We start from the raw sequence: 115,343 nt of genomic DNA on the forward strand, positions 1-115,343 counted from the left end.
CAGCTCCGGCCCCGGGTCGAGCCCCAGCTCGTCGGCCAGCCGCCGCCGCAGATCCTCGTACGCCGCCAGCGCCTCGCCCTGCCGCCCCGCCAGGTAGAGGGCCCGCACGTGGACGGCCCGCAGCCGCTCCCGCAGCGGATGCCGGGCGACCAGATCGGCGAGGTCGGCGGCGACGAGCGCGTGCTCGCCGAGCTCCACCCGCGCCTCGGCCAGCGACTCCACCGCCACCATCCGCTGCTCGTCCAGCCGCGCCACGGCGGCCTGCGCGAACGGCTCGTCCGCGAACTCGACGTAGGCGCCCCCGCGCCACAGCTCCAGCGCCTCCTGCAGCAGCGAGGCGCGTACTGAGGGGTCGCCGGTCCGCCGCGCGCGCCCGAGCAGCGCCTCGAACCGGCCCCCGTCCACCGACTCGGGCTCCACGCGCAGCACGTAACCCGGCGCCTGGTAGGCCACCAGCTCCCGATCCCCGAGCACGCGGCGCAACTGCGACACCTTCACCCGCAGCGCCGCCAGCGCGTCGGCAGGCGGGCGATCAGCCCAGAGGTCTTCCACCAGCCGGTCGGCGGAGACGGGCCGGCCGGCGTGGATCAGCAGATCGGCGAGGAGCGCCCGGACCTTGACCTCCAGCACCCGGACCGGCTCCCCGCCCGCCGTCCACACCGCGAGCGGCCCCAGCACCCCGAACCGCATCTGCCCCCCATAAGGATCTCCGAATCAGACCATAACCGCGCCCTCCGACACTTTTCACATGTCAGAAAACATCACCGTTCTCGGCCTCGGCCTCATGGGCACCGCACTCGCCGACGCCCTCCTGTCCGCCGGCCACGACGTCACCGTTTGGAACCGCACTCCGTCCAAGGCCGACCCGCTGGTCGCCAAGGGGGCGACGCGTGCCGCGACCCCGGCGGAGGCGGTCGGGGCCAGCCCGCTCGTGATCGCCTGCCTGCTCGACTACCCGTCCGTCTACGAGGTCCTCCAGGACACCCAGCTGGCCGGGAAGACGGTCGCCAACCTCACCACCGGCCGCCCCGCCGAGGCCCGCGAGGCCGCCTCCTGGGCGGCCGAGCGCGGGGCCGACTACGTGGACGGCGGCATCATGGCCGTGCCCCCCTTGATCGCCCAGCCCGGCGCCCTGATCCTCTACAGCGGTTCCAGGGCCGCCTTCGACCGCCACGAGCAGGCGTTCGCCGTCATGGCCGAGGCCCGGTACGTGGGGGAGGACCCGGGCATGGCGCCGCTGCTCGACCTGGCCATGCTGACCGGCATGTACGGCCAGATGGCCGGTTTGCTGGAGGCCGCGGCCCTGGTCACGTCGGCGAAGTACCCGTTGAAGGAGTTCACTGAGACCTTGCTGATTCCGTGGCTCAACGCCATGGCCGCGCTGGGGCCGGCCTGGGCCGAGAAGATCGAGGCGGGCGACCACAGCACGGAGGTGTCCAACCTGGAGATCAACCGGGCGGGCCTGGAGAACCTCGTCCGGGCCTTCCGCGAGCAGGGCGTCAAGCCGGACCTGCTGCTGCCGCTGAAGACCGTCGTCGACCAGCGCACGGCCAGGGGGCTCGCGCACGAGGGCCTGTCGGGACTGGTCGAAGAGCTCTACAACTGAGCTCGCGGGCGGAAGGCGGCCAGCGGGATGGAGACCCACGTGGGCCGGTTCCTGGCCTCGTACACCACCTCGTACACCGCCTTCGACAGCTCGAACGCCCGCAGCAGCGCCGCGTCCGCCCGGTTGATCACACCGCCGCCCTCCATGTACCCGTCGAGGAAGGCGGCCCGGTTGCGGTCCGCCCACTCCTGGGCCCTGGGCTCCAGCTCGTCGGCCTCCGGGCGGCCGGCGAGCAGGTGCCGGGCCGCGTAGTCGAACGAGCGCAGCATCCCCGCCACGTCGCGCAGCGGCGACGACAGCGCCCTGCGCTCGGCCAGCGGCTGCCCCGGCTCGCCCTCGAAGTCCAGCACCACCCAGTCGGTCGGGGTGCGCATGACCTGCCCCAGGTGGTAGTCGCCGTGAACCCGCTGCACAGGCACCACGGTGGTGAGAACTTCCATCTCGTGGTAGACCTGCTCAACCGCGCTCACGTGCGGGCGCAGCTCCGGCACCTCGGCCACGGCCCGCCCCAGTCGCCGCCTGAAGGTCTCCGCCATGCGTTTGACCTCGTGCGTCTCGATGACCTCGGTGGGGAAGGCGGCGGCCAGCTCCCGGTGCACCTGGGCGGTGGCGATGCCGAGCCGCTCCGACTCGCCCGCGAAGTCGCCGCCCGCCTCGGCGGCCTTGATCTCGGGCGGGCTGGCGTACAGGTCGCGCACGCTGGTCAGGGCCAGGTCCCAGCCGTCGTTGGCGGTGGTGAGGAACTCCTGCATGATCGCCAGCGTGGTCTCGATCCCGTCGAGGTCGGTCTCGATCCATCCGTACGGCTGGGCGATGTGCGGGGCGTTCCTGGCCGCCAGGGCGGTGATGATCTCCAGTTCCGGGTTGACCCCGGGGATGAGGCGGCGGAAGAGCTTGCAGATGTAGGCGTCGCCGTACACGAGCGAGGTGTTGGACTGCTCGGCCCCCAGCACCAGGCTGCGCTGCGTGGTGTCGATCTCGGCGCCGCGGACGTGGCGCATGCGCAGGCCGCTGCGGGTCTCGTCGTGGGCCATGCCGTCGAGGAGCCAGGCGGTGCGCTCGGGGTCGTGGGCGGCGTCGTACAGGTAGGTGTCGTCGACCGTGGCGATCAGGGCGTGGGTCAGGCGGTCGGGGAGCTGATGACTGCGCTCGCCCAGCAGGAGCTGGTACCGGTCGCGTGAGCCCTCTTGCCAGACCGCCACGATCAGGTGTCTCAGCCCGGCCGTCAGCTCGACGTCCGAGTCGATCGACAGCTCGTCGATCGGGCGCCCCTTGCCGCCGAACCAACGCTGTCGGCCGATCCATGCGGCAAGGAGCTCAGCAAGCACGTCTTACTCCTCCTGGGGAATGACCGGCGGGAGTGTGAACCAATAGAACCCATGCCCAGGAAGCGTCAAAAGATACGGAAGTTCGCCAATTGCCGGGAATGGTACGCCTCCCATGGTTTCCACGGGGGAGACGCCGACGAACCTGCGCAGGTCGAGCTCGACCGGTTGGGGGAAGCGTGACAGGTTGTTCACGCAGAGCATCCGGTCGTCGCCCAGCTCCCTGACGAAGGCGAGCACGCTCGGGTTGGAGGAGTTGAGCTCGGCGTACTCGCCGAGGCCGAAGACCGGATGCCGCTTGCGGATCTCGATCATGCGCCGGGTCCAGTGCAGGAGCGAGCCGGCGTTCTTCTGCTGGGCCTCGACGTTGATGGCCTGGTAGCCGTAGATCGGGTCCATGATCACCGGCAGGTAGAGCCGCCCGGGGTCGCAGTCGGAGAACCCGGCGTTGCGGTCGGGGTCCCACTGCATGGGCGTGCGCACGCCGTCGCGGTCGCCGAGCCAGATGTTGTCGCCCATGCCGATCTCGTCGCCGTAGTAGAGCACCGGGGAGCCGGGCAGCGACAGGAGCAGCGCGGTGAACAGCTCGATCTGGTTGCGGTCGTTCTCCAGCAGGGGCGCCAGGCGGCGGCGGATGCCGACGTTGGCGCGCATACGGGGGTCCTTGGCGTACTCGGTGTACATGTAGTCGCGTTCCTCGTCCGTGACCATCTCGAGCGTCAGCTCGTCGTGGTTACGGAGGAAGATCCCCCACTGGCAGTTCTCCGGAATCTTCGGCGTCTGGGTCAAGATTTCGGAAATGGGGTAACGAGACTCCCGGCGTACGGCCATGAAGATGCGGGGCATCAGCGGGAAGTGGAAGGCCATGTGGCACTCGTCCCCGCCGCCCACCGGGTCGCCGAAGTACTCCACCACGTCCGACGGCCACTGGTTGGCCTCGGCGAGCAGCACCCGGTCCGGGAAGAGCCGGTCGATCTCGGCGCGGATGCGCTTGAGGTATTCGTGGGTCTTGGGCAGGTTCTCGCAGTTGGTGCCCTCCTCCTCGAAGAGGTAGGGGACCGCGTCCAGCCGGAATCCGTCGATGCCGAGGTCGAGCCAGAACCGCAGCACCTCCAGCATCGCGTCCTGCACGTCCGGGTTCTCGTAGTTGAGGTCCGGCTGGTGGTGGAAGAAGCGATGCCAGTAGTACTGGCCGCGCACCGGGTCGTAGGTCCAGTTGGACGTCTCGGTGTCGATGAAGATGATCCGGGCGTCCTGGTACTTCTCGTCGGTGTCGGACCAGACGTAGAAGTCGCCGAAGGGGCCCTCCGGGTCGTGCCGGGAGGCCTGGAACCACGGGTGCGCGTCGCTGGTGTGGTTCATGACCAGGTCGGCGATGACGCGCATGCCGCGTTTGTGTGCCTCGTCGACGAGCCGCACGAAATCGCCCAGATCCCCGAACTCCGGCAGGATCTTCATGTAGTCGGCGATGTCGTAGCCGCCGTCCCGCAGCGGGGACTCGTACAACGGCAGCAGCCAGAGGCAGTCGACGCCGAGCCACTGCAGGTAGTCGAGTTTGCTGATAAGGCCACGGATGTCCCCGGTGCCGTCGCCGTTGGAATCGGCGAAGCCCCTGATCAGGACCTCGTAGAAGACGGCATGCTTGTACCAGTACGGATCGCGAGGCTTTTCCTCGTCGAAGGTGTTGGGAATGGGTGTGGAGCTCATGAGCGCCCTCGCCGGGGGCTCATGAGGGAGGCGCTTACACACACGTTGAAGACTCCCCGCTGAATTCAGTTCTACCGTGGCGCGGCTCGTACGGTGAGAATGTGGGCTGGCTGGATGTGGGGGTCGAGACGGACGTAGTTGTTCTGCCTCCACCGGTACGACTCTCCTGAGAGCTCGTCGTCCACGACGAACTCGGCGTTCCAGTCGAGACCGAGCGCGGGCAGGTCGAGATCAACAGTCGCCTCGTGGGTGTGATGCGGATCCAGGTTGATGACCGCCAGAACGACGTCGCCGAGCCCGTGCCTTCGTGTGGCCGGGTCATAGGCGCCTGGGAGCCGCTTGGAGAAGCAGACGATGTCCGGTTGGTCGACCCTGTGGAATCGTAGATTACGCAATTCCTGCAGCGCCGGATGCGCTCTTCGGAACAAATTCAGGTGAGTGATGAAGGGGGCGAGGCTTCGCCCTTCGCGTTCGGCGGAAATCCAATCGCGGGGCCTGTACTGATATTTCTCGCTATCGAGATATTCCTCGCTGCCTGGGCGTACTGGTACGTTTTCTCCGAGTTCATATCCGGAATAGACGCCCCACGTCGGCGACGCGAGCGCGGCCAGCACCGCCCTGATCTTGAAGGCCGGGATGCCGCCGTGCTGCAGGTACTCGTGCAGGATGTCCGGCGTGTTCACGAACAGGTTCGGCCGCAGGTAGGCGGAGGTCTCGTGAGCGAGCTCCGAGAGGTACGTCTCCACGTCCCCCTTGGAGTTCTTCCAGGTGTAGTACGTGTACGACTGGTGGAAGCCGGTCTTGGCCAGGGTGCGCAGCATCGCCGGCCGGGTGAACGCCTCCGACAGGAAGATCACGTCGGGGTCGGTCGTGTGGATGTCGGCCAGCAGCCGCTCCCAGAAGGACACCGGCTTGGTGTGCGGGTTGTCCACCCGGAAGATCCGCACCCCGTGGTCCATCCAGTGCCGCACCACCCGCCTGATCTCGGCGTAGATCCCCTCGGGATCCTTGTCGAAGTTGAGCGGGTAGATGTCCTGGTATTTCTTCGGCGGGTTCTCGGCGTACGCGATGGAGCCGTCGGCCCTGATCGTGAACCACTCGGGGTGCTCCTTGACCCACGGGTGGTCGGGTGAGCACTGCAGCGCGAGGTCCAGCGCCACCTCCATGCCCAGCTCACGCGTGCGCGCCACGAACTCGTCGAAGTCGGCGAGCGTGCCAAGATCGGGGTGCACGGCGTCGTGGCCGCCGTCCTCCGACCCGATGGCCCACGGCGAGCCGGGGTCGTCCGGCTCCGGGCTCAGCGTGTTGTTGCGCCCCTTGCGGAACGTCGTGCCGATGGGGTGGATGGGCGGCAGGTAGACGACGTCGAAGCCCATCTTGGCGATGGCGGGGAGCCGTTTCGCCGCCGTCTGGAAGGTGCCCGACTTGGAGACGCCGGCCTCGTTGACGACCGCCCCCTCCGAGCGGGGGAAGAATTCGTACCACGAGCCGTAGAGCGCCCTGCGCCGGTCCACCCTGATCTTGTGGGACTTCGACCTGGTCACCAGCTCACGGAACGGGTGCGCCTCCAGCAGCGCGGCGGTCTCCGGCAACTGCGCGATCGACAGCCGGGCTCTCGGGTCCAGGCTCTCGTCGCGCAGCGTGGCGGAGATCGACAGCAGCGCCGCCCGGTGGCCGCAGGCGTTGTCTCCGTTGCCGCCCTGGCTCCGCTGCCCGTTCTTACCATTTGCGTGGTTTTTACCGTTGGTGCCGTTGGGGCAGTCCGCCGGGCGGACGGCCTTGGCGGCACGCTCGAAGAGCCGGGCGCCCTCTTCGCACATCAGATCGACGTCCATGCCGCGCGGGATCTTGATCTCGGCGTCGTGCAGCCACGTGTGGATCGGATCACTCCATGCCTCCACGCGGAACAGCCAGTCGCCCTCGGCCGGCAGGGAGACGTCCACGCCCCACCGGTCGGTGCCGGGCGCGAGCTCGCGCATCGGTCTCAGGCGACCACGCTGCCCGTCGGGCGAGGTCAGCACCACGCCCGCGGCCACGGCGTCGTGGCCTTCTCTGAAGACGGTCGCGGAGACCTGGAAGGTCTCGCCGGCGACCGCCTTGGCGGGCCACTGCCCGCAGTCAACGACGGGGGAGATGTCCGTGATGGGAATTCGTCCGATCATCGCATTTCAAGGGTTTGCGGCGGCGCACCCGGAGCCGCCGGAGGCTTTCCTTGCAGGATCGATCCTTGCACGTGAATTGTGGACAGCAACGGATAGACCTCCCGAGAGTGTCTGCGGGAGAGCCCAACATTAGGGAAAGTTGCCCCAATGGTCCCTCTTCATGCTTGTTCCCGGAAGGGGTTTGAAGGCCGTTCGTGGGGGTGAAGGACTGAGAGGTCCCTCCTAGCCCTTAGGGTGCACAACGTGAGAGCTATCCGCCGGTTTACCGTCCGCACCGTCCTGCCCGCGGAGCTGGCCGCCCTCGGCGAGCTCGTGCACAATCTCCGCTGGTCATGGCACCCGGAGACGATGGACCTCTTCGCCGAGGTCGACGAGGACCTGTGGGAGCAGGTCGGGCACGATCCCGTGGCCCTGCTCGGCGCCGTCACACCGGCCCGGCTGACCGAGCTGGCCGGCGACCGCCGCTTCCTGCGCCGCCTCGCCGACGCCGCCGACGACCTGCGCGAATACATGACCTCGCCGCGCTGGTACCAGACGCTGCCGGACGGCCCGCGCGCCATCGCGTACTTCTCGCCCGAGTTCGGCATCGCCGCCCCGCTGCCGCAATACTCCGGCGGGCTCGGCATCCTGGCCGGCGACCACCTGAAGGCCGCCAGCGACCTGGGCGTGCCGATCCTCGCGGTCGGCCTGCTCTACCGGCACGGCTACTTCACGCAGTCGCTGTCGCCCGAGGGCTGGCAGCTGGAGCACTACCCGTCGCTCGACGCCGGCGGCCTGCCGCTGACCCTGCTCAAGGAGGCCGGCGGCGACGCCGTCAAGATCCGCCTGACCCTGCCGGACGAGCGCGTGCTGCACGCGCAGGTGTGGGTGGCACAGGTCGGCCGGGTGCCGCTGCTGCTGCTCGACTCCGACGTGGCCGACAACGACAACGCCGCCCGCGACATCACCGACCGCCTCTACGGCGGCGGCACCGACCACCGGCTCATGCAGGAGCTCCTGCTGGGCGTGGGCGGCGTACGCGCGATCAGGGCGTTCTGCCGCATCGCCGGCCACGCCGAGCCCGAGGTCTTCCACACCAACGAGGGCCACGCCGGATTCCTCGGCCTGGAGCGCATCCGCGAGCTGACCGAGGCCCGGCTCTCCTTCGACGAGGCGCTGGAGGCCGTGCGCGCCGGCACGGTGTTCACCACGCACACGCCTGTGCCCGCGGGCATCGACAGGTTCCCCCGCGACATGATCGAGCGCCATTTCGGCGGCTCGGCCGCCTGGCCGACCGTGCCGGTCGAGCGCATCCTGGCGCTGGGCGCGGAGGCCGACCCGAGCCGGTTCAACATGGCCGTGATGGGCATGCGCCTGGCCCAGCGCGTCAACGGCGTGTCCCAGCTGCACGGCGCGGTCAGCCGGGACATGTTCAAGAATCTCTGGCCCGGATTCGACGTGGACGAGGTGCCGATCGGCTCGATCACCAACGGCGTCCACGCCCCGACCTGGGTCGGCAGGGAGCTCATGGAGCTGGCCGGGCGCGAGCTGCCCTCGCTGATCGAGCGGGCGCGCGGCTGGGAGGGCATCCAGAAGATCTCCGACGCCGACATCTGGAAGATCAGGGGCACGCTGCGGCGCCGCCTGGTCGAGGGTGCCCGGGTCCGCCTGCGCCGGTCCTGGCGCGAGCGCGGCGCCTCTGACGCCGAGCTGGGGTGGATCGACGACGCGCTCGACCCCGAGGTGCTGACGATCGGCTTCGCCCGGCGCGTGCCGTCGTACAAACGGCTCACGCTCATGCTGCGCGATCCCGACCGGCTGACCGAGCTGCTGCTCGATCCGGAGAAGCCGGTGCAGATCGTGATCGCCGGCAAGGCCCATCCGGCCGACGAGGGCGGCAAGAAGCTGATCCAGCAGATCGTCAAGTTCGCCGACCAGCCGCACGTGCGCCACCGGATCGTCTTCCTGCCCGACTACGACATGGCGCTGGGCCAGCTCATGGTCCAGGGCTGCGACGTCTGGCTCAACAACCCGCTGCGCCCGCTGGAGGCGTCCGGCACGTCCGGCATGAAGTCCGCGCTCAACGGCGGGCTCAACCTGTCGATCCGCGACGGCTGGTGGGACGAGTGGTACGACGGCACCAACGGCTGGGCCATCCCCACCGCCGACGGGGTGACCGACCCCGACCGGCGCGACGAGCTGGAGGCCGCCGCGCTCTACGATCTGATCGAGCACGAGGTGTCCGACCGGTTCTACGACCGGCCCGCCGACGGGCTGCCGCGGCGGTGGATGGAAATGGTCAAGCACACCCTGACCTCGCTCGGCCCGAAGGTGCTCGCCGGCCGGATGCTCCGCGACTACGTCGTGGACCTCTACACCCCGGCCGCGAAGGCCGCCCGCGCGCTTTCGGCGGACTCGTACGCGCCCGCCAAGGGGTTCGCCGCCTGGCGGGTCCGGGTCGCCAGGGCGTGGCCCGGGGTCCGGGTCGAGCACATCGAGGCCTCCGGCGTGGGCGACACACCCGAGGTGGGTGCCTCCATCGAGCTGCACGCCACGATCGCGCTCGGCGACCTGGAGCCGGACGACGTGCTGGTGGAGGCGGCCTACGGCAAGGTGGGGCCGCACGACGAGCTGGTGCATCCGTCGTACGCGAAGCTGACGGCCGGATCGGTGGACGACGACGGCCGCGCCCACTACACGGGCACCGTCCCGCTCGACCGGACGGGCGCCTTCGGCTACACCGTGCGAGTCGTCCCTTACCACCCGCTCGTCGCGACTCCCGCCGAATTGGGGCTCATCGCCGTGCCCGAGGAACCTGCAGGCATGACGAACGGCACGCTGAGGTAAAGCGGCATAATCGTCACGTGGACGACAGCGGGAACGGCCTGAGGGCCGACACTCTGGTGGCCACGGTCCGCGGTGTGCTGCCGTCCCTGACGCCGGCCGCCCAGACCGTGGCCCGGCTCATTCTGGAAGACCCGGCGACGGTGGCCAGGAGCACCATCACGGAGCTCTCCGCCGCCTCGGGCACCAGCGAGGCCACCATCGTGCGCACCGCGCGGCTGCTCGGCTTCGCCGGCTACCCGCAGCTGCGCCTGGCCCTGGCGGCGGCCGCCGCGCAGCCGGACCGGCTCGTGCCCGGTGACCTGGCCCCCGACGACCCGCTGTCGGAGGTGATCCAGAAGGTGGCGCGGGCCGAGTCCGAGGCGATCAACGACACGGTGGCCCAGCTGACCTCCGAGCGGCTCGGCCTGGTCGTGGACGCCATCGTCGCGGCCCGGCGGATCGACGCCTACGGGGTCAGCGCCTCCGGGCTCGTGGCCGAGGACGTCGCGCAGAAGCTGATGCGCATCGGCCTGTCCAGCCACGCCTTCCAGGACGCGCATCTGGCCCTGACCAGCGCGGTCCTGCTCAAGCCCGGCGACGTCGCGATCGGCATCAGCACCTCGGGGGAGACCCCCGACGTGATCGAGCCGCTGACGCGGGCCAAAGAGGCGGGCGCGACCACGGTCGCGATCACCAACAACCCGCGCTCGTCGCTGGCGGAGCTGGCCGAGCACGTGCTGATCTCGGCCGGGCGCGAGACGGAGTTCCGCCCCGGCGCCCTGGCCAGCCGGATCAGCCAGCTCCTCGTCGTCGACTGCGTGTTCGTCGGCGTCGCCCAGCGCACCTACGACTCCTCTCAGGAAGCGCTCGCGAGCACCAGGCGAGCCGTCAAGGAGTTCACCCGGAGAACGTCACCTGCACGTCGTCAGCCTTGACGAACATCACGCGGTGGCCGAACTGGATCTCCAGATACTTGGTCTTGCCCCGCACGACCTTGTGGTCCTCCAGGTTGAAGGTGACCGCGCGGTAGTACTCCGCGGCCGCGGGTCCGGCGAGGGTGTACTTCTCGCCTGCCGAGAACGTGTACTGCAGCGGGGTCACGGCCTGGTAGGGGATGCCCTCCGGATAGGCCTCCTGCTCCGGGTACGCCCGGCCGTACACCGGCACGGTGGCCTTGCCCGGCTTCGGGGTCACGACCAATCCCATGGACGGGACGGCGGTCGGGGCGTCGGCCGGGTTGTGGAACCAGGCCTTCTGGCCGAGGTACCAGATGGCCGTCCAGTCGCCCTGGCGGCCGGCCACCGCGAAGCGCTGGCCCGTGCTGGCGCGGGCGCTGTGGTCGTACACGCTGTAGAGCGATTCGCCCGTGGGGTGCTTGCCGATGTCCTTGACCAGCGGCGCGTCCGGGCGCGGCTCGGTACGCAGCCAGACGGTCCCGGCGGGCAGCGGCGGGCAGGCGGCTGAGGGGTTCTTGCGGTCGCAGCCGTAGAAGTACGGCTTGTTCGTCGCGAAGTCGGGCTTGATCATGACCGCGCCGGCTCGCGGCCCGCCGAACTGGTGCAGCGGCGCGCCCATCAGCTGGAAGTAGTGGGCCCAGTCCCAGAAGGGTCCCGGGTCCTCGTGCATGCCCCTGACGGTGCTCGGGAGGGTGCCTGGGACGTTGTCGTGGCCCAGGATGTGGGCGCGGTCCAGCGGCACGCCGTGCTTGAGCGCCAGGTAGCGGACCAGGCGGGCGGACGAGCGGTACATCGCCTCGGTGTACCAGGTGCCGCCCTCGGCCAGGAAACCCTCGTGCTCGATGCCGATGGACTTGGCGTTGATGTACCAGTTGCCGGCCTGCCAGGCGACGTCCTTGCTCTTGATGTGCTGGGCGATGTGGCCGTCGGTGGAGCGGATGGAGTACTGCCAGCTCGCGCGGTAGTTCGGGTCCTGGTTGAGGCGGATGGAGGGGAGGAAATATCCCTCCATGTCGTGAATGATGATGTAGTCGATCTTCTGGCTGAACGGCCGGTTCGCCAGATCGTAGTGGCCGTAGTTGCCGTTGGGCAGTTGCTGGTACGCCGACGCGATCCACTCGCAGGAGACCGAGGCGGGGCACTCGACGCCGTCGGGGCGCGTCGGGCGCAGACCGAGCTTGTCCAGCCATTTCACGATCTTCTGGAGGTCCGGCACGGCGGGCAGCCGCACCCGCTCCCCGTCGTCGGTGGTTCGCTCGGCGCCCTTCTCGATCACCGAGAAGACCTCGTCGGCGAAGAACCTGGCGGCCCCGGCCTCCTCGGCGCCGGAGTACTTGGCGACGGCGCCGTACCACTCACCGGGGTCGTCGCTCAGGGGCGCGCCGAGCGACTTCTGATAGTCGGCCAGCAGGGCGGCGCCGCCGCGGATGTTGGCGGCGTCGTCCGTTCGCAGCCGCTCGTGACTCTCGCCGGTGAGCTCGGCGGCCCGCTCCATGGTGCGGAGCGAGGCCGGGATCTCGGCGGGCGCGGGCTCGTGCTCAGCCGGAGGGAGGGGCCGCGAGTCGTCGCCGCGCGCGTCCTCCTCGCCCTCGTGGTGATGGTTGGACCCGGTGTACGCGGCCGCGTCGGTAAGGTGCATGGGGCCGAATCCGGCGTCGCTGGAGGGCTGGCCGGCGTGGGCGTCCCATCGGGATTCGAGATAGGAGACGCCGAGCAGTACGCTCTCGGGGACCTGGAACTCCTCGGCGGCGGCGGCGAAGGCCTGCTGCCGGTCGGCGGGGTCCTGGGCCTGGGCGGCGGTGACGTTCGTTAAGGGCAGCAGGGCGACGACGCTGATCGCCAGCAGTCTGCGCATGAACCACTCCTCGGGCTGGGGGCATGGTGCAGTTCAGCGTCTCAACATTTTCCTTCGCAGGCGAGAACTTTGCGAAGGTATTTTTCACGCCTTAACCTCATGGCCGCTCGCCGGGCCGGTCGACGACGCCGGACTCCAGCATGCTCCCCCAGCCGAACAGCTCGCCCTTCTTGACGGAGACGTACACCCGGGGCTCCTCGCGGTCGCGGACCGCGATCGAGCGATACCCCATGTACGCGTACGTCTCCGGGTCGATGAAGATCTCGTCGCGCAGGTAGCCCCCGTGGACCCGGTAGAGGGTGACCCCCGGCCGCTCGGCCAGGTCCTCCGCGCGTGCCTCGTACCGGACGCCGGGGATCTCGGCCAGGGCACCGTACATGGCCGCGCGGAGCGTGCGAGGCAGCACGGCGTCCCGCATGCCCTGCACGATGTGCTGGAACGCGTACGTGTGCTTCTGCTCCTCGGTCAGCGGCGGCTCCAGTCGGTCGAGTTCCTCCTTCGCCGACTCGGCTCTCCTGCCGCGCCGCTCGGCCAGCTTCGTCAGGTGTTCCAGGGTGGCGGCCCGCCCTCTGGCGTACTCGGCCTCGATCTGCTCGTAGACGCGGGCGAGCAGGGCGCCGGGCTCGGTCGGCAGGGACAGCAGGTACGGATAGGTCACCTCGAACTCGGAGCCGTCGAGCACCTTGAGCTTCCCGCCCTCGATGAAGGCGAACTGCTTCTCGTCCGCCCGGCGCCACATCTCGTGGATCTTCGTCCCCCTCTTCCGCACGCCCCCGTCCTGCCGGCCGATGATCTCCTCGGTCTTGATGTACGCCCACTGGTGAGGTTCCGGGACGGGGTCCGGATTGGCGGCGGCCAGCGCGGCCGCGTTGCCGGCCAGGTCCTCGGCGCTGGCCACCGCACGCAGCCGCAGAGACGTGTCCTGCGAGCTGGAGGGACGCGCCTGCGGACGCTCGGAGCCCCCGGGAACGATCACGATCGCCGCCACCAGCGCGGCCGCGGCCGCTCCGGCCAGGCCGAGCGCCCAGGCGAAGGGAAGGCGGCGCCGGGCGGGGCGAAGGCGGCGCCCAGGGCTCTCGCGCACGTGGGCGAGCAGGCGGGAACGTGCCTCGGCGACGGCCCGCTCGTCCGGATCCGGCATCGCGTCGTGGCGGTCCTTCAGCAGCCGCAGCTCATCCATGGTCGTCTACCTCCAGTGCGGGGAAGCCAAGTGTCGTGCGGAGCCTGCGCCTGGCGCGGGTGACGCGGGAGCCCACGGTGCCGATCGGGATGGACAGGGCCCGCGCCACCTCCGCGTAGCTGAGCTCGGCGCAGGCGAAGAGCAGCAGCGCGTCGCGGTCGCCCTCGGACAGCGCGGCCAGGCCCTTGGCCAGCGCGGGGTTCAGCTGTTCCGCGCTCACCCGGTCGGCCACCCGGTCGGCGTGGTTCTCCACGTCGTCGGGGTTCGCGGCCCGGCCGATGGCGCGGTAGAGCCGGATCTCGGCGCGGCGGTGGCGGCCGATCAGGTTGGTCGCGATCCCGTAGAGCCAGGCCCGCGCGCTCGGGCAGGTCAGGTCGTAGCGGTCCCGCTGGTCGAACGCGGCGAGGAAGGTCTCGGACGCGACGTCGTCGGCGGTGGCGGGGCCTAACCGCGCGGCCGCGTACCGGTGTATCGCGGTGAAGTACCGGTCGAAGATCACCGAGAACCACTCGGGCTCGTGGCGGGACCTCTCGATGATCGACGCGTCGGTCGTCTCCTCAAGCATTCGCACAGGAGGGACGTGGGTCAGGGGCATGCACCGTGAGCCTTTCTGGAGAGGTCATCGGCAGCTGATTGCCCGAACCCGGGATTCTTCTTCGCACTATTTTCCGGAGCCGCCGACACGGCCCGCCTAGAGGACGAGCTTGAGCGAGGGCCGTCGGTCGGGGAGGCCGATGAGCTCGCGTACCCGGCCGATGGGCCAGGCGAGCTCCTGGGCCAGGGTGGCGGCGGTCAGATCCGTCTCCCGGGTGGCCAGGTCGAATGCATGGGCGAGCAGGACGGGCTGCTCGCCCGGGTAGCCGGAGACGGGCTCGTTGGTGAAGCCCGGCTGGTCGCGCAGCGCGGCCAGGCGCTGGTAGGCGCGGCTCGCCGCCGAGTCGGAGATCAGCCCCGTCTCGCGGCAGCGGTAGAGCAGCGAGTCGACCGACACGCCCCAGGTGCGCCGCAGCTCGGCGAGCTTGCGCAGGTCGACGCGGAGCGGCAGCTGGGGCAGGATGCTGTCGCGCGGTGTCAGGAACTCGGCGGCGAACGCGTCCGCCTCGCGCTCCTGGTGGGTGTCGCCGGCGGCGGTGTCGCCGTGCAGGACGAGATGACCCAGCTCGTGAGCGGCGGTGAAGCGGTGGCGGTAGATGTCGTCGAACCTGTTGGGGGTCAGCACGACGATCGGCCGCGGCAGGCTGGAGGTGGAGAAGGCGTCGACGGTGACCGCGTCGGGGTCGTGCCGGGGGAAGACCACGACGATGCCGTGGGCCTCCATGCGGCGGACGAGGTGGCTGATCGGGCCGGTGCCCAGGCCCCAGTGGGCGCGCAACGCCCGGGCGGCGCCGGCCGGGTCGCGGGGCAGCGCGGAGTGCATCTCGCCGCCGGCGAACCCCGGCAGGTCGACGGCGGGCAACTGGACCCGCCGCTCCAGCGCGTAGGTCAGCTCCCACACCTGCTCGACGAACGCGACGGCCTTGGCGCGCTGGTAGGCGCGGGTGGAGCGGAGGCTGCGGAAATGCGCCATGGAGCCGTCGAGCTTGCCATGGGGGCGCCCGGGCAGGAAGAACGCCATCGGCACGCCCAGCACCTCGGCCAGCCGTGGGATCAGGTCGGGGCGCGGCCGGGTGACGCCCGCCTCGTATTGGCCGACCGCGGCGGGGGAGACGCCGAGGTGCTCGGCCACCTCTTTCTTCGTCAGCGCGGCCAGGTGGCGGGCCTGGGTGAGACGGGTGGCCTCGAACGCGTCGGCGACGGCCTGCGGGGTGGGCGGGCCTGCTCGGAAACTACTCACCGCCCGCGGCTTCTGCCCTGAACTCGTGCACGGCCCGCGTACGCGGATTGAGCGCGGGAGTGGGCAGGGCGCCCTGGTCGAAGGCGGCCGCGGGCAGCGCCGTCTGCTCCGAGCCGACCGGCGCGGCCAGCGGGATCTCCTCGCAGTGGTGCCAGCGCAGGCTGCCGGTGCGGTCGAGCAGCTCTGCCTCGCCCCACCAGGCGTCGAGCAGCCCGGCGTGGGCGTTGCAGGCGTACGCGATCAGCACCAGGCTGGTGTCGCCCGGCAGGTCGCTCAGCGCCTCGGCCACCGGCACCGCGTGCGGCGCCACGTCGTGCAACGCGAGCTGCCGCATCGTCGGCTCCGGCCCGAACCGGTTGAACAGCGCCTGCACGAGCGCCGACGGCCGGCCCTCGCCGATGCGCGCGCTCATCACGCTCAACGAGCGGTCCTTGGCATAGCGGAACGGGAACAGCAGCTTGCCGTCCAGCACCACCAGCTCGTGCGGCGACCCAGCGGGCTTGACGATCCTGACGTCCCCCATGTCCTCGAACGTCTCGGCCAGCGCCTCGAACTTGCGCGACATGAGCGTGAACCCGAACGGGTGCGTGTGGTCGGTCTGCGCCGCGCTCTGGGCGTCGCGGGCGTTGTCGAGCGCGAGCGACAGCGCCTCGGCGACGCCCTGTCTGATCACCGCCGCACGCTGCCCGAACGTCTCCCGGGCCCACCGCGACACCGACATGGGCGCACCTCCGCAACGCTTTGCCCAGCAGCACCCGCACACCGGAGCCACTTTATTTTCCAACATCATAGTGACGTCCGCGCTTCACGAAGCCGCTTTCTCCGGACGGCGTGTCGCCCCGCCGCGAACGCCGACGTGCCGCGGCCGAACGGCACGGTGGCCCGCCTGCGGCGAAGCGGCACTTGCGCACGACAGGGCTAAGATGCTCGTCTGACATGTGGGCGATCCGGGGTGCTGTCCCCGGACGCCGGGCCGGGCGCAGCCGGAGCCGGAGGGGGATCCGCGCGTGATCAGGTGGACCGTCAACTGCTCGATCCTCTACACGGACCTGCCCCTGCTGGAGCGCCCCGCCGCCGCGGCGGCCGACGGGTTCGCGGCAGTGGAGTTCTGGTGGCCGTGGCCGGTCGCCGTCCCCGCCGACCGGGACGTGGAGGCGTTCGTACGCGCCGTCGAGGACGCCGGGGTGCGGCTGACCGGGCTCAACTTCTTCGCCGGCGACATGCCGGGCGGCGACCGCGGCCTGGTGTCGTGGCCGGGGCGCTCGCGTGAGCTCCTGGACAACATCCCCGTGGTGGCGGCGATCGGGGAGCGGCTCGGCTGCCGGGCGTTCAACGCGCTGTACGGCAACCGCGTCGAGGGCGTCGAGGCGAAGGAGCAGGACGAGGTGGCCCTGGAGACGCTGGCCGCCTGCGCGCGCGGCGTGACGGGGACCGTGCTGCTGGAGCCGGTCAGCGGCGCGCCGCGCTACCCGCTGCTGACCGCCGCCGACGCCGTGGCCGTGCTCGACCGGCTCGGCGACGTGCCCAACGTGGGGCTGCTGGCCGATCTCTACCACCTGGCGGTGAACGGCGACGACGTGGCGGCCGCCATCGAGCGGCACGCCGGCCGGGTCGCCCACGTGCAGATCGCCGACGCCCCGGGCAGGGGCGCGCCGGGGACGGGCGGGCTGCCGATCCGGCAGTGGATCGACCAGCTGTACGCCGCCGGATATGACGGATATATCGGGCTCGAATACCGCTCCGAGGGGCCCGGCGCCTTCGACTGGCTCCCACGCGAGCAACGCGCGGGCGGATCCTGGTGAACGCCGTCGCCCGCGCCGGAAGATCATCGTGAGCACCAAGGCCTTCATGGCCCCCGCGGGAGGATCATCGTGACCACCATCGCCTTCATCGGCCTCGGCATCATGGGCAGCCCCATGGCCGTGCACCTGGTCAGGGCCGGGCACAGCGTGGCCGGCTACAACCGCTCGCCCGAGAAGGCCAAGGCCCTGACCGAGGCCGGCGGCCGGGCCGCCGCCTCCATCGCCGACGCCGTGACCGGCGCCGAGGTCGTCGCCCTCATGGTCCCGGACTCTCCCGACGTACAAGACGTGCTGACCGGCGACGGCGGCGTGTTCGCCCACGCCGCCCCCGGCACGCTGATCATCGACTTCTCCACGATCCGCCCCGACGTGACCCGCGAGCTGGCCGAGGAGGCGGGCCGCCGCGGCCTGCGCTATCTCGACGCGCCCGTGTCGGGTGGCGAGGCCGGCGCCCGCGACGCCGCCCTGTCGATCATGGTGGGCGGTGACGCCGCCGCCTTCGAGGCCGCCAAGCCGATCTTCGACGTGGTCGGCAGGACGGTCGTACACGTGGGGCCGAGCGGCGCCGGCCAGACCGTCAAGGCCGCCAACCAGCTCATGGTGGCCGCCCACCTGGAGGCGCTCGCCGAGGCCGTGGTCTTCCTGCGGGCCTACGGGGTCGACCTGGAGGCGGCGCTGGAGGTGCTCGGCGGCGGGCTGGCCGGCTCCGCCGTGCTGACCCAGAAGCGCGCCAACATGATCGACCACTCCTTCGAGCCCGGCTTCCGCATCGCCCTCCACCACAAGGACATGGGCATCGTGACCTCCGCGGCCCGCGAGGCCGGGGTCGTCCTGCCGCTTGGGGCGCTGGTCGCCCAGCTCGTGGCGGCGGCGAACGCCAACGGCGACGGCGGCCTCGACCACTCGGCGCTGCTGCGCGGCGTCGAACGCCTCTCGGGCACCTCATAGCCTCGTTGCCACACGTGCCGCCCCGTCGCAGGCCGGCACCTATGGAGCCGCCGGCAAGGCTCTGCTTTTCAAGGAAGACCCCCGCCGGCTTTCCTGAGGGGACACCCGGCGGATGACGGAGGAGCGGAGGGCGGCCGTGACAAGGTGCGGAAAACCGGCCTGACCTCAGCCGGTGATGCGCCGGCGCAGCTCCTCGGCGGTCATCGGTGAACGGGGCGGGGCCGGGGCCGGATGGGCGCGCATGCCCGCCAGCACCAGGTGCGCCGTACGCTCCCGCAGGTCCTGCGCCAGGCCGGCGGGCAGCGTGGGCAGGCCGCGGACGAGCAGCCCCACGGCGCCCATGACGTCCCCGGCGCCCACGTCCTCGCGTAGCGCGCCTTCGTGGTGTGCGGCGTCCACGATGCGTTCGAGGGCTTCGAGCAGCCGGGCGCCGCCGTCGCCGATCGCGATCCGCGTTCCGATCACCGAGACGAGCGGGTCCAGCCTGAGCTCGGCGCAGCCTCGTACGAAGCGGCTGAGCGCGTCGAACGCCCAGGTCTCCTCTGTCCGCGCCGACTCCGCCAGGTCGGTCATCCGCTCCAGCGCATCCTCCAGCACGGCCCGGACCAGGGCGTCGCGGTCGGGAAAGTGCCGGTACAGCACGGCCGGGCCCACCCCCGCGAGGCGGGCGACCTCGTCCATGGCCGCTTCCGGTCCTTGCTCGGCGAAGACGGTCCGCGCCGTGTTGACGATCAGCTCGTGGTGGCGCCGTGCGTCGGCCCTGAGATGGCTCGTCGCGCTCATAGATCAGCTCGCCTCTCGCTTCGACGTCGGTTTCCACCCGCATACCCTCAGGTGAGCACGTCCTAATCCGGGAAAGTGTCGGTGGTGTCGTGTTCAATCGCCGGCATGGAGACGCAGACGCGGCGAGGGTTGTTCTGGGACGTCCTCGCGGGCCGGGTGGCGCCGCCGCCCGCGGCGGAGACTCTGGGCTGGGAGCTCCTGCATGTCGACCCCGACCAAGGGACCATCGAGGTGGCCTTCCAGGCGACCGACCGTTTCACCAACCCCGTGGGCGTGGTCCAGGGCGGCTTCCTGGCCGCGATGCTCGACGACACGCTGGGGCCGGCGCTGGTCGCGACGCTGCCCGAGGGCCAGTTCGCGCCGACCCTCGACCTCCACGTCCAGTTCCTGCGCCCGGCGCGGCCGGGCAGGCTGGTGGGCCGGGGCCGGGTGGTGCGGCGGGGCAGGCAGGTCTGCTTCATGGCGGGTGAGCTCCTGGCGCCGGACGGCGAGCCGGTCGCCGTGGCCACGGCGACCGCGCACCTCCAGTCGGCCGGCTCGTGACGCCCGCCGGTCACGCGGTCGCCTGGCGCGGCACGTAGCGGTCGCGTAGCACGGCCAGGGCGGGCAGCAGCGCGGTCCACGTAGCACGGCCAGGGCGGGCAGCAGCGCGGTCCACGTAGCACGGCCAGGGCGGGCAGCAGCGCGGTCGACGTGGCCGTGAGCACGTTGCCGAGTGTCTCGCCGATGCCTGTCCCGAGGTAGTCGTACAGCGCGGAGTCCCTGAAAGCGCCGCCCCCGCCTCCGAGCTCCTGAGCCCCTACGCGCCCGCTCCGGTCAGCCGCCCCCGGTAGACCGTCCTGGCGCGCTCGTACAGCTCCAAGTGGTCTCCCAGCTGCTCCTTGGTCTCGAACGTGCCGAACTCGCGCAGGATCTCCTCCAGCCGGTCCAGCCACGCCAGGCACCACCGCACGTCCGCCTCCCTGGCGACGTGCTCGCCCGCGACGTCCAGGTACACCGGGCTCGTGTGCGCGTAGGCGCCGCTGCGGTGGAGCGCGCGCGGGTGCGGCCCGCCCTTGGCCACGGCCACCACGTACGTCGGCTCGCTCACCGTCATCGACGCGACCAGCCGCCCGGGCGGCCCCTGCGCCAGCACGCCGTCCGCGGTGCGGATCTCCAGAGACTCCACCTCGGGGCCGATCGAGGAGACCGCGATCTCGACGCGCTGCCCGGGCGCCAGCTCCAGCGTGTCGCCGGGCTCGTGCCCGTTCACGGCGAGCTCCAGCCACGGCCCCGTGGTGGCGAACGTGCGGCCGAGCACGATGGCCTCGGCGTAGGACTCTGCGGTGAGCGGGCCGCCGACGTGCGCATACACCCGCTCCCACCCAGGCGGGGCGGAGGCGGTGCCGCGGCGGCAGAACGACAGCACGACGTCGGTCCCCGCGGTGACCGCGAGCCGGTTGCCCGCGCCGATCAGGCGGTGGTAGACGGCGGCGGTGCCGGCGATCGAGGAGTGGTTGAGCACGTCCAAGGTGTCGATCAGGCCCAGCGCGGCGTCGGCGACGATCTCCCTGGCCGAGCAGTTGCGCGCCCGGTCGAGCACCACGTCGGGCGGGTCGTCGTCGCCGAACGGCGTGTGGAACGGATGCCCGTACCCGGTGAGGCCGCCCAGCGCCCGCAGCTCCTCCAGCGCGGCCGTGTTGGGCGGCCAGTCCACCGTGCCGAGGAAGCCCGTGTGGTAGCGCTTGGGCAGCTCGCGGATGCCGAACGCGGTCAGGTGACCCACGAGGTCGCTGCGGTATTCGACGCCGATCCTGGCCAGGTGGCGCTCGTCCGACCACGGCAGGTCCTCGCCCGCCCAGTGCGCCAGCGCCTCCACGTCGTAGACCCGCTCGCTCGCCACGTTGCCGGCCACGAGGTTGAGCACGTGCAGGTCCTCGCCGTGCTGCGCGGCCGCGGCCAGGGCGGGCGCGGCGGGCTCCTCGCCCATCCAGTTGAGGTGGACGTGCAGGTCGCCGCCGTACCAGCCGCGGGCGGCCGCGTCGTACAGCCGCTCGGGCGCGAGCTCGACCAGCGTCTCCCGGCCCGGCTCCGGCGTGACGACGACCTCGGACGAGGTGTACTCCATGCCCCTGGTCACCGTCACCGTGACGGGCTCGGCGGGCACGGCCACCACCAGGTCGTCGCCGTGGAAGTACGGCCTGCGGAGCGAGTCGATCTTGGGCGGCGCGCCCTCGGGGTACCACCCCTGGCCGTTCGCGCTCGTCACGCTCCACCGGCACGGGAACCCGGCCCGCACCCTCACCGCGGCCCCGGCGACCCGTCTGGCCAGCGGCGACAGGTCCACCGGACGGCCGTCCACCACGACCTCGCCGGCCACTTCGACGATCTTCGCGCCGCGCGGCGGCACCTCGTACGGCGTGCCGTCCACGACCACCGTGACCGGCTCCTCCCTGCTGGAGTCGAGCAGCAGCGCCGTGCGGAAGGGATCGTCGTCCAGCACCACCCGCGTGTCGGCCGCCACCGTGCACCCCTCCGGGGTGAGGCGCAGCGCGGGCAGGTTGTCCACGACGTCGCCGGCGAGCGCGTCGCGCACCACCCGGTCGAGGTCCACCTCGCCGAGGTGGTCCTCCAGCTCTGCCGCGGGCAGGTGCGGGTAGCGCTCGGCGACCTGGCGCAGGCCGGTGTTCCAGAAGTCGTAGCGGCGGTCGAGGAAGACCGTGGCCCAGGCCTGGACGACGTACGACAGGGGCGGCTCGCCCCAGCAGGGTCCGTGGGCGTCACGCAGGGCGCGGTAGTCGGCCAGCGCGCGGGCGACGGGGTCGGGAAGCAGCAGATCGTCACACATCGGACACTCCCAGAAATGGACGCGCCGTCATCGTGACACGGTGGCCGCGGCCATGCGAGCGGTATCTGAGGGTACGGGGGACCGCATGACGCACATCATCGATCGCGAGGCCCTACAGGACCTGGTCTCCGCCCGGCAGGCCCAGCTCGTCGAGGTGCTGCCGGCGGAGGAGTACGCGTGGGCGCACCTGCCCAGGGCCGTGAACCTGCCGCTCGCCGCCCTCGACGACCCGTCGGCGCTGGACCGGGCGCGGCCGGTCGTCGTCTACTGCCACGACTGGCTGTGCGACCTGAGCCCGCGTGCCGCGCACCGGCTGGAGCGCCTCGGGTTCGGCGACGTCCACGACTACGCGGCGGGCAAGATGGACTGGCTGGCGGCCGACCTGCCGTACGAGGGCGAGGCCCATTTGGTGTCGCAGAACGTGCGCCGCGACCCCGTGACCGCCGGCCTGGACGACCCGCTCGACGAGCTCAGCGAGCGCATCCTCGGCGATCCCGCCGGGCTCGCCGTGGTGGTGGACGAGGACGGCGTGGTCCAGGGCGTCGTCGGGTCGCACGAACTCAAGGGCGCCGACATGAGCGGCACCGCCGAGCAGGCCATGCGCGTCGGGGTGACCACGGTCCGCCCGAGCGAGCAGCTCGAACCGCTCATCCAGCGCATGGACCGGGCGAAGGTGGACCACGTGGTCGTCACGCAGGCGGACGGCACGCTGGTGGGCCTGTTCGGGCTCGGCGACGTGCGCCCGCAGGCGAGCGAATCCGACCTCGGCTAGCCGGCCCCCGGCTGCCGGTCGAGGCGGAACGTCGGCTGTCCCGGGGCCCCCGGCTGGGCGTCGAGCGCCTTGTCGTCCAGGATCGCCACCGTGTCCTCGGCGATGAAGACCCGCACGTCCTCCTGCTCGATCACCTGGTCGCCCGCCTGCGGCTGGCTGGCCAGGGCGAGTTCGAGCGCACCGGCCTCGTCGGCCTTCGCGGAGATGCGCAGTCCGGCGTCGGCGGGCACGTCCACGCCGGCCATCACGTCGCGGATCGCCACCACGGCGTTGTGGGTCAATGTCAGCACAGGCAAGCTCCCTTCCCCATTTGAGCAACCTCCGCCTCCCCAGCAGCCCTGTGCCCAAACGCGGGCATGTGGGGAGCTCGGCCGGGTAGCGGGAGCGGCATGGGCAAGACCGACAAAGCCATCCTCGACGTCCTGCTCGACCGCTACGGCACCACGTTCGCGGGCGAGGCCGGCATCAAGCTGTCCGACCAGCCGAAGCCGCTGTACCAGCTGCTCGTCCTGGCCACCCTGCTCAGCGCGCGGATCTCGTCCGGCGTCGCGGTGGCGGCCGCCAAAGAGCTGTTCAAGGCCGGGTACGGCACGCCCAAGGGCATGCGGGACGCCAGTTGGCAGGACCGGGTGGACGCACTCGGCCGCGGCCACTACCGCCGCTACGACGAACGCACCGCCACCATGCTCGGTGACGGCGCCGAGCTGCTCCTCGACCGCTGGAACGGCGACCTGCGCAAACTGCGCGACGAGGCGAAGGGCGACGACCGCAAGATCGCCTCGCTGCTGATGGAGTTCCCCGGCATCGGGCCGACCGGGGCGGACATCTTCCTCCGCGAGGTCCAGGCCGTATGGCCCCAGGTCGCGCCGCACCTGGACAAACGGGTGCTGGACGGCGCGGGCAAGCTGGGTCTGCCCCGCCAGGCCCGCCCGCTCGCCGAGCTGGCCCACTCCAACGACGAACTGGCCCGCCTGTCCGCGGCGCTCGTACGGGTGTCGCGCAGCAAGAAGACCGTGGACGAGGTGAAGTCCGCCGCGCGGTAGTGGCACCTGTTAACTTCGGACCATGGGTGAGTTCGTAAGCGTCGAGGTGGCCGACCAGATCGCCACGATCCGTCTCGACCGGCCGAAGATGAACGCGCTGAACGGCCAGGTCCAGCTGGAGATCGCCGAGGCGGCCCGCATCGTGGACGCCGATCCGCAGGTGCAGGCAGTCATCGTGTACGGCGGCGAGAAGGTCTTCGCCGCGGGCGCCGACATCAAGGAGATGGCCGACATGTCCTACGCGGACATGGCCTCTCATTCCCGCACACTCCAGGCGTGTTTCACGGCGGTCGCCGAGATCGGCAAGCCGGTCATCGCCGCCATCAGCGGCTACGCCCTGGGTGGCGGCTGCGAGCTCGCCCTGTGCGCCGACTTCCGGGTCGCCGGTGAGTCGGCCAAGCTGGGGCAGCCGGAGATCCTGCTGGGCATCATCCCGGGCGCGGGCGGCACCCAGCGCCTGCCCCGCCTGATCGGCCCGGCCCGCGCCAAAGACCTCATCTTCACCGGCCGCCACGTCGCCGCCGCCGAGGCGCTGCAGATGGGCCTGGTGGACCGGGTGGTGCCGGACGAGCAGGTCTACACGGCCGCGCTCGAATGGGCCGCCACGTTCGTCGGCGGTCCCTCGGTCGCGCTGCGCGCCGCCAAGCAGGCCGTCGACCAGGGCCTCGAGGTGGATCTCGACTCAGGTCTCGAGGTCGAGCGCCTGCAGTTCTCCGCGCTCTTCGCCACGGACGACGCCAAGATCGGCATGCGCGCGTTCGCCGAGAAGGCCAAGCCAAAGTTCACCGGGCGGTAGTTCCGTACCCATTCCGGCAGTCGTCCATTTGGTCATGGCTTTGCCAGTATCGTGACAGTCCATGATGCGCGTCCTCGTCCCCGCCCGGCTCCGGAAGGCCGTGCGTGCGTGGTTCGACTCCCGGTACATCTCCATCGCCGATCATCGTCAGGACATCCGGGACGCGCTGTGGGAAGTCCAGACGCTGCGGCGGGAGGTGGCCGCCCTCCAGGGCGAGGTGGCCCGCCTCAGGAACGCCCGGCCCGCGGCCACGGCCGACAAGGCGAGGATCGACGACACGTACCGGCTGGCCCAGGAGACGGCCAAGGCCCTGGACGGCGTGCTGCAGAACGAGGTCCTCGTCTGGCAGGCCATCGACGACCTGCGCGCCCGCCACGGCGCCGCGGGAGACGGTGACCTGCGCGTCGGCCACGGCGCCGCCGGAGACGGTGACCCGCGCGCCCGCCACGGCGCCGCCGGAGCCCCCGAGCCCGGGGAGCGGCCGTGCGTGTGACCTGGAGCGGCGGGGACCTGAGTTTCCGGCTCGACCCGGAGGACGAGATCACCGGAAAGGCCTCCGACGAGCATCCCGTCAAGCTGGCCACCAACTCCTGCTCGATCGGCGGCGTCCCCGACGACGCACACCCCGACCTCATCGCGGTCGCGGCCTGGACGGTGGTCGCGCCGTGGACCCGCCGCCGCGTCTCGTTCGACCGGGCCGTCTCCGCCGAGGTCGCCGCCGCGCTTCACGACGGCTGGGGCGTCGAGGCCGGACCCGTCGGAGCGCAGCCGCGGCAGGCCGGGCGCACGCTCGCGATCTCGTACAGCGGCGGCGCCGACTCCGTGGCCGCGGCCACGATCCACCCGGAGGCGCCCTTCGTGCACTTCCAGCGGGTGTCGCATCCGCGCGTCCCCAACCGGTGGCCGCACTACCGGTCCGACGTGCTGGCCAGGCTCGCCGCCACGACCGGGCGGGAGGTGACCACGGTCACGTCCGATCTGGAGTTCACGCTCGCCGAGCCCCGCCCCGGCTACCCCGAGCACCACGCGGTGGCGGCGGGCGCGCTGCTCCTCGCCGACCAGCTGGACCTCGGCGGTCTCGGCTTCGGCTACGAGCTGGGCTCACGCTGGCTGGGCGGCGACCGCTACCTGCACCGCTACACCCCGGACAACCCCATGTGGGCCCCGCACGGCAAGTGGGGGAGGCTGTTCGCCACGGCCGGTGTGCACCTGGTACTCCCCGTCGGCGGGGTCAGCGAGGCGATCACCATGCGCGTGGCCCTGGAGTCCGAGCTCAGGGGCCACGTCCGCTGGTGCCTGCGCGGCACCGACGGGCCGTGCCGTACGTGCGGGAAGTGTCTGTACAAAGAGCTCATCCAGGCCGCCGTCGAACGCCGCCCCCTCGACACCCCCATCACCGCCGACCGCCCGGTCGCCCGCAAGTGGCTCGGGAAACCGCCTTATGGCGGCCAGGAGATGATCGAGTACGCGCTCGCGCGCGTTCCGGGCATCGAGAACACGCTCTTCGCCCCGGCGCTCGACTACTTCGAGGCCACCGAGGAGTCCACGAGCTGGCTCGACCACTGCTATCCGCCGGCGATCGACGAGATCCCGGAGCGGTGGCGCGAGCAGGCGGCCGGGTTCATGACGGCCCACGTCGGCTTCATGACCGAGGACGAGGCCCGCCGGGTGGAGACATGGGGCTCCTGACCCCGGGGTCCGAGCTAGCTGAGGAGCTTGGTGCGTGAAGGTTTACCTGTCGGTGGACATGGAGGGCGTGACGGGGCTGACCGACCCCGAGGAGATGCACGCCGGCAAGCGCGGCTACGAGCGTGGTTGCGAGCTGATGACCGCAGACGCCAACGCGGCCGTCGAGGGAGCGTTCGCCGCGGGGGCGACCAGCGTGCTGGTCAACGACGCCCACGGCTCCACCAAGAACCTCCGGATCGACCTGCTGGACCGTCGGGCCACCCTCATCCGCGGGCCGGGCAAGGCGCAGCGGATGGCGCAAGGGCTCGACGGGTCCTTCCAGGCCGCCTGTTTCGTCGGCTATCACGCCCGGGCGGGCGTGCCGGACGGCGTGCTCAACCACACCTGGATGGGCAAGGAGATCCAGAACGTCTACCTCAACGGCGAGCTGTGCGGCGAGACGCGGCTCGTCGCGGCGTGCGCCGGGTTCCACGGCGTGCCGGTGGTGCTGGTCACCGGGGACGAGGCGGTCGGTGAAGAGGCGCGTGAGGTGCTCGGCGATGTCGAGACGGTCGCGGTGAAGAAGGGGATCGACAAGTTCTCGGCCGAGCTGCTGCCGCCGAGCGTCGCCCAGGGTCGTATCCGTGAGGCCACGGCTCGGGCCCTCGGGCGGTTGACGGACTTCACGCCGTACCGGCTGGCGGCGCCGTACACGCTCGGAGTGGAGTGGAACTCGACCGCCATCGCCGCCGCCGTGGCGCTGATCCCCGGCGTGAAGTCGGTCGGTCCGCGTCACATCGAGTTCACCACCGACGACTTCACCCAGATCATGGCCCTGTTCGGCATCTTCGCCACCATCGGCGGCCAGATCGCCTGCGGCAGCGGCCCGTACGGCTGACGGCACGGGGATGGCGATGACGATGAGATGGGAAGACGGCGGGAGACCGCCCACCCGTGGGCTCTCGCGCCCGTCCTGCGTGTCCCCGCCCCAACCGCCATCGCCCCTGACCGCCCGGCACCGCCGCCCCGGCGGGCGGGGGTGTGGGCGACCGGTGAGCCGGAGGTGAGCATCGTTTGGTGGATCGGTCGTGTGGCGGGTCGGTGTGGGAGCGGGAGTAGGGAGCGGGTGACGTGGAAAGGGCGGCGCTGACTCGGCGGGGGTTGCTCGTCGGCATCGGGGCGGTGGGTGGCGCGGGCGCCATGTACGCCGCCATGGGCGCCCTGGGCCTGGCGCCGTCCGAGCAGGACAAGCAGTTCGCGCCCCCCAGGCCGGGCGACTTCAGCCTGCGCGGGAAGGCGGCGGCCAAGGTCGTGATCCTGGGCGCGGGCGTCGCCGGCCTGACCGCCGCGTACGAGCTGGGCAAGGCCGGCTACGACTGCACCCTCCTGGAGGCCAGGGAGAAGGCCGGCGGCAGGAACCTGACGTTGCGCGGCGGCGACCGGCTCCCCGAGCTGAACGGCCCCACCCAGGAGGCGAAGTTCGGCGAGGGCGTCTACTTCAACGCGGGCCCGGCCCGGATCGCCCCGTGGATGGTGACCCTGGACTACTGCCGCGAGCTGGGCATCCCCATCGAGACGTTCGTCAATCACAACGCCTCCGCCTACGTCCACACCAACGGCCGCACCGTACGGGCCCGCACCGCCAGAGCCGACATGTACGGATATGTCGCAGAACTTCTCGCCAAAGCCACAAATATCGGCGCGCTCGACAAGACCATCACCAAGGACGACCAGGACCGCCTCCTCGAGTTCCTCCGGAGGTTCGGCGACCTGGGCCCCAAGCTGGAGTACGAGGGCTCCAACCGCCGCGGTTTCGTGAAATTTCCGGCGTTAGACACCGGCACTCCCCTCGACCCCCCGGCCTCCCTCCGCCAGGTCCTCGCCGCCGGAACCGGCCGCGCCATCACCAACGACTTCGGCTACGACATGGCCACCCCCATGTTCCAGCCGGTCGGCGGCATGGACGCGATCGTCGCCAAGCTCACCGAGGCCGTCGGCCAGGACCGCATCAGGACGGGCGCCAAGGTCACCAAGATCACGATGCTCGACGACGGCGTCGAGGTCGTCTGGGACGGCGGCAGCATGACGGCCGACTACTGCATCGCCACCCTCCCGCCCCACCTCCTCGCCGAGATCCCGCACAACCTCGGCGCCCAGGTCACCGCCGCGCTCGGGACCCCGGTCCCGATCGCGGCCGGCAAGATCGGCCTGGAGTACGGCAGGCGCTGGTGGGAGCTGGAGGACCGCATCTACGGCGGCGCGACCGAGACGGACCTGGACCTCACCCATATCTGGTACCCGTCCCACGGGTACCACTCCGAACGCGGCGTCATCGTCGGCTACTACAACACCGACCGCCACGCGGAGCTGTACGGCGCCCTCACTCCGGAGGACCGCAGACGCCGGGCCCTCACCCAGGGCAAGAAGATCCACGGTGAGAAGTACCGCCAGAACCTGCTGTCCAGCGTCTCCATCGCGTGGGAGCGCCAGCCCCACATCCAGGGAGCGTGGGTACGCTGGCCCGCCTTTGATTCGTCCTTCACTCTTCTGCAACGCCCTGCCGGAAGGGTTTACTTCGCGGGCGACTGGCTCACCCACCTGATCGCCTGGCAGGCGGGGGCCATGGAGTCCGCCCGCGGCGCCGTCACCCTGCTGCATCAACGCGTGCTGCAGTCCCCGTGACGTCGCTCGCTGCTTCCAGGACCGCAATAAGGTTCTGGGAGAAGCGGATCGAGGAGATGGGATGACGTTGCACTGGGTTCCCGCGACCGAACGCACCGACCTGCTGGCTGATCCGGTGGCCCTCGCCGTGCGCAACATGGAGGGCGTCGAGGTGGCCGAGATCGATCCCGATCTCGCGGACACCGCGGCGTTCTGCGAGCACTACGGCGAGCGGCTCGACGAGTCGGCCAACTGCGTGGTCGTGGCGGCGAGAAGGGGCGGCGAGACGCGTTACGCCGCCTGCATGGTGCTCGCGACGATGCGAGTCGACGTGAACGGCGTGGTACGCAGACATCTCGACGCCCGGAAGGCGAGCTTCGCGCCGATGGCCGACGCGGTGGAGCTGACCGGGATGGAGTACGGCGGCATCACGCCTCTCGGCCTGCCCGACGACTGGCCGATCCTGGTCGACACGCATGTCGCCGAGCACCCGAGGGTGGTGATCGGAAGCGGTGTGCGCAGGTCGAAGCTCGCCGTCTCCGGCGCCGCGCTGGCCGGACTGAAGCGCGCCGAAGTCCTGGCCCTGGCAAACTGAGGCCGATTCGAGACCGTTGGATGGGAAACCGATGGGGCCATCGTGGACGTTGTACGAGTGGGAATGTGGCCTCATGGTTCATCTCGTGGGCGGGGATTAAGCCGGTATGGTGCTTCATGCCATGAACGATGACCGACTAGGCCCTTACCGGCTGCTCAGGCGGCTCGGTGAAGGCGGGATGGGCGTTGTCCACCTCGCTGTCGACCCGCAGGGGCGGCAGGTGGCGGTCAAGGTCCTGCGCGGAGAGGTCGCCGGCGACGAGGTCGCCAGGCGGCGGCTTTCGCGCGAGGTCGAGACCATGCGCCGGGTCCGGAGCAAATACATCGCCGAGGTCGTCGACGCCGACGTAACCGGTCATCGTCCCTACATCGTCACCCGTTTCGTCCCGGGCCGTCCGCTCGACGAGATCGTCAAGGACGACGGGCCGCTCGACCTGCCCGCGCTGATCAGGGTCGCGCACGGGGTGGCGTCCGCGCTGGCCGCCGTGCACTCGGTGGGGGTCATCCACCGCGATCTCAAGCCGGGCAACGTCATGATCCTCGACGGCGAGCCGGTTCTCATCGACTTCGGCATCGCGCAGGCGGTCGACGCGACACGGCTGACGCAGACGGGCATGTTCATCGGCACCCCCGGTTACCTCGCGCCCGAGATCATCGAGGGGCAGGAGGCGGGGCCCGAGGTCGACATCCACGCGTGGGCGGGCACGCTGCTGTTCGCGGCGACCGGCCAGCCGCCCTTCGGCAAGGGCACGCTGGAGATGATCTTCTACAACATCACCGCCGGCAAGGCCGACGTCAGCGCCGCCCCGGCGGAGTTGCAGCCGCTGCTCAAGTCGGCCTTCCAGCGCAACCCGGCCAAGCGTCCCAAGGCCGCCGAGCTGGCCGAGCAGACCGCCAGGATGCTCCCCGCGCCGCCGCCGGGCACACCCGACGAGATCTCGACCGTGCCGCGCCCGGACGGCCAGGCGCCGAGCCGGCTGCCCCCGCGGGTGACGGACAAGCCGTCCTATGACATCTCGACGCCGCCGGTCACGCCCAGGCGGCTGATCGAAGGCCAGGAGCCGCAGCCCGTCGCGCCCCCGCAGGACCAGCCGTACGTCTCGCTGCTGCCCAACCAGGGTGACCCGTGGCCGACCCGCAGGGTGACGCCCGAGGAGCTGCGCCAGATCCAGCGTGAGGGCGCGGCGGTGCCGCCCAGCCAGCCCTGGCCGCACCACCAGGCAAACAGCCACCCGGCCCCGGCCCCGCACGGCGAGGCCGACGTGCCGACCAGACGCGTACGCCCCGACTCGCCCGACTACGGCAGGCTCAACGCGAGCCCCGACGTCGGGCGCCCCACGCCCGGCGTGCCGCTTCCAGGGCCGATGGGCCACGGAGCGGTCGGTCCGGTCCCCGAGACGCCCGACTACGGCCAGCCGGGCCCCACCCCGGTCCAGCCGCCTCCTTACATCCCGGCGCAGCCTCAATATCCGCCGGACCCGAGGACCAAGCGGGAGCCGTACATCCCGGCCTCCGCGCCGGGCAAGGTGCTGCAGCGTTCCAAGGCGTACGGCGTCGCGGGCGCGATGCTGCTCGTCATCATGATCGTGGCGGCCGTGCTCGCGCCCGTGATCGTGGCCGCCGTGGCGATCCCGTTCGCGGTGCTGCTGCGCGCGGCCGATCTGGCGCAGCCCCAGCTGACGGCCCGCCGGGCCGCGGGGGCGGCGGCGCTCGACGTGATCAGGGTGTTCGCCTACCCGGCCGCGCTGGCCAGGTCCGTGGGCATCACGCTGGCCCTGGTGCTCTACGCGGTCATCCTGGGGCTGCCGGTGACGCTGCTGCTCACGGTGGTGGCCGGGGTGGACGCGTACTACGCCCTGGCCTGGGGTGCCGCCGTCGCGCTGTGGACCGTCTGCGCAGGTCCCGGAGTGGAGGGTCCCGGCAAGCAGATGCGCAGAACGCTCTCATCGCTCGTACCCTCGAGAACAGCGGCGATGGTTATGGCGGGAGTCTTCGCGGTGGGTGCCGCGCTCTCGCTGATCCCCGCTTACAGCACGTTCGTGGACGAGCCGAAGGGGGAGGCCGTATGGACTCCGCTGAACGTCGATCCAGTGGTCGAGCAGCTCGAAGGACTGAGGGGGAACACCGGGGGATGACGCGGGGAAGGCGGCGATGAGCACTCAAGCACCAGAACGCCTCGGCCCGTACCGGCTGGTCAGGAAGATCGGCGAGGGCGGCATGGGAGTCGTCCACCTCGGGCTCGACTCCGAGGGCCGCGAAGTCGCCATCAAGGTGCTCCACCCGCACGTGGCCGCCGACCTCAAGGCCCGCGACCGCCTCACCCGCGAGGTCGAGACCATGCGCCGGGTACGCAGCCCGCACGTGGCCGAGGTCATCGACGCCGAGCTCGTGGGCGGCCAGCCGTACGTCGTCACCCGCTTCGCGCCCGGTCGCACGCTTGAGGACACCGTCCTGTCCGACGGCCCCCTCTCGGCGCGCGAGGTCATCAAGCTCGCCCAGGGGCTCTGCCAGGCGCTGGTGGCCATCCACGCCGCCGACGTGATCCACCGCGACTTCAAGCCGTCCAACGTCATGATGGTGGACGGCGAGCCGCTGGTCATCGACTTCGGCATCGCCCACCTGGTCAACGCCACCCGGCTCACCCAGACCGGCATGTTCGTCGGCACGCCCGGCTACCTGGCGCCCGAGATCATCCGCGACTCCGACATCACCCAGGCGGCCGACGTGCACGCCCTGGCCTCGACGGTGTTCTTCGCCGCGACGGGGGCGCCGCCGTTCGGCACGGGAACGTTCGAAGCGGTCTGCTTCAACATCATGGAAGGGCGGGCGCAGCTCGACAAGGCGCCCGCGTGGCTGCGCGGCTGGCTCAGCCGGGCCCTCCAGGTCGACGCGGCCGCCCGGCCCGGCGCGCAGGAGCTGCTGCGGATGGCCAGGGCGCTCGACCCGGCGGTGACCACGTTCAACGAGACGTCGTTCGACGGCCCGACCGGCACCAAGCGCATGGGCACCGGCACGCGGGTCATGGAGTCCTACGCCGACCTGCTGCCGCCGGTCGAATACGGCAAGCCCGCGCCGCCGAAGCGGCGCGAGGAACGGCCGCCGCCACCGCCGAAGCGGCGCGAAGAGCGGCCCCCGCCCTACGTGCCCGCCCCGATCTCGGCCCGGCCGCCGCGCCCCGACCAGCGGGTGGCCGGCTACCCGGCGCCGCCGAACTCGGCGCCGTCACAGGTCAGGCCTTACACTCCGCCGCCGGCGCCGGCGCCGCGCCAGTACACCCCGCCGGCCGAGCGCAAGAGATACCTGTTCGGCGCGCAGCTCACCGGGTTGCTGCTGCTGGTCACGCTGGTGGCGCTGACCGTCATGATGCCGGTCATGGTGGGCGCGGTGGCGATCGCGCTGGCGCTGGTGCTGCGGCTCGGCGAATACCTGTTCGGCGACCTGGTCAAGAGGCGCCAGGTCCGCGGGAGCAGCGCGGCCGACCCGCTGCTCGCCCTGGTCGGCACGCCGTGGGCGCTGGTGAAGTCCGCTTTGGTCACGGCGGTGCACGTGCCGCTGGCGCTGCTGTTCGGCGTGTGCGTGTGGGGCGTCCTGCACTGGCTGGGCGGGATGAGCTTCAACGTGGCGGCCTCCTACGCGGCCGGGGCGTTCGCGGCCGGCCTGTTCGTGCTGCCCGGCGGCGGCGCGCCGCGCAAGGCCGTCACCCGCTCCCTCACGGGCGTGCTGCGCAGCCCGGGCGCGGCTCTGATCGCGGTCGTGCTGGTGGGCACGGCTGCGTTGTTCGCGGTGATGTTCGCGCTGGGACAGGACGCGGTGTGGTCGCCGTGGCGGGCGCCGGAGTCCGTCGTCAACGACCTGGCCAGCGATGCCAGGCAGAGCACGATCGGGCTGATCTCCGGGTTGATCGGCAGCCTGATGAACGATCTCGGGCTGGGATTCCTGACCAACTGGTTCTGAGTGTCCCCGCGAGCCCTCAGGGGGACAGTAGAGATATGAGCGAGCGCCTCGGCTCCTATGAGCTCCTTTCCCGGCTCGGGGCGGGCGGGTTCGGCGAGGTGCACCTCGCGCTCGACGGCGAGGGGCGCACGGTGGCGGTCAAGGTGCTGCACCCGCACGTCGCGGCCGACGGCGGCGCGCTCGCCCGGCTGGCGCGCGAGGTGGAGACCATGCGCCGGGTCGGCGGGCCGCACGTGGCCGAGGTGCTCGACGCCTCGCTGGAGGGCGCCAGGCCCTACCTCGTGACCCGATACGTCCAGGGCCGTCCCCTGAGCGCCGTGCCGGTGCCCGTCGAGGACCTGCGCAGGCTGGCCGCCGGGCTGGCCGACGCGCTGCTGGCCATGCACGAGGCCGGAGTGATCCACCGGGACCTCAAGCCGGCCAACGTGATCCTCGCCGAGGGCGACCCCGTCGTCATCGACTTCGGCATCGCCAGCGCGCTCGACTCGCTGTCGGTCACCGCCTCCGGGGCCGTGGTGGGCACACCCGGCTACCTGGCGCCCGAGGTGCTGGAGGGCCGGAGCGCGGGCGTGGAGGCCGACGTGTTCTCCTTCGGGGCGACGCTGGCGTACGCGGCGACCGGGCGGCAGCCGTACGGGCAGGGGCCGGCCTCCGCGGTCGCCTACCGGGTGGTGCACCACCCACCGGACCTGGCGGGCGTGCCCGACTGGCTGGAGCCGCTGTTACGGGACTGCCTGTCCACCGACCCGGCCGCCCGTCCCACGGCGGCGCAGATCTGCGCCCGGCTCGGGGTCGCCCACGTGCCGTCCCCACCGCGCCGCGCCACCCGTACGGCCGATGACATGGTCACCATGGAGTTGCGGCCGGCCAAGGAGCGGCATCGCCGGTCGGTTGAGGAGTCCAGGGCCAGGCATCGGGAGAAGGTGCGCCGGCGCTGGATGATCGGATCGGGGCTGTTCGTGTCACTGCTGGCCGCCGCCGCGCGCGAGCCGTTGCCCGAGGTCGCGCTCTTCCTGCTGGCGGCGTACGCGCTGGCCGTGGTGTCGGACGCCGGCGTCGCGCTGTTCTCGCACAGCCCCTACCGGCGCATGCGCCTGATCACGGACCTGGTCAGCGTGGCCGGGGCTGTCGGACTCTGCTTCGGGCTGGCGGCGATGTTCAGCACGTTCACGCTCGCGTTGTTCGCGGGAACGGCGCTGGTGGTCGGGATCGTGTTCCTGTTGTCGGCCTGACCTGACGCCGACACGCTGCCGGCGTGACCCGGTTGGCCACCAACAGAATGAAGCTCGGTATGGTGGCATGCGTGTCGTCCGCACTCCTGGCGGTTTGCGCGTAAGCTACCCGTGGGTAACATGACCGCGACAAGCCACCCTCTGCCGGGGGTCCGGGAGACACCTGGCAGTCTGGACAGCATTGCATCCGCCGGCCACCGCAGCGACGCGGTGGCGCACGCGAAACGGGAGGTCGGCCACCGGCCATGAACATCGTCGTCTGCGTGAAGCAGGTCCCCGACACGGCGACCGAGCGCAAGCTGCGGTCCGATGACAAGACGCTCGACCGCGACGCCGCCGACGGCGTGGTCAACGAGCTTGACGAGTACGCCGTCGAAGAGGCGCTGAAGCTCAAAGAGGCCCACGGTGGCGAGGTGACCGTGCTCACCATGGGCCCGGGCAAGGCCACAGAGACCATCCGCAAGGCCCTGGCCATGGGCGCCGACAAGGCCGTGCACCTGAGCGACGAGGCCCTCCACGGCTCCGACGCGCTGTCGACCTCGTATGCGATGGCCCAGGTGCTCAAGAAGATCGGCTTCGACCTCGTCGTCCTGGGCTCCGAGTCCACCGACGCGCGCACCGGCGTGCTGGCCGCGATGTTGGCCGAGCGCCTCGGCACGCCGCAGCTCACGCTGGCCAACAAGGTCGAGGTCGAGGGCTCCTCCATCTCGATCCAGCGCATCACCGACTACGGCTACGACAAGGTCGAGGCCACGCTGCCGGCCGTCGTGTCCGTGGTCGAGAAGATCAACGAACCGCGTTACCCCTCGTTCAAGGGCATCATGGCGGCCAAGAAGAAGCCGGTCGAGACGCTCGCCATCGGTGACGCCTCCATCGACGCCGCCCAGGTCGGCCTGGCCGCCGCCTGGTCCGAGGTCGTCGACTTCGCCCCGGCCCCGCCGCGCGCCGCCGGCACCATCGTCAAGGACGAGGGCGACGGTGGCTCCAAGGCCGCCGAGTTCCTCGCGTCGAAGAAGTTCATCTGAGAACGGGGGTTTACTGAAATGTCGGAGATTCTCGTTCTCGTCGAGCAGGTCGACGGCGAGGTCAAGAAGGTCACGCTGGAGCTGCTCACGCTGGCCCGCTCGCTCGGCACGCCCGCCGCCGTCTGGGCCGGCCCCGGCATCACGCCGGAGGCCAAGGCCAGGCTGGCGGAGTACGGCGCCGAGAAGATCTACGTCGCCGCCTCGGACGACATCGTCGACTACGTGGTGGCGCCGAAGGCCGAGCTGCTCGCCCAGCTCGTGGCCGCCAAGTCCCCTGCCGCCGTGCTGGTTGCCGCCACGCCCGAGGGCAAGGAGATCGCCGGCCGCCTCGCCATCAAGACCGATTCCGGCGTCATCACCGACGCCGTGGGCCTCGGCGAGGGTTTCGTGGCCGACCAGTCCATCTTCGGCGGCGGCGTCAACGTGCACTCCAAGGTCCGCAAGGGCACGCCCATCGTCGCCGTACGCCCCAACTCGACCGCCCCCGAGCCCGCTGCGGGAGCCGGAGCCGAGGAGGAGGTGTCGGTCACGCTGTCCGACGCCGCCAAGGCCGCGCGCATCGTCGAGCGGGTCAAGCAGGAGAAGGGCGCCAGGCCCGAGCTGACCGAGGCCGCCATCGTGGTCTCCGGCGGCCGGGGCGTGGGCTCGGCCGAGAACTTCTCCATCATCGAGGACCTGGCCGACGCGCTGGGCGCGGCCGTGGGCGCCTCGCGCGCCGCCACGGACGCGGGCTGGTATCCGCACCAGTTCCAGGTGGGGCAGACGGGCAAGACGGTGTCGCCGCAGCTGTACATCGCGGCCGGCATCTCGGGGGCGATCCAGCATCGGGCGGGCATGCAGACCGCCAAGACGATCGTCGCCATCAACAAGGACCCGGAGGCGCCGATCTTCGAGCTGGCGGACTATGGCGTGGTGGGCGACCTCCACCAGGTCGTTCCGCAGCTGACGGAAGAGGTCAAGAAGCGCAAGTAGGAGGTTTGGGGGCGCGGCCCCCAAACCCCCAGCTCAAAGCCGCTTCGCCGCTTTCCGCCGACCGCGGCACGGAATGGATGCGAGCAATGCCATGCGATCTGGATACGCCGGGACCCGGCCTCCGCCAAGGCACGCTTGAGTGGTTCAGGCAGGCCGATCCCGGCGTAGGGATCGCGAAGTGTGTCGTCGATCAGGCGATTGACGCGTTTGAGGGCTTGCCGGTCGGCGGTCTGCCAATGGACGTAGTCATCCCAGCCAGTTGGCGTGAAGGACAAGGCCTGCTGATAGGAGCGCAAGATCCGGCGGGCGTTCGCGGGGGAGCGCAGGAGGTGGGCGGTCTCCTGGAGGGCCTCGTACAGGCGGCGGCGGACCTGCAAAGGTCAAGGCCCAGGAAATGTCTCCCGGGCCTTATGGGTGCGCTGAGCCTGCCGTCACCATGGGGTGTGGTGCGGCTGCTGCTCCTCTGGATGTTCGACCACCGCGTCCGGGCCGGGCGTGATCACGGTCTCGTGTCCGTCGGGGTAGTGGACGCGGTACGGCGGCTGGCCGTCCTCACCCATCACTTCGATGATCTCCGCTATCTCGTCCTTTCTGCCGACGATGTTCGAGTGCTTGTGCAACAGGTCTCCGGGCTGGGCGCGCATACCTGCCCCCTTTCCACGGGCCGGACCCACGTGTTCGATATACGCAGCGTTACTCCGCCACTCCTGACAACTTCCCTCTCGGGTGTACGGCGAACACACCCCGGGACTACAGCAGCTGCGCGGACCAGCATGGCCGGCAAGAAGGAGCCATGGCCGCACGACGTGCAGGAAGAGCTCGCCGCCGTCAAACGGCGACAGGGCAAGGACATCGCCATCTTCGGCAGCTCCACCCTGACCGCGAACCTCCTGCCGACGGGACTCATCGACGAGCTGCGCCTCCTCGTCAATCCGATCGTTCTCGGCGAGGGCCGGACACTGTTCGAAGGCGCACATCAGAGAACCAGGCTGGAATTGACGAAGACCAGGCCCTTCAAGTCCGGCAGCCTCCTGCTCTACTACCGGCCTGGAATCGGGTGAGGAGAGGGTTATGTCCGCCGTCGCCGTAGTCGGTGCGGGAATCGTGGGCGCCTCGGTGGCCTATCACCTGGCCCGCCGAGGCGTGTCCGTGACCCTGATCGATCAGGCGGCGTCGCCGGCGGCGGGCGTGACGGGCGATTCCTTCGCGTGGATCGGCGACTCCGGTGGTGATTGGCCGGGCGGGGCCGAGGACCTGCGCGGGTCCGTTCTGACGGACTACCGGCGGTTGGAGGCGGAGCTGCCCGGAACGGCGGTTCGCTGGACCGGCTCATTGGCCTGGAGCGATGGCGGGGAGGGCTTCCGGCCGGGGCGCGGCCAGGAGTGGGTGGGCCGGAGCGAGATCGCGGCGCTCGAACCGCACCTCCAGTCCCCTCCCGAGCGGGCGGTGTACTCCCCGGCCGACGGGGGCGTCGATCCGCTGCGCTTGACGGAAACTCTCGTGCAGGCCGCTCGCAGGCTCGGCGCGCAGGTGATGCTCGGCTCGGGCGTGACCTCCCTCGAGATCGCCGGTGGGCGCGTCGAAGGAGTGATGACCTCAACGGGATTCCACCCGGCTTCGACGGTGGTGCTCGCCGCGGGCACCGGTGTCCCGGCGCTGTGCGAGCCGCTGGGCGTCCACCTGCCCGTGGCGGTCTCTCCGGCCTTCCTGATACGGGTGGAAGCCCCATCGCGGCTGGTCAGGACCATCCTCGCCGGCCCGCACTTCGAAGCCAGGGAACTCCGGGACGGCCGGCTCTTGATGACGGCTCCCCACGCTGGAGCAACCTCCGGGGCGGTGCTCCGACGGCTTGCCGAGCACACCGTGGAGCGGCTGCGATCGGCGTTCGGCGGCGACGTCGCCGTTCGTCTCCTCGGGCACCGCCTCGGCAGACGCCCGATGCCGCCGGACGGCCCCATCGTGGGATACGTGACCCCGGACAGATCCGTCTACGTGGCCGTCATGCACGCGGCCGTAACCCTCGCGCCCACTGTCGGGCGTCTGGTCGCGGACGAGCTCGTCACCGGCCAACCCGCGGCCGAGCTGCGACGCTGCCGCCCGCGGGGAGGGTCGTCCTCGCCACCCGCCGGGAGCAACCCATGATCGCCGACTGGCCTCGCCTCAGTGACGCCTTGCTCGCGAAGTCGCTCACCACCCGCTCGACCGCCATCAGTTCCGGGCTTGCCACATGAAACCCTCCGGGCGAGGGGCGGTCGTCAAGGGTTCAGGGGTGGGAGCGGCTTGTCGTGCAGCCAGGCGGACAGCAGCGGGCGGATCGGTTGCGGGCTGTAGCGCTGGGCGTGATCGACGAACTCTCGGGTGGTCACGTTCCCGTGCCGGTGCGCGTGGTTCCATGCCCGGACGGTGAGGAAGAAGAGGTGGTCGCCCACGGTCTGGCGTAATGCGTGCAGGGCCAGCGCGCCGCGCTTGTAGACGCGGTCGTCGAACATCATGGTCTCGCCCGGGTCCGCCAGTACGAAGTCCTGAGGGAGCGTGGCGAGCTTCTGGTGCCAGCGCCGGGCATGGTCGCCGGCGGGCGGGCCGCCCGAGGACTCCGACCAGAGCCACTCGGCGTACGTGGCGAAGCCCTCCTGCAGCCAGATGTCGCTCCAGCAGGCCACGGTGACGCTGTTGCCGAACCACTGATGCGCCAGCTCGTGCGCGATCAGCCTCTCGAAGCCGCGCCTGCCGTCCACGTGGTTCCTGCCGAAGATCGACATGCCCTGCGCCTCGACCGGGATGTCCAGGTCGTCATCGGTCACCACGACGGTGTAGGCGGCGAAGGGGTAGGGCCCGAACAGGTCGGTGAACAGCGCCATCATCTCGCCCTGCCGGCCGAAGTCGTGACGCGCGCGCGTGGCGAGGCGGGCCGGGTGGGCGAGCCGCGTTCCGGCGACGTCCGAGAGTTGGTAGCGGCCGATCTGAACGCTCGCGAGGTAGCTGGCCATGGGCTCCGCCTGCTCGTACACCCACGTCGTGGCCCCGGCCGCGCGGCGCTTGCCGACGAGCACGCCGTTCGCGATGGCATGGTACGGCGACGCGGTCGTCACGGAGATCCGGTAGGACGCCTTGTCGTCGGGCCGGTCGTTGCACGGGAACCAGGAAGGGGCGCCGATCGGCTGGCTGGCGACCAGTGCGCCGTCGGTCAGCTCCTCCCAGCCCAGATCGCCCCAGAAGCTCCGCACCGGCATGGGGCTGCCCGAGTAGCGGACCTCGACCTCGGCCTGCGCTCCCACGGGCAGCAGCCGGGGCAGGGACACGCGCAGCTTGCCCTGGTCGTGCGAGTAGCGCGCGGGAACGCCGTCCACGGTGACGCCCGAGACGCGGAAGCGGCCGAGGTCCAGGTTGAGCATGGTGAGAGGCCCGCCGGACGACACCGTCAGCCGGGCCGTGCCGTCGAGCCGGTTGGCCGGGACCCGGTATCTCAACGTCAGGTCGTAGTGCGAGACTCCGTAACGGTGATCGCCGTGCGCAGGAAAGTACGGCATCATCGCCAAGCCGAGATGGGATTGCCGAACCAGCGGGTGCGGCCGGGGACGGCCTCGCCGCGCATGACCAGCGAGGCCGGCCCGATCGTGGTGTCGGCGCCGACGCTCGCGGCGGGCAGCACCACGCCGTGCGGGCCGAGCGTCGCGCCCGGCTCCAGCGTCACCGTGTCGATGCTCATGACCCGGTCGTGGAACAGGTGCGTCTGCAGGACGCAGCCCCGGTTGACGCACGCGCCGTCACCCAGCGTCACCAGATCTGCCTCGGGCAGCCAGTACGTGTCACACATGACCCCATGTCCGATGTTTGCCCCGAGTGAGCGAAGCCACACGTTCAGGAGCGTAGTCCCCAGGCACGGCCGGGCGAACCAGGGCGCCGCCAGCACCTCGACGAAGTTGTCCGCCAGCTCGTTGCGCCACACGAACGAGCTCCACAGGGGCCGGTTGCCCGCTCGGATCCGGCCGACCAGGGCCCATTTGGCGACCGTCGCCACTGCGGCCGCGAGCACCCCGGCGGCCAGCATGACGACGCCGCTCAGCGCGGCCGCCGCGGCGAAGCCGTACCGCGCCGCCAGTCCTTCGAGAGCGGCGGCGACCAGGACGGCGAGCGCGACCGCGCACATCGCGGGCACCACGCGGAACAGCTCGACCAGCGCCCGGGCCGCCTTGAACCGCGCGGGCGGGTCGTAGGTGCGGCTCCGGTCGCCCTCCTCCGCGGTGCGTCGCAGCTCCATGGGCGGCATGCCCACGTACGACGAGCCGGACTTGGCCTTCTTAGGTGTCGCCGACAGCACCCCCACCAGGCCGTCCTTGGGGACCTTACGGCCGGGCGCGGTCATGCCGGAGTTGCCGAGGAAGGCCCGCTTGCCGATCCGGGCGGACGCGATGCGCATCCAGCCGCCGTCGAGCTCGTACGGGGCCACCATCGTGTCGTCGGCCAGGAAGGCGCCGTCGCCGACCGAGGTCATCGTGGGCAGCGCGAGAACCGTGGACAGCTCGACGCCGCGGCCCACCTTCATGCCCAGCGCCCGCAACCACGCGGGGGTGAGGACGCTCGCGTACAGCGGGAACAGCCAGACGCGGGCCGAGGCCATCAGCCGCCCTGTCGCCCACGCCTGCCAGGCCTGGCGGCTGTGCACCGGGTGGTGGCCGGGACGCAGGCGCAGACCGAGCAGCCGCACGCTGACCAGCGTGATCAGGGCGAAGGCGGCGAGGCCGGCGAGCGTGGCGAGCGGAACGCCGGCCAGAGCAGCCGTGAGCGCCTCGCCCAGCGTGCGGGCATCCCCGGCGAACGCGGCGAGAACGGCGAGCGCGGCCCCCGCCGCGACCACCGGGAGCAGGCTGAGCACGACGGCGGTCACGGCGTACAGCGACGCCCAGAGGCGGGAGCGCGCCGCCCGCTCCGGTGGCCTGGTCCTGCGTGACTTGCCCTGCCTGAACGCCGGCGCGCCGGCCCACAGCTCGCCCGAGGGGACGGCGCCGGCGACCGCCGACCCCGGCGCTATCTGGGCGTTCTTCCCGATCCTCGCGCCCGGCAGCAGCGTCGCCCGGGAGCCGACCGTGGCGCCCGCGCCGATCCGGATCTCACCGATGTGCACGAGGTCACCGTCGTACCAGTGGGCGCTGAGGTCGACCTCCTGCTCGACCGACGCGCCCTTGCCCAGCTTGAGCAGGCCCGTGACCGGTGGCGGCGAGTGCAGATCGGCGTCCGGGCCCACCTGGGCGCCGAGCAGCCGGGCGTACCACGCCATCCAGGGGGCGCTCGCCAGGTCGGGGACGCCGAGCCTGGCCGCGAACTGCTCGGCGAACCACAGTCTCAGATGGACGCCGCCACCGCGCGGGTGGCTGCCCGGCCGCACGCCGCGCAGCAGCAGCCGGGCGACCCCCGCCGACAGGCCCATCCGCCCCATGGGAGTGACGAACGCCAGCCCGCCCAGGGCGACCCACCACCACGACAGAGCCGGTGCCCACGGCGGCGCGAGGAGGTTGTTGAGCGCGGCGAGCAGCACGAGCCAGCGCATGGCGCCGGCGGTGAGCAGCGGGATCATGAGCACCGCCTGCATTGCTGAGGCCCGCCGCGGCATGGGGGACACGGGCGGCCGCGCGGTCTCGGGCTCGCCCTTCGCGGTGAGGAGCCGAGCCAGACCGGCGAGCGTCGGGTGCGCGTACACGTCGCCCACCGCCACGTCCGGATAGTCGGGGCGCAGCACGGAGACCAGCCGGGCTGCGGCGAGGCTGGTGCCGCCGTCGGCGAAGAAGTCGGCGTCCGGGCCGTCCGGCGCCACGCCCAGGATGCCGGCCCACCTCTCGGCCAGCAGGGCTTCGGCCGGGCTGAGCTCCGCGGAGGCCGCGGCCGGCTCGGCCAGCGGCCAGGGCAGCGCGTCACGGTCGATTTTGCCGGAGGTCCGCGTCGGCAGCGAGTCGACGGCCGCCAGGCGCGGCACCAGGGCGGCGGGCAGCGAATCGGCCAGCAGCTCGCGGGCCTCACCGGCGTCGAAACCGGGCTCGGTGACGACGTAGCCGACGAGCACTTGATGACCGCCGCCCGCGGTGCGGACGGCGGCCGCCGCGCCGTTGACGCCGGGCAGCGCCTGCAACGCGGCGTCCACCTCGCCCAGCTCGATCCGGCGTCCGCCCAGTTTCACCTGGTCGTCGGCGCGGCCGACGAAGACGAGGCCCTCACGTTCGGCGCGTACCAGGTCACCGCTGCGGTAGGCGCGCTCCCACCCCAGCGACGGCAGCGGCGCGTACTTCTCGGTGTCCTTCACCGGGTCCAGGTAGCGGGCCAGGCCCACGCCGCCGATGACCAGTTCGCCGGTCTCACCCATGGCCACCGGCTCGCCGGAGCCGCCGACGACCGCCAGGTCCCACCCGTCGAGGGGCAGGCCGATGCGTACGGGGCCGTCGCCCGTCAGCCGCGCCGCCGACGCCACCACCGTCGCCTCGGTGGGCCCGTAGGTGTTCCACACCTCGCGCCCCGGCACGGCCAGTCGCTCGGCCAGCTCGGGAGGGCACGCCTCACCGCCGAAGATCAGCAGCCGGATCCCGCCGAGGTGCTCCACGGGCCAGAGCGCGGCCAGTGTCGGCACGGTCGAGACGACCGTGATGCGCTGACCGGCCAGCCAAGGTCCCAGGTCCATTCCGGTGCGTACGAGTGCTCTGGGGGCGGGCACGAGGCAGGCGCCGTTCCGCCAGGCCAGCCACATCTCCTCGCAGGAGGCGTCGAAGGCCACGGAGAGCCCGGCCAGCACCCGATCGCCGGGGCCCAGCGGCCGCTCCCGCAGGAAGAGCCCGGCCTCGGCGTCGGCGAACGCGGCCGCCGAGCGGTGCGTCACCGCGACGCCCTTCGGCTTGCCGGTGGACCCGGACGTGAAGATGATCCACGCGTCGTCGCCGGGCGAGGGCGGCGCGGACGCCGTCCCCGTGCTGCCGTGAACCGTCAGCTCGCCGGTGATGACCGCGTCGACCCCGGCTTCGGTGAAGACCAGTTCGGCCCGCTCGTCCGGGTCGTCGGCGTCCACGGGCACGTACGCGGCCCCGGCCGCGAGGACGGCGAGGATGGAGACGTACAACTCGGCGGTGCCCGACGGGATCCGCACGCCCACCCTGGCGCCGCGGCCGACCCCGGCCTCCGCCAGTTCGGCGGCCACCCGGTCGACCTCGGCGCGCAACGAGCGGTAGTCGAGGCAGACCGTGCCGTCGTCGAGCGCGGGCGCGTCCGGGTGAAGGCGGGCGGTCTCGTCGAGGATGTCGATCAGGGTGCGGGGCGGCGGCGCCAGCAGACCCGCGGGATAGACCGCGGACGCGGCTCGGGCACGTAAATCGGCCGGATGGCGAGACAAGATGCTGCTCCCTACCTAAGTTCAGGCGGTCGGCAGCGGCCGCCTCAGAAGGGCATGGGCCGCAGCATCGAATCATCCGCCACCTTCGTGGCGTTGCGCCACCCCAGTGCGCAACGGCTCTCTCGCCGTCCCTTATTCCGGGAGGATGGCGGAACGTCCGGGTCGTGTGGCGTCAGTGCTGGTCGGCGGCCGGGAGGCGGACCTCGAAGGCGGTGCCCTCGCCCGGCGACGAGCGGACCTCCACGCGGCCTCCGTGGGCGGTGACGATGGAGCGGACGATGGCCAGGCCGAGCCCCGCGCCCCCCGTCGTACGGGCCCGCGAGCCGTCCGCGCGGTAGAACCGGTCGAACACCCTGGCGGCCTCTCCGGCGGTGAGCCCCGGCCCTTCGTCCTCGATGACCAGCACGGCCTCCCCGCCGGAGGTTCCCACGCCGATCCTCACCGGCGTGCCGGCGGGGGTGTGGGTGACGGCGTTGCCCGCGAGGTTGCTGACCACCTGCCGCAGCCGCGCCTCGTCGCCCAGCACCGGGGCGCTCGCCGCCGGGCCGCCGAAGGGCCCGGTGAACGCGATCGGCCGGGACGGATCGAGGGCGGCGAAGTCGTGGCGGGCGTCGGCGGCCAGCGTACGCAGGTCCATCGGGGTGAGGTCGAGAGCGGGCCCGTCGGCCTCGTCCAGAGCGGCGAGCAGCAGCAGGTTCTCCACCAGCCGCGCCAGCCGCCCGGACTCGCTCTCGATGCGGGCCAGCGCGGGCCCGGCCTCCGTGCCGCCCATCCGGTAGAGCTCGGAGAAGCCCTTGATGCCGAACAGCGGGGTACGCAGCTCGTGGCTGACGTCGGCGACGAACCTGCGCATGCGGGCCTCGGACTCCGCGCTCGCCGCGACCCCCTGCTCGATCTGGGCGAGCATCGTGTTGACCGAGCGGGCCAGCCGCCCCACCTCGGTCCTGGTCGTGGCCGGCTCGGACACGCGCCTGGACAGGTCGCCGCCGGCGATGGCCGCGGCCGTCTCCTCCACGCGGCGCAGCGGCGCCAGCCCCGCCCTGATCGCGAAACCGCCCACCAGCGCGAGCACCGCCAGCAGCACGGCCCCCGTGATCAGGGAGGCCGTCCGGAGCCGGCCGACGATCGAGTGCATCGCCTCCAGCGACACGGCCGCGACGACGCCGGAGTGCGCCGCGGACTGGTCGGTGCGGGGGAGCGCCTCCTCGCCGCCCCTGGCGGCACGCGGGAAGACGATCGCCCGCCACTCCTCGCCATCCGGCCCCGCCACGGTGAACGGCTTGCCCGCGCGGGCCGCCAGCGCCGCGGCGTCGAGCCGGGGCAGGGCGGGCGCTGCCCCGTCGCCCAGCTCGCCGAGTACGGTGCCGTCCGCGGAGAGGTAGGCGGCATACCCCTGCGCGATCAGATCGAACTGCTCGCCGCCCAGCGGCACCGTGGTCCCCTGCCGTTGCAGCCGCTCAGTGAACTCCCGCGGCATGGCGGACAGCAGCCTGCCCATCGGTGCCAGCTGGGTGTCGATGCGGGCCAGGAGCTGGGTCTCCAGCTGCCGCAGCACGACCGAGCCGATCACCGCCAGGCCGACCACGAGCAGCGCCATCACGATGGCCAGCAGCCGGGCCTGCAGTGACAGCCGCCCGATCATCGCTTCGGCTTGCGCAGCACGTAGCCGACCCCGTGGACGGTGTGGATCAGCTTGGGCTCGCCGGTGTCGAGCTTGCGCCGCAGATAGCTGACGTACGTGTCCACGATGCTCGTGTCGCCGGCGAAGTCGTAGCGCCACACGTGCTCCAGGATCTGCGGCTTGGGCAGCACCCGGCCGGCGTTGAGCGCCAGGTGGTGCAGCAGCCGGAACTCCGTCGGCGACAGGCGCACCGGCCGCCCCGCCCTGGTCACCTGGTGGCCGTCGGGATCGACCTCCAGGTCGCCGACGACGATCGTGTGGTCGTCGGGGACCCCGCCCGTGCGCCGCAGGATGGCCCTGATCCTGGCCAGCAGCTCTTCCAGGTCGAACGGCTTGGTCACGTAGTCGTCGCCGCCCAGCCGGAGCCCGTTGATCTTGTCGGCCGTGGCGTCGCGCGCCGTCAGGAAGAGCACGGGCACGGGGCCGGGCCGCCCGCCGCCTCTGGGCAGGCTCCGCAGCCTGCGGATGACCTCGAACCCGTCGAGATCGGGAAGCATGACGTCGAGCAGCACCAGGTCGGGTGGGTCGCGCCGGGCCGCCTCCAGCGCCTGGGCGCCGCTCTCGGCCGAGCTCACCGTGAAGCCCGCGAAGCGCAGGGTCGCCGACAGCAGCTCCTTGACGGTGGGCTCGTCGTCGACCACGAGCAGTCTCTCGCCCACAGCACCTCCCCGGTCCAGCGTAGTCAGGCGTCGCGATTCTTGAACTGGACGTACGCGACGATCAGCATGACCGCCACAAAGCCGACGAGGATCCCTGATCCCACCCATACCGGCAGCTCGGAGGTGCCGGAGACGGTCTGGAAGGCGGCCATGTTGGGCCAGTAGGCCGAGATGAAGTCCCGGACGGGGGCGGGCGAGGCCGTGGAGAGGATGGGCAGCAGGAGGAACGCCGTGCTGACGTTCACGGCGGGGGCGGTGCCGCGCAGCAGGAAGCCCAGCGCCAGCCCGAACAGCGCCAGCGACGTGAACACCAGCGGCCCGAGCAGCAGCAGGCGCAGCGCGGCCGGGTCGCCCGGCATGACATACGGCGCCCCGCCCGCGGCCAGCGTCGTCTGACCGGCCACGTACATCAGCCACACCCCGGCCACGCTCACCGGCAGCGCGGTCAGGACCGTCATCCCGGCTTTGGCGGCCAGCAGGCGGCCCCGCCCACCCACCGCGGCGACACTGGCCCGCATCGTGCCCGAGCCGTACTCGGAGGAGGCGACCAGCACGCCCAGCGCCGCGACCAGCAACTGCACGACGAACAGGCCGCGCATCCCCAGGTCCAGCGGCGCGAAGTCCAGCCGCTCCTGGGGCGTGGCCGTGGCGTACTGCCTGGCAGAGGCGTTGCTGAACAGGAAGCCGAGCGCCGCCGAGGCCGCGACGGTCGCGAGCGACAGCGTCATGGTGGCTCTGATGCTGCTGAACTTTGTCCACTCCGCTCCGAGAACCGTCATCGGGCAGCTCCGTACTCGACGCTGTCGCGGGTGAGCTCCATGAAGGCCTCTTCCAGGGACGTCCGCCGCGGGGTGAGCTCGAACAGCGGCACTCCCTCCGCCGCCGCCAGCCGCCCCATGTCGGGCGCCGTCATGCCGGTCACCACCAGTTCGCCGTCCCGCCCGGCCCGCACGTGCGCGCCGGACAGCTCCAGCCGCCGCGCGAACGAGGCGGACTCCGGCGTGCGGACGAGCACCGCCCCGTCGTTCCCGGTGAACTCGCCGATGGCGGCCTCGGCGATGAGCCGGCCCTTGCCGATCACCACCAGACGGTCCGCGGTCAGCGCCATCTCGCTCATCAGGTGGCTGGAGACCAGCACCGTACGTCCCTCTGCGGCCAGGCCGCGGATCAGCGTGCGGATCCACAGGACGCCTTCTGGATCCAGGCCGTTGACCGGCTCGTCGAGCAGCAGCACCGGCGGGTCCCCGAGCAGCGCCGCGGCGATGCCCAGCCGCTGGCTCATGCCCAGCGAGAAGACGCCGGCCGGCCGGTCCGCCGCGTCCGTGAGCCCGACCAGGTCGAGGACCTCGTCGACGCGGGCGGGCGGGAGGTCGTTGGTCTGGGCCAGGTAGAGCAGGTGCTTGCGCGCGGTGCGCCGCGGGTGCACGGCCTGCGCCTCCAGCAGCGAGCCGACCTCGCGCAGAGGGTGCGGGAGGTCCTGGTGGAGGCGGCCGTTGACGGTGGCGGTGCCCGAGGTGGGCAGGTCCAGGCCGAGGATCATGCGCATGGTCGTGGACTTGCCTGCGCCGTTCGGGCCCAGGAAGCCGGTGACCAGGCCCGGCCGTACCGTGAAGGTGAGATCGTCCACGGCGAGCACCTCGCCGTGGCGTTTGGTCATTCCGTTGAGCTGGATCATGGGTCCAGCGTGGGGTGGTGGGCTGGAGGCGCTCTGAGGGGTTCTGTGAGTTCTCTGTGAGGCGGCGACGCCGTGCGGACGTGCTCGCGAGGATCCACAGAGAACTCACAGGACCCGGGGTCAGGCGGCGGCCTCGGCGGGCTCGCGCTCCCCGACCGGGAGCGGGCTGATCGCGGCCGGTTCCGTGCGGGGGAGCAGGCGGGAGGCCAGCGCGATCAGCAGGCCGAGGACCACGCCGACGCCGAGTGCGGTACGCAGGGAGGTGACGTCCGACAGGAAGCCGATCATCACCGGGCCGAGCAGCAGGCCCGCGTACCCCATCGCGCCGGCCTGGGCGATCGCCGGGCCCGGGGTGTCGGTCGCGGTCCCGGCGAGCGACAGCGTCAGCGGGGAGATCGTCGCCACGCCGAGCCCGACGAAGAACATCGCGAACACCGCCACCAGCGCCGCCGGAGCCAGCAGCACGACCGTGAAGAACCCGGCCGTGGCCACCCCGGACACGGTCAGCATGCCGCGCACCCCGAACCTGGTCCGCAGCCGGTCACCGGTCAGCCTGGCGATCAGCATGCCCGCCTCGAAGACCGGGTAGCCGAGCGCCGCCAGGGCCTCGGGGGCGCCGAGCTCGTCGCGCATGTACAGGCCGTTCCAGTCGGCGACCGTGCCCTCCACCATGAAGGCGAAGAACATGATCGCGCCGAGCAGGTAGACGATCGGGGGCAGGCGGCGCCCGGCCTTCGCGGCGGTCTCCGCCGCCGGGGCCTCGGGCAGGTACGTGCGGCCGATCACCACCATGACCGGCAGCGAGACCAGGCCGATCAGCGCCACGTTGGCGGTGAACGACAGGCCCGCGGCGATCGCCAGGCTGCCCAGGGCGCCTGCCGCGATCGCGCCCACGCACCAGCCGGCGTGCATGCCGTTCATCAGGGGGCGTCCGTACGCCTGCTCGACCGTGGAGCCCTGGGCGTTCATGGCGACGTCCACCATGCCGAACGCCATGCCGAAGAACGCCACGGCCACCATGAGCGAGGGGAGGTCCGGCGCGAACGCCACGGCCACGAGGCCCAACGCCGTGAGAGGGCCGCCGACCCGCAGGACCGCCCTGCTGCCCGCGCGGGCCATGACGCGGCGCATGGACTGCATGGTCAGCAGGGCGCCCAGGCCCCAGACCAGCAGGATGGCGCCGACCGCGGACTCGGACAGGCCGAGCTTGTCGGTCAGCGCCGGGATGCGCACGGTCATCGTGCCGACCATCAGGCCGCCCAGGACGAAAGTGAGGACTGCACCGTAACGGGCACTCCTCAGGTTGCGGGTCATACGGCAACACCTCACATAGAGTCGTAATTTCGGGATATTTCAGGGCGTTGGGGGCTGTGGCTGGGGGGCCGGCTGCGTGATGGGCTGCTGACGGCGCGGTCACCCCTGAGGCATGGGGATCTCCGGCGCGTAGGACCTGCGACACCGGCGTCGTGTGGGCGGGTGCGGCACCGCGCGGCAAGGCGCCGCACGGCGAACACACTCGGGGAAGGTGTCGCCTGCCAGAGCGCCGTCCGGCAGAGGGCCGCACTGGGGAGCCGCTCGGCAGAAAGATCACCTGGCAGGGCGCCGTCCGTGGGGAGCGCCGTCCGTCCGTGGTCGGGGGCCCTCCCGTCGGGCGCCGTTCCCCCATGAGGGGGCGTCTTCACTCCGGAGCGGGATGGGCCGCCGGTCCTTCGGTGGGGCGGTCGTCATCGGGGGGCCGGCGCGGCGGGCCGCCGGTCAGGGGCCTTTGAGCAAGGCTTTCATGCGGGATTCGAGGGCCCGCAGATCGTCCTCGGTGTTCAGCTCCGGGTCGTGGCTGGCCACGTCCCAGAGCCCCTCACACGCGAGCCGTACGATCTGCGCGGCCACGGGATCCGGCTCCTCGCTCAACCCCTCGCGGTGCCATCGGGCCATCGCCTCGCGCAGCGGCGCGAGCAGGAAGAGGTTGCCTGACGCCCCCGTGACGACCGCCCATCGTCGCAGCCGGCCGGATCGCACGGCGACCAGCGTCGCCTCCAGGTAGCGCTCGGTGTAGGTCTCGCCGGGCTGGGCGGCCATGAGCTCGTCGAAGTCCTCGATCAGCCGCTCCACCATGCCCTTGATCAGGGCATCCTTGGAGCCGTAGTGATAGAGAAGGCCGCCTTTGCTCACGCCGGCCCGGTCGGCGACCGCGGCCAGGGTGAGCGCGGCCGAGCCCTGGTCGCAGAGGAGCTCCTCCGCCGCGTCCAAAAGCTCGTCTCTTCGCATGCCACTACTGTACCGTCCGGACGGTACAGTAGCAAACGAGATACCCTGAGCGGGTGACCAGACCGTCGGCCTATCTTGATCATGCGGCGACCACGCCGATGCTGCCCGAGGCGATCGAGGCCATGACGGAGCAATTCCAACGCGTCGGCAACCCGTCCTCGCTGCACGCGGCGGGCCGCCGATCGCGCAGGGTGGTCGAGGAGTCGCGGGAGACGATCGCCGACGCGCTCGGCGCGCGGCCCAGCGAGGTCGTGTTCACCTCGGGGGGCACCGAGGCCGACAACCTCGCGATCAAAGGTCTCTACTGGGCGCGCCGGCCGCGGCGGCGCGTGCTGATCAGCTCCGTGGAGCACCACGCGGTGCTCGACCCGGCCCACTGGCTGGCCGACAGCCAGGGCGCCGAGATCGAGTTGCTGCCGGTGGACGAGCACGGCCGGGTGCATCCGGAGACGCTGCGGGCCGCTATCGAGCGCGACCCCGACAGCGTGGCCATGATCAGCATCATGTGGGCCAACAACGAGGTCGGCACCGTCCAGCCGGTGCACGTCCTGGCCGCCATCGCCCACGACCACGGCATCCCGTTCCACACGGACGCGGTCCAGGCGGTGGGTCAGCTACCGGTGTCGTTCGCCGAGTCGGGGGCCGACGCCCTCACGCTGAGCGGCCACAAGATCGGCGGCCCGATGGGGGTCGGCGCTTTGCTGCTGGCCAGGGGCCTGACTCCGGTCTCCGTGCAGCACGGCGGAGGCCAGGAGCGCGACGTGCGCTCGGGCACGCTCGACGCGCCCGCCATCGCGGGACTGGCGGCCGCCGTCGCCACCGCCGTCGGGCACCAGGAGGAGCAGAGCCGCCGCCTCACGGCGCTGCGCGACGAGCTCATCGCGCGGGTCCGCCAGGCCGTGCCCGACGTGATACTCAACGGCGACCCCGACCTGCGGGGGGCGAGCCCCCCGCAGGCCCCCCAGGACGAACGGCGAGGAATCGCTCCGGCCTCGTCGGCGCGGTTGCCGGGCAACGCCCACTTCTCCTTCCCCGGCTGCGAGGGCGACGCCCTGCTCATGCTGCTCGACGCCAAGGGCGTGGAGTGTTCGACGGGCTCGGCCTGCTCGGCGGGCGTGTCGCAGCCGTCCCATGTGCTGCTGGCCATGGGGGCGGAGCCGGCCGCGGCGCGGGGCTCGCTCAGGTTCACGCTGGGCCACACCTCGACCCGCGAGGACGTCGACCGCCTCATCGAGGTGCTCCCCGCCGCCGTCGAACGCGCCCGCCGCGCCGGTCTCAGCTGAGCGGGGCCGGTCTCGGCTGAGCGGGGCCGGTCTCGGCTGAGCGGGGCCGGTCTCAGCTGGGCCGGGGGCGTCAGCTGAGGAAGGGCGACACGGCGATCCACCCCGCGTCGGTGGCGACGTCCACCCGCGGCTCGCCCTCCTCCCAGCTCACGATCAGCTCCTTGGCGTGGATCGCGGCGTCGCCGGTCGGGTCGGCGTACACGTGGATGACCCGCTGCCCCTCCGCGCTGAGGTGTGCCGCGAGCACCGCGTCGTCGCGCAGCTTGAGCAGGCGGGCGGCCAGCCGCTCCTCGAAGTCGCGCAGCGCCGTCAGCGACTCGCCGATCGGCAGGCCCGCCTCGTCGCGGTGCGCGTACGGCAGCGTGATCTCGATGTGCTGGTCGAACAGCGGATAGTCGACCGGGCGCAGCGGATAGCGGGCCGTGGCGACGAGCGGCGCGCCGCCCGCGGTCTGGCCCTCCAGCAGCACCCACTGCTCCTCGTCGTAGCCGGAGGCCAGGTCGGCGACCACGGCGGGCAGGTGTGCGGCCGCGACGGCGTCGATCGGCTCGAACGTGGCCGCCGTGATCTCGCCCACCCACCTGGCCACGTCGTCCTCGCCGAGCAGCCAGTCGAGGGCCAGCAGCGTGGCCTCCATCCTGGTGTCCTCGTCGAGCTCCCCGAAGATCGGATGGTAGGCCGAAACGTCGACCCGCGGCTGGTTACGCGGCACGCGCAGGCCCAGCGTCAGCTTGTCGAGCGCGAACTCGAACCCGCCCACGTCCACCGTGAGCTCCACAGCCTGTGGACTGGCCTGCCGCGACGGGTGAAACTCCCACAGCAGGTCGGCCGGCGGGGCGGCCCCGGCCCAGCGATGTGCGAGCGGGCGCAGCTCGGCGTCGCCCGCCGAGGTCACCACCAGGGCGTGCGCGGCGTTCCTGCCGGGCGCCACCTCCCACACCAGGCCTGGATCGATCGCCGCCACGGCCGGGGCCAGCAGGTCTTCCAGCCCGCCCGCCTCGCCCGCGGCCACGAGCGAGTCGAGCCGCGGCCTGGCCTCCTGCCACCACTCCCAGAATCCGGCGATCCCGTCCTCGCGTGACTCGCCGCCCTCTTCCTCTGCGTCCTTGCGCCCGAACAGTCGCATGGCCGAATCCTCGCAGACCCCGACGACCACCGCACTCCGCGCCGCCCCAGACCCCGCCGTACCGGGTATCGGAGACTCCGAGGACCGCCGCACTCCGCGCCCTTCACCCTCGCCCTCGCCGTACTTCGGCGGAAATCGGTGGGCTGTGGAGTCTTCGGCCGAGGTCCCCCGGCGGAGATGGAGGCGCGGGGATTGCGGGCCATGGTCGCGCACTCCCGGCCGGACAGTACGCTGGAACGGTCATGGGACTGCGTGTGCTTGCCGCCATGTCGGGCGGCGTCGACTCAGCCGTGGCCGCCGCTCGGATCGCCGAGGCGGGCCACGACGTCACTGGTGTCCACCTCGCCCTGTCCGCCAACCCCCAATCCCACCGCACGGGCGCCCGCGGATGCTGCACGATCGAGGACTCGCGCGACGCCCGCCGCGCCGCCGACGTGATCGGCATCCCGTTCTACATCTGGGACATGGCCGAGCGTTTCCAGCGCGACGTGGTCGAGGACTTCGTGGCCGAATACGCGGCCGGCCGCACGCCCAACCCGTGCCTGCGCTGCAACGAGAAGATCAAGTTCGCGGCGGTGCTGGACCGGGCGCTGGCCCTGGGCTTCGACGCGGTCGCCACCGGCCACCACGCCAGGCTGGTCGACGGCGTCCTGTCCAGGAGCGTCGACCAGGGCAAGGACCAGTCCTACGTGCTGGGCGTGCTCACCCGCGAGCAGCTCGGCCACGCGATCTTCCCGCTGGGCGACTCGACCAAGGCCGAGGTGCGCGAGGAGGCCGCCAGACGCGGCCTGACCGTCGCCGACAAGCCCGACAGCCACGACATCTGCTTCATCGCCGACGGCGACACGCGCGGCTTCCTGTCCAAGCGGCTCGGCTCGGCGGAGGGCCCCATCGTCGACCAGAGCGGCGAGGTCGTCGGCAGCCACCACGGCGCCCACGGCTTCACGATCGGCCAGCGCAAGGGCTTGCACATCGACCGGCCCGCCCCCGACGGCAGGCCGCGCTACGTGCTGTCGATCGAGCCGGTGTCCAACACGGTCACGGTCGGGCCGCGCTCGGCGCTGGAGGTCACCACGATCACCTGCGGCCCGCCGGTGTGGAACGGCCCCGCCGCCCACGACGACCTCACCGTGCAGTTGCGGGCCCACGGCGAGGTGTACGGCTGCCGCTTCGAGGAGGCCGGCGGCGGCCTGCGCATCGACCTCGACCGCCCGGCCACCGGCGTCGCGGCGGGCCAGGCGGCCGTCCTCTACTCGGGCGACACCGTGATCGGCTCGGCGACCATCGTCTCCGCTAGCCGAGAGTGACCGACTCGCCGACCGGCAGGCGGCGGATGTCGGCCTTCTGCTTCTCCGCCTCGTCCCGCAGCCAGTTGTCGATGATGCCCAGGCCGAGGTCGCTGTAGAGCGCGTCGTGCGTGGAGTACGCCCGCGCGGGGCGGACCGTGCGGAGATACTCCATCATCTCCATGAGCTTCAGCCACGGCGCGCCGGTCGGCACCAAGAGGGTCGGCACCTCCACGTCCGGCACCGTCAGGGCGTCGCCGGGGTAGAACACCTCGTCGTCCACCAGGAAACCGACGTTCTGGACGACGGGCACGTCAGGGTGGTTCTTGGCATGCCACTCGCCGAACGCCTTCACCCGGAAACCGGCCGTTTCGAAGGCGTCGCCGTGGCGCACCACCCGGACCTCGCCCGGCACCTCGGCCAGCCCCGCCGCCACGCCTTCGCAGGTCCAGATCTCCAGCTCGGGCGAGGCGGCCTTCAACTTGCCGACGTCGACGTGGTCGAAGTGCTCGTGGGTGATGAGGACCGCGTCGGCGCCGTCGAGCACCGGGTCCGTGGTGAAGGCCCCGGGGTCGATGACGAGGACCTTTCCGTCCTTCTCCAGGCGTACGCAGGCGTGACCGTATTTCGTTAGCTTCACGCGCCAGAGCCTACGCTTGTGTCCATGTCTACGTGGGAAGCCACCGGGGTCGGGTCGCATCCGGGAGAAGACCATCTCGAGGCGATCCGGGTCGTGTTCGGCGAGGTGCCCGGGCTGCCGTACCTGCCAGAGCTGCCGGCCAGAGGCGTCGGCGCCGACATGATCGGCAGGACGGCTTCGCTGCTGATCGACCTGCCCGTGGAGGTGCAGCCGTCCGGGTGGCGGCTGACCGACCGGCCGGGGCGCGACCACCAGCGGGCCGTCGACCATCTGCGGCGCGACCTCGACGGGCTGGAGGAGATCGGGCATGACTACGCGGGTCCGCTGAAGCTGCAGGTGTGCGGGCCGTGGACGCTGGCCGGGTCGATCGAGCTCAGGCACGGCGACAAGGTGCTCTCCGACGCCGGGGCCGTGCGCGATCTGACCGCCTCGCTGGCCCAGGGGGTCGCCGACCACTGCGCCGAGGTGCGGCGGCGGCTGCCCGGGGTGACGGAGATCGTGCTGCAGCTCGACGAGCCCGGGCTGCCCGGGGTGCTGGCGGGCACCGTGCCGACCGCCTCCGGGTTCGGGCGGCTGGCCGCCGTCGAGGAGTGGCGGGTGGAGGAGTCGATGCGGCTGTTCGCCGACCCGGTCCTGCACTGCTGCGCGCGCTCCGTGCCGTTCGGCGTGCTGCGGCGGGCCGGGGTGCGGGGCGTCTCGGTGGACGCCTCGCTGCTGCGGCGGCGCGACGAGGACGAGCTGGGGGAGCTCGTCGAGGCAGGGGTGCTGCTGTTCCTCGGGGTCGTGCCGGGCACGGACACCCGGCTGCCGGATGTCGGGGCGATCGCCAAGCCCGCGGTGGAGCTGTGGCGGCGGCTCGGGTTCACGCCGGACAAACTGGCCGGTCAGGTCGTGCTGACCCCGGCCTGCGGGCTGGCCGGGGCGTCTCCGGGGTACGCGCGGGCGGTGCTCGCGGCCTGCAGGAAAGGCGCTCAGGTGCTCAGGGACGACCCGGCGAGCGGGTGATCGGCCTGGTCCGGGGCGGCTGAGACGTGTGCTTGTCGGTGCTCGGCGGTAGCGTTTCCTCTGGATGAGAGGAGAGTCCACGTGACTGAGCCGAGCACCCAGGTCGGGGGAGTGCCTGTGGCCGCGCTCAAGCGGCATGCCGAGCTGAGCGAGCTGGTCGAGGACGCTCGCTGGCGCTATTACGTGCTCGACCAGCCCACGGTCAGCGACGCCCAGTTCGACGAGTGGTTCAAGGAGCTCCTGTCGCTGGAGGAGTCCCATCCGTCGCTGCAGACGCCCGACTCGCCGACGCAGAAGGTGGGCGCGCCGGTCTCGGGCGACTTCGCGAAGGTCCAGCACCTCGCCAGGATGGAGAGCCTCGACAACGCCTTCGACGCCGACGACATGGCGGCCTGGGCGGCGCGCGCCGAGCGGCTGGCCGAGGGCGACCCGGGCCCATACCTCTGCGAGCTGAAGATCGACGGGCTGGCGATCGCGATCGTCTACCGTGACGGCAAGCTGGAGCGCGCCGCCACCCGCGGCGACGGGCGCACCGGCGACGACGTGACGGCCAACGTCCGCACGATCAAGGGCGTGCCCCACCGGCTCAAGGGCGACGACGTGCCCAGCCTGGTCGAGGTCCGCGGCGAGGTCTACATCCCGGTCGAAGACTTCAAGAAGCTCAACGAGCAGCTCGTCGAGCAGGGCAAGCCGCCGTTCGCCAACCCGCGCAACTCCGCGGCGGGCACGCTGCGGCAGAAGGATCCGCGCATCACGGCCCAGCGGCCGCTGCGGATGCTGGTGCACGGCATCGGCATCTGGGAGGGCTCGGCGGTGCCGAAGGCGCAGTCGGAGGTCTACGACCGGCTGCGGGAGTTCGGCCTGCCGGTCAGCGACCTCTACAAGGTGGTGCCGGGGCTCACCGAGGTCAACGAGTTCATCCACTACTACGAGGTGCACCGGCACGATCCCGCGTACGAGATCGACGGGGTCGTGGTGAAGATCGACGACTTCCGCACGCAGCGGGAGCTGGGGTCCACCTCGCGGGCGCCGCGATGGGCGATCGCGTACAAATACCCGCCGGAAGAGGTCAACACCAAGCTTCTCGACATCCAGGTGGGCGTCGGGCGCACCGGGCGCGTCACGCCGTACGCGGTGATGGAGCCCGTCGTGGTGTCCGGCTCCACCGTCGAGCGGGCCACGCTCCACAACGCCGCCATCGTCAAGAAGAAGGGCGTGCTCATCGGCGACACCGTCGTGCTGCGCAAGGCGGGCGACGTCATCCCCGAGATCGTCGGGCCGGTGGCGGCGCTGCGCGACGGGTCGGAGCGGGAGTTCGTCATGCCCACGCACTGCCCGGAGTGCGGGACGGAGCTGGCGTACGAGAAGGAGGGCGACGCCGACCTGCGCTGCCCCAACGCACGCAGCTGCCCGGCGCAGATCCGCGAGCGCATCTACTTCGCGGCCGGGCGGCGGGCGCTCGACATCGACGGTCTCGGCTACGTCGCGGCCACCGCGCTCACCCAGCCGCTGCCGCCGCAGCAGCCCGTGGTGCGCACCGAGGCCGACCTGTTCGACCTGACGCTGGAGCAGCTGCTGCCGATCAAGTCGGTGGTCCGCGACCAGGACACCGGTCTGCCCAAGATCGACCCCAAGACCGGCGAGCAGAAGGTCGTCTCCTTCTTCTCCAACATCAACGGCGAGCCCAGCGCCAACGCCCGGCTGCTCATCGAGGAGCTGGAGCGGGCCAAGCAGGTCCCGCTCGCGCAGCTGCTGGTCGCCCTGTCGATCCGGCACGTCGGCCCGCCCACGGCCCGCGACCTGGCGGGCGCCATGCGCTCGATCGACGCCATCATGAACGCCTCGGAGGAAGAGCTGGCCGCGGTCGAGGGCATCGGGCCCAGGGTGGCGGCGACGATCAAGGAGTGGTTCGAGGTCGACTGGCACCGGGAGATCATCGAACGGTGGCGGGCCGCCGGCGTGCGGATGGAGGACGAGCCGGCGCCGGAGAAGGGGCCGCAGACCCTCGCGGGGCTGACGTTCGTGGTGACGGGCACCCTGGAGGGCTACACGCGAGACGCGGCCAAGGACGAGATCGAGGGCCGCGGCGGCAAGGTGGCGTCCTCGGTGTCGAAGAAGACGTCGTTCCTGGTGGCGGGGGAGAACGCCGGGTCGAAGTATGACAAGGCGGTCAGTCTCGGCGTGCCCATCCTGGACGGGGCCGGGTTCGAGATCCTCCTGAAGGACGGGCCGGACGCGGCGGCGGAGGTCGCTGTCACGCCTGAGGCCGAGTAGGGGCGTCGCGCCGGTTGCGCGCATGGGCGGCTTGCTTGCGCGCATCGGCCGTGGACGGTTGGTGGACGGCGGCCCGTGTTCCGTGCCGGGCGCGCCCATACGCTTGGCTGCAGGTTTGCTACGCACGGTGGTTTTTGGGTATATGTCGGAAAGGAGAACTACGGACCGTACGCGCTTGGTTTCGCGAAGTGGGCTGAAGGTCGTACCCTCCCATAGTGACCTAATGGGGGTTCTGTTACCGATGACTGACCCAACCGACACTCGCGACACCGGCCCGCGCGTCGGCACGCCGCTGTGGGCGTTCCTCGCCGGCATCACCGTGATCGGCTTCACGGCTCTCGTCGTGGCCATGCTCAGGCTCGACGCGGTGGCGCTCGTGGAACTGGCCCGCACGCCACTGTTCTGGGTGCTCTCGGTGCTCGTGATCCTGGGCGAGCTCAGGCCCGTGATGGTGTCCTCCGCCAGCTCGGTCGGCGGCACATACCCGTCCACCATGTTCACCTTCGCCGTGCTGCTGCACTTCGGGCTGCCGGTCGCGGTGCTGATGCAGGCCGTCGGCGTCGCCATGAACGGCGTGGTGACCCGCCGGGCGTGGCACCGGGTCATGTTCAACATCGCCCAGTCCACCCTTGCCCTCACCGCGGCGGCCGTGGTGCTGGGGGCGTTCGGGATCGTGCCAAGCCCGGCCGCGCCCTGGGAGCCGAGCGGGGCCGACCTGCCGGCCATCGCCCTGGCCGGGGTCGCGTACTTCGTCAGCCGGGCCACGCTCGTCTCCGGTGCGGTCGCGCTGCACGAGCGGCGCTCGATCATCCGCGTGCTGAAGTCCACGGCGGGCCCGCAGAGCCTCGTCTACGCCGCCCTGCTGGGCCTCGCGCCCTTGGTCGTCGTGGTCATGAACCACTCGCCGGGGCTCGTGCCGCTCTTCGTCGCACCCCTGGCCGCCGTCTACTTCACCGCCACGATGTCCATGCGCCGCGACCACCAGGCCCTGCACGACGAGCTGACCGGCCTGCCCAACCGCAAGATGCTCATCGTGAGCACCGAGGAGGCTCTCGCGGAGGCCCGCCAGGAGGAGCGGGTCGGCCTGTTCCTGCTCGACCTGGACCGCTTCAAAGAGGTCAACGACACGATGGGCCACCCGGTGGGCGACCGGCTGCTGCAGATGGTCGCCCACAGGCTCACCCACTCCGTGCGGCCGGGAGACGTCGTGGCCCGGCTGGGCGGCGACGAGTTCGCTGTGCTCCTGCCCTCGATCAGAGACACCCACGCGGCCAGGGAGGTGGCGGCCCGGCTGCGGGCGGCGCTGACCGAGCCGGTGCGGCTGGAGGGCATGACCTTCGACGTGGACGCCTCGGTCGGGATCGCGCTCTACCCCGATCACGCCCCCGACTTCGAGCTGCTGCTGCAGCGGGCCGACGTGGCGATGTACCTGGCCAAGGAGGGACGCACCGGCGTCGAGCTCTATCAGCCGGACAAAGACCGTAACTCGCCCGAGCGGCTCACCTTACTCGGTGACCTGCGCCGCGCCATCGACAACCGGGAGCTCCGGCTGCACTACCAGCCCAAGGTCAGCCTCGGCAGCGGCGCGGTGCAGGGCGTGGAGGCCCTGCTGCGGTGGCGGCACCCGGTGCACGGGGCGATCGCGCCGTCCGACTTCGTGCCGCTGGCCGAGCAGTCCTATCTGATGCGGCAGCTGACCGCGTACGTCATCGAGGAGGCGCTCGAACAGGCCGCCCGCTGGTGGCACACCGGCCTGCAGGTGCAGGTCTCGGTCAACATCTCGGCCCGTGACCTGCTCGACTCCGCCCTGCCCGAGCAGCTGGAGGTGGGGCTGGCCAAATACGGCCTGCCGCCCGCGGCCATCCAGCTGGAGGTGACCGAGCGCATCCTGACCGGCGACCAGGCCTACACGCAGGAGACGATCAAGGCGCTCGCCACGCTGGGCGTGCCGCTGGCCCTGGACGACTTCGGCACCGGCTACTCCTCGCTGATCAGGCTCCAGCGGCTGGCGGTGTCCGAGGTGAAGATCGACTCCTCGTTCGTGCGCCGGATCGCCGAGTCGGACGACGACGACCGGATCGTGCGCTCGATCGTCGACCTGGTGCGCTCGCTCGGGCTGCGCTCGGTGGCCGAGGGCGTCGAGTCGGACGAGGTCGCCTTGCGGCTGGCGCAGATGGGGTGTGACGCGGGGCAGGGGTGGCTGTTCGGCAAGCCCATGCCGGCCGCCGACGCCACTGCCTGGCTCCGCGAGCGCTCCGAGACCGCCACGGAGGTCGGATACGGCTTCCAGCCGGAGGTCAGCCGCTCGGCCTAGAGTCGATGGTGCCGCCACGTCGGCCGCGCCGGCCGCCACCTCGGCGGCTTCGGCGGGCGCTTTCTGAGCGTGCGCCAGAGCAGGTACGCGGGCAGGAGCAGGATCGCCAGCGACAAGCCCGCCATCATCAGCACGCCGACCAGGTCGTAGTAGCCGGGACGGAAGACCTTGACGTCGTGTCCGGCATCGAGCGCCGACACCTGATCGCCCTCGGACAACTCCCACGACGCGTACCCGAAGATCCAGGCGTTGGGCTTGGTCCCGTGGGCGGACACGTACACGCCCTGCCAGTAGCACGGACCGCGGCCCGAGCAGTCCAGCTTCCGCGCGGTGAAGGACCCCATCGTGCCCCTCTCCCGCGCGGCCCGGTACTCCAGCGCGGCGCCGTCGATCGTGACGACGGTCATCAGCACGCCGGCCAGCAGCACCAGCGGCATGGTCATCGCCACGAGGATGACCAGGCATCCCGCGCCACACCCGTTACGCTCCATGGCCACGCCCTCCGCACTGGCCAACGATCGGACGGCCGGGAACGTTCGCGCTGTGTTGCCAGACGGTTAATGGTTCGGGGGCGCTACGTCAAGCCCCCTAGGATGGCAGTGTCCAAAGACTCCATCCACGAAACGGGTTAACCGACTCATGTCCGCCATAACCCGCGACGAGGTCGCACACCTGGCCCGGTTGTCCAGGCTGGCGCTCACGGACGACGAGCTCGACCACTACGCCACCCAGCTCGATGCCATCATCGAGGCGGTAGCGAAGGTCCGCGAGGTCGCCGCCGAAGATGTGCCGCCGTCGTCGCACGCGCTTCCGCTGACCAACGTCTTCCGTGCCGACGAGGTGCGACAGTCCCTGACCCCCGAGCAGGCGCTCTCCGGCGCGCCCGCCGTCGAGGACGACCGCTTCCAGGTGCCGCGCATCCTCGGGGAGGAGGCATGAGCGAGCGCAGCGAGCGACCAATCAAACACAGCTCTGTCCAGACTCATGCGACCGACGAAGGAGGGCGCATGAGTCTGATCCGTAAGACCGCCGCCGAGCTGGGGTCGATGATCGCCGCCGGCGAGGTGTCGGCCGTCGAGGTGGCCGAGGCGCATCTCGACCGCATGGCCGAGGTGGAGCCCAAGGTCAAGGCGTTCCTGCACGTCGACCGCGAGGTCACGCTGGAGCAGGCGCGGGCCGTCGACGCCAGGATCAAGGCGGGCGAAAACCTCGGGCCGCTGGCCGGCGTGCCGATCGCGCACAAGGACATCTTCACCACGCGCGACATGCCGACGACGGCCGGGTCCAAGATCCTTGAGGGCTGGCGGCCGCCGTACGACGCGACCGTCACCGCGCGGCTGCGCGAGGCCGGGCTGGTCTTCCTGGGCAAGACCAACCTCGACGAGTTCGCCATGGGGTCCTCGACGGAAAACTCCGCCTACCACCCGACGCACAACCCGTGGGACCTGACGAAGGTGCCCGGCGGCTCGTCCGGCGGTTCGAGCGCCGCCGTGGCCGCGTACGAGGCGCCGCTGTCCACCGGCACCGACACGGGCGGCTCGATCCGGCAGCCGGCCGCGGTGACCGGGATCGTGGGCATGAAGCCGACGTACGGCGGGTCGTCCCGCTACGGCCTCATCGCGTTCGCGAGCTCGCTCGACACGCCCGGGCCCTTCGCCCGCACCGTGCTCGACGCGGCGCTGCTGCACGAGGCGTTCTCCGGCCACGACGCGATGGACTCCACGTCCATCGACGCCCCGGTGCCCAGCGTGGTCGAGGCCGCTAAAAACCCCGACATCTCGGGCATGCGGATCGGCGTCGTCAAGGAGTTCTCCGGCGAGGGCTACCAGTCCGGCGTGCTGGCCCGCTACAACGAGGCCGTCAAGCTGCTGGAGGCGCTCGGCGCCACGGTCGTCGAGGTGTCCTGCCCGTCGTTCACGACCGCGCTGCCGGCCTACTACCTGATCGCGCCGTCGGAGTGCTCGTCCAACCTGGCGCGCTTCGACGCCATGCGCTACGGCCTGCGCGTCGGCGACGACGGCACCCGCAGCGCCGAGGAGGTCATGGCGCTGACCCGGGCCGCCGGCTTCGGCCCCGAGGTCAAGCGGCGCATCATGCTCGGCACGTACGCGCTGTCGAGCGGCTACTACGACGCCTACTACGGCCAGGCGCAGAAGGTGCGCACGGTCATCGCCCGCGACTTCGAGGCCGCTTACCAGCAGGTCGACGTGCTGGTGTCGCCCACCACGCCGACCACCGCGTTCTCGCTCGGCGAGCGCACCGACGACCCGATCGCGATGTACCTCGCCGACCTGTGCACCATCCCGTCCAACCTGGCGGGCAACGCGGCCATGTCGGTGCCGTGCGGCCTGGCCGACGAGGACGGCCTGCCGGTCGGCCTGCAGATCATGGCGCCGGTGCTGGCCGACGACCGCTGCTACCGTGTGGGCGCCGCTGTGGAGAAGGCCCTGGAGAGCCGCTGGGGCGGCCCGCTGCTGAAGGAGGCCCCGTCGCTATGACCATGGTCTATGACGAAGCGCTCGACAAGTTCGAGCCGGTGCTCGGCCTGGAGACCCACGTCGAGCTGGGCACCAAGTCGAAGATGTTCTGCGGCTGCAAGACCACCTTCGGCGCCCCGCCCAACACCCAGGTCTGCCCGACCTGCCTGGCGCTGCCCGGTGCGCTGCCCGTGGCCAACGAAGCGGCCATCGAGTCGACGATCCGCATCGGCCTGGCGCTGAACTGCTCGATCGCCGAGTGGTGCCGCTTCGCCCGGAAAAACTACTTTTATCCGGACATGCCGAAGAACTACCAGATCTCGCAGTACGACGAGCCGCTCTGCTTCGACGGCTACATCGACGTCGAGGTGGGCGGCGAGACCGTGCGCATCGGGATCGAGCGGGTGCACCTGGAGGAGGACACCGGCAAGTCCACCCACGTGGGCGGCGCGACCGGGCGCATCCACGGGGCCGACTACTCGATCGTCGACTACAACCGGGCCGGCATCCCGCTGGTCGAGATCGTCACCAAGCCCATTCCGGGCACCGACCGGCTCGCGCCCGAGGTCGCCAAGGCGTACGTCACGGAGCTGCGCGAGATCATGCGCTCGCTCGGCGTGTCCGACGTACGCATGGAGGAGGGCTCGCTGCGCTGTGACGTCAACGTCTCGCTGATGCCGCGCGGCTCGTCCGAGTGGGGCACCCGCACCGAGACGAAGAACGTCAACTCGCTGCGCAGCGTCGAGCGCGCCGTGCGGAGCGAGATCGAGCGGCAGGCCGGCATCCTCGCCGAGGGCGGGAAGATCGTCCAGGAGACCCGGCACTTCCACGAGGACACCGGCACCACCACCTCCGGCCGGTCCAAGGAGGAGGCGCAGGACTACCGCTACTTCCCCGAGCCCGACCTGGTGCCGATCGCGCCGGACCCGGCGTGGGTGGCCGAGCTGAAGGCGGCGCTGCCCGAGCTGCCGTCGGTCAAGCGGAAGCGGCTGCAGGCCGAGTGGGGGCTGTCCGACCTCGACATGCAGGCCATGCACAACGCGGACGCGATCGACCTGGTCGAGGCCACGGTCGCGGCGGGCGCGCCGCCGGCGGACGCGCGCAAGTGGTGGATGGGCGAGCTGGCGCGGCGCGCCAACGAGAGCGGCGTCCCGCTGTCCGACCTGCCCATCACGCCGGAGCAGATCGCCCGGGTGACCGAGCTGGTGGCCTCCGGTGCGCTCAACGACAAGCTGGCGCGTGAGGTGCTCGAAGGCGTGCTGGCCGGTGAGGGCACGCCGGATGAGGTGGTCGAGCGGCGCGGGCTGCAGATCGTCAGCGACGAGGGCGAGCTGCTGGCGATCATCGACCAGGTGCTGGCGGACAACGCCGACGCGGCCGAGAAGGTGCGGGCCGGGAAGATCGCCGCGGCTGGGGCGCTGGTCGGTGGCGTGATGCGGGCCAGCAAGGGCAAGGCCGACGCGGCCCGGGCGCGGCAGCTGATCCTGGAGAAGCTGGGCGTCGAAGGGTAACCAAGGTGTCTCATGAGGGCCTCGCCACTTCGGTGGCGGGGCCCTTCGGCTGCCGGGCGCCTTCCACCACCGGGTCCCGCGCCTCCTGCTCGGCCCCGCCCCTTCCGCCGGGCTGGCCCTTGTGCCCGCTCGCCCCGCCGTCCGCCGCCCCGTCGTCCGCCGCCCCGCGGTCCGCCGCCCCGCCGTCTGGCGCCGCCCACTGTCGGTCGGCGGTTTTGTGGCGGCGTCCGCTATCGGCGGCTTCCCTGTGGCACCGCCCGGCGTTGCGCTTCTGGGCCGGTGCTGTGCCTCCCGCCCACACCGCCCGCCGTCTGGCGCTCGGCTTCTCGGAGCCGGTGCGGCGAGATGGTGTCCGGCGCGGAGCGTGTGGCGAGGTGGTGGCCAGGGCGCGGTGCCTCTCGGGATGGCCGTGGCGGGATATGGGCCGGGCCGGCCCGGGAGGAGAGGCAGGCATGGGCGCGCGTCGCCGACGGGTGCGGGCGGCGGGCCGGCGGCGGATGGTGGGCCTGGCGGCAGGTGGGCGAGTGGCGCGGGTGGCGTCGGTGGGTGGGCGACAGGCCGACAGTCCTAGGTCCAATTGCCGAGGAGGGGCAGGGCCCTGCGCTGGAGGTGCCCGGCATCGGGCCGTCGTACGTTCACGGCATGACTAGAAGAGCATTGACAGCGGGTCTGGTGGCGATGGTGTCACTGGTGGCCTTCGAGTACATGGCAGTGGCGATCGCCATGCCGGTCGTGGCTAAAGAGCTCGGCGGCCTCGAACTGTACGGGTTGGCGTTCAGCGGCGCGATGGCCGCGGGCGTGGTCGGCACCGTGCTCGGCGGCCGGTGGTCGGACGTGCGCGGCCCCAGCGCGCCGCTCTGGACGGGCGTGGCCGGCTTCATCGCCGGGCTCACCGTGGCGGGCCTGGCACCCAGCATGGAGGTGCTGATCGCCGGCCGGTTCCTGCAGGGGTTCGGCGGCGCGCTGGTCAGCGTGGCGTTGTACGTGGTCGTGGCCCGGGTCTATCCCGAGAGCCTGCACCCCAAGATCTTCTCGTTGTTCGCGACCGCGTGGGTGGTGCCCTCGATGGTGGGCCCGGCGATCGTCGGCGTGGTGACCGACACGCTCGGGTGGCGCTGGGTGTTCCTGCTCGTGCCGATGCTGACCGTGCTCGGCGGTCTGGTGCTGCTGCGCGGGCTGGCCGGGCAGCCGGTGACCGGCGGGCAGAGCGAGCCGGCGCCCGGCCTGCTCGGCAAGATCGCCTGGGCGGCCGTGACCGCCGTCGGGGCCGGGCTCATGCAGTACGGCAGCGGCGGGCAGTTCCCGCTCCTGATCGCCGGGCTGGTGGTGCTGGCCGTGGCCCTGCCCAAGTTGCTTCCCGCCGGCACGCTGCGGGCCGTCAAGGGACTGCCCGCCGTGGTCGGGCTGCGCGGCCTGGCCGCCGGGGCGTTCTTCGCGGCCGAGGTGATGGTGCCGCTCATGCTGATCAACGAGCGTGGCATGTCGGCGGTGGCCGCCGGGTTCGCGCTCACCGGAGGCGCGCTGACCTGGTCGTTCGCCTCGTGGCTGCAGGGCCGGGAGATCTTCGGCCAGATGACGAACCTGCGGCTCGGCTCGGCCATGATCGCGCTGGGCATTCTGCTCATGGGCACGGTGACGTTCACCGCCGTGCCGGTGGCACTGGCGTACCCGTCGTGGATCATCACCGGGTTCGGGATGGGGCTGGTGTACCCGACGTTGTCCGTGCTCACGCTGGAGCTGTCGGCGCCCGGGGAGCAGGGGGAGAACAGCTCGGCGCTGCAGGTGGGCGAGTCGGTGTTCTCGGTGGTGTCGGTGGCCGTCACCGCCGCGCTGTTCACGGCCGCGGGGTCGGGCTACTGGGCGGTGTTCTCCGCCACGCTCGTCATGGCGCTGGCCGGGCTCGCCATCGCCCCCCGCGCCATCAAGGGCAAGGCGCACTCCCCCGCCGACGCCGGCACGCCGGCGGGAGAGCCGCTCAGCCGACCGGCGTGACGGAACGCCGCTTCGCCATGAGCTTCCTGAACAGGGGCGTCAGCAGGGCCAGCGCCGCCAGCACCAGCAGCACGGCCGCGATCGGGCTGCGGACCAGGACGGTCACGTCGCCCGCGCCGATGGCCAGGGCCCGGCGCAGCTGGATCTCCGCCATCGGGCCCAGGATCATGCCGATCACGGCGGGGGCCACCGGCAGGCCGAAGCGGCGCATGGCATACCCGAGCAGGCCGAGCACGAACAGCACGAACAGATCCACAATGGTGCCGTTCAGCGCGTACACGCCGAGGGCGGCGAAAAGCACGATCCCGGCGTACAGGTACGGGCGCGGGATCCGCAGCACGCGCGCCCACAGCGGGGCCAGCGGCAGGTTCAGCACCAGCAGCATCGTGTTGCCGATGAACAGCGACGCGATCATGCCCCACACCAGCGCCGGGTTGTGGTCGAACAGCTGCGGCCCGGGCTGCAGGCCGTACTGCTGGAAGGCGGCCAGCAGGATCGCAGCCGTCGCGGACGTGGGCAGGCCCAGCGTGAGCAGCGGGACCAGGGTGCCGGCCGCCGAGGCGTTGTTGGCGGCCTCGGGGCCGGCGACGCCCTCGATGGCGCCGTTGCCGTACTCCTCCTTGGCCACGCCGCGGGCCAGGCGCTTCTCGGCCGCGTACGACAGGAACGTGGGGATCTCCGCACCGCCGCCGGGCAGCGCCCCGAACGGGAAGCCCAGCGCGGTGCCGCGCAGCCAGGGCCGCCAGGAGCGCCGCCAGTCGGCGCGGCCCATCCAGGCCCGGCCGACGGGCACCACCTCGGGCGTGGCGTGGCGCAGCCGCGAGGCCACGTACAGCGCCTCGCCGAGCGCGAAGAGGCCGACCGCGACGATCACCACGTCGATGCCGTCGAGCAGTTGCGGGATGCCCAGTGTGAGCCGCGCCTGACCGGTCTGCTGGTCGATGCCGACCAACCCGATCGTCAGGCCGAGCCCCAGGGAGGCCAGGCCGCGCACGATCGAGCGGGACAGCACCGACGACACGGCGGTGAACGCCAGGATCGCCAGCGCGAAGTAGTCCTCGGGGCCGAACGAGATCGCGAACGCCACCACGGCAGGCGCCGCCACCACCAGCAGACCCGTCGCGAGGGTCCCCGCCACGAACGAGCCGATCGCGGCCGTGGCCAGCGCCTGGGCGGCCCGCCCGCGCCGGGCCATCTTGTTGCCCTCCAGCGCGGTGATCATCGAGGACGACTCGCCCGGCGTGTTGAGCAGGATGGACGTGGTCGAGCCGCCGTACATGCCGCCGTAGTAGATGCCGGCGAACATGATGAACGCGCTGGTCGACGGCACCGTGAACGTGATCGGCAGCAGCAGCGCCACCGTCATGGCGGGCCCGATGCCGGGCAGGACGCCCACCAGGGTGCCGAGTGTGACGCCGACGAGCGCGTACAGCAGGTTGACCGGGGTGAGCGCGGCGGCGAAGCCGTCGATCAGGAGCTGCAGCGACTCCACCTAGATCACCCCCTCCAGCGGGCCGCCCGGCAGCGTGACGCCGAGGCCCTTGACGAACAGCAGATACGTGGCGAGGCCCATGACCACCGCGACCACGGCCGCGCGCGCCTTGTGCTCGGCGCCGAGCGCCACGGACAGCCCGAAGAACAGCAGGCTGGCGCCGATGATCCAACCGAGCACGTTCAGCAGCGCCGCGAACGCCAGGAAGATCCCGCTGACCAGCCCGACACTGCGCCAGTCCGTGGGGGCGGCCACGTCCACGTCCTCGCTCTCCTCGGGGTCTCCGTGCCCGCCACGCAGCACGTCGATCACGTAGAACAGGCCGACGACCACCATGGCCCCGCCGACCAGCATCGGGAAGAAGCGCGGCCCGATGCCGAGCTGGGAGGCGGCCGCCGAGACGTCCAGCGTCCCGGCGATCACGAACACTCCCAGCCCGAGCACCACGACCGCGAGCCCGAGCTCGGGCCGCCACCATCGAGTCATCAGGAGACGAGCCCCATCTCGGCGATGATGCCCTTGACCCGGGTCTGCTCGGAGGTGAGGTAGTCGGCGAACTGCTGCCCGGTCTGGAACGAGTCGATCCAGCCGTTCTTGGCCACCGCGTCCTTCCACGCCTGCGAGTCGTGCATCTTGGTGACCAGGTCGGTCAGCGTCTTCTTGTCGGCGTCGGAGAGACCGCCGGGGGCGACGAAGCCGCGCCAGTTGGCCAGCTCCACGTCGAGCCCGCCCTCCTTCAGCGTGGGCACGTCCAGCCCCTCCAGCCGCTCACCGGAGGTCACGCCGATCCCGCGCAGCTTGCCGGACTTCACGTGCTCGGCGAACTCGCCGACGCCCGAGATGCCCGCACTGACCTTGTTGCCGAGCAGCGCGTTCAGCGCCTCGCCGCCGCCCGAGTGGGCGATGTAGTTGACCTGCTTGGGGTCCACGCCCGCGGCCTTGGCCATCAGACCGGCCACGATGTGGTCGGTGCCGCCCGCCGAGCCGCCGGCGATCGACACCTTCGCCGGGTTCGCCTTCCAGGCCGCCGTCAGGTCGGCCAGCGTCTTGTACGGGGACTCGGCCGGGACGACGACGATCTCGTACTCCTCGGTCAGCTTCGCGATGGGCGTGGTGTCGGCCAGCGTGACCTTCGACTTGTTCTGCTCGATGGCGCCCACCATGACCAGGCCCATGGTCATCAGCAGGTTGCCGTTGCCCTTCTCGCCCGCGAGCTGCGCCAGGCCGATCGTGCCGCCCGCGCCGGGCACGTTGAACACCTCCACCTTGCGGTCGGGAGCGGCGGACTTGAACGCCTGCTCGGCCGTGCGGGAGGTCTGGTCCCAGCCGCCGCCCGGCGAGGCCGGCGCCATGATGCGCAGCGTGCCGGAGGCGCTGGTGCCGCTCTGTCCGCCGCACGCGGTCAGAGCGCCGAGTGAGAGCGCCGCGAGGGCGGCGAATATGCGCAGGCGCATGGTCACTCCAAGGGGGTGTTTTCACGGTTATGAAACTGGGATGGTGAATGCCCGTCCCGCCCCAAGTCGAGCCTTTGCATCCTTGCCGTCATAGTGGTCGTATTGGTCGCGACCTGGCCGTGACCTGCGTTTGTTTCCATGTGCCACGTGATGAGGGTGCGCGACGCCTCCCTAGGGACCCAGCTGTTCGTGCTCCAGATGGTGATCGTGTTGCTCGCCGTCGGGGGCACGGCCGGCGTGTGGGCCGGGCACACCCGCAACCAGCTCGCCGGGCTCCACCAGCAGCGGGCGCTCGCCATCGCCCAGTCGGTGGCCGGGCTCCCGCAGGTCCGCGAGGCGTTCAAGCTGCCGGAGCCCTCGACGGTGCTCCAGCCGCTGGCCATGAGCGTCCAGCAGGAGACCGGCGCCGACTACGTCGTGATCGCCAACGCCGAGCAGACCCGCTACGCCCACCCCAACGCCTCGCTGATCGGCAAGAAGCTGTCCACCGACGGCACGGAGGTGCTCATGACCGGCAAGGGCTGGGTGGGCACCCAGACCGGCACGATCGGCACCACGGTCAGGGGCAAGTACCCGATCCGCGACGAGTACGGCACCGTGATCGGCCTGGTCTCCGTGGGCGTGCTGGAGACCACGGTCATGGCGCAGGTCGGCGGCGCGCTGCCGCCGCTGGTCTGGACGGCGCTGGCGGTCATGCTGGCCGGCCTGGCGCTGGCCGCGCTGATCACCGCGCGGGTGCGCAGGCAGACGTTCGGCCTGGAGCCCAAGGAGATCGCCGCGCTGCTCGAGCAGCGCGAGGGCGTGCTGCACGGCGTCAAGGAGGGCGTGCTCGCGCTCGACCTCGAGGGCCACGTGACGCTGGTCAACGACGCCGCCCGCGACCTGCTCGGCGAGGTCGGCGAGGACCTGAGCGCGATGCCCGTCTCCGAGCGCATGCGTGACGTGCTCGGCGGCGCCGACCCGGGCGAGGACCGCATCGTGCTGCACGGTGAGCGCGTTCTGGTGCTCAACCGCACCCCGGTGTGGGTACGCGGCCGCCACCTCGGCTGGGTGGTCACGCTCAGGGACCGCACCGAGCTGGTCCGCCTGGCCCGCGAGCTCGACGATACCAGCAGCGCGACCGAGGCCCTGCGCGCCCAGGCGCACGAGTTCGCCAACCGCATGCACACCGTCGTCGGCCTGCTGGAGCTGGGCGAGCACGAGGCCGCGATCGCCTTCATCACCAGCACCACCCGCGCCACGTACGCCACCGACCTGCGCGAACGCGTCCAGGACCCGACCCTGGCCGCCCTGCTGCTGGCCAAGTCCGCCGAGGCGGCCGAGCGCGGCGCCAACCTCGTGCTGTCGGACGACTCCTCCGTGCCCGAGGGCACGCTCGGCGATCCGCAGGACGCGGTGCTGGTCGTCGGCAACCTGGTCGCGAACGCCATCGACGCGCTCGACGGCGCGCCGGGCACGATCGAGGTGTCGGTGCAGGCCGACGCCGGCGGGCTGCGCGTGCGGGTCGGCGACTCGGGCCCCGGCATCGCCCCGGACCTGGTGGACGAGGTCTTCAGAGAGGGCTTCACCACCAAGGCGGCCCATTCGGGGCCGCGCGGACTCGGCCTGGCGCTGACCCGGCAGGCGTGCCTGCGCCGAGGCGGCTGGGTACGGGTGGCGAACGCGGGCGGAGCCGTCTTCACGGCACTGCTCCCTGCGAAGGCGAGAACATGAGCGACATTCGCGTGCTGGTCGTGGACGACGACTTCATGGTGGCCCGCATCCACAGCGGTTACGTGTCCCGGGTGCCCGGCTTCCGGGTCGTCTCCATGGCGCACAACGGCGCCGACGCGCTCGCCACGGCGGCCGAGCTGCGGCCCGACCTCGTGCTGCTCGACATTTACCTGCCCGACATGTCCGGCCTGGAGGTGCTCAAGGCACTTCACGACGTCGACGTCCTCGTGATCAGCGCCGCTCGAGACGTGCCCACCGTCAGGGAGGCCATGCGCGGCGGCGCCTTCAACTATCTGATCAAGCCGTTCACCGCCGCCGCCCTGACCGAACGCCTCCAGCAGTACGCCGACACCCGCAAGCGCCTGACCGCCATCGGGCCCGAGGCCCGCCAGGACGACGTGGACCGCCTCTTCGGCACGCCCACTTCGGCCGCCCCCATGCCGAAAGGGTTGTCCTCGGCCACCTGCGCGCTGGTGGCCGATACCCTCCGAGATGCGGGCCGCGACCTGTCGGCGGTCGAAGCCGCCGAGCTCACGGGCCTGTCGCGGGTGAGTGCCCGCCGCTATCTGGAATACCTGTGCGCGGCGGGGCAGGCCGAATTGCGCCCGCGCTACGGAACGGCCGGACGACCGGAACATCGCTACCGGTGGCGAGGTTGACACATTTCCGTAGCCATTTCCCGTGACATATGCGGATCCTCGTGCCTTACTGTTGCCTGAGACTTGGCTGCGGACCCGGGAGGAGATTGAGGCGTGCGAAACGCCGGACCGATCGAATCACCGACCGACCCGTTCGCCTCGGTGCCCTTGCCCTCGTCGAGCGTCTCCAAGAAGCCGCGGATCGAAGGCTTACCCCCGGGGGTCTCCCGGGACATCTTCGGTCCGCCGGACAGGCAGGAGCCTCGGCCGGCGCAGGGCCCGAGCGCGCCGGGCGGTCCATCGGGAAGCGCGCTGCCGCCGGTGGCGCCGCCGGCGCAGCCATGGCCGATGAAGGACAAAGAGCCGTCCGTCCCCATGTTCGGGGCCACCGGGCCGTCCGACCCGCCGTCCTTCGGTGACACCGAGCCGCACCGGCGGAGCCGGCTGCTGCCTGGTCTGGCGCTGTTCGTCGTGGTGCTCGCGGCCCTGGCGTACGTGGTGCCCGCCGTGCTCATGTCGGGCTCCGTGCTACGCGGCACCCGCGTGGCCGGCGTGGACATCGGGGGCCTGACCGTGACACAGGCGGCCGAGAAGCTCCGGGCCGAGCTGGGCACCAAGCTGAGCAGGCCCGTCGTGGTCGACATCGGCGCCCAGAAGGACACCGTCCAGCCCGACGAGGCCGGACTCGAACTCGACGTGGTCGGCACGATCGGGCAGGCGCCGAGCGGGTTCCCCAGCCCGCGGGAGGTCTGGCAGGGCCTGACCGGCACCACCGAGCTCCAGCCGAAGGTCACCCTCGACTCCTCGCAGCTGGCAAGGACCGTCGAAGGGCTGGCGGAGAGCGTCGACAAGCCCGCGGTGGAGGGCCGGGTGACCTTCTCCGGGCTCCGGCCGAAGGCCCGCGAGCCCGCCGACGGCGTGCTGCTCGACAGGGACGACGCCGTACAAAGGATCAGCGACGCCTTCCTGCGGGGCGGCGGCACGGTGGTGCTCGCGCTCCGGCCGGCCGAGCCCGTCACCACGGCCGAGGCCGTACAGGACGCCCTGACCAAGGCACGCAGGGCCGTCGCCAGTCCCATCACGCTGACCAGCGGTGACAAGCAGGCGCAGATCTCCCCGGCCATGATCGCGGCCAACCTGGCCTACGTCCCGGACACCGACGGCAAGCTGGTGCCGGAGTTCGACGCCAAGGCGGTGCTGGCCGGCGTGGAGAGCAAGCTGGTCGACGCGGCACAGCAGCCCCGCGACGCCACGTACCAGATCGTGAACGACAAGCCGATCCTGGTGCCGTCGCGGACCGGGCGGGGCGTGAACGAGAAGCTGCTGGTCGCGGACCTGGAGAAGGTGTTCGACGAGGGCGGCTCGCGGACGGTCCCCGTGCGGCTCGGGGTCGTGGCGCCGACGGTCACCACCAAGCAGGTGCAGGGCCTCGGGATCAAGGAGAAGGTGGGCTCGTTCACCACGAGCTTCGACTGTTGCCAGCCCCGGGTGAAGAACATCCAGCGCATGGCGCAGCAGCTCGACGGCTACGTGGTGAAGCCCGGGGAGACGTTCTCGATCAACGAGGTCGTCGGCGAGCGCACTGTCGAGGACGGCTACGTCGAGGCCGGTCAGATCGTCGGCGGGCGGATGGTCAACATCGTGGGCGGCGGGGTCTCGCAGTTCGCCACGACCATGTACAACGCGGCCTTCTTCGGTGGGTTCGAGGACGTAGAGCACCAGCCGATGGACTACTACGCGCAGCGGTACCCGGCCGGGCGGGACGTGGCGCTGCTCTATCCGGACACGGATCTGAAGTGGCGCAACGACTCAGACTTCGGGGTGCTGATCAAGACGGCCTTCACGGACACCTCGGTCTCGGTCACGTTGTGGAGCACCAAGCGGTACGACAACGTGGAGGCGGTGGAGTCGGAGCGGCGCAACTTCACGCCGTTCCGCCAGGAGGTCAGCTCCGCGCCCGACTGCCTGCCGACAGTGGGGGAGCGGGGGTTCACGATCGACGTCACCCGGGTGTTCCACAAGGACGGGAAAGTGGTCAAGAAGGACAAGAAGCTGACCACGAAGTACCGTCCCCAGGCCCAGATCACCTGCGCCGGCACCGGCCAGTGACCTCCTCCGGCCCGCACCTGGTGTGCGGGCCGCACGCCTGCGGATGGAGAGTTCCCGGCAAGGTGACGCCTGAGCTGCGCCGCACGGGGCTGGTGTCCTTTTGAGGTGGGTGACCCGGGGAACCCGGCCGGGGTGACACGTGGCGTGCGCTTGCCGGCCCCCGCCCCGGTGGCGGCGGGCAGCGGGGTGCGTTTGCGGCGTCCGTCCCTCGTCATCCCCCGAAGGACCCAGCCCCGACGGGCCTTCCCCTCCCCCCGAAGGACCTCAGCCCCGTGCGGCCCGGCAGGTAGTGAGGGCGTCAGGAGGAGGCGGTGAAGGACAGGATGCGGTCGTCGCCGTCACGTGGGGAGCCGCGCCCGTCCTTGTTGCTGGTGCCGATCCACAGCGTGCCGCCGGTCGTCGCCGTCACCGCGCGGATCCGGCCGTACCGGCCGTCGAAGTGGGCGACCGGCCGACCGGCCGAGCCGTTCTCGTCCAACGGGACCTGCCACAGGCGGGTGCCGCGCAGCGCGCCCACCCAGAGGGAGCCGTTGGCGTACGCCATGCCGGACGGGGACGCCTCGTCCGTCGACCAGGTGACGATCGGGTTCACGAACCGCTGGTCGTCGCCGCGTCCCTCGACCTCGGGCCACCCGTAGTTGGCGCCCGGCTTGATCAGGTTGACCTCGTCCCAGGTGTTCGCGCCGAACTCGGAGGCGTACAGGCGCCCCTGCTCGTCCCAGGCCAGTCCTTGCACGTTGCGGTGGCCGTAGCTGTAGACGAGCGTGCCGAAGGGATTGCCGGGCGCGGGCGCGCCGTCCACGGTCATGCGCAGGATCTTGCCGCCCAGCGAGTCGCGCTGCTGGGACAGCTCTCCGTCGCCGACCTCGCCCGTGGTGGCGTACAGGTAGCCGTCGGGGCCGAACTCGAGCCTGCCGCCGTTGTGGATGCCGCCCTTGGGGATGTCCTGGACGATGACCTCGGGCTCGCCGAGGCGGTCGCCGTCGAACGGGTAGCGGACGATCCGGTTGTCCTCCTCCGCGGTGTAGTAAAGGAAGACCTGCTGATCCTTCACGGCCACCCCCATCAGGCCGCCCTCGCCGTCCGGCCGCACCCCCTCGATGGTCCCCAGCTCGGTCACCTGGCCGGACCGGCCGACCCGCAGCAGGCGGGCCGTGTCCCGCTCGGTCACCAGCGCGTCGCCGCCCGGCAGGAACGCGATGGCCCACGGCACGGAGAGTCCGGTCGCCACGTCCTTGGGCTGCCCGGGGGCGGCGGCCTCGCCGACGGCGGCCGTCGGCAGCACCTCTCCTCCTCCTCCACCACCTCCGCCTCCGCTGGAGCAGGCGGTGAGCGCGGCCAGGAGCATGATGGTCCAGAGCTTCCTCATATGCTCCATACTTACCGGCGACACATAAAGTTCTCCGCATGAAGACCTGGGTTCCGTCCGATTCGGTAGCCGAAGTTCTGTCCGACCTGCCCGGGGTGGAATGCGCCGTCTATGACGGCACCGCCCCGATGCCGGAGGGGATCGAGGAGGTGGAGGTCTGGATCCCGCCGCTCGCCACGGTGCCCGACGTGCCCGGCACGCTGGCCAGGATGACGTCGTTGCGGCTGGTGCAGACCGTGACCGCCGGTGTTGAGCCGTACCGGCCCCACATGCCCGAGGGCGCGATGCTGTGCAACGCCCGCGGCGTGCACGACGCGGGGACGGCCGAGTGGGCGGTGGGCGCGATGATCGCGGTGCTCAGGGAGTTCCCCGGGTTCGTGGACGCGCAGCGCAGGGGCGAGTGGACCTACCACCACACCGACGTGCTGGCCGACTCGACCGTGCTGATCGTCGGGTACGGCTCCATCGGCACCGCGCTCGAACGGCGGCTGGAGGGCTTCGAGGTCGAGGTCGTCCGCGTGGCCAGGAGCGCCCGCGAGGGAGTGCACGCTCTGGAGGAGTTGCCCTCGCTGTTGCCCCGGGCGGACGTCGTGGTGCTGCTCGTGCCCGCCACGCCCGACACCGCCGGCATGGTCGACGCGGCCTTCCTGGCGCGGATGAAGGACGGCGCCGTCCTCGTGAACGCCGCCAGAGGCGGCATCGTCGACACCGACGCGCTGATCGCCGAGCTGAAAACCGGTAGGCTACGCGCCGCGCTGGATGTGACCGCGCCCGAGCCGCTGCCCGAGGGCCACCCCCTGTGGAGCGCCCCGGGCGTGCTGATCACCCCGCACGTGGCGGGCAGCACCCCCGCGTCGGGGCGGCGGATGCTGCGGCTGATCCGGGCGCAGCTCTCGCGTTACCTCGCAGGCGAGGAGCTGATCAACGTCATCACCGACTCGTACTGAGAGGATCCCGGAACGTGGCTGGTCCGTGACCTTCGGTGCGTACGGTTGCGCTTGCAGGGGGTTCCTGACTCACTGTCAAGGAGCTCTTGGCGGCAAGTGGTCTGTCTGGTTATCAGATCGGTGACGACATCGGCGTTGTCACCACCCGGGCGCTCGTGACCGTTCACACTGGCGAAGTGGTCGCCGGACTTCGGCGGTCGCGGGTGCAGAGCACGAGACGGGATGGGCAACGACTGTGATCCGCTGGCGTGATCCACGTGCGCCGCTGACCGCCGCGGTAGCGGCAGGCGCGGTGGCGTTCGCTGCCGCGTTCCTCAAGGACGAACAGGTCCTGATCGCAGGAGCGATCGCCGGAGGGCTCGCGGCGCTGGCCGCCGCCGCCTCCTTGCTGGTCGCCTCGCTGAAGTCGCCCGGGCACCGCCCGACGGCGATGGGGGCGCGCTGGATGGGCGGCGGCGCCGTCATCTGGGGCGCCGGAGTGGCGCTGCGCCCGTTCACCGAGAACTTCGTGGCCGGCTTCGCCGACATGTTCATGCTGGTCGGCAGCGTGGTCACGGCGGGCGGGGCACTGATCGCCGCCGACCGCAGGCTTCCCGCCAGAGCGGTTCTCCGGCACATCACCGACGCCTACCTGTGCGCCGCGTCGCTCTTCCTCATCGGGTGGGTGGCGCAGCTGCGCCACGTCTACGCCGCGACCGACCCGCCGGTGTTCACGCTGGTCATGCTGCCGCCGATGGTCGCGCTGCTGGTGACGTGCGCCGTGATCCCGTCCGTGCTCACCAGCCGGGCCTCCTCGCGGCTGCTCGGCCTGGCGGGCGCGGGCGTGCTGATCACCATGATCGTGGCGGCCCTGGCCGCGGCGGTGGCGCGCCTGGACGGCGGCATCCCGCCGACCTGGACCGTCATGCTGGCGCCGGTGGCGTTGCTGCTGCTGGCCGCCCTCCCGTGGGGGCCGCGGGTCAGGGAGACAGGCGCGTTCGCCGGCAGGAACGTCGTCTCGCTGGTGCCGCTGGCGCTGGTCGCCGTGGCGGCCATCACGCTGCTGGCCCACCTGGCCGGCGGAAAGGCCGAGCCGCCCGTGACCGGCGTCGTGGTGGTCGCGGTCTCCGTGGTGCTGCTCCTGCTCCTGCGCCTGTTCGTGGTGTCGGCGACCAACGTGCGCCTGCGCGGCCTGGTCAGGCTCGGCGAACGCCAGCTCAGAGAGCTGGCCGAGAGCACGGGCGACGTGGTGTTCCTGTGCGACTACGAGGGCGTCGTACGCGAGATCGGCCCCGGCGTCGAGGTCACGTACGGCTACCGCCCCGGCGACCTGGTCGGCGGGTCGATCTTCGACTACATCCACCCCGAGGACGTGCCGGGCATCCAGGTCGCGATGCGCGCCATGCACCTCGACGAGGAGAACACGGCGCCCGGCGCCTGCCTGATCGCCTGCCGGGTGCGGGCGGCCGACGGCACCTGGCGCCCCACGGAGTCGGTCGCCACCCGCCACGTCGGCGGCGACGAGCTGATGCTCGTCACGACCAGGGATGTCAGCGACGAGGAGGCGCTGCGCAACCAGGTCGCCCACCTGACCTTCCACGACGGCGTCACCGGCCTGCCCAACCGCGCCTACTTCGAGGAGCGCACCCGCGAGGTTCTCTCCGGGCGCACGTCGGGCAACGTCGCGGTGATCTTCCTCGACCTTGACGGGTTCACCTCGGTCAACGACTCGGTCGGCCATGCCAGCGGCGACTACCTGCTCGGGCAGGCGGCCCGGCGGCTGCGCGGCGCCGTGCGCGCCGACGACACGCTCGCCCGGTGGGGCGGCGACGAGTTCGCTGTGCTGGTGGAGACCGGCGGTGAGGCGCAGGTCGCGGTCGACCTGGCCGAGCGGCTCGTCCGGGCGGTCTCGCAGGAGCCGTTCCGGGTGGCCGACCGCGACGTGGCGCTGACCGCGAGCGTGGGCGTGGCCTTCACCGAGGACGACATGCCGGCCGGCGACCTCATCCGCAACGCGGATGTGGCCATGGCGCGCTCCAAAGAGCTCGGCGGGCGGCGGGTGGAGGTGTTCGCCGCGCACATGCACGCCGACGTCGTACGCCGCCTGGAGTTGGCCGCCGACCTGCAGCGGGCGCTGATCGAGCACCAGTTCGCGATCGAATACCAGCCCGTGGTCGACCTGGCCACGTCGCGGGTGACCGCCGTCGAGGCGCTCGTACGGTGGTGGCGCGGGTCGGTGTTCGTGCCGCCCGAGCAGTTCCTGGGGCCGGCCGAGGACACCGGGCTGATCGTGCCGTTGAGCGAGTGGATCCTGCGCGAGGCGTGCCGCGAGGTCGCCGCCTGGCGGGCCTCGTCCTGGGAGATCGGGCTGTCGCTCAACCTGTCGGCCCGCCAGATCACCGCGCCGCGCTTCGTCGAGACGGTCGAGGAGGCTCTGGCCGAGAGCGGGCTTCCCGCGTCCGCGCTCACCCTCGAGGTGATCGAGGAGATGCTGGTCGAGGACGCCGAAGAGACGATCAAGCGGCTGTCGGAGCTGCGTGCGCTCGGGGTGCGCCTGGCCATCGACGACTTCGGCACCGGCTACGCGTCGCTGGCGTTCCTCAGGCAGCTGCCGGTCGACATGATCAAGATCGACCCGTCGTTCGTGGCGGGGCTGGGCAGGGACGACACGCTCACGCTGCTCACCCGTACGATCGTGCGGCTCGGCCACGACCTCGGGCTGACCGTGGTGGCCGAGGGCATCGAGCGCCCGGAGCAGCTGGAGCTGCTGCGGAAGATGGGTTGCACCAGCGGCCAGGGCTTCCTGGTGGCACGGCCCATGGCGGCGCGTGGCGTAGACTCACTGATGCGGACAAGTCTCACTGTTTGAGACTTGTGTCCACCAAGTTGACACCAGGGCGTTCGGAGCGGCTATCGTGGACGCCATGCTTCGCAGTGAGATTCTCGTAGTACTTCGCCGGCGCGCAGGCCGATAGCGAAGCACGACGACCTGCGCGCCGCCCCAGTCCCGCCGCCCGGTGGGCAGGGGCATTTTTTATGTCCTAAGCGAGCAGCCACGCAAGGAACGAGCCGATGACCGAACGCATGACAGGTGCACAGGCCCTGGTGAGGGCGCTGGAGCACGTGGGAGTCGACACCGTGTTCGGGATCCCGGGCGGCGCCATCCTCCCCGCCTACGATCCTCTCTACGACTCGACCAAGGTCCGGCACGTGCTCGTACGGCACGAGCAGGGCGCCGGCCATGCGGCCGAGGGCTATGCGCAGGCCACGGGCAAGGTGGGCGTGTGCATGGCGACCAGCGGTCCCGGCGCGACCAACCTGGTGACGCCGATCGCGGACGCCTACATGGACTCGGTGCCGATCGTGGCGATCACGGGACAGGTCGCCAGCGCGGCCATCGGCACGGACGCCTTCCAGGAAGCCGACATCTCCGGCATCACCATGCCGATCACCAAGCACAACTTCCTGGTCACCGATCCGGCGGACATCCCGCGCACGATCGCCGAGGCGTTCCACATCGCCGCCACCGGCCGTCCCGGCCCCGTCCTCGTCGACATCTCCAAGGACGCGTTGCAGGCCCAGACCACGTTCTCGTGGCCGCCGGTGATGCAGCTGCCGGGCTACCGCCCGGTGACGCGACCGCATTCCAAGCAGATCCGCGAGGCGGCCAAGCTGATCGCCGAGTCGAAGCGGCCGGTCCTGTACGTCGGCGGCGGCGTCCACAAGGCCCGCGCCTCGGCCGAGCTGCTGCGGCTGGCCGAGCTGACGAACATCCCGGTCATCACCACCCTGATGGCGCGCGGCACGTTCCCCGACAGCCACCCGCAGCACATGGGCATGCCGGGCATGCACGGCAGCGTGTCGGCCGTCGGCGCGCTGCAGAAGTCCGACCTGATCATCGGCCTGGGCGTGCGCTTCGACGACCGGGTGACCGGCGACCTGAAGTCCTTCGCGCCGTACGCCAAGGTCGTGCACGCCGACATCGACCCGGCCGAGATCTCCAAGAACCGCCACGCCGACGTGCCCATCGTCGGCGACTGCAAGGAGGTCATCAACGACCTCATAGCCGTGATCGAGGCGTCCGGCCAGAAGGGCGACTACGCCGACTGGTGGACGCTGCTCAACGGCTACAAGAAGACGTACCCCCTGGGCTACGAGCCGTTCGAGGACGGCTCCCTCGCCCCTCAGTACGTGATGGAGCGGCTGAGCGCCATCGCCGGCCCTGACACCTACTACGTGGCCGGGGTCGGGCAGCACCAGATGTGGGCCTCGCAGTTCATCGACTACGAGAATCCCGGCACGTTCATCAACTCCGGCGGCCTGGGCACGATGGGCTTCGCCGTGCCGGCCGCGATGGGCGCCAAGATGGGCCGCCCGGACGCGACGGTGTGGGCCATCGACGGCGACGGCTGCTTCCAGATGACCAACCAGGAGCTGGCCACCTGCGCGATCGAGGGCGTGCCCATCAAGATCGCCGTCATCAACAACGGCAACCTCGGCATGGTCCGCCAGTGGCAGACGCTCTTCTACGACCAGCGTTACTCCAACACCGACCTGCAGACGACGCGCCGGATCCCCGACTTCGTGAAGCTGGCCGAGGCCTATGGTTGTGTGGGCCTGCGGTGCGAGCGTCCTGAAGACGTGGACGCCGTCATCAAGAAGGCCATGGAGATCAACGACGTGCCCGTCGTGGTCGACTTCGTCGTCCACCAGGACGCGATGGTGTGGCCCATGGTCGCGGCGGGCACCAGCAACGACGACATCAAGATCGCCCGGGACATGGCGCCGAGGTGGGAGAGCGAAGATGAGTAGGCACACGCTGTCCGTGCTTGTCGAGAACAAGCCGGGCGTGCTGGCGCGCGTGTCCGCGCTGTTCAGCCGGCGGGGATTCAACATCGACTCGCTGGCCGTCGGGCCGACCGAGCACGACGACATCTCCCGCATGACGATCGTCGTGAACGTCGAGGAACTGCCTCTCGAACAGGTCACCAAGCAGCTCAACAAGCTGGTGAACGTCCTGAAGATCGTCGAGCTCGACCCGTCGCAGTCCGTGCAGCGCGAACTGATGCTCATCAAGGTCAAGGCCGACGCCGAGAGCCGCTCACACGTGCTGGAGCTCGTCCAGCTCTTCCGCGCCCGCTGCGTCGACGTGGCGGCCGACGCCGTGACCATTGAGGTCACCGGCACCCCGGACAAGCTGGAGGCCTTCATCAAGGTCCTCGAGCCGTTCGGTATCAAGGAACTTGTACAGTCGGGCATGGTGGCCATCGGCCGCGGCGCCCGATCCATCACTGACCGGTCCCTCAGGGCACTGGACCGTACCGCCTGAAAGGTTTTGAGCAAGTGACCGAGATCTACTACGACGACCAGGCCGACCTGTCGATCATCCAGGGACGCCACGTGGCCGTGCTGGGGTACGGCAGCCAGGGCCACGCCCACGCGCTCTCCCTGCGTGACTCCGGCGTGGACGTGCGCGTCGGCCTGCCGGAGGGCTCCAAGAGCCGGGAGAAGGCCGAGAACGACGGGCTGCGGGTCCTCACCCCGTCCGAGGCCGTCGAAGAGGCCAACCTCACGATGATCCTCGCGCCGGACCACATCCAGCGCGACCTGTACGCCCAGCACGTGGCCCCCAACCTGGTCGAGGGCGACGCGCTGTTCTTCGGCCACGGCCTCAACATCCGCTACGGCCTCATCGAGGCCCCGGAGGGCGTGGACGTCTGCATGGTCGCCCCGAAGGGCCCCGGCCACCTGGTGCGCCGCCAGTTCGAGGCAGGCCGCGGCGTGCCGTGCCTGGTCGCGGTGGAGAAGGACGCCTCGGGCAAGGCGCTGGACCTGGCGCTGTCGTACGCCAAGGGCATCGGCGGCACCCGCGCCGGCGCGCTGCGCACCACGTTCAAGGAGGAGACCGAGACCGACCTGTTCGGTGAGCAGGCCGTGCTCTGCGGCGGCGTCTCCGAGCTGATCAAGGCCGGTTTCGACACGCTGATCGAGGCGGGCTACCAGCCGGAGGTGGCCTACTTCGAGTGCCTGCACGAGATGAAGCTCATCGTCGACCTGATGTACGAGGGCGGCATCTCGAAGATGTACTGGTCGGTGTCGGACACCGCCGAGTACGGCGGCTACACCCGCGGCCCGCGCATCATCGGTGAGGAGGCCCGCCAGGAGATGCGCCGCATCCTGGGCGAGATCCAGGACGGCTCGTTCGCGCGGGAGCTGGTCGAGGAGTTCGACAGCGGTCAGAAGAAGTTCGCGCAATACCGCGAGGAGCTGGCCGAGGACGCGATCGAGAAGACGGGCGCCAAGCTCCGTCCGATGATGAGCTGGCTCAAGAGCTAGTTCGCGCGGGTCGTCGGACGGGTGGGTGAGCTGTCGCGCACCCACCCGTTGCCCGATTACCGAATGGGCCGGCGGTAGCCCGCCCCTCCACCTGCTCCTGACATGTCGGTGGCGATGAGATGATCTCTAAGCCGGACATGGCGGAACTCGTAGGCCGCCCCCGCTTGGCGTAGCACGCCCCGCCGATGTGCGTCATCCAGGAACGCGATGAGGTGCCATGGCAGGCGACACCGTGCGGCCAGCCACACACGCGCGATCAGGAAGCGGCCCCACGACGTTCGCGCCATCGCCATGAGTCCCGCGACGAGCCCGATCGCCAAGCCCCGCCGCCACACCGAACACGTGCCCGTCCGCCTGCCCGACAGCGAGCCCGCCCGCAATTCCGACTATTGGCCCGACGATCAGGGCGTGGGCGAGCGCCACTGATCGATCCATCCGCAGCAGTGACACGGGATTGACCGAATCAATCGCCTCTACAGGAGCGCCCACCCAGGCCCCGGCCCCCATGACCAGGCTGAACGCCAGACCGATCGCGATGCTCTCGGTCATGATCTGCAGCCCGCTCTCCAGGAACAGGGACATGACGTCCACTGTCTCGCCGCGCTTGACGGCCTGCACGGCAAACGTCATCAGGGAGCCTACGACCACCACGATGAGCCCGAACCCGAGCCCTGCCAGGAGCCTGCATCCGAACGGCCGGGTACGACCCCTGAGCCGGAACCGCACGGCGGAAGGGGCCGCGCTGCCAGACACGGCGATGATCCACCCACCCACCCCGCCCGCCGCGACGCCCGCGAGCCCGTCGATGAGGGCGGACGCTCGCCCGGCGGCCGGGCCGTCGGCCATCCACCCCGCGATCGCGCCGCCGACGGCGCCCACCAAACCGCCGGCCAGCCCGAACGCCACCGCAGGCACATACCGTGGAACGGAGTCCGCCAAGCGCCACCAGGCGAGATCATGCGTTTCGGCCGCCTGCATGCGGCTGGCGAGGAACCACAGCCAGGCGTTGACGCGTTCCGACCGCCACCGCGCTGGCGACGACCGGGGGCTCGGCCCTGGCGGTGGAGGCGGGGAAGTGGCGTAGGCCGCAGGCACGAACCCGTCGAGGAGGTGGCGCTCGATCACATATTGATCGGCGAATCGGCCGAGGTCGAGCATGGCGGCAGGGTCGGTGGCCGGATCCGTGTAGACGCTACGGGCCAGGGCGGCCATGAGAGGGCTGGACAGGACACGAGCGAGTGGCAGGTCGGGACGGTCACGAAGCGCGGCGAGTGTCGGTTGCCAGTGGGCGGCTTCCGGCGGCGTCGAGGTGAGAAACTCGGTGAGGTCGTCAAGGCGGACAGGGTGGAGTTCGATGACGGCGGCGGTGGACAGGATCACTCCGCCCGTTTCGACAGCGGCCTGATATTCGTCACCTCGCGAGGTGACGACGAAGGGTTGACCGCCGGCGTAGGTCCTGTCGATCCCCTTGATGGCCGCTATCCGTTGTGGCGGGGGTATTTCATCCATGCCGTCGAAGATGGGCAGGACCTTGCCGTTCGTCACCAGCCTCCACGCCGCATGGGGGCCGTAGCGGTCGGCGTTGAGAAGGAAGGGGTAATCCTGCTCCAGCCGCCGGGTGAGCCAGGTGCGCAGGTGCTCGCCGGCGCGATGGCCATCGCCTCCGGGATTCCACGAAGAAAGCGACAGCAACACCGGCACGGGATCCTCTTCTGCGATATCGGCGAGTAGCCCCAAGGCCAGCCATATGGCGATGACGCTCTTTCCAGCCCCTGGCTCGCCGAGCACCACCAGCTGGCGGGACGGAATCCGGCGGAACTTGGCCGCTATATCATGCAGATCGCCTTCTCGGAATAAGTGGGTCACGCGCTGATAGAGGCTCTGTTTTCTGAATATGACCTTCGGGTCGGCGGCCACCCGGGCACGCTGGGTGGTCGACCACCGCACCCGGAGCGGGTTGCGCCAACTCGGGCGCCGTGTCGACCCGGTCTTTATGACGGCGCTCCGGCCACTGCCGGTACACCTCGAAAGCGATCACGGCCAGGGCGAGGAGGGCCGCCAACGCCCATACCAGGATTTTTCCGGCGGGCGAGAGGGATATTGTCGTCGTGGCGAGATTGCCGACGAGTCCGAGCGATATTACGGCGAGTGCACCCAACGCGACAGCGAACAGCGAGGGCTTCTTTTGCAATCCGCCTGCTCCTTGCATCCGATGTCTAGCCGCGATTTTAGGAGAAGCGAGTCTCGTTCGTCGTTGACCGACGGGATGCGGCGAAACACTAAGCCAATCGCGGATCGATCGGGGTGAGCGGCGGGACTCTCGCCTCGATGGCGGCGGCCGCGTCCAGGCACAGGTCCTCGCGGAAACGAGGCCCGATGACCTGTACGCCCTGGGGCAGCCCATCCGCGACGCCGATCGGCACCGCCACCGCGGGCAGCCCGAGCAGGTTGACGGCCACGGCCATCCGCAGCGCTGCCGGCCACCCGGCGAGCCAGCCGGCGTCGAGGTCGGATCCCACGGCGAACGCCGGGCTGGTGCAGATCGGCGCGAGCACGAGCGGCGCTTCGCTCATCCACTCCATCCACGCCCGCGCTATCTCCGCGCGCTCCATCATGGGGTCGAAAGCGGACGTGTCGGCCGCCCGCGTCCAGTGCGGCTCGAACTCCGCCCAGAAACGTACGAACCCCTCGGACGCCACCAGCTCGACCGGGGGCTGTTCCTCCTGAACCCGGCCGTAGGCGGACATGATCTGGAAGTAGATCTCCCCGGCCCGGGTCAGGGCCGGCGCAGGGCGTTCGTCGACGACGTAGCCGGCGTCGGCGAGCAGGTCGGCCGCCTGCCGCAAGGCCGCCGCGACGCCGGGATCCGGTTCCGGCCCGTCCGGGTCGATCGCGAGGGAGACCCGGACGGGGTGTTCCACCGGCGGGCCGCCGAGGAGCGCGGGCGCGTACCAGGGGTCTCCACCGGCGTCCCCGCACATGTGGGCGAGGGCCAGCCGTAGATCTTCCACTCGCCGCGCGATCGGCCCGTGCACGGCCAGCAGCTGGAACGCGAACGGCATCGGTTGCCCTGGTCCGTCCCGGCCGACCAACGGCACGCGGCCCAGGGAAGGCCTCAGCGCGGTGACGCCGCAGCACTGGGCCGGCCAGCGGAGCGAGCCCGCCCCGTCGTTGCCCATTCCCAGCGGCGCCATGCCGGTCGCCACGGCCACCGCGTCTCCTCCACTGGAGGCGCCGGGGGTGTGGGCGGCCGACCAAGGGTTGAGGGTGGCGCCGCGCAGGTCGTTGTCCGTGTGCCAGCGCATGCCGAACTCCGGCATGTTCGTCCGGCCGATCGGGATGGCGCCGGCCGCGCGTAACTCGGCGATGTGCGGGGCGTCCTGGGCGGCGATCGCGTCGCGAAGCGCGACGATGCCCTGCGTCGTGGCCGAGCCCGCGACGTCGATGTTCTCCTTCACGGTCATGGGAACGCCGCAGAGCGGGCCGGTGGCCGAGCCGGCGGCGATCGCCCGGTCCACGGCGTCGGCGGCCCGGAGCGCCTCTTCCGCCAGAACAGCCGTGACGGCGTTCACCCGCGGGTTGACGTCGTCGATGCGCCGCAGACAAGCCTCGACGACCTCGCGGCTCGACAGCTCGCGGGCCCGGATCAGCCGTGCCAGCTCCACAGCCGACATCTCCCAGATTTCCGACATCACGCCTCCTCGGATTCGTCCCGAGGGAATCTAGGGCGTGTCCTCCGCGGATTGCAGTCTTGTCTTTGCGGTGTGCTTCAGCCGCCCGGACAGGGGGCGTGGGGACATGCCGCTGTTGGTCTGCCCTTCAAGGGGGTCACGTCGAGGTCAGCTGATCCAGCGTGTTGGTTGTCCGGTCACGCGGGAGACGGTGTCGAAGTCGCCGTCTGCGTGGAGCAGCGTCAGCTTGTGATGCCTGGCTGTCACCGCTGTGAGCAGATCTGTGGGGGAGGCGCATTGGTGCCACCCCTTTTCGGCGAGTTCTCGTTGCAAGTGGCTTGCCTCGTCCCAAGCCGAATCGGGGACGACGCAGTAGGGAAAGGTCCCGCGAAGAAGGCTGTCGGCTTCGTAAAATGCGGCCTTACCACTTACGGCGCGAAGATATTCGAGCCGCGCCGGCCTGATTCGTGTCGCCGCCCTTCTCCAGTACGGAGAAGTCGATCTCTCCCGTTGCCACCATCTCACGCATGCGGGCCACAGCCGCCGCTCGCCTGCGCCGGTCCACGATCTCTCGAAGCGCGGCGTTGACCGTGTCCTTCTTCGACGTGGTGCCAAGCAACCTCGCGGCCTCGGCGAGGGCCTCGTCGTCGAGGTCGATCACGGTTTTCGCCATGGTCCCCTCCGCACCTATATATACGTTCGCGAAAAAATATACGCGTCCGTGCGTCAAGGGGAATGGCGGGTGGCGGGCTGAGGGGCGCGGTCGATGTGGTCGGCGTGGAAGAGGCCCTCCGTCAGGAGACGGCGTACGTGCTCGTCCGCCGCGCTGTAATAGACGAACGTGCCCTCGCGGCGGCCCTTGACCAGCCCCGCCAGCCGGAGCTTGGCCAGGTGCTGGCTGACGGCGGTGGGGGCGGCGTCGGCCAGCTCGGCGAGGCACGCCACGGACGACTCGCCCTGCAGGAGCGCCCACAGGATCTTGATGCGGGTGGGGTCGGACAGCAGCCGGAACGACTCCGCCGCCAGGTGCACCTGTTCCTCGTTCGGCATGTCGAAGTCGGGCAGCGACGTGTGCATGCCGTCAGCATAACCCCCGGCCTCGCTACGTGCGTATCTGCGTGAATGCGCAGATATGCCGCCAATGCCCGACCGGCGCCGCGACGGGCCTCAGGTGATCGAGACGAGGTGGCCGTAGGCGATGGTGTTGTTCAGGTAGTGGCCGCTCGTGCGATCGAAGTCGCCGCCGCAGGTGATCAGCCGGATGGCCGGGTACGCCACGTCGCCGTAGACGCGCTGGGTCGGGAAGGCGTCCTTGCGTACAGACTCCAGCGCGTCGAGCCGGAACGTGGCGATCCTGCCGTCGGCGCGCGTCACCCGTACGCGTTCGCCCGGGCGCAGCTCGCCGAGCCTGGAGAAGACGGCCGGGCCGTCGGCGGTGTCCACGTGGCCGACGATCACGGTGGGGCCGGCGGTTCCCGGGGCCGCGCCCCGCTCGTACCAGCCCGTCTGATCGGCCTTCGACAAGGGCGGGACCTCCAGCGTGCCGTCGGGGTTGAGGCCCAGATTCATGACCTTCGCACGTACGCCGATCCCGGGGATCTCCACGCGGACCGGCGGTGAGGCCGGAACCCGTGGCGTCGCGGCCGCCGGAGCGGGGACGGCGGTGGCGGGAGCGGGCGCGAGGGCGGTAGGCGGCGCCGCGGACCGGGGCCACGACGACATCGCGATCAGAGCGGCGGCGCCGAGCGCCGCGGCGAGGGCGGGCAGCACGGCGCCGCGGCGAGAACGAGATCTGGGCAAAGCTGCACCTGGCTCTGATCGAGGCGGAGAAGGGTGGATTCTGGGAGCTGTAACTCTATATCCACTGATACAACAGGCTGAGTGGCTAAAATTTAGCAAAAGATGCGATAGACTCCGTTTTGCTCGCTGACCTGGGCATTTGCTCCATCAGGCGATAGCTCCCCCATGTCACCTCATTTCGCCTGAAGGTGCTGCATACGTGGCCTTCCCTCAGCGGGCCGTCGCGCGACCACGACCGACGTCGCACCGTTACGACGGCAAAACGAGCCTTCCTTGGGCGCCGATCGGCCAGATGCGCGTCACCGCGTTGCTCCCCGCCCACAACGAGGCCGAGCAGATCGCCGAGAGCATCGACTCGCTGCGTTTCCAGACCCGGCCCCCTGACCGCGTCATCGTGATCGCCGACAACTGCTCCGACGACACCGCCCGCATCGCCCGGCGGTGCGGTGCCGAGGTGTACGAGACCGCGGGCAACGCCCACAAGAAGGCGGGCGCGCTCAACCAGGTGCTCGACCGGCTGCTGCACTTCCTCGGCCCCGACGACGTGCTCCTCGTCATGGACGCCGACTCGGCGCTGGACCGGGGCTTCCTCCAGGCCGGGCTCGAATACCTGAGCAGTGGCTACTACGCCGCCGTCGGCGGCACCTTCACCGGCAAGGACGGTGGCGGGTTCGTCGGCATGCTGCAGCGCAACGAGTACGTCCGCTACGCCCGTGACGTCCGCCGGCTCCAGGGCAAGGCGCTCGTGCTGACCGGGACCGCCACCCTCTTCCGCGCGCTCACGCTGCAGCAGGTCGTCACCGCGCGCCGGGCCGGCCGCCTGCCCGGCGCCGGCCACGTGTACGACGTGCGCGTCCTCACCGAGGACAACGAGCTGACCCTGGCCATCCTCCACCTGGGCCTGCGCATCCTGGCGCCCAAGGAGTGCACGCTGACCACCGAGGTCATGCCCACCTGGCGCGAGCTCTTCCGCCAGCGGTTGCGCTGGAAGCGCGGCGCGCTCGAGAACCTGACCGACTACGGATGGACGAAGGTGACCCGGCCCTACTGGGGGCGGCAGCTGCTCTCATTCATCGGCATCGTGGTCGTCTTCCTCTACCTGGGGACCGTCGTGTGGTCCATCGCGGTGATGGGAGGCATGCGGATCCAGCCCGTGTGGGCCGCCATCACCGTGATCTTCATGGTCGAACGCGTCGTGACCGTACGCGCCCGCGGTCCGCGGCAGATGCTCCTCGCCGGGCTGCTGTTCGTGGAGATGGTCTTCGACGTGTTCCTGCAGATCGTCCAGGCGAAGGCCTTTTGGGAGGCGGCCTGGCACAGAGAAAGGAAATGGTGAGGATGTACAACAATCTGCCGATCGGGGGCGTGGCGGCCGGTTTCGGCGGCCTCGTGTCCGCTCCGTTCGCCGGCTTCAACGCGATCTGGATCGGGCTGGCGATCTTCACGATCGTTTCCGCGGGGCTCGCCGTCAAGCGGGTCATGCCCAAGCGCCAATCCTGAGACCCCGTGAGCGCCCCTCGCGCGAGTGGCGCTCACGGCTCCGGCGCGCGCCGTCCCTGAGGACTGCCGGGTGCCGCGATCACGCATCTAGCCTTTCATCGCATGCGGGGGACCGGATCGTCCGGTTCGGCTTGACGGGCGATCTTAGATGCACAAGATTGTTCGCGTCCCTCTGGACCGTCCCAAGGAAACCCTCATGAAGCGAACCATCGTCGGCGTTGCCGTGGTCGCGGGCCTGGCGCAGCTCGCCGCCACTCCCGCGCAGGCAGCGCCCAGGATCGACCCGGTGAAGGCGCTGAAGGCCGAGTTAACGCGCGGCAAGGCCGTCAACGTGCAGGCCACCGCGAAGGTGACGTACAGGCAAGGCATGTACGCCACCTCGGGCCTCGAAGGCACGATCGGGTTCGACACCCGTGGCGCGGCCGCCTCCCATGTGGCCCATACCCTCCAGTACAGCGAGGCCCTGCTCCGCAACATGATGAAGGAGCGGCCCGAGGAGACCGAGGCGTTGGGGCAGGGGCCCGTCAACATGATCTCTTCCGGGCAGACGAGCTACGTCGGCGGCCCGGTGGTCGCCGAGGCCCTGCCCGAGGGCACGAGCTGGGTGCGTTACGGCGGCACGGACGTGCCCTCCGGCAACCTGCTGCTCGACGTCCTGGAGCCCGCCACGCTCAAGACACTGATGGACCGCCGGGCCTCCTGGAAGGACGGCGTGGTCAAGGGGTCGATCAAGACCACCGATCTCGCCAAGGTCTCCTCCTCCTTCGCCTCGCGCTACGGCTCCGCCTCCGTGAAGGGCCGCACCGGCAAGATCTCCTACACCCTCTGGCTGAGCCCGAACGGCCTGGTCGAGCGGCTGGCCGCCAAGGGTGACCTGCACTTCAAGAACAGCTCGGTCCAGGTCGAGTCCGAGACCCGCTACACGGAATGGGGCCGCGAGGTCGCCATCCTCCTGCCGCTGGAAGGAGACGTCATCGACAAGAACCAGGTCGAGGACGACGTGCCGGCCGAGGTTCCGGGCATCTGGAGCTAGAAACGTCCGCCCGCCGCATGTCCCTCCATCGCGGCGGGCAGGTACGTACTCCATGACCGCGAGCACAGTCCATCGAACCATCGACGTAGACGGCGTCGAGATCTTCTACCGGGAGGCCGGGCCCGCGGACGCGCCGGTCTTCCTGCTGCCGCACGGCTATCCGTGCTCCTCCTACGAGTTCCGCAACCTCATGCCCGCCCTCGGCGACCGCCGGCGACTGATCTCGCCCGACCTGCCGGGCTTCGGCTACAGCGCCACCCCCGACCGCGCCGCCTTCTCCTACACGTTCGACGGCTACGCCGATTTCCTGGAACGCTTCACGCACGCCATGGGCCTGCCGGAGTACGCCATCTACCTGCACGACTACGGCTCCCAGTTCGGCCTGCGCCTGGCCATGCGCGCTCCCGAACGGGTCACCGCGCTCGTCATCCAGAACGGCGACATCTACGAGGACGAGCTCGGCCCGAAGTACGCCTGGCTCAAGGAGTTCTGGGCGAACCCGACGCCCGAGGGCCGGGCCGAGCTCGCCGCGAACGTCACCGAGGAGGGTTTCCGCGACGAGTTCGCCGGCGACCTGCCCGCCCATCTGGCCGCCCGGGTGAGTCCGGACCTGTGGACGCTGCACTGGGCGTTGATGAACACCCCGCAGCGCCGCGAGAACGTCGTGGGCCTGTTCGAGGACCAGGCGACGACGCTCGAATGGTTCCCGAAGGAGCAGGCGTACCTGCGCGAGCACCGGCCGCCGACGTTGATCGTGTGGGGCCCGCACGACGGCTACATGCCCGAGGGCGCCGCCCGCGCCTACCTCCGCGACCTGCCGGACGCCGAGCTGCACCTGCTCGACGCCGGCCACTGGGCGCTGGAGACCAGCCTCGGCGAGATCGTGCCGCTCATCAGGGACTTCCTGGACCGCGCCGTCCCCACCGCCGGCCCCTGACCCACGTCGCAGCCGATTACGGCGACAGGCAGAAGATCTTTCCTTCGTTATATCGTTCGATATAGCATCCGAGTCATGATGATGAACGCGCGCCGCGTCCCGGGTGGGTTCGGCCCCACGGGGCGCTTCTTCGGGCCGGGCGAGCTCCGCCTGGCCGTCCTCGCGCTGATCGCCGAGCAGCCCGGCCACGGCTACCAGGTCATGAGCCGCCTGGCCGACCGCTTCAACGGCACCTACGAGCCGAGCGCCGGCTCCATCTACCCCACCCTGCAGTTGCTGGAGGACGAGGGTCTCGTACGCGTCGAGCAGGCCGACGGCCGCAAGGTCTACCACGTCACCGACGAGGGCCGGCGCGCCGCCGAGGACCAGGCCGACGAGATCGAGCGGCTCTGGGGCCGGGCGGCCAGCCGGGGCGAGTGGGGGATGTTCCGCGAGCCCGAGGCCGCCGAGATCGTCGGTCCGGCGCTGCGGATGGTCAAGGCGGCCGTGAAGACGCTGGCGCACGCGCACGGCGACCCGAGGGTCGTCGAGCGCATCCTGGAGATCTTCGTCGAGGCCCGCCACCGCATCGACGATCTCGACCCGAGGGGGAGGCGATGAGACAACCCCTCGCCCGCAGGGTGCTCGACCGGATGTTCGTCCGGGGGGAGGTCGTCGAGGTCGAGCGGATGACGCCCCGCATGCGGCGGATCAGGATCGCGGGGGAGGCCCTGGCCGGCCTGAGCTGGACGCCGGGCCAGCACGTGCGGCTGCTGGTCGGCGACGGCCGGGGCCTGCTGGGCGGAGTCCTGCGGACGTACTCGATCTGGCGGCACGACCCCACCTGGGAGGCCGTCGATCTGATCGGCTACGACCACGGCGGCGACGCCCCGGGCGCCTCCTGGGTCAGGAGCGCCGCGCCCGGCCAGGAGATCTCGTTCACCAGGCCGGAGGGGAGCTTCGTGGTGAAAGAGGCGCCGTACCACGTGTTCGCGGGGGAGGAGACGGCGTCGGTGGCATTCGGCGCGATGCTGCGCGCCCTCCCGGAGGATGCGGCCGTCTACGGAGCCGTGGAGGCCGACGGGCCCGGCGAGCACCTCGACCTGCCCAGGAAACTCGTCCGGGTGTGCCGGGACGGCGCGCCGGCGGCCGGCTCCCGTGCGCTGGTGGACGCGGTCCGCGAGCTGGACCTGCCGGATCGGCCCGGGGTCGCCTATCTCGCCGGCGAGGCACGCACGATCCAGGCCGTCCGCGCCCACCTGGTCGGCGAGCGCGGCTGGTCGCGGCGGGACGTGCGCACCAAGCCGTTCTGGACCCCTGGCAGGCGAGGGCTCGACTGACGCGGCCGCCCGCCATCCGTGATAGTAATACCGGTATAGTTATCGGTAGGCGGACGAGGAGGGGCCCATGATCGAGCTGAAGAGCGCCGGGGAGATCGACGCGATGCGGGAGGCGGGCAGGGTGGTCGCCGCCGTGCACGCCGCCGTGCGGGAGCGGGCCGCCGTCGGGGTGTCGCTCGAGCAACTCGACGAGGTGGCGCGGACCGTCATCGCCGAGGCCCGGGCGGGGGCGTCGTTCCTGGGCTACCACCCGTCGTTCGGCGCCACGCCGTACCCGGGCGTGATCTGCACCTCGGTGAACGGGGTCATGCTGCACGGCCTGCCGACGCCGTACCGGCTGCGCGACGGCGACCTCATCAGCGTGGACTGCGGCGCGTACGTCGACGGCTGGCACGCCGACGGCACGGTGAGCTTCACGGTCGGCGAGCCGCGCGCGGAGGACCTGAAGCTGATCAGGGTGGCGGAGGAGACGCTGGCCGCCGGCATCGAGGCGGCCCTGCCCGGCGGCCGGATGGGCGACATCGGCCACGCCATGTCCACGGTCGGCCGCGGCGCCGGCTACGGCATGCAGAACGATTTCGGCGGCCACGGCATCGGGCGGGCCATGCACGAGTCGCCGTTCGTGCCCAACGAGGCGCGCCGGGGGCGCGGCCTGCCGCTGCGGCCCGGCCTGGTGATCGCGATCGAGCCCAGCCTGATGGCCGGGGGCGGCGACGACTATGTCATGGCGGAGGACGGCTGGTCGGTGTGTTCGGCGGACGGCAGCCGAAGTGTGCACGTGGAGCACACGGTGGCCATCACCGCCGACGGCCCGGTCGTCCTCACTCTGCCCTAGGGGTCCGGGGTCGTCGGCGAGTCACGAAAACCTCGGATATCCCTCGGGCTCGCACACCGATTCGTCAAGAAACGTGATCTTCCGCACCTCTTCCCCCAGGCGGGGCATTCTTGCAGGTCAAGAGCGAAATTGGGGGTGTTTGTTGAAAGTGGACATAGGGCAGATCTTCTCCCGATAGCTACGGAGAGTAGTCGATAGGCATCAGAGGAGAAGATATGTATAGAGCAGGGCTTATCCTGGCGGGCCTCGCCGGCGGGATGGTCGCGTTCGGCGGCTCGGCGCTGGCTGTGTCACCCAGCGTGACCGCCGCGCCGGTCCAGGCCGGGATCCTGCAGGCCCCCAGCGACGACGACGGCAGAGTGCTGCACTTCGGTGAGTGGAACAACTTCGGCGAGGACAACGACGTCGTCGACCTCGACCTCCTGAACGAGCTTCTCTCGAGCGTCCTGAGCGGCTGACGAAACGGTACGAAGGGGCCCGCGCCGGCGGGCCCCTTCGCCGTGCCGGGGTCCTCCGGCGCTGGACCCTGACACCGTGTCATGGCCTTCAATGGCCTACGTCCTGTCGTCGCCCATCTGCGAGGTCGCACGATGATCGCCTACCTGGGCTCCGGCCCGTACTGCTACGCCAACTGCCTGGCCATGATGATCGGCCGGGACGCCCCGGCGCCCGGCGTCATCGAGACGCTGACGGGGTCGCCGTTCGGGATGCAGCTCGCGGGCGGCCGTACCCCGTACTTCGACCCCTACGGCTGGGACCCCGAGCTGGGGGTCGACGCCGCCGTCGAGCTGCTCGGCTGGGAATGCGAGCGGAGCGAGGCGGGCACTGCCGAGGAGGCGCTGGCCCGGCTGCGTGCCGCGGTCGAGCGCGGCCCCGCCATGGCCGGGCCGATCGACATGGGACGGCTGCCCTACGTCCCGGACGGCAGTGGCGACCACTACGTCCTGGTGCTGGCGGTGGAGGGCGGCGTCGTGGTCGTGCACGATCCGCACGGCCATCCCTACGCCACCCTGCCGGTCGCGGACTTCCTGGCCTCCTGGCGGGCGGATTCGGTGGAGTACGTCAAGGCGCCGTACGTGCTGCGCACCGGGTTCGCGCGGGTGCGGGAGACGGCCGTCCCGGAGGCGTTGCGTGCCTCGCTGCCCGCCGCCGTCCGCTGGCTGGAGGGGCGGGACGACCTCCCGGTGGCGCCGGGCTCGCTCGGCGGCGCCGCCGCCGCGCTGGGGCTGGCCGAGATGGTGGAGAAGGGGCTCGACGACGAGGTGCGCGGGCTGCTGCTGCATTTCGGCGTACGCGTCGGCGCCCGGCGGCTTGCCGACGCAGCCGTGTGCCTGGAGCTGATCGGCCTGGAGGAGGCGGCCTCCGTCGCGGCCGGGCAGGCCCGCGTGCTCGGCAGCCTGCAACTTCCACTCACCCTGGGCGACGACGCGGCCGTGGCGGCGGGGCTGCGGCGGCTGGCCCCCACGTACGAGCACCTGCGATCGCTGCTGAGCAAGGCCCCGGATCTCGCCTGATCACCCCGTACGGTCTGTCCCTGTGGAGCCGCCGATCCGGCCTTTTCCAAGAAGGCCTCTGCCGACGTGCGGCCTGCCCACGGGGACCTGCGGTCCGTCTCCTCGGGGGAGGAAGTGAAGGGCGGCGCTCACCGTGTCGGCGGCTCTGAAGCGGCCGGCCTGCGGGGGCGGGGCAAAGGGAGCGAGGCGTGCGGGCCCGGCCGCGGTCCTTGTGCGGGGGGAGGCGCGGCCGGGCCCGCTGGGAGGGGAGCGCCGTGGGCGTGCGGTGGGAACCGGCTCGGGGTGTGGCCGGTGAAGCCCTGGCGCTCCCTTGGCCTTTCAGCGGGCGGCGAAGTCCTGGGTCCAGGTGGGGCCCTTGGTGTGGTGTCCGACGCCGATGTGGGTGAAGGCGCAGTTCATGATGTTGGCCCGGTGTCCGGGGCTCCTGAGCCAGTCCCTGACCACGGCGGCCGCGGTGGGCTGGCCCTTGGCGATGTTCTCGGCGGCCCTGGTGAAGGTGAAGCCCGCCGCCGTGATCCGCTGGTCGAAACTGCGGCCGTTGCGCGAGTCGTGGTCGAAGTAGTCGTTGACCGCCATGTCGGCCGAGTGGCGTTCGGCGGCCAGGTGCAGCTTGGGGTCGTGGATGAGGGGCTTGCAGCCGTTCTTGACGCGGGCGTCGTTGGTGAGCTTGACGACCGCCGTCTCCACCGCCGAGGCGAAGCCCTTGCCGGCCGTCGCGCGCCCGCAGGTCAGCTTCGCCGAACGGGACTTGTTGACCCGGCCCTGCGCGTCGAGAGCGATCACGTAGTAGCGGCGGGTGGTGGAGGTGCAGTCCGCGCCCGCGGTGATCCGCCCGTTGCCGATGACCTTGGAGCCGCTCTTGACGACGCGGTCGGGGCCGGTGACGTCCAGCGCGATGCGTACCCGGAGGCGGGCCTGGTCCGCGCAGCCGGTCCTGACCGCGATGCCGCGGATCTTGCCCTTGGAGACGGCCGGCTTGACCGCGACCACCCGGCACGCCTGCTGCTGGGCCTGCGGCGCGGCGGCGAGCTGTGCGGCGGGCGCCTGTTCGGCGGGTGTCTGCGTGGCAGGCGGCTGCGCGGCGGGCGCTTGCGCGGCAGGCGGCTGCGCGGCAGGCGGCTGCGCGGCGGGTGCTTGCGTGGCGGGCGCGCAGGCGCAGCTCAAGGCCGCCAGACTCCCGGCGCAGGCCAGTGCCTGGAGCTGTCTGCGCATTTCTGTCCTCCGGTTGAGGGGCTCGACACCGCGTCGAATCCGCATTCTGGTCCTCCGAAGTCGGCCATGTCCCGAAAAGTTCGGCCATACCTGGAGCTCCAAGTGATCGAACCGTGATGAGACCTGCGCCGAGCTCGGTAAACCATAGCGGCCCCCTGAACGTCAGGGGGCCGCGGGGTCTCAGCAGGCGGCTAGCACTGTACGGGCTTCAGCCACGAGCACTCGAGGTCGCCCGCCGGGGCGTCCTGTGCCGTGCGGAGCTCGGCCGGGGCGTTGACCGGGTTCGCGCGGGAGAACTGCGCGAGCCGGACGGCGATCTTGTCCTCGATGTCCTTCGGCGAGCCCGACAGGTACTGGTTCAGCATGATCGAGAAGATCAGCGGCTCGCCGTCGGCGCTGGTGACATACCCGGACAGCGACGTCACGCCGGTCAGCGAGCCGGTCTTGGCGTGGACGTTGTTCGCGGCCGGCGTGTTGCGCATCCGGTTGCGCAGCGTGCCGCCGACGAAGCGGTCGGCGTTGCCGGCGATGGGGAGGGACTCGTACCAGGTCGGGAACCACGGCTTGCCGCGGACGGCGGTCAGCAGCTGCGCGATCGAGCCGGGCGAGAACCCGTCGCGGCGCGACAGCCCGGAACCGTCCCGCATGTTGATCACCTGTACGCCGTTCGCCCTGGCGAAGTCGGTGCTCACCTTGAGTCCGGCCGACCACGTGCCCTGGTTCACGGCCTTCCGGCCCATGGCCTTGGTGAGGATCTCGGCGTGGATGTTGTTGCTGAGCTTCATGAACGGCACCAGCAGCTCGCCCAGCGTCATCGACTCGTGCTTCGCCAGCTCCTTCGCCCCCTCCGGGGTCGCCCCGGTCGTGGTGGGGCCGAGCACCTTGACGCCGTGCTTCGTGAGCGACTTGCGGAACAGCGAGGAGACGTACGCGGTGGGGTCGTCCACGGCCACCCACTCCTGGTACGGGCTCGCCACCGTACCGGTGATCACGACCGTGCGGGTGCCGTGCTGCCGCTCGATGAGCACGTTCGTCTGGGAGCCCACGGTGGCCTTGTTGACGATCTTCAGGTAGTCGGTCTCCGGCGTCGTGGACACCTTGACCTTGTCACCGTCGGCGGCCACCGCCACGATCACCGAGCCCGCGTCGTAGTCCCGGTCGGGCGAGGCGGTCAGGGCGGAGATCGGCGCCGCGTAGTAGGCGGTCTCGTCGTCCCACGACCAGTCGTTGCCGAGCCGCTGGGAGTCGAACCACGTGTCGTCGGCCACCAGCTTGCCCGTGACGACCTTGATGCCCGCCGCCGCCACCTCCGCCGCCAGCGCGTCGTAGTCCGCGGCCAGCATGGTCGGGTCGCCGGTGCCGCGCAGCACCAGGTCGCCGGTCAGGAATGAGCCCGCCTTGCGGCCGCTGCTCAGGACGGTGGTGGTGAAGCGGTAGTCGAGGCCGAGCGTCTCCGCCGCCGCGGCCGAGGTGAAGAGCTTGGTGTTGGACGCGGGGATCATGAGCTTGCCGGCGTCGGTGGCGTACAGTTCCTCGCCGGTCTGGGCGCTCTTGACCACGACGCCGGCTCTGGCGATCGTGAGCCGCGAGTCGCTGAGGATCTCGTTGATGTCCTGCGTGAGGTCGGCCACGCCGGCCGAGGGGTCGAGGGCGATGGCGGGCGAGGAGGGACCGGACGCCCACGCGAGGGCCGCGACGAGCGCGCCCGCGACGAGGGATGCTGAGGTGCGCCGCATGGGTTCTCCAAGAAGACTGGGGGATCGCCTGAGAGCATGAATCACCCCCGCCCCCGTGTAATCCGCAAATATCCGTATTTCTCCCGCTGTCCGCGGTCCCGTGCCTCCAGTCCGTCTCCGGCGCGCCACCCATCGCACTCGCACATGCTCTGGAGCCCGCGCTCCCCACGCCGCGCACACAGGCGAAGCGGGTGATCCACCCCGCCCGGCGGCGCAGTACGCACAGGCATGCGTCGAAGGCGGGTGGCGGGCGGGTCAGGCGGACGGCTGGCCGGAAGTCAGCAGAAAGCCGCAGTCGCCGAACGAGATCTCGTCCCCCGACTTCACCCGGGCGGGGCCGACGAGCCGCCAGCCGTTCAACCGAGTCCCGTTGAGCGAGCCCAGGTCGACCAGCATCCATCCGCCGTCGTCCTGCCGCCGCAGCTCGGCGTGGACCCGGGACACCGTCAGGTCGGACAGCACGAGGTCACAGGCCGACCCCCGCCCCACCACGTAGCGGAGCCGGTCGTCGTCGGGCAGCGCCAGCCGGGGCAGTCGCGGCCGCCGCCAGGCGGCCTGCAGCTTGGTGGTGAACTCCGACACCGCCGCCACTGCGTCGGTCAGCCGCTGGCGGATCGTGGGCCGCCGCGGCAGGTCGGCCACCAGCTCGTCGAGCTCCCACTGGTTACGCGCCCGCAGTGCCTGGTCGACCCGGCCGATGAAGGTGTCGTGGGAGATCCGGCCCTCTACGGCGCGGTCTTTGAGCTCGTCGATCGCACGGTCACGTTCCCCGTCGGATGCGCGAAAGGGCGGATGGGTCGAGCTCATGTAGCGAGTATCGGGCCGAATTTGGCTCGTGTCCAGAAAACGCGGATCAGTTGCAGAGGGGATACTGAGTATGCATACTCAGTATCCATGTCGATCAGACACGGACTGCTCGCGTTGTTGAGCAGCGGACCGCGCTATGGCTACCAGCTGCGGGTGGAGTTCGAGGCGTCGACGGGGGCGACCTGGCCCCTCAACATCGGCCAGGTCTACACGACGCTCTCCCGGCTCGAACGCGACGGGCTGGTCGCGCCGGACGGCGCCGACGAGCAGGGCCGCGCGGTCTACACGATCACCGAGGCCGGTCGTGCGGAGCTGGAGCGATGGTTCAGCACCCCCGTCGCCCAGAACGACCGGCCTCGGGACGAGCTCGCCATCAAGATCGCGATGGCCGTGGCCACCAAGGACGTCGACGTGGGCGACGTCATCCACACCCAGCGCATGGCGACCATGCGCGGGCTGCAGGAGCTCACGCAGGCCAAGCGGGCCGCCGCCGGAGGGCTCGCGCAGCGGCTGGTCCTCGATTCGCTGATTTTCAAGGCCGAGGCGGAGCAGCGCTGGCTGGACCACTGCGAGGCCGTTTCCAAGGAGAAGAACGCATGACTGTGGTGAGGTTGCGAGAGGTGACCCGCGAGCACGGCCAGGTCCACGCCCTGAGGGGCGTGAGCCTGGAGGTGGCGAGCGGTGAGCTGGTCGCGGTCATGGGCCCGTCGGGCTCGGGCAAGTCAACCCTGCTCAACGTGGCCGGCGGCCTCGACAGGCCCACCTCCGGCAGCGTGACGATCGAGGGCCGCGACCTCGCCGAGGTCGCGGACCTGGCCGCGCTCAGGCGCGGCAGCGTCGGGTACGTCTTCCAGGACCTCAACCTGATCCCGTCCCTGACGGCCGCCGAGAACGTGATGCTGCCCAGGGAGCTCGACGGCGTCCGGACGGGCCAGGCCAGGAAAGAGGCGCTGATCGCGCTGGCCGACGTGGGCGCCGAGGAGATCGCCGACCGCTTCCCCGAGGAGCTGTCCGGCGGTCAGCGCCAGCGCGTCGCCATCGCCAGGGCGTTGGTCGGCGAGCGGCGCCTGCTGCTGGCCGACGAGCCGACCGGCGCACTCGACACCGCCACCGGCGACGAGATCCTGCGGCTGCTGCGCTCCCGCTGCGACGACGACGGCGTGGCGGTGCTGCTCGTCACCCACGAGCCGCGCTACGCGGCGTGGGCCGACCGCGTGATCTACCTGCGCGACGGCCTGATCGCGGAGTCGAACACCGTGCGGCTGGAGAGCGCCCGATGAGCGTCTTCCGCGCCGCGCTGCGGATCTCACGCCGGGACGCGCTGCGCTTCAAGGGCCGCACCGCGCTGATCATGGTGATGATCGGCCTGCCGGTGCTGGTGATCACAGCGGTGCTGACCGGCGCCGCCACCACGGACCTCACCCTGCGGGAGACGCTGAGCTCCACGCTGGGCGCGGCCGACGCCCGCATCGACACCATCCCCGCCCGCACCCCGATCAAGCAGAATTACGACGGTGGAGTCCCCAACCAGCCGCTGATAGAGAGCTCCGGGCCCCCATGGACGCCCGCCGAGATCAACAAGCTGCTCGACGGCCGCCTCCTCCGCTACCAGTCCAACGTCGTGGACGCCAAGCTGGCGGACGGCTGGTCTTCGGTGGAGGTGTTCGAGGCGGATCTGCGCGACCCCATGACCAGCGGGATGCGCGCCCTCGTCGAGGGCCGGTTCCCCGCCGCGCCCGGTGAGGTGGCCGTGTCCCCCGAGATGGTCGACAGGGGCGCCCGGATCGGCGGCACGATTCAGGTGTGGCGGCCGGACCGCACCGTGCGGGTGGTCGGCGTCGTCGCCCATCCGAACCGCCCCGGCCTGCGCGAGATGGTCGCGCTGCCGGAGGGGCTGCTGCCGCATCAGAACGACGGCAACAGCAGCGGCTGGCTGATCGACACGCGTGCACCCGTGCAGTGGGCGGACATCCGGCGGCTCAACGACCAGGGACTGGTTGTCCTCTCCCGTGCCGTGGTCGAGAGCGCAACGCCGGACGAAACCGGCATAGCGGACTTCGCTCCGGACGACGGCATGCGCGGGCTGGCCTGGCTCGGCATCGCCGTCGTGCTGATCATCACCGAGACCGTCCTGCTCGCCGGGCCGGCCTTCGCCGTCGGGCTGCGGCGCAGGCGCAGGGAACTGGCGGTCATCGCGGCGCAGGGCGCGGACGGCCCGCAACTCCAGACGATCGTGCTGGCCGACGGGCTCGTGCTCGGCGGCGCGGCCGCGCTGCTGGGCGCCGCCCTCGGGATCGGCGCGGGCGCCGTGGCGGAGGGGGTCGCGGCCCGCGTGCTGGACTGGCAGCACGGCCCCCTGGACGTCCCGTGGTCGCAGGTGCTCGGCGTGGCCTTCCTCGGCCTGATCAGCGGGCTGACCGCCGCGCTGGTGCCGGCGGTCCAGGCGAGCCGGCAGAGCCCCGCGCAGGTGCTGGCCGGACGCGCCGCCGTGGACACGCGCGAGCGCGCGGGACGCCCCATGGTCGGGATCGTGCTGGTGGTGCTCGGGCTCGGCGGCAGCGTCTACGCCGTGAGCCACGGCGTGCTGTCCGTCGCGGCGTCCGCCGTGCTGCTCGTTCTCGGCCTGGTCGCGCTCATGCCGTGGCTGGTGCGGGCCACTGGAGGGCTGGCCGCGCGGCTGCCGCTCGCGCTGCGCCTGTCCGTGCGCGACGCGTCACGGCACCGTGTCCGCACGGCCTCCGCCGCCGCGGCCGTCATGGCGGCCACCATGGGCGCGGTCACGCTCGGCATCGGCGCCAGCAGCTCCTACGCCGCGCGAGAGGCGGCCCGCGACTCGGTGGTCCCCGTGGGCACCATGACGATCCGCGCCCACGACGCGACCGGCCCGACATGGGCCAGACTGCGGGCGGCCGTCCAGCAGAGCCTGCCCGGGGTGTCCCTGGTCGAAGGGCTGGAGCCCGAGGACACACGTGGCCGGAACGTGCTCCTGACCGTCGGCGGGAGGAACTGCGGCGACAGGTGCAGCCACGGTTTCTACGCCCCGGTGCCGGTCGGCGACGAGCGCTTGCTCGCCCTCCTGCAGGGCCGCCGTGACCCGCAGGCCGCGGCGGCGCTGGCGGCCGGCAAGGTCGTGGCGTTCGATCCCGCTGTGGTCCGCGACGGCATGGTCGAGCTGAACGCGAGGTACTGGAATGCCGAAGGCGCGACATCGGGCAAGGTGTGGCGGGTGCCTGCCGTGGTGGCGCGTGGTGCCGACGCGAATCAGGGCGGCGTCATCGTGCCTGCGGGGGTGCTGGCGCAGGCGGGGTTCAAGGCAGTGCCGCGCACGCTCTACGCCGCGGGCGTCACCGTCGAGGAGCTCCCTCTGCAGACCCACCTGAGGGTGGTGGGCGCCGAGACGGCGTACATCAACCTCGAGCGAGGCTACGACGAGGACCGCTTCTTCGTCCTGCTGATACTCCTCGGCGCGGCGCTCGTCCTCGTGCTCGGCGGGACGTTCGCGGCCACCGGCCTGGCCGCCGCCGACATGCGCCAGGACCTCGACACCCTGTCGGCGGTCGGCGGGGCGCCGCGGGTGCGCCGGCTCGTGGTGGCGGCCCAGGCGGCGTACATCTCGGGCCTCGGCGCCCTGGTGGGACTGCCGGCGGGCGCGGTGAGCGGCATCGTCGCGACCTGGCCGCTGACCCGTGAGGGCTTTCGCCAGCAGGGGGATCCGGTGGCCGCGTTCGGGCCCACGACGATCGACGTCCCCTGGTTGTTCCTGGCCGGGGTGGTGATCGGGCTGCCGCTGCTGGCGGCGCTGGTGGCGGGCGCGTTCACGCGGACGCGTCTGGTGCTGGCGCGGCGGGTGGCGTAAGGCGGTACTTCAACGTCATCAGCACCGACGCCAGGATGATCAGCGTGGGGACCGCGGTCGTCCCGATGAGGACCGCGGTCACCGCGCTGTCCGGCTGCTGGACCGGCCTGCTCGGCTCCGACTCGATGAAGCCGCCGATCGACAGGATCACACCGAAGATCAGCGCGCCGGACGAGCTGACCGCGCTCTCGATGGCCGTCCACAGGCCGGTCAGCACGCCGGCCCGGCGCTTGCCGGTCTTCGCCGCGTCGGTGGCGATGACGTCCGCCAGCATCGAGAACTGCAGCAGTTGCAGGCCGGAGAACCCGACGCCCACCAGCGTGATCGTCACGTGCGCCCACACGGCGCCGAACAGCGGCGTCGCGATGGCCGCCGCCGCGCCGCCCGCGTACAGCACCGCCGCCAGGATCATCGCGCCGCGCTTGTCGAACCGCTTGGCCAGCCGCACCCACAGCGGCATCGTCAGCAGGATCGGCCCCACCAGCGCGGCGAAGAGCGTCTGCGTGGCCTTGGGGGAGCCGAGCGTGTAGGTGGCGAAGTACGGTGCGGCGGCCAGCATCATGCTGACGGCCAGCATCTGGGTGCAGGCCAGCACAGTCAGCCACAGGAATGCCGAGTTGCCCTTGATCGCGGCGAACTGCTCGCGCCACGTGCCCCGGTCCGCCTCCGGCGCGCCGGTCATGGGGGCGCGGGCGGTGCCGAAGAACGCGCCGATCATGGCGGCGAACAGCACGATCGCGATCGTGACGGCCATCGTCCGGTAGCTGCTCAGCGTGCCGTTCTCGCCCTCGCCGGTGGCGATGGCCGGCGCGAGAATGCCGCTGATCGCCGTGGCCACGCCGATGAACACCATCCGCCACTGCAGCAGCGAGGTGCGCTCGTGGTAGTCGTGCGTCATCTCGCCGGGCATCGCCTTGTAGGGCACCTCGAACAGCGCGTACGCCGTCGCCGTCGCCAGGTAGCACACTCCCACGTACCCGGCGGCCGCGACGCCCGTCACCGGCGGCCCGGCGAACACCAGGAAGAACGCGACCGGCAGCGTGCACGCCCCCGCCAGCAGCCACGGCCGCCGCGGGCCCCAGCGTGAGACCGTCCGGTCCGACCAGCGCCCGACCAGCGGGTTGATGGCCAGGTCCCAGACCTTGGGCGCGGTGACCACCACACCGGCCAGCCACGCGGGCACGGCCAGGAAGTTGGTCATGTAGTAGAGCAGGAGCAGCCCGGGCACGGCGTTGACCGTGGCCGTGCAGAAGGAGCCCACCCCGTAGCCGAGGCGCACGCTCCTGGGAACCGTGGGCGTGCTCACCACCGGTGTGATCATGCTCTCATTGAAGCCGAGCGAGAGCTTGTTTGGGGAGGCCCAGTTTCCGCGCGCACGCGGCGAAGGGCCCGGGCGCCCGGGCCCTCGCGCACGGCTTCGTCAGTCGCTCACGTCGGCGCAGACCACGTGGGCGCCGATCTCGATCATCCGGCGCTCGCTGCGCGCGTCCGCCACCCTGGCCATGAGGATCGGCGCACCGCTGGCCGCGAACTGCGGCAGTCTGGCCCGCACCAGCCGGTGCAGATCGCGTACGACGTCCTCGGCGGCCGACATGTGGGTCTTCACGTGCAGCATGATTCCCGTCGCGCCGGACGCGGTCCGGGCCTCGGAGATCCAGACGTGGTGCACCAGCGGGAAGTCCATGAGCAGTTGCCCGATCGCCTGCCGCAGCGCGGGCAGGATCGGGTGCGTGCACCGCCGGTAGCCCGGGTCCACCTGCTGCATCGGCCCGGACAGATGTGGCCGGGGCGCGGGCACCCACGGGATCGCCGGCGCCTGCGGGGCCGGCGTCGCCACCTGGGCCAGCGCGGCACCGCGCGACACGGTGGCCATCGCGCCCGTCGCGTAGGCGGCCGGCACCGCCCCCGACAGGACGGGCGTGGGCCCCGTGCGCGTCGTGGTGAGGAAGCGCTGGAGGTCGTCGATGGGCACGGCCGCGGCGGCTGGTCCGGCCGCGTCGATCACGATCTCCCGCACACCGGTGACGCGCTGGATGTCCAGGATGGTGTCGGCGTCGCACGCCGACAGGGAATGGCTGCCGCGGTGCCGGGCGTAGGTGGCCGGGCTGGTGTAGCCCAGCAACACGCGGTCACCGGCCTGTGTCGTCCCGAGGACGACCGAACGATCTGGTCGCACTGCCACCAGGACACCACCGTCGGCGAGAGCGCCCAGCAGGCGGTGGGGCGTGCCATGCTGGGCGAGCACGTCGGCAAGCGCAGGATTCCCGATGCTCATATGACGAACGATAGGTAGTTGGCCACGGCTTATCAGGCTAATGGTGAAGAAATCTTCCGATCAAGACAAAGATGGGCGCGGAGTGGATGACTTTTCCGCTCGGTGGGTAGGGCGGCAGCTGTCTCACATGGTGGGTCTCTCGTGAACGCTTTCACAAGCGCCGGATAGACTCGGTGGGACCGCCGGGGGATCCGTGGAGGTGTCCCTCGTAGACCCGTGCAAGCCCCTAAGGATTCACGCCTGTGAACAAGCCCGTCGTTCTGGTCGCAGAGGAGCTGTCCGAGGCTGGCCTCGCCGTGCTCGGCGCTGATTTCGAGGTCCGCCACACCGACGGCGCCGACCGTTCCCAGCTGCTGCCCGCGCTCGCCGACGTGGACGCGCTGATCGTCCGCTCCGCCACGCAGGTCGACGCCGAGGCCATCGCCGCGGCGCCCAAGCTGCGCGTGGTCGCCCGCGCCGGCGTCGGTCTCGACAACGTCGATGTCGAGGCCGCCACCAAGGCCGGCGTCATGGTCGTCAACGCGCCGACCTCCAACATCACCAGCGCCGCCGAGCAGACGGTCGCGCTCATCCTGGCCAGCGCGCGCAACACGGCCCAGGCCCACGCCGCGCTGAAGAGGGGCGAGTGGAAGCGGTCCAAGTACACCGGTGTCGAGCTCGACGAGAAGGTCGTCGGCATCCTCGGCCTGGGCAAGATCGGCCAGCTGGTGGCGCAGCGGCTGCAGCCGTTCGGCGTCGAGCTGATCGCCTACGACCCCTACCTTCCGCCGGCCCGCGCCGCGCAGATGGGGGTCAAGCTGGTCAGCCTCGAGGAGGTGCTCAAGCAGGCCGACTTCATCACCGTGCACCTGCCCAAGACCAAGGAGACCCTCGGGCTCATCGGTGACGAGGCGCTGCGCAAGGTCAAGCCGAACGTCCGCATCATCAACGTGGCGCGCGGCGGCATCGTCGACGAGGCCGCGCTCTACTCCGCGATCAAGGAGGGGCGTGTCGCGGGCGCGGGCCTCGACGTGTTCGCCAAGGAGCCGTGCACCGACAGCCCTCTGTTCGAGCTGGACCAGGTCGTCGTCACGCCGCACCTCGGCGCCTCCACGCACGAGGCCCAGGAGAAGGCCGGCACCCAGGTCGCGCGGAGCGTGAAGCTGGCGCTGGCGGGCGAGTTCGTGCCGGACGCCGTCAACGTCCAGGGCGGCGCGGTGGCCGAGGAGGTCAAGCCGGGCCTGCCGCTGGCGGAGAAGCTGGGCCGGGTGTTCACCGCGCTGGCCGGCGAGGTCGCCACCAAGCTCGACGTCGAGGTGCGCGGCGAGATCGCCTCCCAGGACGTGCGGGTGATCGAGCTGGCCGCGCTCAAGGGCATGTTCGCCGACGTGATCGAGGAGCAGGTCACGTACGTCAACGCGCCGCTGCTGGCCAAGGACCGCGGCATCGCCGTCGAGCTGGTCACCAGCTCCGAGAGCCCCGACTGGCGCAACGTGGTGACCGTGCGCGGCGTGCTCGCCGACGGCCGCCAGGTCTCGGTCTCGGGCACGCTGTCCGGGCCCCGCCAGATCACGAAGATCGTCGAGGTCAACGGCTACGAGATGGAGATCGAGCCGACGGCCCACCTGGCGTTCTTCACCTACACCGACCGGCCCGGCATCGTCGGCGTGGTCGGCCGCCTCCTCGGCGAGCACAACGTCAACATCGCCTCGATGCAGGTGGCCCGCTCCACCAAGGGCGGCAAGGCGCTCATCGCCCTGACCGTCGACTCTGCCATCCCGGCCGAGGTGATCGAGCAGATCGTCTCCGAGATCGGCGCGGAGAGCGGCCGCTCGGTGGACCTGGAGGACTGACCCTCCGTCTCGCCATAAAGGCCGCCGCCCTCCGGGGCGGCGGCCTTTTGTTGTCTCAACATGCGAGATACTAGGACATCCAACGAGATGCCTCAGGTATCGTAACGACAAATGCGCCAGGTGCTCGTACTCATTACCTGCCGCGGCGAGGCCTGTTAGGGCAGGTCGACGACTCGCCGCGGTGAGTGGCGTTGTGTGTCGGCCGGTAAGTCCCCTTCGTTCGGTCCGTGACCCGGACCGCGAGATCAGGCCCCGTTCGGATTCGGGACCGGGGTCCGATGTCCTCCATTGGAACGCGCCCGCGAAACGAGATGAGAATCATGTACGAGATGTATGCCTGGAACCGTGCCGAGGAACACGAGGACAAGGCGGCGGAGGCTGTCCAGACTGCGCTGGACCGCCGCGACAACGGCGGCGCGCCGGAGCACCCCGGCCGGTAGGGCAGAGGGGGGCGCTGGGAACAGCTGTCCGAAAAGTGAGATGATGTGTTCGTCAGTCGAGACGAGCCGGTAAGGTACCGCCATGGATTCGCGTAACATCCGCCTGGCCGTCATCCCTGGAGACGGCATCGGCACCGAGGTCGTGGCCGAGGGGCTCAAGGTCCTCGAAGCCGTTGGCACGAAGATCGAGCCCACCCACTACGACCTGGGCGCCGCGCGCTATCACCGCACCGGCGAGACCCTGCCCGACGCGGTGCTGGAAGAGCTGCGCGGCTACGACGCGATCCTGCTCGGCGCTGTGGGCGACCCCAGCGTCCCGCCGGGCATCCTCGAGCGCGACCTGCTGCTCCGGCTCCGCTTCGAGTTCGACCACTACGTCAACCTGCGGCCGGTCAAGCTGTTCCCCGGCGTGGAGACCCCGCTGGCCGACACCCCCGCTGAAGACATCGACATGATCGTCGTCCGCGAGGGCACCGAGGGCCTCTATGCGGGCACGGGCGGCGCCATGCGGCGCGGCACGCCGCACGAGATCGCCACCCAGGAGTCGCTCAACACCGCCTACGGCGTCGAGCGCGTGGTGCGTTACGCGTTCGAGAAGGCCAAGACGCGGCCGCGCAAGAAGCTCACGCTCGTCCACAAGACCAACGTCCTCACCTACGCCGGCGACCTGTGGCAGCGCACGGTCAACCGTCTGGCGGAGGAATACCCCGAGGTCACGACCGACTACTGCCACATCGACGCGGCCTCGATGTTCTTCGTGACGCAGCCGGAGCGGTTCGACGTCGTCGTCACCGACAACCTGTTCGGCGACATCATCACCGACCTCGGCGCGGCCATCGCGGGCGGCATCGGCCTGGCCGCCAGCGGCAACATCAACCCCGAGCGCACCTCGCCCAGCATGTTCGAGCCGGTGCACGGCAGCGCCCCCGACATCGCCGGGCAGGGCAAGGCCGACCCGACCGCCACCATCCTGTCCGTCGCCATGCTCCTCGACCACCTCGGCCTGCACACCGAGGCCGCCAGGGTCGAGCAGGCGGTCGCCGACGACATCGTGGAGCGCCTGGCCGGCTGGGCGGGCCGCACCACCCACGAGATCGGCGACGACATCACCGCGCGAGTATCCGGCTAGGACCGCCTAGCCCCGACGCGCCTGGCGGTCCGCGGAAGGACCGCCAGGCGCTTTTTCACGCCCAAAAAGGCCGAATCGCCCATCGGCCGCTTGCCATCCCATATAGCGAGACAATAGGAAGTACGGGCTGCCTTCGGGCAGTCCTGCCGTAGGACCGTGGATCCGCAGATCCGTGGGATCCGGTAAATTTCGCAGATTCGCAGAGAGAAGGACCGCCGTCATGACCATCGCTCAGAAGCTCGGCTTCGACGTGCAGCTATCCGACCACGCTCGCACCGCGGCAGAGCGCGAGCAGGTACTGGCGAACCCGGGATTCGGTCAATTCTTCACCGATCACATGATCTCGATCGACTTCACCGAGGGCCAGGGATGGCACGACGCCAGGCTGATGCCGTACGGCCCGCTCTCTCTCGACCCGGCCACCTCGGTCTTCCACTACGCGCAGGAGCTATTCGAGGGCCTCAAGGCCTATCGCCAGATCAGCGGCTCGATCGTGATGTTCCGCCCGTACGCGAACGCCGCCCGCTTCAACCGCTCGGCCGCCCGCATGGCCATGCCCGAGCTGCCCGAGGAGACGTTCGTGGAGTCGCTGGAGCTCCTCGTCGAGACGGACAAGGAGTGGGTGCCCACCACCGAGGGGCACAGCCTCTACCTGCGGCCCTTCATGATCGCCACCCAGGCGGGGCTCGGGGTCAACTACCCGTCCAAGTCGTACAAGTACATGGTGATCGCCTCGCCGGCGGCCTCGTACTTCACGGGCGGCATCAAGCCCGTCTCGGTCTGGCTGTCCACCGAATACACCCGGGCCGCCCCCGGCGGCACCGGCTTCGCCAAGTGCGGCGGCAATTACGCCGCCGCGTTCGTCGCCCAGCGGCAGGCGGTGGAGCACGGCTGCGACCAGGTGGTGTGGCTGGACGCCCACGCCCACGAGTACGTCGAGGAAATGGGCGGGATGAACCTGTTCTTCGTCTTCGGCAACAAGCTCGTCACCCCCGCCCTGACCGGCACCCTGCTGCCCGGCATCACCAGAGACTCGATCCTGTCGCTGGCCGGCGACCTCGGCCTGGAGACCGAGGAGCGCCTCATCTCCGTCGACGAGTGGCAGTCCGGCTGCGAGTCCGGCGAGCTGACCGAGGTCTTCGCCTGCGGTACGGCGGCCGTGGTGACGCCGGTGGGCTCGGTGAAGGGCGCCGACCGGTCCTGGACGATCGCGGACGGCACCCCCGGGCCGGTGACCATGCGGGTCCGCGAGGAGCTGGTCGGCATCCAGTACGGCGCCCGCCCCGACGCCCACAGCTGGATCCACAAGATCGTCTAGTCGGGGTGGGCGAGCAGCTCCGGAAGCGTCCCCTTGAAGGACAACAGCCTCCTGAGCACCGCGGGCCAGAATCCGGCCGGCGCCTCCCGAGCCGCCCGCTCCACCGTCAGCGCGCAGGCAACGCGTAGCCCGTCGTCCTCGGCCAGCCCGACGACGTGCTGGACCGGCCCCATGGCTGGGCGGAACGTGGCCACCAGTTCCTCGTCGGCGAGAACCCCCGCCTCCCGGATCGGGGGGATCACGTTCCACGGGTAGTGGTAGGCGAGCCCGGCGGCCACGGCGGCCCGCGCGGCCGCCGGGCTCTGGGCCGCCAGCCAGTACAGGTCATCGCGCGGGAGCGACCGCGCGAGCGGCTCAGGGAAACCCTCCCGGGCGGCCAGCGAGCACAGCACGTGTTTCGGCAGCGGCGCGTCGCGGTGCGCGTCGACCAGGCCGGGCCAGGGCAGCGGGCCGTCCTCGCCGGCCACGGCCAGCAGCACCGCCTCGCACTCGCTCGGGACCGCGCACGCGCGGCGTGCGCCCACCGGGCGAAGACCCCGCGAGGAGGAATGCTGGCCTCGAAGATCCGTTTGACGATCATGGAGCTGAGGTGGGAATTCCGGGCGTGGCCGGGGCCCCGGTCACTCTTGCCCATGCGTTCCAGCGCCTCGTCGGAGAGCTCGCTGATCACTTCGGCCAGCAGGGCGTCCGGCGCGTGGACCAGGACCCGCAGGTCCGCGTCCTGCGGGGACCTTGCGACCGGCGTCTGCTCGATCCGGTGGAGCAGGCTTTCGAACGTCCCCGTGTGCGCGGTCAACACCGCGGCGGCCGTCGGCCAGGCCGCTCGATCGTCGCCGAGCCACTGCCGCAGCAACCCGCCCACGCCCTTCCAGAACATCGCTGTCTTCGGGGTGTCGACGTCGGCGACCGCCCGTACGAACAGGTCCAGGCGCGACGTGGCCAGGATCTGCTCCCGCACCGCCTCCTCCGACACGGCCTGCCGGACGAACGTGTGCCTCGTCTCACCGACCCTGGCCAGGGCGGTCTCCCATACCCACCGCGGAATGGGCTGTCCCCGGTCCCCGAGACGGACGGCCACGAGCGAGTCCCACGGCGTGAGCAGGGCCCGGGTCAGCTCGTCGGGGCAGTCCCGGCGCGCGATCAGGGCCCGACGCTGCACCCGGCCGAACGGCTTCCGCCGGTGCTCGGCCGCCAGCTCCGCCCAGTCCGGCCGTCCGTCGGCAAGCACCGCGTCGCAGTCGAGGACCGTGGTCCGGGACCTCAGCGCGGCACTCACCTTGATCGGCGGCGCCTCGACGGCGACCGGCGGCTCCCGCGGAACCAGCCCCTCGGCCCGGAGATCGGCCTCGGCGACGCACCTCAGGCCCGCGTCGAGCCATGACACCAGGCGCCAGATCAGCTCCGTCACCCACTCCGGCGGGTCATGGGGCGTCCGCATCGCCGCTACGGGTTCTTCCTGATCAGCGTCATGCCGTCGGCGACCGGCAGCATCAGCACGGTCACTCGCGGATCCTCGATCACCAGGTCGTTGAACTCGCGGATCTCCACCGTCGTCGGCTCGTTGCGGGCGGGATCGGCCACGTGGCCGCGGCGCAGCGTGTTGTCGGCGATCAGCAGCGCACCCGGCCGCATGCGGGCCATCAGCAGCTCGTAGTAGCCGGGGTAGTTGCCCTTGTCGGCGTCCAGGAAGGCCAGGTCGATGATCTCGTCGAACGCGGCCAGCGTCTCCAGCGCCGGTCCCAGTGTGAGCGTCACCCGGTCCGCCACGCCGCCCTTCGCCCAGTACCGGCGCGCGATCGACGTCCACTCCTCGCTCACGTCGAAGCAGTGCAGCCGGCCGCCCGACAGGCCGCGCGCGATGCACAGGGATGAATATCCGGTGAACGTCCCCACCTCCACCGCCACGTCAGGCGCGATCAACTGAGTGATCATGGTGAGGAAGAGACCTTGGTCGGGTGAGATCTGCATGCCCGCGTTGCCGCCCGTGGCCTGCGCGGTCTCCTTCGCCAGCTCCTCCAGCAAGGGGTCGGGGCTGGTCGAGTGCTCGAGGAGGTACTGTGCGACGGCGGGAGCGATGAGGTCTGCCTTCATGTGGCCACGATAGGGTCTGCGCGATGCGAATCATGAAACGTTTTGTGGCGGTTGTGCTCGCCTGCGCGGCGGTGGCGGGGTTGTGGTGGTCCAATCCTGGCGCGTCGTCGTCCGAGGGGGTGCGGCTGTCCAGGCAGGCCGACGGCTCCATGGTGCTGGCCGACAGGTCGAGCAACGCGCCCGTGCTGGACGTGTTCGAGGACTACGACTGCCCGGTCTGCAAGGACATGCACGCCAAGGTCGACGCCACGATCCAGCGGCTGGCGCGCGAGGGCAGGGTCAGGGTCGTCTTCCACCCTGTGACGATCTTCCAGGACGAGCCCATGCGCTCCAACTCCATCCGCGCCGCCGCGGCCGCACGCTGCATCCCCGAGCAGAACTGGCTGGCGTTCAGGGACGAGCTGTACGCCATCCAGCCCGCGCCGCACGGCGTGGCGTCGGGGTTCACCGTGGAGGAGCTGGTCAAGGCGGCCAGGAAGGCGGGCGCTGCCGTGGACGACTGCGTGACGTCGCAGTCGTACGCGAAGGCGCACGTGGAGGCGAGCGCCAAGATCCAGCTGGAGGGCACGCCGACGCTGGTGCTCGACGGCCGGCTTCTGGGCGGCGAGGCGTTCGACCCCGCCGCGCTGGAGCGCGCCATCACCGGAGGAGCCGGAGTCGTCGTATGACGTCCCACCGATTGAGACCGGTGTGCCGAATGGTGAATCCGTATGGCACACTGGGGAGCACCATGTTCTACGGTCTGCTCATTATCGGCAGGCGCGCTGGCTGATATAGGGACACCGCCAGCGCGCAGACCTCTCACGTCCGTGAGGGGTCTTTTTGTTTTCCAGGAAGAAGTGAGACAGATGGCCGACGACCGGTTCCACGTATACGACACGACGCTGCGGGACGGCGCGCAGCAGGAAGGGCTCAACCTGACCGTCGCCGACAAGCTCGCCGTCGCGCGTCACCTGGACGGCCTGGGCGTCGGTTTCATCGAAGGGGGCTGGCCGGGCGCCAACCCCAAGGACACAGAGTTCTTCAGGCGCGCTCAAACAGAGCTCGACCTGAAGCACGCGCAGCTCGCCGCGTTCGGCGCGACCCGCCGGGCCGGTGTGAAGGCAGCCGACGACCCATTGGTGGCCGCTTTGCGCGAATCCGGCGCGCCGGTCGTGACCCTTGTCGCCAAGAGCCACGACCGGCACGTGGAGCTGGCCCTCCGCACGACCCTCGAGGAGAACCTCGCGATGATCCGCGATACGGTCTCCCACCTCCGTGCGGAGGGACAGCGAGTCTTCCTCGACGCCGAGCACTTCTTCGACGGCTACAAGTCCAATCCAGCCTACGCGCTGGAGGTCATCAGGACGGCCGCCGAGGCCGGGGCCGACGTCATCGCCCTGTGCGACACCAACGGCGGCATGCTCCCCGACGAGCTGGCCGACATCGTCCACGAGGCCGTCCAGACGAGCGCCCGCGTCGGCATCCACTGCCACGACGACACCGGCTGCGCGGTCGCCAACACGCTGGCCGCCGTCAAGGCGGGCGCCACGCACGTCCAGGGCTGCGCCAACGGCTACGGCGAGCGCTCCGGCAACGCCAACCTCTTCACCGTCGTCGCGAATCTCCAGCTCAAGCGGGGCTTCGACCTCGTGCCGCCGGCGGCGCTCGCCGACATGACCCGCATCGCCCACGCGATCACCGAGGTCACGAACGTCACCCCCAACTCGCACGCGCCGTACGTCGGCATGTCCGCCTTCGCCCACAAGGCCGGCCTGCACGCCAGCGCCATCAAGGTCGACCCCAACCTCTACCAGCACATCGACCCGGCCGCCGTCGGCAACGACATGCGCATGCTGGTCTCCGACATGGCCGGGCGGGCCTCCGTCGAGCTCAAGGGCCGCGAGCTGGGCTACGAGCTCACGCCCGAGCACACCAAGACCCTGGTCGAGCGGGTCAAGGACCTCGAGTCCAGGGGGTTCACGTTCGAGGCCGCGGACGCGTCGTTCGAGCTGCTGCTGCGCGACACCGTCCACGGGGAGCGCAAGCGCCACTTCGAGGTCGAGTCGTGGCGCGTCATCGTCGAGCGCACCAAGGGCGGCGAGCTGGTCAGCGAGGCCACCGTCAAGCTGCACGCCAAGGGCGAGCGCATCGTGGCCACCGGCGAGGGCAACGGGCCCGTCAACGCCCTGGACAAGGCCGTGCGGCTGGCCCTGGAGAAGCTCTACCCCGAGCTGGCCAAGCTGGAGCTGATCGACTACAAGGTGCGCATACTCGAGGGCACCCACGGCACCGGCGCCATCACCCGCGTGCTCATCACCTCCAGCGACGAGACCTCCGAGTGGGCCACGGTCGGCGTCGCCGAGAACATCATCGACGCCTCGTGGCAGGCCCTGGAGCAGGCGGTCACGTACGGGCTGCTGCGCGCGGGCCGCGACTGCTGAGCCTCCGCCGGGGTGTGGAAGCCTTCACACACCCCGGCCGAGGTCTCACAAGGTGCTCAGAGGACGCCGGTGGAGAACGAGACGCCCTCCACCGTGACCTTCCCGCCGGAGCACGACACCTTGGGCGAGTCGGTGCCCGGGACGACCACCGTCAGCAGCGACTTCGCCGCCGGCGACACGATCACGTTGGTGGGAGTCCTCGACAGGTAGGTCGGCGACACCCAGCCGAGCTTGCCGCCGCGCTGCACCTTCTGCCCGCCGATCCGGTCGCACCCGGAGAACTGCACCAGCGTGACCTTGAACTTGCCGTCCGCCAGCACGACCTTGCCGCCGCCGTTCGAGACGACCTTGAGCGACGGATGGAACCGCCAGAGGTTACTGACCTCCTTGCCGCCCGACGCCGTGTCCAGCACCGCCATCAGGTCCTCGCCGTGGTTGACCAGTACGGACCGGGTCCGGCTCACGCCGTACGCCTTGTCGGTCAACCGGAATGACTGCCGGTCCTCGCCGTAGGAGGACTTGACGAGCTTGGTGGGGGTGCGCGGCCGGAACCGGGCGCCGACCACCGTGGGGACGTTGTGCGCCTCCGGCGAGAGCGTCCAGTAGCGGTAGGAGCTCTTCTCATAGGAGTGGAAGCCGCCGTCCACGAGGATGTCGCGGCCCTGCGCGTAGTACGTCACGCCCAGGTGGTCCTCGTGCCCGTGGTACTTCATGCCGGGCCCGAACCTGATCGAGTAGTACGCCGACTCCGGCTTGCCCCAGGCCGTCCGGCCGAAGACGTAGCCCGCCCGGTACGCCTTGACCTCCTGCTTCGGCGTACCGGTCTCCATCTTCGGCTCGGTGTCGGCGGTCCCGTCCCCGATGGGCACCATGTAGCCGTTGGGCATGGTCGCGTGGGCGATGAAGTCCTTCAGCGCCTCGGTGCGGGAGGCGATCGCGCCGGGCACCTTGCGGTCGCAGGCCTTCATGTTGGTCATCGCGAGCTGGAGCCGGCCGTAGACGTAGACGGCGTACCGCGGCGCCTGCTCCATCAGCGCGCCCTGGGAGTCCACGTCGAGCTGGACCGTGCCGGTGAGGCGCCTGGAGGCCAGGTCGGCCCAGTCCTTGCGGTCGTAGCGGCAGCCGATGCCCATGAGCGCGATGTCCTGGTCGATGCCGTGGTTGTGGCCCTTCTTGTAGAGCCGCGGGTCCGCCAGCAGCTTGGCGTGGACGGCCAGGCTCTCCTTCAGCCAGCCCTCCTTGACGTGCATGCTCAGGCACAGCAGCGGCTGGGTGCGCAACGAGACCGGGTGGTCCTTCCACACGTACGGTTTGGTCCCGGGGGCGCCGTACTTGTTGTTCGCCACCCAGTCCTGGGCGATCTCCTTGGCGCGCTCCAGGTAGCGCCGCTCGCCGGTGTTCTCGTACGCGACGACCAGCGTGCCCATCCAGCGCAGCGACTGGAAGACGAACTCCCAGGAGCGGTTCCCGTACGGGCTCGCGTCCCAGTTGATCTTCTTGCCAAGCTGGTACACCGG

The 115,343-nt window shown here is 70.9% G+C and carries 98 protein-coding genes (2 of these 98 cut by a window edge); 55 read left to right on the plus strand and 43 right to left on the minus strand.

Annotation, left to right across the window (positions count from 1 at the left end):
• Positions 1-690: the 5' end (the start) of an AfsR/SARP family transcriptional regulator gene (locus ID574_RS25760; protein ID WP_188191545.1), read on the minus strand. 2,502 nt of this gene lie to the left of the window's left edge; only the first 690 of its 3,192 coding nucleotides appear in the window; it begins with the start codon at positions 688-690; the stop codon falls past the left edge of the window.
• Between the two features lie 58 nt (positions 691-748).
• Between ID574_RS25760 and ID574_RS25765 the strand changes: the two genes are divergently transcribed.
• Positions 749-1,606 (plus strand): NAD(P)-dependent oxidoreductase, encoded by an 858-nt coding sequence (locus ID574_RS25765; protein ID WP_188191546.1) that lies wholly within the window; start codon positions 749-751, stop codon positions 1,604-1,606.
• On the opposite strand, the gene ID574_RS25770 is transcribed toward ID574_RS25765, so the two are convergent.
• From ID574_RS25770 to ID574_RS25780, 3 genes are all read right to left on the minus strand, one after another.
• Entirely contained in the window at positions 1,597-2,934 is a 1,338-nt protein-coding gene (locus ID574_RS25770) for a maltokinase N-terminal cap-like domain-containing protein (RefSeq protein WP_188191547.1), read from the minus strand. The two genes, ID574_RS25765 and ID574_RS25770, sit on opposite strands and share 10 nt — an antisense overlap.
• 3 nt (positions 2,935-2,937) lie before the next feature.
• Entirely contained in the window at positions 2,938-4,638 is a 1,701-nt protein-coding gene (gene treS, locus ID574_RS25775) for a maltose alpha-D-glucosyltransferase (protein ID WP_188191548.1), read from the minus strand.
• A gap of 71 nt (positions 4,639-4,709) precedes the next feature.
• Positions 4,710-6,800, minus strand: a complete 2,091-nt coding sequence (locus ID574_RS25780) for an alpha-1,4-glucan--maltose-1-phosphate maltosyltransferase (protein ID WP_188191549.1) — start codon at positions 6,798-6,800, stop codon at positions 4,710-4,712.
• 243 nt (positions 6,801-7,043) lie between these two features.
• Here ID574_RS25780 and glgP point away from each other — a divergent pair, with 243 nt between their 5' ends.
• A complete protein-coding gene (gene glgP, locus ID574_RS25785; protein WP_188191550.1) occupies positions 7,044-9,626 on the plus strand; it encodes an alpha-glucan family phosphorylase in 2,583 nt (860 codons plus the stop codon).
• 17 nt (positions 9,627-9,643) lie between these two features.
• Entirely contained in the window at positions 9,644-10,540 is an 897-nt protein-coding gene (locus ID574_RS25790) for a MurR/RpiR family transcriptional regulator (protein WP_188191551.1), read from the plus strand.
• Here the strand turns inward: ID574_RS25790 and ID574_RS25795 are convergent.
• From ID574_RS25795 to ID574_RS25815, 5 genes are all read right to left on the minus strand, one after another.
• Positions 10,503-12,416, minus strand: coding sequence for an N-acetylmuramoyl-L-alanine amidase (locus ID574_RS25795; protein ID WP_188191552.1), 1,914 nt, complete (start codon positions 12,414-12,416; stop codon positions 10,503-10,505). The genes ID574_RS25790 and ID574_RS25795 overlap by 38 nt on opposite strands.
• Before the next feature lie 97 nt (positions 12,417-12,513).
• Positions 12,514-13,596: a CU044_5270 family protein gene (locus ID574_RS25800; RefSeq protein ID WP_188191553.1), complete on the minus strand. Its 1,083-nt coding sequence runs from the start codon at positions 13,594-13,596 to the stop codon at positions 12,514-12,516.
• Positions 13,589-14,161 carry an RNA polymerase sigma factor gene (locus ID574_RS25805; RefSeq protein ID WP_188191554.1) on the minus strand — a complete coding sequence of 191 codons (573 nt, stop codon included), beginning with the start codon at positions 14,159-14,161 and terminating at the stop codon, positions 13,589-13,591. Before ID574_RS25805 ends, ID574_RS25800 begins: the two co-directional genes overlap by 8 nt.
• Positions 14,162-14,287: 126 nt before the next feature.
• On the minus strand, positions 14,288-15,430 hold the full coding sequence (locus ID574_RS25810; protein WP_188191555.1) for a helix-turn-helix domain-containing protein: 1,143 nt from the start codon (positions 15,428-15,430) through the stop codon (positions 14,288-14,290).
• The gene (locus ID574_RS25815; RefSeq protein ID WP_188191556.1) at positions 15,423-16,151 is read right to left on the minus strand and encodes a hypothetical protein; all 729 of its coding nucleotides are present in this window, start codon (positions 16,149-16,151) and stop codon (positions 15,423-15,425) included. The genes ID574_RS25810 and ID574_RS25815 overlap by 8 nt, the downstream gene beginning before the upstream one ends.
• Positions 16,152-16,437: 286 nt before the next feature.
• On the opposite strand from ID574_RS25815, the gene ID574_RS25820 reads away from it, so the two are divergent.
• Both ID574_RS25820 and ID574_RS25825 read left to right on the plus strand, forming a co-directional pair.
• Positions 16,438-17,232 (plus strand): hydroxypyruvate isomerase family protein, encoded by a 795-nt coding sequence (locus ID574_RS25820; protein WP_262496046.1) that lies wholly within the window; start codon positions 16,438-16,440, stop codon positions 17,230-17,232.
• Between the two features lie 63 nt (positions 17,233-17,295).
• Entirely contained in the window at positions 17,296-18,180 is an 885-nt protein-coding gene (locus tag ID574_RS25825) for a 2-hydroxy-3-oxopropionate reductase (protein WP_262496050.1), read from the plus strand.
• A gap of 165 nt (positions 18,181-18,345) precedes the next feature.
• Here the strand turns inward: ID574_RS25825 and ID574_RS25830 are convergent, their stop codons facing one another.
• Complete coding sequence (locus ID574_RS25830) at positions 18,346-18,963, minus strand: TetR/AcrR family transcriptional regulator (RefSeq protein ID WP_188191558.1); 618 nt, start codon at positions 18,961-18,963, stop codon at positions 18,346-18,348.
• 105 nt (positions 18,964-19,068) lie between these two features.
• On the opposite strand from ID574_RS25830, the gene ID574_RS25835 reads away from it, so the two are divergent.
• Positions 19,069-19,506: a PaaI family thioesterase gene (locus tag ID574_RS25835; RefSeq protein WP_188191559.1), complete on the plus strand. Its 438-nt coding sequence runs from the start codon at positions 19,069-19,071 to the stop codon at positions 19,504-19,506.
• A 256-nt stretch (positions 19,507-19,762) separates the two neighbouring features.
• Here the strand turns inward: ID574_RS25835 and ID574_RS25840 are convergent, their stop codons facing one another.
• Positions 19,763-21,790: a CehA/McbA family metallohydrolase gene (locus tag ID574_RS25840; RefSeq protein WP_223167067.1), complete on the minus strand. Its 2,028-nt coding sequence runs from the start codon at positions 21,788-21,790 to the stop codon at positions 19,763-19,765.
• 85 nt (positions 21,791-21,875) lie between these two features.
• Between ID574_RS25840 and ID574_RS25845 the strand changes: the two genes are divergently transcribed.
• Positions 21,876-22,562 carry a CBS domain-containing protein gene (locus ID574_RS25845; protein WP_188191560.1) on the plus strand — a complete coding sequence of 229 codons (687 nt, stop codon included), beginning with the start codon at positions 21,876-21,878 and terminating at the stop codon, positions 22,560-22,562.
• On the opposite strand, the gene ID574_RS25850 is transcribed toward ID574_RS25845, so the two are convergent.
• Positions 22,559-22,852: a Fe-S cluster assembly protein HesB gene (locus ID574_RS25850; RefSeq protein ID WP_188191561.1), complete on the minus strand. Its 294-nt coding sequence runs from the start codon at positions 22,850-22,852 to the stop codon at positions 22,559-22,561. The genes ID574_RS25845 and ID574_RS25850 overlap by 4 nt on opposite strands.
• A gap of 99 nt (positions 22,853-22,951) precedes the next feature.
• Between ID574_RS25850 and ID574_RS25855 the strand changes: the two genes are divergently transcribed.
• The 12 genes from ID574_RS25855 (at position 22,952) to ID574_RS25910 (ending at position 36,507) form a co-directional block, all read left to right on the plus strand.
• Positions 22,952-23,605 carry a hypothetical protein gene (locus ID574_RS25855; RefSeq protein WP_188191562.1) on the plus strand — a complete coding sequence of 218 codons (654 nt, stop codon included), beginning with the start codon at positions 22,952-22,954 and terminating at the stop codon, positions 23,603-23,605.
• 22 nt (positions 23,606-23,627) lie between these two features.
• A complete protein-coding gene (locus ID574_RS25860; RefSeq protein WP_188191563.1) occupies positions 23,628-24,401 on the plus strand; it encodes an enoyl-CoA hydratase/isomerase family protein in 774 nt (257 codons plus the stop codon).
• A gap of 61 nt (positions 24,402-24,462) precedes the next feature.
• The gene (locus ID574_RS25865) at positions 24,463-24,894 is read left to right on the plus strand and encodes a hypothetical protein (protein ID WP_188191564.1); all 432 of its coding nucleotides are present in this window, start codon (positions 24,463-24,465) and stop codon (positions 24,892-24,894) included.
• Entirely contained in the window at positions 24,885-26,090 is a 1,206-nt protein-coding gene (locus ID574_RS25870) for a DUF6395 domain-containing protein (RefSeq protein WP_188191565.1), read from the plus strand. Before ID574_RS25865 ends, ID574_RS25870 begins: the two co-directional genes overlap by 10 nt.
• Before the next feature lie 34 nt (positions 26,091-26,124).
• The gene (locus ID574_RS25875) at positions 26,125-26,967 is read left to right on the plus strand and encodes a M55 family metallopeptidase (protein WP_188191566.1); all 843 of its coding nucleotides are present in this window, start codon (positions 26,125-26,127) and stop codon (positions 26,965-26,967) included.
• Between the two features lie 233 nt (positions 26,968-27,200).
• The gene (locus ID574_RS25880) at positions 27,201-28,751 is read left to right on the plus strand and encodes a flavin monoamine oxidase family protein (protein ID WP_223167068.1); all 1,551 of its coding nucleotides are present in this window, start codon (positions 27,201-27,203) and stop codon (positions 28,749-28,751) included.
• Positions 28,752-28,812: 61 nt separating this feature from the next.
• Positions 28,813-29,325, plus strand: coding sequence for a YbaK/EbsC family protein (locus tag ID574_RS25885; RefSeq protein ID WP_188191567.1), 513 nt, complete (start codon positions 28,813-28,815; stop codon positions 29,323-29,325).
• A gap of 121 nt (positions 29,326-29,446) precedes the next feature.
• Positions 29,447-31,459, plus strand: coding sequence for a serine/threonine-protein kinase (locus ID574_RS25890; protein WP_188191568.1), 2,013 nt, complete (start codon positions 29,447-29,449; stop codon positions 31,457-31,459).
• A gap of 16 nt (positions 31,460-31,475) precedes the next feature.
• Positions 31,476-33,278, plus strand: coding sequence for a serine/threonine-protein kinase (locus ID574_RS25895; RefSeq protein WP_188191569.1), 1,803 nt, complete (start codon positions 31,476-31,478; stop codon positions 33,276-33,278).
• A 35-nt stretch (positions 33,279-33,313) separates the two neighbouring features.
• Positions 33,314-34,510 (plus strand): serine/threonine-protein kinase, encoded by a 1,197-nt coding sequence (locus tag ID574_RS25900; RefSeq protein WP_188191570.1) that lies wholly within the window; start codon positions 33,314-33,316, stop codon positions 34,508-34,510.
• A gap of 245 nt (positions 34,511-34,755) precedes the next feature.
• Positions 34,756-35,535, plus strand: a complete 780-nt coding sequence (locus ID574_RS25905) for an electron transfer flavoprotein subunit beta/FixA family protein (protein ID WP_188191571.1) — start codon at positions 34,756-34,758, stop codon at positions 35,533-35,535.
• A gap of 18 nt (positions 35,536-35,553) precedes the next feature.
• The gene (locus tag ID574_RS25910) at positions 35,554-36,507 is read left to right on the plus strand and encodes an electron transfer flavoprotein subunit alpha/FixB family protein (protein WP_188191572.1); all 954 of its coding nucleotides are present in this window, start codon (positions 35,554-35,556) and stop codon (positions 36,505-36,507) included.
• On the opposite strand, the gene ID574_RS62875 is transcribed toward ID574_RS25910, so the two are convergent.
• A complete protein-coding gene (locus tag ID574_RS62875; protein WP_442939324.1) occupies positions 36,438-36,884 on the minus strand; it encodes a Txe/YoeB family addiction module toxin in 447 nt (148 codons plus the stop codon). The two genes, ID574_RS25910 and ID574_RS62875, sit on opposite strands and share 70 nt — an antisense overlap.
• Positions 36,885-36,938: 54 nt before the next feature.
• Positions 36,939-37,151: a DUF1918 domain-containing protein gene (locus ID574_RS25920; RefSeq protein WP_188191573.1), complete on the minus strand. Its 213-nt coding sequence runs from the start codon at positions 37,149-37,151 to the stop codon at positions 36,939-36,941.
• 129 nt (positions 37,152-37,280) lie between these two features.
• On the opposite strand from ID574_RS25920, the gene ID574_RS25925 reads away from it, so the two are divergent.
• Together ID574_RS25925 and ID574_RS25930 are read left to right on the plus strand one after the other, a co-directional pair.
• The gene (locus tag ID574_RS25925; RefSeq protein WP_188191574.1) at positions 37,281-37,568 is read left to right on the plus strand and encodes a dihydrofolate reductase family protein; all 288 of its coding nucleotides are present in this window, start codon (positions 37,281-37,283) and stop codon (positions 37,566-37,568) included.
• A 10-nt stretch (positions 37,569-37,578) separates the two neighbouring features.
• Positions 37,579-38,649: an NAD(P)/FAD-dependent oxidoreductase gene (locus tag ID574_RS25930; protein WP_188191575.1), complete on the plus strand. Its 1,071-nt coding sequence runs from the start codon at positions 37,579-37,581 to the stop codon at positions 38,647-38,649.
• Positions 38,650-38,762: 113 nt separating this feature from the next.
• On the opposite strand, the gene ID574_RS25935 is transcribed toward ID574_RS25930, so the two are convergent.
• The 8 genes from ID574_RS25935 to ID574_RS25970 form a co-directional block, all read right to left on the minus strand.
• A complete protein-coding gene (locus tag ID574_RS25935; RefSeq protein ID WP_188191919.1) occupies positions 38,763-40,037 on the minus strand; it encodes a M1 family metallopeptidase in 1,275 nt (424 codons plus the stop codon).
• On the minus strand, positions 40,034-43,873 hold the full coding sequence (locus ID574_RS25940; protein ID WP_223167069.1) for a Pls/PosA family non-ribosomal peptide synthetase: 3,840 nt from the start codon (positions 43,871-43,873) through the stop codon (positions 40,034-40,036). Before ID574_RS25940 ends, ID574_RS25935 begins: the two co-directional genes overlap by 4 nt.
• A gap of 172 nt (positions 43,874-44,045) precedes the next feature.
• Positions 44,046-45,515, minus strand: coding sequence for a sensor histidine kinase (locus ID574_RS25945; RefSeq protein ID WP_188191576.1), 1,470 nt, complete (start codon positions 45,513-45,515; stop codon positions 44,046-44,048).
• Entirely contained in the window at positions 45,512-46,213 is a 702-nt protein-coding gene (locus tag ID574_RS25950; protein WP_223167070.1) for a response regulator transcription factor, read from the minus strand. Before ID574_RS25950 ends, ID574_RS25945 begins: the two co-directional genes overlap by 4 nt.
• Before the next feature lie 23 nt (positions 46,214-46,236).
• Positions 46,237-46,992: a hypothetical protein gene (locus ID574_RS25955; protein WP_188191578.1), complete on the minus strand. Its 756-nt coding sequence runs from the start codon at positions 46,990-46,992 to the stop codon at positions 46,237-46,239.
• Positions 46,989-47,888, minus strand: coding sequence for an ABC transporter ATP-binding protein (locus tag ID574_RS25960; protein ID WP_188191579.1), 900 nt, complete (start codon positions 47,886-47,888; stop codon positions 46,989-46,991). Before ID574_RS25960 ends, ID574_RS25955 begins: the two co-directional genes overlap by 4 nt.
• A 120-nt stretch (positions 47,889-48,008) precedes the next feature.
• Positions 48,009-49,202 carry an MFS transporter gene (locus tag ID574_RS25965; protein ID WP_188191580.1) on the minus strand — a complete coding sequence of 398 codons (1,194 nt, stop codon included), beginning with the start codon at positions 49,200-49,202 and terminating at the stop codon, positions 48,009-48,011.
• A 441-nt stretch (positions 49,203-49,643) separates the two neighbouring features.
• Positions 49,644-50,153: a TetR/AcrR family transcriptional regulator gene (locus ID574_RS25970; RefSeq protein ID WP_188191581.1), complete on the minus strand. Its 510-nt coding sequence runs from the start codon at positions 50,151-50,153 to the stop codon at positions 49,644-49,646.
• Positions 50,154-50,206: 53 nt separating this feature from the next.
• Between ID574_RS25970 and ID574_RS25975 the strand changes: the two genes are divergently transcribed.
• The gene (locus ID574_RS25975) at positions 50,207-51,436 is read left to right on the plus strand and encodes a cysteine desulfurase family protein (RefSeq protein ID WP_223167071.1); all 1,230 of its coding nucleotides are present in this window, start codon (positions 50,207-50,209) and stop codon (positions 51,434-51,436) included.
• Positions 51,437-51,506: 70 nt separating this feature from the next.
• Here the strand turns inward: ID574_RS25975 and ID574_RS25980 are convergent, their stop codons facing one another.
• Complete coding sequence (locus tag ID574_RS25980; RefSeq protein WP_188191582.1) at positions 51,507-52,562, minus strand: DUF695 domain-containing protein; 1,056 nt, start codon at positions 52,560-52,562, stop codon at positions 51,507-51,509.
• A 242-nt stretch (positions 52,563-52,804) separates the two neighbouring features.
• Here ID574_RS25980 and mnmA point away from each other — a divergent pair, with 242 nt between their 5' ends.
• Positions 52,805-53,869, plus strand: coding sequence for a tRNA 2-thiouridine(34) synthase MnmA (gene mnmA / locus ID574_RS25985; protein WP_188191583.1), 1,065 nt, complete (start codon positions 52,805-52,807; stop codon positions 53,867-53,869).
• Here mnmA and ID574_RS25990 read toward each other — a convergent pair.
• Complete coding sequence (locus ID574_RS25990) at positions 53,856-54,488, minus strand: MBL fold metallo-hydrolase (RefSeq protein ID WP_188191584.1); 633 nt, start codon at positions 54,486-54,488, stop codon at positions 53,856-53,858. The genes mnmA and ID574_RS25990 overlap by 14 nt on opposite strands.
• 24 nt (positions 54,489-54,512) lie before the next feature.
• Here ID574_RS25990 and ID574_RS25995 point away from each other — a divergent pair, with 24 nt between their 5' ends.
• The 3 genes from ID574_RS25995 (at position 54,513) to ID574_RS26005 (ending at position 60,081) form a co-directional block, all read left to right on the plus strand.
• Entirely contained in the window at positions 54,513-55,493 is a 981-nt protein-coding gene (locus ID574_RS25995; RefSeq protein ID WP_188191585.1) for a methionine synthase, read from the plus strand.
• Between the two features lie 81 nt (positions 55,494-55,574).
• Positions 55,575-57,767 (plus strand): NAD-dependent DNA ligase LigA, encoded by a 2,193-nt coding sequence (ligA, locus tag ID574_RS26000; RefSeq protein ID WP_188191586.1) that lies wholly within the window; start codon positions 55,575-55,577, stop codon positions 57,765-57,767.
• Between the two features lie 241 nt (positions 57,768-58,008).
• Positions 58,009-60,081 (plus strand): putative bifunctional diguanylate cyclase/phosphodiesterase, encoded by a 2,073-nt coding sequence (locus tag ID574_RS26005; protein ID WP_188191587.1) that lies wholly within the window; start codon positions 58,009-58,011, stop codon positions 60,079-60,081.
• Here ID574_RS26005 and ID574_RS26010 read toward each other — a convergent pair.
• Positions 60,078-60,524, minus strand: a complete 447-nt coding sequence (locus tag ID574_RS26010; RefSeq protein WP_188191588.1) for a hypothetical protein — start codon at positions 60,522-60,524, stop codon at positions 60,078-60,080. The genes ID574_RS26005 and ID574_RS26010 overlap by 4 nt on opposite strands.
• A gap of 196 nt (positions 60,525-60,720) precedes the next feature.
• On the opposite strand from ID574_RS26010, the gene gatC reads away from it, so the two are divergent.
• From gatC to ID574_RS26030, 4 genes are all read left to right on the plus strand, one after another.
• Positions 60,721-61,020, plus strand: a complete 300-nt coding sequence (gene gatC, locus ID574_RS26015; protein ID WP_188191589.1) for an Asp-tRNA(Asn)/Glu-tRNA(Gln) amidotransferase subunit GatC — start codon at positions 60,721-60,723, stop codon at positions 61,018-61,020.
• 68 nt (positions 61,021-61,088) lie between these two features.
• On the plus strand, positions 61,089-62,579 hold the full coding sequence (gene gatA, locus ID574_RS26020; protein WP_188191590.1) for an Asp-tRNA(Asn)/Glu-tRNA(Gln) amidotransferase subunit GatA: 1,491 nt from the start codon (positions 61,089-61,091) through the stop codon (positions 62,577-62,579).
• Between the two features lie 2 nt (positions 62,580-62,581).
• Complete coding sequence (gene gatB, locus ID574_RS26025; protein ID WP_188191922.1) at positions 62,582-64,069, plus strand: Asp-tRNA(Asn)/Glu-tRNA(Gln) amidotransferase subunit GatB; 1,488 nt, start codon at positions 62,582-62,584, stop codon at positions 64,067-64,069.
• A 642-nt stretch (positions 64,070-64,711) separates the two neighbouring features.
• Positions 64,712-66,061 carry an MFS transporter gene (locus ID574_RS26030; protein ID WP_223167072.1) on the plus strand — a complete coding sequence of 450 codons (1,350 nt, stop codon included), beginning with the start codon at positions 64,712-64,714 and terminating at the stop codon, positions 66,059-66,061.
• Here ID574_RS26030 and ID574_RS26035 read toward each other — a convergent pair.
• From ID574_RS26035 to ID574_RS26045, 3 genes are read right to left on the minus strand one after another with little or no spacing between them, the layout of a single operon-like run.
• The gene (locus ID574_RS26035; protein WP_188191591.1) at positions 66,045-67,553 is read right to left on the minus strand and encodes a tripartite tricarboxylate transporter permease; all 1,509 of its coding nucleotides are present in this window, start codon (positions 67,551-67,553) and stop codon (positions 66,045-66,047) included. The genes ID574_RS26030 and ID574_RS26035 overlap by 17 nt on opposite strands.
• Complete coding sequence (locus tag ID574_RS26040; protein ID WP_188191592.1) at positions 67,554-68,039, minus strand: tripartite tricarboxylate transporter TctB family protein; 486 nt, start codon at positions 68,037-68,039, stop codon at positions 67,554-67,556. It abuts the gene before it with no gap.
• The gene (locus ID574_RS26045) at positions 68,039-69,007 is read right to left on the minus strand and encodes a Bug family tripartite tricarboxylate transporter substrate binding protein (RefSeq protein ID WP_188191593.1); all 969 of its coding nucleotides are present in this window, start codon (positions 69,005-69,007) and stop codon (positions 68,039-68,041) included. The genes ID574_RS26040 and ID574_RS26045 overlap by 1 nt, the downstream gene beginning before the upstream one ends.
• A gap of 150 nt (positions 69,008-69,157) precedes the next feature.
• On the opposite strand from ID574_RS26045, the gene ID574_RS26050 reads away from it, so the two are divergent.
• From ID574_RS26050 to ID574_RS26060, 3 genes are all read left to right on the plus strand, one after another.
• Entirely contained in the window at positions 69,158-70,720 is a 1,563-nt protein-coding gene (locus ID574_RS26050) for a sensor histidine kinase (protein WP_223167128.1), read from the plus strand.
• Entirely contained in the window at positions 70,717-71,379 is a 663-nt protein-coding gene (locus ID574_RS26055) for a response regulator (protein ID WP_188191595.1), read from the plus strand. Before ID574_RS26050 ends, ID574_RS26055 begins: the two co-directional genes overlap by 4 nt.
• 327 nt (positions 71,380-71,706) lie before the next feature.
• The gene (locus ID574_RS26060) at positions 71,707-73,467 is read left to right on the plus strand and encodes a VanW family protein (RefSeq protein ID WP_188191596.1); all 1,761 of its coding nucleotides are present in this window, start codon (positions 71,707-71,709) and stop codon (positions 73,465-73,467) included.
• A 298-nt stretch (positions 73,468-73,765) separates the two neighbouring features.
• Here ID574_RS26060 and ID574_RS26065 read toward each other — a convergent pair whose 3' ends face one another.
• Positions 73,766-74,845 (minus strand): PQQ-dependent sugar dehydrogenase, encoded by a 1,080-nt coding sequence (locus tag ID574_RS26065; protein ID WP_442939325.1) that lies wholly within the window; start codon positions 74,843-74,845, stop codon positions 73,766-73,768.
• Positions 74,846-74,874: 29 nt separating this feature from the next.
• Here ID574_RS26065 and ID574_RS26070 point away from each other — a divergent pair, with 29 nt between their 5' ends.
• The 5 genes from ID574_RS26070 to ilvC all read left to right on the plus strand — a co-directional run bounded on the left by ID574_RS26070 (position 74,875) and on the right by ilvC (position 82,098).
• Positions 74,875-75,783, plus strand: coding sequence for a 2-hydroxyacid dehydrogenase (locus ID574_RS26070; RefSeq protein ID WP_188191598.1), 909 nt, complete (start codon positions 74,875-74,877; stop codon positions 75,781-75,783).
• Positions 75,784-76,075: 292 nt separating this feature from the next.
• Positions 76,076-78,631, plus strand: coding sequence for a putative bifunctional diguanylate cyclase/phosphodiesterase (locus ID574_RS26075; protein ID WP_188191924.1), 2,556 nt, complete (start codon positions 76,076-76,078; stop codon positions 78,629-78,631).
• A gap of 203 nt (positions 78,632-78,834) precedes the next feature.
• Positions 78,835-80,574 carry an acetolactate synthase large subunit gene (locus ID574_RS26080; RefSeq protein WP_188191599.1) on the plus strand — a complete coding sequence of 580 codons (1,740 nt, stop codon included), beginning with the start codon at positions 78,835-78,837 and terminating at the stop codon, positions 80,572-80,574.
• Complete coding sequence (ilvN, locus tag ID574_RS26085) at positions 80,567-81,091, plus strand: acetolactate synthase small subunit (protein ID WP_188191600.1); 525 nt, start codon at positions 80,567-80,569, stop codon at positions 81,089-81,091. Before ID574_RS26080 ends, ilvN begins: the two co-directional genes overlap by 8 nt.
• A gap of 23 nt (positions 81,092-81,114) precedes the next feature.
• Entirely contained in the window at positions 81,115-82,098 is a 984-nt protein-coding gene (gene ilvC / locus ID574_RS26090; protein ID WP_188191925.1) for a ketol-acid reductoisomerase, read from the plus strand.
• A 192-nt stretch (positions 82,099-82,290) separates the two neighbouring features.
• Here ilvC and ID574_RS26095 read toward each other — a convergent pair whose 3' ends face one another.
• From ID574_RS26095 to ID574_RS26115, 5 genes are all read right to left on the minus strand, one after another.
• Positions 82,291-84,015 (minus strand): NACHT domain-containing protein, encoded by a 1,725-nt coding sequence (locus ID574_RS26095; protein ID WP_188191601.1) that lies wholly within the window; start codon positions 84,013-84,015, stop codon positions 82,291-82,293.
• A 362-nt stretch (positions 84,016-84,377) separates the two neighbouring features.
• Positions 84,378-85,790, minus strand: a complete 1,413-nt coding sequence (locus tag ID574_RS26100) for an amidase (RefSeq protein WP_188191602.1) — start codon at positions 85,788-85,790, stop codon at positions 84,378-84,380.
• Between the two features lie 400 nt (positions 85,791-86,190).
• Entirely contained in the window at positions 86,191-86,442 is a 252-nt protein-coding gene (locus ID574_RS26105; RefSeq protein WP_188191603.1) for a type II toxin-antitoxin system VapB family antitoxin, read from the minus strand.
• 53 nt (positions 86,443-86,495) lie between these two features.
• Positions 86,496-86,846, minus strand: a complete 351-nt coding sequence (locus tag ID574_RS26110; RefSeq protein ID WP_188191604.1) for an ArsR/SmtB family transcription factor — start codon at positions 86,844-86,846, stop codon at positions 86,496-86,498.
• Between the two features lie 90 nt (positions 86,847-86,936).
• A complete protein-coding gene (locus tag ID574_RS26115; protein WP_223167073.1) occupies positions 86,937-87,569 on the minus strand; it encodes a class F sortase in 633 nt (210 codons plus the stop codon).
• 199 nt (positions 87,570-87,768) lie between these two features.
• Between ID574_RS26115 and ID574_RS26120 the strand changes: the two genes are divergently transcribed.
• From ID574_RS26120 to ID574_RS26160, 9 genes are all read left to right on the plus strand, one after another.
• Complete coding sequence (locus tag ID574_RS26120; protein WP_223167074.1) at positions 87,769-88,905, plus strand: glycosyltransferase family 2 protein; 1,137 nt, start codon at positions 87,769-87,771, stop codon at positions 88,903-88,905.
• 2 nt (positions 88,906-88,907) lie between these two features.
• The gene (locus ID574_RS26125; RefSeq protein ID WP_188191605.1) at positions 88,908-89,069 is read left to right on the plus strand and encodes a hypothetical protein; all 162 of its coding nucleotides are present in this window, start codon (positions 88,908-88,910) and stop codon (positions 89,067-89,069) included.
• A 196-nt stretch (positions 89,070-89,265) separates the two neighbouring features.
• On the plus strand, positions 89,266-90,102 hold the full coding sequence (locus ID574_RS26130; RefSeq protein WP_188191606.1) for a hypothetical protein: 837 nt from the start codon (positions 89,266-89,268) through the stop codon (positions 90,100-90,102).
• Between the two features lie 52 nt (positions 90,103-90,154).
• Positions 90,155-91,039: an alpha/beta fold hydrolase gene (locus tag ID574_RS26135; protein ID WP_188191607.1), complete on the plus strand. Its 885-nt coding sequence runs from the start codon at positions 90,155-90,157 to the stop codon at positions 91,037-91,039.
• A 75-nt stretch (positions 91,040-91,114) separates the two neighbouring features.
• Positions 91,115-91,639, plus strand: coding sequence for a PadR family transcriptional regulator (locus ID574_RS26140; protein ID WP_188191608.1), 525 nt, complete (start codon positions 91,115-91,117; stop codon positions 91,637-91,639).
• Entirely contained in the window at positions 91,636-92,358 is a 723-nt protein-coding gene (locus ID574_RS26145; protein ID WP_188191609.1) for a siderophore-interacting protein, read from the plus strand. The genes ID574_RS26140 and ID574_RS26145 overlap by 4 nt, the downstream gene beginning before the upstream one ends.
• Positions 92,359-92,425: 67 nt before the next feature.
• Positions 92,426-93,193 carry a type I methionyl aminopeptidase gene (map, locus tag ID574_RS26150; protein WP_188191610.1) on the plus strand — a complete coding sequence of 256 codons (768 nt, stop codon included), beginning with the start codon at positions 92,426-92,428 and terminating at the stop codon, positions 93,191-93,193.
• Positions 93,194-93,408: 215 nt separating this feature from the next.
• On the plus strand, positions 93,409-93,651 hold the full coding sequence (locus ID574_RS26155) for a hypothetical protein (RefSeq protein ID WP_188191611.1): 243 nt from the start codon (positions 93,409-93,411) through the stop codon (positions 93,649-93,651).
• A gap of 132 nt (positions 93,652-93,783) precedes the next feature.
• Entirely contained in the window at positions 93,784-94,707 is a 924-nt protein-coding gene (locus ID574_RS26160) for a cysteine peptidase family C39 domain-containing protein (RefSeq protein ID WP_188191612.1), read from the plus strand.
• 318 nt (positions 94,708-95,025) lie between these two features.
• Here ID574_RS26160 and ID574_RS26165 read toward each other — a convergent pair whose 3' ends face one another.
• The 3 genes from ID574_RS26165 to ID574_RS26175 form a co-directional block, all read right to left on the minus strand.
• The gene (locus tag ID574_RS26165) at positions 95,026-95,919 is read right to left on the minus strand and encodes a CAP domain-containing protein (protein ID WP_223167075.1); all 894 of its coding nucleotides are present in this window, start codon (positions 95,917-95,919) and stop codon (positions 95,026-95,028) included.
• Between the two features lie 191 nt (positions 95,920-96,110).
• A complete protein-coding gene (dacB, locus tag ID574_RS26170; RefSeq protein ID WP_188191614.1) occupies positions 96,111-97,655 on the minus strand; it encodes a D-alanyl-D-alanine carboxypeptidase/D-alanyl-D-alanine endopeptidase in 1,545 nt (514 codons plus the stop codon).
• Positions 97,656-97,910: 255 nt separating this feature from the next.
• Positions 97,911-98,462, minus strand: coding sequence for an FHA domain-containing protein (locus ID574_RS26175; protein WP_188191615.1), 552 nt, complete (start codon positions 98,460-98,462; stop codon positions 97,911-97,913).
• An 87-nt stretch (positions 98,463-98,549) separates the two neighbouring features.
• Here ID574_RS26175 and ID574_RS26180 point away from each other — a divergent pair, with 87 nt between their 5' ends.
• Genes ID574_RS26180 through ID574_RS26190 form a run of 3 tightly spaced genes read left to right on the plus strand, consistent with a single transcriptional unit; the run spans position 98,550 to position 102,318 of the window.
• Positions 98,550-99,062, plus strand: coding sequence for a PadR family transcriptional regulator (locus tag ID574_RS26180; protein WP_188191616.1), 513 nt, complete (start codon positions 98,550-98,552; stop codon positions 99,060-99,062).
• On the plus strand, positions 99,059-99,742 hold the full coding sequence (locus tag ID574_RS26185; RefSeq protein ID WP_188191617.1) for an ABC transporter ATP-binding protein: 684 nt from the start codon (positions 99,059-99,061) through the stop codon (positions 99,740-99,742). The genes ID574_RS26180 and ID574_RS26185 overlap by 4 nt, the downstream gene beginning before the upstream one ends.
• Positions 99,739-102,318, plus strand: coding sequence for an FtsX-like permease family protein (locus ID574_RS26190; protein WP_188191618.1), 2,580 nt, complete (start codon positions 99,739-99,741; stop codon positions 102,316-102,318). The genes ID574_RS26185 and ID574_RS26190 overlap by 4 nt, the downstream gene beginning before the upstream one ends.
• Here ID574_RS26190 and ID574_RS26195 read toward each other — a convergent pair.
• Entirely contained in the window at positions 102,278-103,639 is a 1,362-nt protein-coding gene (locus ID574_RS26195; RefSeq protein WP_188191619.1) for an MFS transporter, read from the minus strand. The two genes, ID574_RS26190 and ID574_RS26195, sit on opposite strands and share 41 nt — an antisense overlap.
• A 99-nt stretch (positions 103,640-103,738) precedes the next feature.
• Positions 103,739-104,593: a hypothetical protein gene (locus tag ID574_RS26200; protein WP_188191620.1), complete on the minus strand. Its 855-nt coding sequence runs from the start codon at positions 104,591-104,593 to the stop codon at positions 103,739-103,741.
• A 242-nt stretch (positions 104,594-104,835) separates the two neighbouring features.
• On the opposite strand from ID574_RS26200, the gene serA reads away from it, so the two are divergent.
• From serA to ID574_RS26215, 3 genes are all read left to right on the plus strand, one after another.
• Positions 104,836-106,425, plus strand: coding sequence for a phosphoglycerate dehydrogenase (gene serA / locus ID574_RS26205; RefSeq protein WP_188191621.1), 1,590 nt, complete (start codon positions 104,836-104,838; stop codon positions 106,423-106,425).
• A 522-nt stretch (positions 106,426-106,947) separates the two neighbouring features.
• Positions 106,948-107,994 (plus strand): 3-isopropylmalate dehydrogenase, encoded by a 1,047-nt coding sequence (locus ID574_RS26210; protein WP_188191622.1) that lies wholly within the window; start codon positions 106,948-106,950, stop codon positions 107,992-107,994.
• A gap of 220 nt (positions 107,995-108,214) precedes the next feature.
• Positions 108,215-109,312, plus strand: coding sequence for a branched-chain amino acid aminotransferase (locus ID574_RS26215; protein WP_188191623.1), 1,098 nt, complete (start codon positions 108,215-108,217; stop codon positions 109,310-109,312).
• Here ID574_RS26215 and ID574_RS26220 read toward each other — a convergent pair.
• The 3 genes from ID574_RS26220 to ID574_RS26230 are packed head-to-tail and all read right to left on the minus strand — an operon-like array spanning position 109,309 to position 111,403.
• On the minus strand, positions 109,309-109,554 hold the full coding sequence (locus ID574_RS26220) for a hypothetical protein (protein ID WP_188191624.1): 246 nt from the start codon (positions 109,552-109,554) through the stop codon (positions 109,309-109,311). The two genes, ID574_RS26215 and ID574_RS26220, sit on opposite strands and share 4 nt — an antisense overlap.
• Positions 109,551-110,750: a hypothetical protein gene (locus tag ID574_RS26225; protein WP_188191625.1), complete on the minus strand. Its 1,200-nt coding sequence runs from the start codon at positions 110,748-110,750 to the stop codon at positions 109,551-109,553. The genes ID574_RS26220 and ID574_RS26225 overlap by 4 nt, the downstream gene beginning before the upstream one ends.
• A 5-nt stretch (positions 110,751-110,755) precedes the next feature.
• Positions 110,756-111,403 (minus strand): O-methyltransferase, encoded by a 648-nt coding sequence (locus ID574_RS26230; protein ID WP_188191626.1) that lies wholly within the window; start codon positions 111,401-111,403, stop codon positions 110,756-110,758.
• A gap of 32 nt (positions 111,404-111,435) precedes the next feature.
• On the opposite strand from ID574_RS26230, the gene ID574_RS26235 reads away from it, so the two are divergent.
• Both ID574_RS26235 and cimA read left to right on the plus strand, forming a co-directional pair.
• Positions 111,436-112,071, plus strand: coding sequence for a DsbA family protein (locus ID574_RS26235; protein ID WP_188191627.1), 636 nt, complete (start codon positions 111,436-111,438; stop codon positions 112,069-112,071).
• 180 nt (positions 112,072-112,251) lie between these two features.
• Positions 112,252-113,826, plus strand: coding sequence for a citramalate synthase (cimA, locus tag ID574_RS26240; protein WP_188191628.1), 1,575 nt, complete (start codon positions 112,252-112,254; stop codon positions 113,824-113,826).
• Between the two features lie 56 nt (positions 113,827-113,882).
• On the opposite strand, the gene ID574_RS26245 is transcribed toward cimA, so the two are convergent.
• On the minus strand, positions 113,883-115,343 hold the 3' portion of the coding sequence (locus ID574_RS26245; protein ID WP_223167076.1) for a heparinase II/III domain-containing protein. 168 nt of this gene lie beyond the right edge of the window; only the last 1,461 of its 1,629 coding nucleotides appear in the window; its start codon lies off the right edge, out of view — the gene reads right to left on this strand; it ends in the stop codon at positions 113,883-113,885.

Source organism: Nonomuraea sp. SYSU D8015 (assembly GCF_008065375.1).
Classification (GTDB): Bacteria; Actinomycetota; Actinomycetes; order Streptosporangiales; family Streptosporangiaceae; genus Nonomuraea.

Bases quoted from the DNA above. Each gene is read 5' to 3' on its own strand.
- ID574_RS25765 (WP_188191546.1), top strand. From the start codon at position 749: ATGTCAGAAAACATCACCGTTCTCGGCCTCGGCCTCATGGGCACCGCA.
- treS (WP_188191548.1), bottom strand. From the start codon at position 4,638: ATGAGCTCCACACCCATTCCCAACACCTTCGACGAGGAAAAGCCTCGC.
- ID574_RS25780 (WP_188191549.1), bottom strand. From the start codon at position 6,800: ATGATCGGACGAATTCCCATCACGGACATCTCCCCCGTCGTTGACTGC.
- ID574_RS25795 (WP_188191552.1), bottom strand. From the start codon at position 12,416: ATGCGCAGACTGCTGGCGATCAGCGTCGTCGCCCTGCTGCCCTTAACG.
- ID574_RS25800 (WP_188191553.1), bottom strand. From the start codon at position 13,596: ATGGATGAGCTGCGGCTGCTGAAGGACCGCCACGACGCGATGCCGGAT.
- ID574_RS25805 (WP_188191554.1), bottom strand. From the start codon at position 14,161: ATGCTTGAGGAGACGACCGACGCGTCGATCATCGAGAGGTCCCGCCAC.
- ID574_RS25815 (WP_188191556.1), bottom strand. From the start codon at position 16,151: ATGTCGGTGTCGCGGTGGGCCCGGGAGACGTTCGGGCAGCGTGCGGCG.
- ID574_RS25830 (WP_188191558.1), bottom strand. From the start codon at position 18,963: ATGAGCGCGACGAGCCATCTCAGGGCCGACGCACGGCGCCACCACGAG.
- ID574_RS25835 (WP_188191559.1), top strand. From the start codon at position 19,069: ATGGAGACGCAGACGCGGCGAGGGTTGTTCTGGGACGTCCTCGCGGGC.
- ID574_RS25840 (WP_223167067.1), bottom strand. From the start codon at position 21,790: ATGTGTGACGATCTGCTGCTTCCCGACCCCGTCGCCCGCGCGCTGGCC.
- ID574_RS25845 (WP_188191560.1), top strand. From the start codon at position 21,876: ATGACGCACATCATCGATCGCGAGGCCCTACAGGACCTGGTCTCCGCC.
- ID574_RS25855 (WP_188191562.1), top strand. From the start codon at position 22,952: ATGGGCAAGACCGACAAAGCCATCCTCGACGTCCTGCTCGACCGCTAC.
- ID574_RS25860 (WP_188191563.1), top strand. From the start codon at position 23,628: ATGGGTGAGTTCGTAAGCGTCGAGGTGGCCGACCAGATCGCCACGATC.
- ID574_RS25865 (WP_188191564.1), top strand. From the start codon at position 24,463: ATGATGCGCGTCCTCGTCCCCGCCCGGCTCCGGAAGGCCGTGCGTGCG.
- ID574_RS25885 (WP_188191567.1), top strand. From the start codon at position 28,813: ATGACGTTGCACTGGGTTCCCGCGACCGAACGCACCGACCTGCTGGCT.
- ID574_RS25890 (WP_188191568.1), top strand. From the start codon at position 29,447: ATGAACGATGACCGACTAGGCCCTTACCGGCTGCTCAGGCGGCTCGGT.
- ID574_RS25895 (WP_188191569.1), top strand. From the start codon at position 31,476: ATGAGCACTCAAGCACCAGAACGCCTCGGCCCGTACCGGCTGGTCAGG.
- ID574_RS25900 (WP_188191570.1), top strand. From the start codon at position 33,314: ATGAGCGAGCGCCTCGGCTCCTATGAGCTCCTTTCCCGGCTCGGGGCG.
- ID574_RS25905 (WP_188191571.1), top strand. From the start codon at position 34,756: ATGAACATCGTCGTCTGCGTGAAGCAGGTCCCCGACACGGCGACCGAG.
- ID574_RS25910 (WP_188191572.1), top strand. From the start codon at position 35,554: ATGTCGGAGATTCTCGTTCTCGTCGAGCAGGTCGACGGCGAGGTCAAG.
- ID574_RS25920 (WP_188191573.1), bottom strand. From the start codon at position 37,151: ATGCGCGCCCAGCCCGGAGACCTGTTGCACAAGCACTCGAACATCGTC.
- ID574_RS25925 (WP_188191574.1), top strand. From the start codon at position 37,281: ATGGCCGGCAAGAAGGAGCCATGGCCGCACGACGTGCAGGAAGAGCTC.
- ID574_RS25930 (WP_188191575.1), top strand. From the start codon at position 37,579: ATGTCCGCCGTCGCCGTAGTCGGTGCGGGAATCGTGGGCGCCTCGGTG.
- ID574_RS25935 (WP_188191919.1), bottom strand. From the start codon at position 40,037: ATGATGCCGTACTTTCCTGCGCACGGCGATCACCGTTACGGAGTCTCG.
- ID574_RS25945 (WP_188191576.1), bottom strand. From the start codon at position 45,515: ATGATCGGGCGGCTGTCACTGCAGGCCCGGCTGCTGGCCATCGTGATG.
- ID574_RS25955 (WP_188191578.1), bottom strand. From the start codon at position 46,992: ATGACGGTTCTCGGAGCGGAGTGGACAAAGTTCAGCAGCATCAGAGCC.
- ID574_RS25960 (WP_188191579.1), bottom strand. From the start codon at position 47,888: ATGATCCAGCTCAACGGAATGACCAAACGCCACGGCGAGGTGCTCGCC.
- ID574_RS25965 (WP_188191580.1), bottom strand. From the start codon at position 49,202: ATGACCCGCAACCTGAGGAGTGCCCGTTACGGTGCAGTCCTCACTTTC.
- ID574_RS25970 (WP_188191581.1), bottom strand. From the start codon at position 50,153: ATGCGAAGAGACGAGCTTTTGGACGCGGCGGAGGAGCTCCTCTGCGAC.
- ID574_RS25980 (WP_188191582.1), bottom strand. From the start codon at position 52,562: ATGCGACTGTTCGGGCGCAAGGACGCAGAGGAAGAGGGCGGCGAGTCA.
- mnmA (WP_188191583.1), top strand. From the start codon at position 52,805: ATGGGACTGCGTGTGCTTGCCGCCATGTCGGGCGGCGTCGACTCAGCC.
- ID574_RS25995 (WP_188191585.1), top strand. From the start codon at position 54,513: ATGTCTACGTGGGAAGCCACCGGGGTCGGGTCGCATCCGGGAGAAGAC.
- ID574_RS26005 (WP_188191587.1), top strand. From the start codon at position 58,009: ATGACTGACCCAACCGACACTCGCGACACCGGCCCGCGCGTCGGCACG.
- ID574_RS26010 (WP_188191588.1), bottom strand. From the start codon at position 60,524: ATGACCATGCCGCTGGTGCTGCTGGCCGGCGTGCTGATGACCGTCGTC.
- gatC (WP_188191589.1), top strand. From the start codon at position 60,721: ATGTCCGCCATAACCCGCGACGAGGTCGCACACCTGGCCCGGTTGTCC.
- gatA (WP_188191590.1), top strand. From the start codon at position 61,089: ATGAGTCTGATCCGTAAGACCGCCGCCGAGCTGGGGTCGATGATCGCC.
- gatB (WP_188191922.1), top strand. From the start codon at position 62,582: ATGGTCTATGACGAAGCGCTCGACAAGTTCGAGCCGGTGCTCGGCCTG.
- ID574_RS26030 (WP_223167072.1), top strand. From the start codon at position 64,712: ATGACTAGAAGAGCATTGACAGCGGGTCTGGTGGCGATGGTGTCACTG.
- ID574_RS26040 (WP_188191592.1), bottom strand. From the start codon at position 68,039: ATGACTCGATGGTGGCGGCCCGAGCTCGGGCTCGCGGTCGTGGTGCTC.
- ID574_RS26045 (WP_188191593.1), bottom strand. From the start codon at position 69,007: ATGCGCCTGCGCATATTCGCCGCCCTCGCGGCGCTCTCACTCGGCGCT.
- ID574_RS26050 (WP_223167128.1), top strand. From the start codon at position 69,158: ATGAGGGTGCGCGACGCCTCCCTAGGGACCCAGCTGTTCGTGCTCCAG.
- ID574_RS26055 (WP_188191595.1), top strand. From the start codon at position 70,717: ATGAGCGACATTCGCGTGCTGGTCGTGGACGACGACTTCATGGTGGCC.
- ID574_RS26060 (WP_188191596.1), top strand. From the start codon at position 71,707: ATGAAGGACAAAGAGCCGTCCGTCCCCATGTTCGGGGCCACCGGGCCG.
- ID574_RS26065 (WP_442939325.1), bottom strand. From the start codon at position 74,845: ATGGAGCATATGAGGAAGCTCTGGACCATCATGCTCCTGGCCGCGCTC.
- ID574_RS26070 (WP_188191598.1), top strand. From the start codon at position 74,875: ATGAAGACCTGGGTTCCGTCCGATTCGGTAGCCGAAGTTCTGTCCGAC.
- ID574_RS26080 (WP_188191599.1), top strand. From the start codon at position 78,835: ATGACCGAACGCATGACAGGTGCACAGGCCCTGGTGAGGGCGCTGGAG.
- ilvN (WP_188191600.1), top strand. From the start codon at position 80,567: ATGAGTAGGCACACGCTGTCCGTGCTTGTCGAGAACAAGCCGGGCGTG.
- ID574_RS26100 (WP_188191602.1), bottom strand. From the start codon at position 85,790: ATGTCGGAAATCTGGGAGATGTCGGCTGTGGAGCTGGCACGGCTGATC.
- ID574_RS26105 (WP_188191603.1), bottom strand. From the start codon at position 86,442: ATGGCGAAAACCGTGATCGACCTCGACGACGAGGCCCTCGCCGAGGCC.
- ID574_RS26110 (WP_188191604.1), bottom strand. From the start codon at position 86,846: ATGCACACGTCGCTGCCCGACTTCGACATGCCGAACGAGGAACAGGTG.
- ID574_RS26125 (WP_188191605.1), top strand. From the start codon at position 88,908: ATGTACAACAATCTGCCGATCGGGGGCGTGGCGGCCGGTTTCGGCGGC.
- ID574_RS26130 (WP_188191606.1), top strand. From the start codon at position 89,266: ATGAAGCGAACCATCGTCGGCGTTGCCGTGGTCGCGGGCCTGGCGCAG.
- ID574_RS26135 (WP_188191607.1), top strand. From the start codon at position 90,155: ATGACCGCGAGCACAGTCCATCGAACCATCGACGTAGACGGCGTCGAG.
- ID574_RS26140 (WP_188191608.1), top strand. From the start codon at position 91,115: ATGATGATGAACGCGCGCCGCGTCCCGGGTGGGTTCGGCCCCACGGGG.
- ID574_RS26145 (WP_188191609.1), top strand. From the start codon at position 91,636: ATGAGACAACCCCTCGCCCGCAGGGTGCTCGACCGGATGTTCGTCCGG.
- map (WP_188191610.1), top strand. From the start codon at position 92,426: ATGATCGAGCTGAAGAGCGCCGGGGAGATCGACGCGATGCGGGAGGCG.
- ID574_RS26155 (WP_188191611.1), top strand. From the start codon at position 93,409: ATGTATAGAGCAGGGCTTATCCTGGCGGGCCTCGCCGGCGGGATGGTC.
- ID574_RS26160 (WP_188191612.1), top strand. From the start codon at position 93,784: ATGATCGCCTACCTGGGCTCCGGCCCGTACTGCTACGCCAACTGCCTG.
- ID574_RS26165 (WP_223167075.1), bottom strand. From the start codon at position 95,919: ATGCGCAGACAGCTCCAGGCACTGGCCTGCGCCGGGAGTCTGGCGGCC.
- dacB (WP_188191614.1), bottom strand. From the start codon at position 97,655: ATGCGGCGCACCTCAGCATCCCTCGTCGCGGGCGCGCTCGTCGCGGCC.
- ID574_RS26175 (WP_188191615.1), bottom strand. From the start codon at position 98,462: ATGAGCTCGACCCATCCGCCCTTTCGCGCATCCGACGGGGAACGTGAC.
- ID574_RS26180 (WP_188191616.1), top strand. From the start codon at position 98,550: ATGTCGATCAGACACGGACTGCTCGCGTTGTTGAGCAGCGGACCGCGC.
- ID574_RS26185 (WP_188191617.1), top strand. From the start codon at position 99,059: ATGACTGTGGTGAGGTTGCGAGAGGTGACCCGCGAGCACGGCCAGGTC.
- ID574_RS26190 (WP_188191618.1), top strand. From the start codon at position 99,739: ATGAGCGTCTTCCGCGCCGCGCTGCGGATCTCACGCCGGGACGCGCTG.
- ID574_RS26195 (WP_188191619.1), bottom strand. From the start codon at position 103,639: ATGATCACACCGGTGGTGAGCACGCCCACGGTTCCCAGGAGCGTGCGC.
- ID574_RS26200 (WP_188191620.1), bottom strand. From the start codon at position 104,593: ATGAGCATCGGGAATCCTGCGCTTGCCGACGTGCTCGCCCAGCATGGC.
- ID574_RS26210 (WP_188191622.1), top strand. From the start codon at position 106,948: ATGGATTCGCGTAACATCCGCCTGGCCGTCATCCCTGGAGACGGCATC.
- ID574_RS26215 (WP_188191623.1), top strand. From the start codon at position 108,215: ATGACCATCGCTCAGAAGCTCGGCTTCGACGTGCAGCTATCCGACCAC.
- ID574_RS26225 (WP_188191625.1), bottom strand. From the start codon at position 110,750: ATGCGGACGCCCCATGACCCGCCGGAGTGGGTGACGGAGCTGATCTGG.
- ID574_RS26230 (WP_188191626.1), bottom strand. From the start codon at position 111,403: ATGAAGGCAGACCTCATCGCTCCCGCCGTCGCACAGTACCTCCTCGAG.
- ID574_RS26235 (WP_188191627.1), top strand. From the start codon at position 111,436: ATGAAACGTTTTGTGGCGGTTGTGCTCGCCTGCGCGGCGGTGGCGGGG.
- cimA (WP_188191628.1), top strand. From the start codon at position 112,252: ATGGCCGACGACCGGTTCCACGTATACGACACGACGCTGCGGGACGGC.